123 protein-coding genes and 1 tRNA gene (1 of these 124 only partly in view) are annotated in these 112,020 nt (G+C 57.8%); 64 read left to right on the forward strand and 60 right to left on the reverse strand.

Annotated features, from left to right (window positions below):
• Positions 1–164: 164 nt before the first annotated feature.
• Entirely contained in the window at positions 165–794 is a 630-nt protein-coding gene (locus K5Q35_RS16695; protein ID WP_220800420.1) for a hypothetical protein, read from the reverse strand.
• A gap of 123 nt (positions 795–917) precedes the next feature.
• Between K5Q35_RS16695 and K5Q35_RS16700 the strand changes: the two genes are divergently transcribed.
• Positions 918–2,288: a cytochrome P450 gene (locus tag K5Q35_RS16700; protein WP_220800422.1), complete on the forward strand. Its 1,371-nt coding sequence runs from the start codon at positions 918–920 to the stop codon at positions 2,286–2,288.
• A 13-nt stretch (positions 2,289–2,301) separates the two neighbouring features.
• On the opposite strand, the gene K5Q35_RS16705 is transcribed toward K5Q35_RS16700, so the two are convergent.
• Positions 2,302–4,608 (reverse strand): DNA topoisomerase IV subunit A, encoded by a 2,307-nt coding sequence (locus tag K5Q35_RS16705; protein ID WP_220800424.1) that lies wholly within the window; start codon positions 4,606–4,608, stop codon positions 2,302–2,304.
• Between the two features lie 201 nt (positions 4,609–4,809).
• Between K5Q35_RS16705 and K5Q35_RS16710 the strand changes: the two genes are divergently transcribed.
• From K5Q35_RS16710 to K5Q35_RS16735, 6 genes are all read left to right on the forward strand, one after another.
• Positions 4,810–5,466 (forward strand): SH3 domain-containing protein, encoded by a 657-nt coding sequence (locus tag K5Q35_RS16710; protein WP_220800434.1) that lies wholly within the window; start codon positions 4,810–4,812, stop codon positions 5,464–5,466.
• 52 nt (positions 5,467–5,518) lie between these two features.
• Positions 5,519–6,349, forward strand: coding sequence for an SDR family oxidoreductase (locus K5Q35_RS16715; RefSeq protein ID WP_220800436.1), 831 nt, complete (start codon positions 5,519–5,521; stop codon positions 6,347–6,349).
• Between the two features lie 81 nt (positions 6,350–6,430).
• The gene (locus tag K5Q35_RS16720) at positions 6,431–6,634 is read left to right on the forward strand and encodes a twin transmembrane helix small protein (protein WP_013963233.1); all 204 of its coding nucleotides are present in this window, start codon (positions 6,431–6,433) and stop codon (positions 6,632–6,634) included.
• 6 nt (positions 6,635–6,640) lie between these two features.
• Positions 6,641–7,213, forward strand: a complete 573-nt coding sequence (locus K5Q35_RS16725; RefSeq protein ID WP_013963234.1) for a cob(I)yrinic acid a,c-diamide adenosyltransferase — start codon at positions 6,641–6,643, stop codon at positions 7,211–7,213.
• A 181-nt stretch (positions 7,214–7,394) separates the two neighbouring features.
• Positions 7,395–8,153 (forward strand): electron transfer flavoprotein subunit beta/FixA family protein, encoded by a 759-nt coding sequence (locus K5Q35_RS16730; RefSeq protein ID WP_220800444.1) that lies wholly within the window; start codon positions 7,395–7,397, stop codon positions 8,151–8,153.
• The gene (locus tag K5Q35_RS16735; RefSeq protein WP_013963236.1) at positions 8,153–9,082 is read left to right on the forward strand and encodes an electron transfer flavoprotein subunit alpha/FixB family protein; all 930 of its coding nucleotides are present in this window, start codon (positions 8,153–8,155) and stop codon (positions 9,080–9,082) included. Before K5Q35_RS16730 ends, K5Q35_RS16735 begins: the two co-directional genes overlap by 1 nt.
• A gap of 52 nt (positions 9,083–9,134) precedes the next feature.
• Here K5Q35_RS16735 and K5Q35_RS16740 read toward each other — a convergent pair whose 3' ends face one another.
• Complete coding sequence (locus K5Q35_RS16740; protein ID WP_220800445.1) at positions 9,135–9,971, reverse strand: DUF6473 family protein; 837 nt, start codon at positions 9,969–9,971, stop codon at positions 9,135–9,137.
• 153 nt (positions 9,972–10,124) lie between these two features.
• Here K5Q35_RS16740 and K5Q35_RS16745 point away from each other — a divergent pair, with 153 nt between their 5' ends.
• Complete coding sequence (locus K5Q35_RS16745; protein WP_220800447.1) at positions 10,125–11,000, forward strand: 3-hydroxybutyryl-CoA dehydrogenase; 876 nt, start codon at positions 10,125–10,127, stop codon at positions 10,998–11,000.
• Between the two features lie 3 nt (positions 11,001–11,003).
• On the opposite strand, the gene K5Q35_RS16750 is transcribed toward K5Q35_RS16745, so the two are convergent.
• From K5Q35_RS16750 to K5Q35_RS16780, 7 genes are read right to left on the reverse strand one after another with little or no spacing between them, the layout of a single operon-like run.
• A complete protein-coding gene (locus K5Q35_RS16750; RefSeq protein ID WP_220800449.1) occupies positions 11,004–11,882 on the reverse strand; it encodes a lysophospholipid acyltransferase family protein in 879 nt (292 codons plus the stop codon).
• Between the two features lie 40 nt (positions 11,883–11,922).
• Positions 11,923–12,192 (reverse strand): HPr family phosphocarrier protein, encoded by a 270-nt coding sequence (locus K5Q35_RS16755; RefSeq protein ID WP_013963240.1) that lies wholly within the window; start codon positions 12,190–12,192, stop codon positions 11,923–11,925.
• 16 nt (positions 12,193–12,208) lie between these two features.
• A complete protein-coding gene (locus K5Q35_RS16760) occupies positions 12,209–12,601 on the reverse strand; it encodes a PTS sugar transporter subunit IIA (protein WP_013963241.1) in 393 nt (130 codons plus the stop codon).
• Positions 12,602–12,604: 3 nt separating this feature from the next.
• Complete coding sequence (gene rapZ, locus K5Q35_RS16765) at positions 12,605–13,492, reverse strand: RNase adapter RapZ (RefSeq protein WP_220800451.1); 888 nt, start codon at positions 13,490–13,492, stop codon at positions 12,605–12,607.
• A complete protein-coding gene (locus K5Q35_RS16770; protein WP_220800453.1) occupies positions 13,485–13,913 on the reverse strand; it encodes an HPr kinase/phosphorylase in 429 nt (142 codons plus the stop codon). The genes rapZ and K5Q35_RS16770 overlap by 8 nt, the downstream gene beginning before the upstream one ends.
• Positions 13,914–13,934: 21 nt before the next feature.
• Positions 13,935–15,632 carry a sensor histidine kinase gene (locus K5Q35_RS16775; protein WP_220800455.1) on the reverse strand — a complete coding sequence of 566 codons (1,698 nt, stop codon included), beginning with the start codon at positions 15,630–15,632 and terminating at the stop codon, positions 13,935–13,937.
• A 33-nt stretch (positions 15,633–15,665) separates the two neighbouring features.
• A complete protein-coding gene (locus K5Q35_RS16780) occupies positions 15,666–16,367 on the reverse strand; it encodes a response regulator transcription factor (protein WP_220800457.1) in 702 nt (233 codons plus the stop codon).
• A gap of 353 nt (positions 16,368–16,720) precedes the next feature.
• Here K5Q35_RS16780 and K5Q35_RS16785 point away from each other — a divergent pair, with 353 nt between their 5' ends.
• Entirely contained in the window at positions 16,721–18,319 is a 1,599-nt protein-coding gene (locus K5Q35_RS16785) for a phosphoenolpyruvate carboxykinase (RefSeq protein WP_011567637.1), read from the forward strand.
• Between the two features lie 47 nt (positions 18,320–18,366).
• Here K5Q35_RS16785 and K5Q35_RS16790 read toward each other — a convergent pair whose 3' ends face one another.
• Together K5Q35_RS16790 and K5Q35_RS16795 are read right to left on the reverse strand one after the other, a co-directional pair.
• Entirely contained in the window at positions 18,367–19,083 is a 717-nt protein-coding gene (locus K5Q35_RS16790) for a hypothetical protein (RefSeq protein WP_220800459.1), read from the reverse strand.
• A 91-nt stretch (positions 19,084–19,174) separates the two neighbouring features.
• On the reverse strand, positions 19,175–20,062 hold the full coding sequence (locus tag K5Q35_RS16795; RefSeq protein ID WP_245538078.1) for a LysR family transcriptional regulator: 888 nt from the start codon (positions 20,060–20,062) through the stop codon (positions 19,175–19,177).
• A gap of 166 nt (positions 20,063–20,228) precedes the next feature.
• On the opposite strand from K5Q35_RS16795, the gene K5Q35_RS16800 reads away from it, so the two are divergent.
• From K5Q35_RS16800 to K5Q35_RS16815, 4 genes are all read left to right on the forward strand, one after another.
• Positions 20,229–20,588 (forward strand): helix-turn-helix domain-containing protein, encoded by a 360-nt coding sequence (locus tag K5Q35_RS16800; RefSeq protein WP_013963248.1) that lies wholly within the window; start codon positions 20,229–20,231, stop codon positions 20,586–20,588.
• Between the two features lie 253 nt (positions 20,589–20,841).
• Entirely contained in the window at positions 20,842–22,527 is a 1,686-nt protein-coding gene (locus K5Q35_RS16805; RefSeq protein ID WP_220800470.1) for an acyl-CoA dehydrogenase family protein, read from the forward strand.
• Between the two features lie 176 nt (positions 22,528–22,703).
• Entirely contained in the window at positions 22,704–23,225 is a 522-nt protein-coding gene (locus K5Q35_RS16810) for a TetR/AcrR family transcriptional regulator (RefSeq protein WP_220800472.1), read from the forward strand.
• Positions 23,226–23,242: 17 nt separating this feature from the next.
• On the forward strand, positions 23,243–23,617 hold the full coding sequence (locus K5Q35_RS16815; RefSeq protein ID WP_308443352.1) for an META domain-containing protein: 375 nt from the start codon (positions 23,243–23,245) through the stop codon (positions 23,615–23,617).
• Here the strand turns inward: K5Q35_RS16815 and recO are convergent.
• The 12 genes from recO to folK form a co-directional block, all read right to left on the reverse strand.
• The gene (recO, locus tag K5Q35_RS16820) at positions 23,601–24,326 is read right to left on the reverse strand and encodes a DNA repair protein RecO (protein WP_220800476.1); all 726 of its coding nucleotides are present in this window, start codon (positions 24,324–24,326) and stop codon (positions 23,601–23,603) included. The two genes, K5Q35_RS16815 and recO, sit on opposite strands and share 17 nt — an antisense overlap.
• Positions 24,326–24,655 carry a DUF1491 family protein gene (locus K5Q35_RS16825; RefSeq protein WP_013963254.1) on the reverse strand — a complete coding sequence of 110 codons (330 nt, stop codon included), beginning with the start codon at positions 24,653–24,655 and terminating at the stop codon, positions 24,326–24,328. Before K5Q35_RS16825 ends, recO begins: the two co-directional genes overlap by 1 nt.
• Positions 24,656–24,700: 45 nt before the next feature.
• Complete coding sequence (gene era, locus K5Q35_RS16830) at positions 24,701–25,609, reverse strand: GTPase Era (RefSeq protein WP_220800479.1); 909 nt, start codon at positions 25,607–25,609, stop codon at positions 24,701–24,703.
• Complete coding sequence (gene rnc, locus K5Q35_RS16835) at positions 25,606–26,292, reverse strand: ribonuclease III (RefSeq protein ID WP_220800488.1); 687 nt, start codon at positions 26,290–26,292, stop codon at positions 25,606–25,608. Before rnc ends, era begins: the two co-directional genes overlap by 4 nt.
• Positions 26,289–27,128, reverse strand: a complete 840-nt coding sequence (lepB, locus tag K5Q35_RS16840; RefSeq protein WP_220800490.1) for a signal peptidase I — start codon at positions 27,126–27,128, stop codon at positions 26,289–26,291. The genes rnc and lepB overlap by 4 nt, the downstream gene beginning before the upstream one ends.
• Before the next feature lie 191 nt (positions 27,129–27,319).
• A complete protein-coding gene (gene acpS, locus K5Q35_RS16845; RefSeq protein WP_013963258.1) occupies positions 27,320–27,724 on the reverse strand; it encodes a holo-ACP synthase in 405 nt (134 codons plus the stop codon).
• Entirely contained in the window at positions 27,721–28,347 is a 627-nt protein-coding gene (locus K5Q35_RS16850; RefSeq protein WP_013963259.1) for a LysE family translocator, read from the reverse strand. The genes acpS and K5Q35_RS16850 overlap by 4 nt, the downstream gene beginning before the upstream one ends.
• On the reverse strand, positions 28,344–29,093 hold the full coding sequence (locus K5Q35_RS16855) for a pyridoxine 5'-phosphate synthase (protein WP_220800491.1): 750 nt from the start codon (positions 29,091–29,093) through the stop codon (positions 28,344–28,346). The genes K5Q35_RS16850 and K5Q35_RS16855 overlap by 4 nt, the downstream gene beginning before the upstream one ends.
• A gap of 30 nt (positions 29,094–29,123) precedes the next feature.
• Complete coding sequence (locus K5Q35_RS16860) at positions 29,124–29,798, reverse strand: DUF2062 domain-containing protein (RefSeq protein WP_220800493.1); 675 nt, start codon at positions 29,796–29,798, stop codon at positions 29,124–29,126.
• 86 nt (positions 29,799–29,884) lie between these two features.
• Positions 29,885–32,041 carry a bifunctional (p)ppGpp synthetase/guanosine-3',5'-bis(diphosphate) 3'-pyrophosphohydrolase gene (locus K5Q35_RS16865; RefSeq protein ID WP_220800495.1) on the reverse strand — a complete coding sequence of 719 codons (2,157 nt, stop codon included), beginning with the start codon at positions 32,039–32,041 and terminating at the stop codon, positions 29,885–29,887.
• Positions 32,042–32,078: 37 nt separating this feature from the next.
• A complete protein-coding gene (rpoZ, locus tag K5Q35_RS16870; RefSeq protein ID WP_013963263.1) occupies positions 32,079–32,432 on the reverse strand; it encodes a DNA-directed RNA polymerase subunit omega in 354 nt (117 codons plus the stop codon).
• Between the two features lie 76 nt (positions 32,433–32,508).
• Positions 32,509–33,117, reverse strand: coding sequence for a 2-amino-4-hydroxy-6-hydroxymethyldihydropteridine diphosphokinase (folK, locus tag K5Q35_RS16875; RefSeq protein WP_220800497.1), 609 nt, complete (start codon positions 33,115–33,117; stop codon positions 32,509–32,511).
• Positions 33,118–33,213: 96 nt separating this feature from the next.
• Here folK and K5Q35_RS16880 point away from each other — a divergent pair, with 96 nt between their 5' ends.
• The 10 genes from K5Q35_RS16880 to K5Q35_RS16925 all read left to right on the forward strand — a co-directional run bounded on the left by K5Q35_RS16880 (position 33,214) and on the right by K5Q35_RS16925 (position 40,554).
• On the forward strand, positions 33,214–33,762 hold the full coding sequence (locus K5Q35_RS16880) for an NYN domain-containing protein (protein ID WP_013963265.1): 549 nt from the start codon (positions 33,214–33,216) through the stop codon (positions 33,760–33,762).
• Between the two features lie 101 nt (positions 33,763–33,863).
• Positions 33,864–34,814 (forward strand): 4-hydroxy-3-methylbut-2-enyl diphosphate reductase, encoded by a 951-nt coding sequence (ispH, locus tag K5Q35_RS16885; protein WP_220800499.1) that lies wholly within the window; start codon positions 33,864–33,866, stop codon positions 34,812–34,814.
• Positions 34,815–34,824: 10 nt separating this feature from the next.
• Entirely contained in the window at positions 34,825–35,637 is an 813-nt protein-coding gene (locus K5Q35_RS16890) for a GNAT family N-acetyltransferase (RefSeq protein ID WP_220800501.1), read from the forward strand.
• 46 nt (positions 35,638–35,683) lie between these two features.
• On the forward strand, positions 35,684–36,136 hold the full coding sequence (locus K5Q35_RS16895) for a DUF3429 domain-containing protein (RefSeq protein ID WP_220800522.1): 453 nt from the start codon (positions 35,684–35,686) through the stop codon (positions 36,134–36,136).
• Positions 36,133–36,726, forward strand: coding sequence for a bifunctional 2-polyprenyl-6-hydroxyphenol methylase/3-demethylubiquinol 3-O-methyltransferase UbiG (locus K5Q35_RS16900; RefSeq protein ID WP_220800524.1), 594 nt, complete (start codon positions 36,133–36,135; stop codon positions 36,724–36,726). Before K5Q35_RS16895 ends, K5Q35_RS16900 begins: the two co-directional genes overlap by 4 nt.
• Entirely contained in the window at positions 36,719–37,171 is a 453-nt protein-coding gene (gene rnhA, locus K5Q35_RS16905; protein WP_013963270.1) for a ribonuclease HI, read from the forward strand. The genes K5Q35_RS16900 and rnhA overlap by 8 nt, the downstream gene beginning before the upstream one ends.
• Entirely contained in the window at positions 37,168–37,791 is a 624-nt protein-coding gene (locus K5Q35_RS16910) for a trimeric intracellular cation channel family protein (RefSeq protein WP_013963271.1), read from the forward strand. The genes rnhA and K5Q35_RS16910 overlap by 4 nt, the downstream gene beginning before the upstream one ends.
• A 28-nt stretch (positions 37,792–37,819) precedes the next feature.
• A complete protein-coding gene (locus tag K5Q35_RS16915) occupies positions 37,820–38,458 on the forward strand; it encodes an MliC family protein (protein ID WP_220800534.1) in 639 nt (212 codons plus the stop codon).
• Between the two features lie 138 nt (positions 38,459–38,596).
• A complete protein-coding gene (locus tag K5Q35_RS16920; RefSeq protein WP_220800536.1) occupies positions 38,597–39,280 on the forward strand; it encodes a fumarylacetoacetate hydrolase family protein in 684 nt (227 codons plus the stop codon).
• Between the two features lie 155 nt (positions 39,281–39,435).
• Positions 39,436–40,554, forward strand: coding sequence for an SGNH/GDSL hydrolase family protein (locus K5Q35_RS16925; protein WP_220800538.1), 1,119 nt, complete (start codon positions 39,436–39,438; stop codon positions 40,552–40,554).
• Between the two features lie 39 nt (positions 40,555–40,593).
• On the opposite strand, the gene K5Q35_RS16930 is transcribed toward K5Q35_RS16925, so the two are convergent.
• Entirely contained in the window at positions 40,594–41,097 is a 504-nt protein-coding gene (locus tag K5Q35_RS16930; protein WP_013963275.1) for a hypothetical protein, read from the reverse strand.
• 173 nt (positions 41,098–41,270) lie between these two features.
• Here K5Q35_RS16930 and K5Q35_RS16935 point away from each other — a divergent pair, with 173 nt between their 5' ends.
• The 5 genes from K5Q35_RS16935 (at position 41,271) to K5Q35_RS16955 (ending at position 50,308) form a co-directional block, all read left to right on the forward strand.
• Positions 41,271–43,673, forward strand: a complete 2,403-nt coding sequence (locus K5Q35_RS16935; RefSeq protein WP_220800539.1) for an FAD-dependent oxidoreductase — start codon at positions 41,271–41,273, stop codon at positions 43,671–43,673.
• A complete protein-coding gene (locus tag K5Q35_RS16940; protein WP_220800540.1) occupies positions 43,670–45,211 on the forward strand; it encodes a trimethylamine methyltransferase family protein in 1,542 nt (513 codons plus the stop codon). Before K5Q35_RS16935 ends, K5Q35_RS16940 begins: the two co-directional genes overlap by 4 nt.
• A 3-nt stretch (positions 45,212–45,214) precedes the next feature.
• A complete protein-coding gene (locus K5Q35_RS16945) occupies positions 45,215–45,910 on the forward strand; it encodes a TetR/AcrR family transcriptional regulator (RefSeq protein WP_220800542.1) in 696 nt (231 codons plus the stop codon).
• Positions 45,911–46,012: 102 nt separating this feature from the next.
• Positions 46,013–47,140, forward strand: coding sequence for an efflux RND transporter periplasmic adaptor subunit (locus tag K5Q35_RS16950; RefSeq protein WP_220800544.1), 1,128 nt, complete (start codon positions 46,013–46,015; stop codon positions 47,138–47,140).
• Between the two features lie 3 nt (positions 47,141–47,143).
• The gene (locus tag K5Q35_RS16955; protein WP_220800546.1) at positions 47,144–50,308 is read left to right on the forward strand and encodes an efflux RND transporter permease subunit; all 3,165 of its coding nucleotides are present in this window, start codon (positions 47,144–47,146) and stop codon (positions 50,306–50,308) included.
• Here the strand turns inward: K5Q35_RS16955 and K5Q35_RS16960 are convergent, their stop codons facing one another.
• From K5Q35_RS16960 to def (K5Q35_RS16975), 4 genes are read right to left on the reverse strand one after another with little or no spacing between them, the layout of a single operon-like run.
• Entirely contained in the window at positions 50,309–50,545 is a 237-nt protein-coding gene (locus K5Q35_RS16960) for a hypothetical protein (RefSeq protein WP_013963281.1), read from the reverse strand.
• Positions 50,545–51,462: a methionyl-tRNA formyltransferase gene (fmt, locus tag K5Q35_RS16965; RefSeq protein ID WP_013963282.1), complete on the reverse strand. Its 918-nt coding sequence runs from the start codon at positions 51,460–51,462 to the stop codon at positions 50,545–50,547. The genes K5Q35_RS16960 and fmt overlap by 1 nt, the downstream gene beginning before the upstream one ends.
• 18 nt (positions 51,463–51,480) lie before the next feature.
• Positions 51,481–51,978, reverse strand: coding sequence for a peptide deformylase (gene def, locus K5Q35_RS16970; protein ID WP_013963283.1), 498 nt, complete (start codon positions 51,976–51,978; stop codon positions 51,481–51,483).
• Entirely contained in the window at positions 51,975–52,493 is a 519-nt protein-coding gene (def, locus tag K5Q35_RS16975; RefSeq protein WP_044025402.1) for a peptide deformylase, read from the reverse strand. The genes def (K5Q35_RS16970) and def (K5Q35_RS16975) overlap by 4 nt, the downstream gene beginning before the upstream one ends.
• A gap of 103 nt (positions 52,494–52,596) precedes the next feature.
• On the opposite strand from def (K5Q35_RS16975), the gene K5Q35_RS16980 reads away from it, so the two are divergent.
• Positions 52,597–53,769 carry a MalY/PatB family protein gene (locus K5Q35_RS16980; protein WP_220800549.1) on the forward strand — a complete coding sequence of 391 codons (1,173 nt, stop codon included), beginning with the start codon at positions 52,597–52,599 and terminating at the stop codon, positions 53,767–53,769.
• 3 nt (positions 53,770–53,772) lie between these two features.
• Here K5Q35_RS16980 and K5Q35_RS16985 read toward each other — a convergent pair whose 3' ends face one another.
• On the reverse strand, positions 53,773–54,123 hold the full coding sequence (locus K5Q35_RS16985; protein WP_013963286.1) for a hypothetical protein: 351 nt from the start codon (positions 54,121–54,123) through the stop codon (positions 53,773–53,775).
• A 179-nt stretch (positions 54,124–54,302) separates the two neighbouring features.
• On the opposite strand from K5Q35_RS16985, the gene K5Q35_RS16990 reads away from it, so the two are divergent.
• Positions 54,303–55,277: a glutathione S-transferase family protein gene (locus K5Q35_RS16990; protein ID WP_220800551.1), complete on the forward strand. Its 975-nt coding sequence runs from the start codon at positions 54,303–54,305 to the stop codon at positions 55,275–55,277.
• Between the two features lie 78 nt (positions 55,278–55,355).
• On the opposite strand, the gene K5Q35_RS16995 is transcribed toward K5Q35_RS16990, so the two are convergent.
• Entirely contained in the window at positions 55,356–55,742 is a 387-nt protein-coding gene (locus K5Q35_RS16995) for a response regulator transcription factor (protein WP_013963288.1), read from the reverse strand.
• 199 nt (positions 55,743–55,941) lie between these two features.
• Here K5Q35_RS16995 and cobD point away from each other — a divergent pair, with 199 nt between their 5' ends.
• From cobD to K5Q35_RS17010, 3 genes are read left to right on the forward strand one after another with little or no spacing between them, the layout of a single operon-like run.
• The gene (cobD, locus tag K5Q35_RS17000) at positions 55,942–56,895 is read left to right on the forward strand and encodes a threonine-phosphate decarboxylase CobD (protein WP_220800553.1); all 954 of its coding nucleotides are present in this window, start codon (positions 55,942–55,944) and stop codon (positions 56,893–56,895) included.
• Complete coding sequence (gene cbiB, locus K5Q35_RS17005; RefSeq protein WP_220800683.1) at positions 56,892–57,800, forward strand: adenosylcobinamide-phosphate synthase CbiB; 909 nt, start codon at positions 56,892–56,894, stop codon at positions 57,798–57,800. Before cobD ends, cbiB begins: the two co-directional genes overlap by 4 nt.
• An 18-nt stretch (positions 57,801–57,818) precedes the next feature.
• Positions 57,819–58,991 (forward strand): lytic murein transglycosylase, encoded by a 1,173-nt coding sequence (locus K5Q35_RS17010; RefSeq protein ID WP_220800556.1) that lies wholly within the window; start codon positions 57,819–57,821, stop codon positions 58,989–58,991.
• Between the two features lie 108 nt (positions 58,992–59,099).
• On the opposite strand, the gene K5Q35_RS17015 is transcribed toward K5Q35_RS17010, so the two are convergent.
• Together K5Q35_RS17015 and K5Q35_RS17020 are read right to left on the reverse strand one after the other, a co-directional pair.
• On the reverse strand, positions 59,100–59,465 hold the full coding sequence (locus K5Q35_RS17015; RefSeq protein ID WP_013963292.1) for a hypothetical protein: 366 nt from the start codon (positions 59,463–59,465) through the stop codon (positions 59,100–59,102).
• A gap of 49 nt (positions 59,466–59,514) precedes the next feature.
• Complete coding sequence (locus K5Q35_RS17020; RefSeq protein ID WP_220800559.1) at positions 59,515–62,970, reverse strand: chromosome segregation SMC family protein; 3,456 nt, start codon at positions 62,968–62,970, stop codon at positions 59,515–59,517.
• A gap of 252 nt (positions 62,971–63,222) precedes the next feature.
• On the opposite strand from K5Q35_RS17020, the gene K5Q35_RS17025 reads away from it, so the two are divergent.
• Complete coding sequence (locus K5Q35_RS17025) at positions 63,223–64,008, forward strand: FadR/GntR family transcriptional regulator (protein ID WP_013963294.1); 786 nt, start codon at positions 63,223–63,225, stop codon at positions 64,006–64,008.
• Between the two features lie 66 nt (positions 64,009–64,074).
• Here K5Q35_RS17025 and K5Q35_RS17030 read toward each other — a convergent pair whose 3' ends face one another.
• From K5Q35_RS17030 to K5Q35_RS17050, 5 genes are all read right to left on the reverse strand, one after another.
• Complete coding sequence (locus K5Q35_RS17030) at positions 64,075–64,641, reverse strand: F0F1 ATP synthase subunit B (protein ID WP_013963295.1); 567 nt, start codon at positions 64,639–64,641, stop codon at positions 64,075–64,077.
• A 5-nt stretch (positions 64,642–64,646) separates the two neighbouring features.
• Positions 64,647–65,177: a F0F1 ATP synthase subunit B' gene (locus tag K5Q35_RS17035; protein WP_013963296.1), complete on the reverse strand. Its 531-nt coding sequence runs from the start codon at positions 65,175–65,177 to the stop codon at positions 64,647–64,649.
• A 102-nt stretch (positions 65,178–65,279) separates the two neighbouring features.
• A complete protein-coding gene (locus K5Q35_RS17040; RefSeq protein ID WP_011567586.1) occupies positions 65,280–65,504 on the reverse strand; it encodes a F0F1 ATP synthase subunit C in 225 nt (74 codons plus the stop codon).
• 55 nt (positions 65,505–65,559) lie between these two features.
• Entirely contained in the window at positions 65,560–66,306 is a 747-nt protein-coding gene (locus tag K5Q35_RS17045; RefSeq protein WP_013963297.1) for a F0F1 ATP synthase subunit A, read from the reverse strand.
• Position 66,307: 1 nt separating this feature from the next.
• Positions 66,308–66,640 (reverse strand): AtpZ/AtpI family protein, encoded by a 333-nt coding sequence (locus K5Q35_RS17050; RefSeq protein ID WP_011567584.1) that lies wholly within the window; start codon positions 66,638–66,640, stop codon positions 66,308–66,310.
• Positions 66,641–66,872: 232 nt separating this feature from the next.
• On the opposite strand from K5Q35_RS17050, the gene K5Q35_RS17055 reads away from it, so the two are divergent.
• Positions 66,873–67,211 (forward strand): helix-turn-helix transcriptional regulator, encoded by a 339-nt coding sequence (locus tag K5Q35_RS17055; protein ID WP_013963298.1) that lies wholly within the window; start codon positions 66,873–66,875, stop codon positions 67,209–67,211.
• Here K5Q35_RS17055 and K5Q35_RS17060 read toward each other — a convergent pair.
• Both K5Q35_RS17060 and K5Q35_RS17065 read right to left on the reverse strand, forming a co-directional pair.
• Complete coding sequence (locus K5Q35_RS17060) at positions 67,208–68,110, reverse strand: DMT family transporter (protein ID WP_259650567.1); 903 nt, start codon at positions 68,108–68,110, stop codon at positions 67,208–67,210. The genes K5Q35_RS17055 and K5Q35_RS17060 overlap by 4 nt on opposite strands.
• The gene (locus K5Q35_RS17065) at positions 68,107–68,985 is read right to left on the reverse strand and encodes a LysR family transcriptional regulator (protein ID WP_044025712.1); all 879 of its coding nucleotides are present in this window, start codon (positions 68,983–68,985) and stop codon (positions 68,107–68,109) included. Before K5Q35_RS17065 ends, K5Q35_RS17060 begins: the two co-directional genes overlap by 4 nt.
• A gap of 239 nt (positions 68,986–69,224) precedes the next feature.
• On the opposite strand from K5Q35_RS17065, the gene K5Q35_RS17070 reads away from it, so the two are divergent.
• The 16 genes from K5Q35_RS17070 to K5Q35_RS17145 all read left to right on the forward strand — a co-directional run bounded on the left by K5Q35_RS17070 (position 69,225) and on the right by K5Q35_RS17145 (position 79,794).
• On the forward strand, positions 69,225–69,776 hold the full coding sequence (locus tag K5Q35_RS17070; protein WP_220800561.1) for a hypothetical protein: 552 nt from the start codon (positions 69,225–69,227) through the stop codon (positions 69,774–69,776).
• 218 nt (positions 69,777–69,994) lie between these two features.
• Positions 69,995–71,503 (forward strand): signal recognition particle protein, encoded by a 1,509-nt coding sequence (gene ffh, locus K5Q35_RS17075; protein WP_220800563.1) that lies wholly within the window; start codon positions 69,995–69,997, stop codon positions 71,501–71,503.
• 1 nt (position 71,504) lies between these two features.
• The gene (locus tag K5Q35_RS17080) at positions 71,505–72,020 is read left to right on the forward strand and encodes a GNAT family N-acetyltransferase (RefSeq protein ID WP_220800564.1); all 516 of its coding nucleotides are present in this window, start codon (positions 71,505–71,507) and stop codon (positions 72,018–72,020) included.
• Entirely contained in the window at positions 72,017–72,619 is a 603-nt protein-coding gene (locus tag K5Q35_RS17085) for a GNAT family N-acetyltransferase (RefSeq protein ID WP_220800566.1), read from the forward strand. Before K5Q35_RS17080 ends, K5Q35_RS17085 begins: the two co-directional genes overlap by 4 nt.
• Before the next feature lie 93 nt (positions 72,620–72,712).
• Positions 72,713–73,009, forward strand: coding sequence for a chorismate mutase (locus K5Q35_RS17090; RefSeq protein ID WP_011567576.1), 297 nt, complete (start codon positions 72,713–72,715; stop codon positions 73,007–73,009).
• 40 nt (positions 73,010–73,049) lie between these two features.
• On the forward strand, positions 73,050–73,418 hold the full coding sequence (gene rpsP, locus K5Q35_RS17095; protein WP_013963305.1) for a 30S ribosomal protein S16: 369 nt from the start codon (positions 73,050–73,052) through the stop codon (positions 73,416–73,418).
• Between the two features lie 233 nt (positions 73,419–73,651).
• Positions 73,652–74,158, forward strand: coding sequence for a ribosome maturation factor RimM (gene rimM, locus K5Q35_RS17100; RefSeq protein ID WP_220800568.1), 507 nt, complete (start codon positions 73,652–73,654; stop codon positions 74,156–74,158).
• 1 nt (position 74,159) lies between these two features.
• Entirely contained in the window at positions 74,160–74,951 is a 792-nt protein-coding gene (gene trmD, locus K5Q35_RS17105) for a tRNA (guanosine(37)-N1)-methyltransferase TrmD (protein ID WP_220800570.1), read from the forward strand.
• A 425-nt stretch (positions 74,952–75,376) separates the two neighbouring features.
• Positions 75,377–75,712, forward strand: coding sequence for a hypothetical protein (locus tag K5Q35_RS17110; RefSeq protein ID WP_259650568.1), 336 nt, complete (start codon positions 75,377–75,379; stop codon positions 75,710–75,712).
• 257 nt (positions 75,713–75,969) lie between these two features.
• A complete protein-coding gene (gene rplS, locus K5Q35_RS17115) occupies positions 75,970–76,353 on the forward strand; it encodes a 50S ribosomal protein L19 (protein ID WP_013963309.1) in 384 nt (127 codons plus the stop codon).
• Positions 76,354–76,364: 11 nt separating this feature from the next.
• Positions 76,365–76,586, forward strand: a complete 222-nt coding sequence (gene rpmE, locus K5Q35_RS17120; protein ID WP_013963310.1) for a 50S ribosomal protein L31 — start codon at positions 76,365–76,367, stop codon at positions 76,584–76,586.
• A 246-nt stretch (positions 76,587–76,832) separates the two neighbouring features.
• A complete protein-coding gene (gene legP, locus K5Q35_RS17125) occupies positions 76,833–77,870 on the forward strand; it encodes a Dot/Icm T4SS effector Zinc-dependent metalloprotease LegP (protein ID WP_013963311.1) in 1,038 nt (345 codons plus the stop codon).
• Positions 77,871–77,907: 37 nt separating this feature from the next.
• On the forward strand, positions 77,908–78,129 hold the full coding sequence (locus K5Q35_RS17130) for a hypothetical protein (RefSeq protein ID WP_013963312.1): 222 nt from the start codon (positions 77,908–77,910) through the stop codon (positions 78,127–78,129).
• 19 nt (positions 78,130–78,148) lie between these two features.
• Positions 78,149–78,439 carry a hypothetical protein gene (locus K5Q35_RS17135; RefSeq protein WP_220800574.1) on the forward strand — a complete coding sequence of 97 codons (291 nt, stop codon included), beginning with the start codon at positions 78,149–78,151 and terminating at the stop codon, positions 78,437–78,439.
• A gap of 69 nt (positions 78,440–78,508) precedes the next feature.
• Complete coding sequence (locus tag K5Q35_RS17140; RefSeq protein WP_220800576.1) at positions 78,509–78,838, forward strand: hypothetical protein; 330 nt, start codon at positions 78,509–78,511, stop codon at positions 78,836–78,838.
• 146 nt (positions 78,839–78,984) lie between these two features.
• The gene (locus K5Q35_RS17145) at positions 78,985–79,794 is read left to right on the forward strand and encodes a division plane positioning ATPase MipZ (protein ID WP_013963315.1); all 810 of its coding nucleotides are present in this window, start codon (positions 78,985–78,987) and stop codon (positions 79,792–79,794) included.
• On the opposite strand, the gene K5Q35_RS17150 is transcribed toward K5Q35_RS17145, so the two are convergent.
• Positions 79,751–80,635, reverse strand: a complete 885-nt coding sequence (locus tag K5Q35_RS17150; RefSeq protein ID WP_220800578.1) for a DMT family transporter — start codon at positions 80,633–80,635, stop codon at positions 79,751–79,753. The genes K5Q35_RS17145 and K5Q35_RS17150 overlap by 44 nt on opposite strands.
• A 358-nt stretch (positions 80,636–80,993) precedes the next feature.
• Between K5Q35_RS17150 and K5Q35_RS22705 the strand changes: the two genes are divergently transcribed.
• The 8 genes from K5Q35_RS22705 to K5Q35_RS17185 all read left to right on the forward strand — a co-directional run bounded on the left by K5Q35_RS22705 (position 80,994) and on the right by K5Q35_RS17185 (position 88,457).
• Positions 80,994–81,119: a hypothetical protein gene (locus tag K5Q35_RS22705; protein WP_259650569.1), complete on the forward strand. Its 126-nt coding sequence runs from the start codon at positions 80,994–80,996 to the stop codon at positions 81,117–81,119.
• A 179-nt stretch (positions 81,120–81,298) separates the two neighbouring features.
• Entirely contained in the window at positions 81,299–82,249 is a 951-nt protein-coding gene (locus K5Q35_RS17155) for an MBL fold metallo-hydrolase (RefSeq protein WP_013963318.1), read from the forward strand.
• Positions 82,250–82,267: 18 nt separating this feature from the next.
• Positions 82,268–82,687: a nuclear transport factor 2 family protein gene (locus tag K5Q35_RS17160; protein WP_220800580.1), complete on the forward strand. Its 420-nt coding sequence runs from the start codon at positions 82,268–82,270 to the stop codon at positions 82,685–82,687.
• On the forward strand, positions 82,674–82,889 hold the full coding sequence (locus K5Q35_RS17165) for a hypothetical protein (protein WP_044025406.1): 216 nt from the start codon (positions 82,674–82,676) through the stop codon (positions 82,887–82,889). The genes K5Q35_RS17160 and K5Q35_RS17165 overlap by 14 nt, the downstream gene beginning before the upstream one ends.
• Positions 82,879–84,483: an FAD-dependent oxidoreductase gene (locus K5Q35_RS17170; RefSeq protein WP_220800582.1), complete on the forward strand. Its 1,605-nt coding sequence runs from the start codon at positions 82,879–82,881 to the stop codon at positions 84,481–84,483. The genes K5Q35_RS17165 and K5Q35_RS17170 overlap by 11 nt, the downstream gene beginning before the upstream one ends.
• On the forward strand, positions 84,480–84,668 hold the full coding sequence (locus K5Q35_RS17175) for a DUF2783 domain-containing protein (RefSeq protein WP_013963321.1): 189 nt from the start codon (positions 84,480–84,482) through the stop codon (positions 84,666–84,668). The genes K5Q35_RS17170 and K5Q35_RS17175 overlap by 4 nt, the downstream gene beginning before the upstream one ends.
• A gap of 458 nt (positions 84,669–85,126) precedes the next feature.
• A complete protein-coding gene (locus K5Q35_RS17180; protein ID WP_259650571.1) occupies positions 85,127–86,170 on the forward strand; it encodes an amidohydrolase family protein in 1,044 nt (347 codons plus the stop codon).
• A 625-nt stretch (positions 86,171–86,795) separates the two neighbouring features.
• A complete protein-coding gene (locus tag K5Q35_RS17185) occupies positions 86,796–88,457 on the forward strand; it encodes an ABC transporter substrate-binding protein (protein ID WP_013963323.1) in 1,662 nt (553 codons plus the stop codon).
• A gap of 572 nt (positions 88,458–89,029) precedes the next feature.
• On the opposite strand, the gene K5Q35_RS17190 is transcribed toward K5Q35_RS17185, so the two are convergent.
• From K5Q35_RS17190 to hemE, 6 genes are all read right to left on the reverse strand, one after another.
• Positions 89,030–89,485, reverse strand: a complete 456-nt coding sequence (locus K5Q35_RS17190; RefSeq protein ID WP_013963325.1) for a DUF309 domain-containing protein — start codon at positions 89,483–89,485, stop codon at positions 89,030–89,032.
• 345 nt (positions 89,486–89,830) lie between these two features.
• Entirely contained in the window at positions 89,831–91,150 is a 1,320-nt protein-coding gene (locus K5Q35_RS17195; RefSeq protein WP_220800695.1) for a TRAP transporter large permease, read from the reverse strand.
• A gap of 42 nt (positions 91,151–91,192) precedes the next feature.
• On the reverse strand, positions 91,193–91,765 hold the full coding sequence (locus K5Q35_RS17200; protein ID WP_220800590.1) for a TRAP transporter small permease: 573 nt from the start codon (positions 91,763–91,765) through the stop codon (positions 91,193–91,195).
• A 57-nt stretch (positions 91,766–91,822) separates the two neighbouring features.
• Positions 91,823–92,857, reverse strand: a complete 1,035-nt coding sequence (locus tag K5Q35_RS17205; protein ID WP_220800697.1) for a TRAP transporter substrate-binding protein — start codon at positions 92,855–92,857, stop codon at positions 91,823–91,825.
• A 155-nt stretch (positions 92,858–93,012) separates the two neighbouring features.
• Positions 93,013–93,089, reverse strand: a tRNA-Met gene (locus K5Q35_RS17210).
• A 53-nt stretch (positions 93,090–93,142) separates the two neighbouring features.
• Positions 93,143–94,177: a uroporphyrinogen decarboxylase gene (gene hemE / locus K5Q35_RS17215; protein WP_220800593.1), complete on the reverse strand. Its 1,035-nt coding sequence runs from the start codon at positions 94,175–94,177 to the stop codon at positions 93,143–93,145.
• A gap of 103 nt (positions 94,178–94,280) precedes the next feature.
• Between hemE and hemC the strand changes: the two genes are divergently transcribed.
• The gene (gene hemC / locus K5Q35_RS17220; RefSeq protein ID WP_220800594.1) at positions 94,281–95,225 is read left to right on the forward strand and encodes a hydroxymethylbilane synthase; all 945 of its coding nucleotides are present in this window, start codon (positions 94,281–94,283) and stop codon (positions 95,223–95,225) included.
• Between the two features lie 168 nt (positions 95,226–95,393).
• Positions 95,394–95,816: a hypothetical protein gene (locus K5Q35_RS17225; RefSeq protein WP_220800596.1), complete on the forward strand. Its 423-nt coding sequence runs from the start codon at positions 95,394–95,396 to the stop codon at positions 95,814–95,816.
• 19 nt (positions 95,817–95,835) lie between these two features.
• On the opposite strand, the gene hemF is transcribed toward K5Q35_RS17225, so the two are convergent.
• From hemF to clpS, 4 genes are all read right to left on the reverse strand, one after another.
• On the reverse strand, positions 95,836–96,729 hold the full coding sequence (gene hemF, locus K5Q35_RS17230) for an oxygen-dependent coproporphyrinogen oxidase (RefSeq protein ID WP_220800598.1): 894 nt from the start codon (positions 96,727–96,729) through the stop codon (positions 95,836–95,838).
• A gap of 74 nt (positions 96,730–96,803) precedes the next feature.
• The gene (locus K5Q35_RS17235; RefSeq protein ID WP_013963333.1) at positions 96,804–97,604 is read right to left on the reverse strand and encodes an SDR family NAD(P)-dependent oxidoreductase; all 801 of its coding nucleotides are present in this window, start codon (positions 97,602–97,604) and stop codon (positions 96,804–96,806) included.
• Positions 97,605–97,628: 24 nt separating this feature from the next.
• A complete protein-coding gene (locus tag K5Q35_RS17240) occupies positions 97,629–98,624 on the reverse strand; it encodes a class I SAM-dependent methyltransferase (protein ID WP_220800600.1) in 996 nt (331 codons plus the stop codon).
• Between the two features lie 4 nt (positions 98,625–98,628).
• Positions 98,629–98,970 (reverse strand): ATP-dependent Clp protease adapter ClpS, encoded by a 342-nt coding sequence (gene clpS / locus K5Q35_RS17245; RefSeq protein WP_013963335.1) that lies wholly within the window; start codon positions 98,968–98,970, stop codon positions 98,629–98,631.
• 394 nt (positions 98,971–99,364) lie between these two features.
• Here clpS and K5Q35_RS17250 point away from each other — a divergent pair, with 394 nt between their 5' ends.
• A complete protein-coding gene (locus K5Q35_RS17250; protein WP_220800602.1) occupies positions 99,365–100,828 on the forward strand; it encodes a D-alanyl-D-alanine carboxypeptidase family protein in 1,464 nt (487 codons plus the stop codon).
• A 436-nt stretch (positions 100,829–101,264) separates the two neighbouring features.
• On the opposite strand, the gene ccoS is transcribed toward K5Q35_RS17250, so the two are convergent.
• The 8 genes from ccoS to ccoN all read right to left on the reverse strand — a co-directional run bounded on the left by ccoS (position 101,265) and on the right by ccoN (position 109,028).
• Positions 101,265–101,426, reverse strand: a complete 162-nt coding sequence (ccoS, locus tag K5Q35_RS17255; protein WP_013963337.1) for a cbb3-type cytochrome oxidase assembly protein CcoS — start codon at positions 101,424–101,426, stop codon at positions 101,265–101,267.
• Positions 101,423–103,612, reverse strand: a complete 2,190-nt coding sequence (locus K5Q35_RS17260; protein ID WP_220800611.1) for a heavy metal translocating P-type ATPase — start codon at positions 103,610–103,612, stop codon at positions 101,423–101,425. The genes ccoS and K5Q35_RS17260 overlap by 4 nt, the downstream gene beginning before the upstream one ends.
• Positions 103,609–104,073: a FixH family protein gene (locus K5Q35_RS17265; RefSeq protein WP_220800613.1), complete on the reverse strand. Its 465-nt coding sequence runs from the start codon at positions 104,071–104,073 to the stop codon at positions 103,609–103,611. Before K5Q35_RS17265 ends, K5Q35_RS17260 begins: the two co-directional genes overlap by 4 nt.
• Positions 104,070–105,506: a cytochrome c oxidase accessory protein CcoG gene (ccoG, locus tag K5Q35_RS17270; RefSeq protein WP_220800615.1), complete on the reverse strand. Its 1,437-nt coding sequence runs from the start codon at positions 105,504–105,506 to the stop codon at positions 104,070–104,072. The genes K5Q35_RS17265 and ccoG overlap by 4 nt, the downstream gene beginning before the upstream one ends.
• Positions 105,507–105,613: 107 nt before the next feature.
• On the reverse strand, positions 105,614–106,480 hold the full coding sequence (gene ccoP, locus K5Q35_RS17275) for a cytochrome-c oxidase, cbb3-type subunit III (protein WP_220800624.1): 867 nt from the start codon (positions 106,478–106,480) through the stop codon (positions 105,614–105,616).
• A complete protein-coding gene (locus tag K5Q35_RS17280) occupies positions 106,477–106,662 on the reverse strand; it encodes a cbb3-type cytochrome c oxidase subunit 3 (protein ID WP_013963342.1) in 186 nt (61 codons plus the stop codon). The genes ccoP and K5Q35_RS17280 overlap by 4 nt, the downstream gene beginning before the upstream one ends.
• Before the next feature lie 12 nt (positions 106,663–106,674).
• Positions 106,675–107,400: a cytochrome-c oxidase, cbb3-type subunit II gene (gene ccoO / locus K5Q35_RS17285; protein ID WP_013963343.1), complete on the reverse strand. Its 726-nt coding sequence runs from the start codon at positions 107,398–107,400 to the stop codon at positions 106,675–106,677.
• A gap of 14 nt (positions 107,401–107,414) precedes the next feature.
• Complete coding sequence (gene ccoN / locus K5Q35_RS17290) at positions 107,415–109,028, reverse strand: cytochrome-c oxidase, cbb3-type subunit I (RefSeq protein ID WP_013963344.1); 1,614 nt, start codon at positions 109,026–109,028, stop codon at positions 107,415–107,417.
• A 206-nt stretch (positions 109,029–109,234) separates the two neighbouring features.
• Here ccoN and K5Q35_RS17295 point away from each other — a divergent pair, with 206 nt between their 5' ends.
• A complete protein-coding gene (locus K5Q35_RS17295; protein ID WP_220800625.1) occupies positions 109,235–110,071 on the forward strand; it encodes a universal stress protein in 837 nt (278 codons plus the stop codon).
• Positions 110,072–110,092: 21 nt separating this feature from the next.
• On the opposite strand, the gene fnrL is transcribed toward K5Q35_RS17295, so the two are convergent.
• The gene (gene fnrL, locus K5Q35_RS17300; RefSeq protein ID WP_013963346.1) at positions 110,093–110,836 is read right to left on the reverse strand and encodes a transcriptional regulator FnrL; all 744 of its coding nucleotides are present in this window, start codon (positions 110,834–110,836) and stop codon (positions 110,093–110,095) included.
• A gap of 63 nt (positions 110,837–110,899) precedes the next feature.
• On the opposite strand from fnrL, the gene hemN reads away from it, so the two are divergent.
• Positions 110,900–112,020, forward strand: partial view of an oxygen-independent coproporphyrinogen III oxidase gene (gene hemN / locus K5Q35_RS17305; protein ID WP_013963347.1) — the 5' portion only. The gene runs 235 nt beyond the window's last position; 1,121 of the gene's 1,356 nt are visible here — the first part of the coding sequence; it begins with the start codon at positions 110,900–110,902; its stop codon lies beyond the right edge, outside the window.

Raw genomic sequence — 112,020 nt, forward strand, 5'->3', positions numbered from 1 at the left:
CGTGCCAATGTTAACATGCGGTTTATTACGTTCAAACTTTGCCTTTGCCATGATGAGAGGCGCCTTTTTACTGTCAGCGGGTCGCCATGCGCGACCCTGTCCCAATGATATGGCGGGCGATGTATTGCGAACTGAGGGGAAAATCAAGCGCGACTTGACGTAGATTAACCGTCTGTCTGCGAAGCCTCGCTCTGTACATCGCGCAAAAGACCGGTATCCGTTTCTTCTGCAATCACACCGCTCTGTGTACCGTCGTCCTTGAACCACCCTTTCTCTTCATTCTCACGCAAGAGAAAGTTCTCGATCGATTTCGCCGCGTTCCGGGCCAGACCTTCCAGCTGCTTTTCAGCTGACTGCGTCCAGCCGGTCCCAATCAGGCTTTCACCGTCGATGTTTTCAAGAATCGTCATCTGTTCAGGGGGTACGTTCAGCTTTTTGGCCTGCGCATCATCCCAGACGGTGACACGTATGATCATCGCGGATTTGGGGGCAGCCACGACCGGAACACCTGCACGCGCAAGAATATAGCCCTCGATGCTGACGCCGAGATGATATCGCTTGCTGCCCTCATAGCGGTCAAAGCGCGCGGCAATGGCATCGCGTAGCGCCGTGGTCAATTGTTCCTCGGTCACCGAACGACTTATGGCGGTGGAGGTTTCGGCAAGTGGCGCAACAACAATATTGTGCTCAAGCCGGAAGTTGCCCAGATCCACAGGGGGATCGTTCAAATCTTCCGGGTAGGTGCAGGCCGTAAGCAGCACCAATGTGATCAACAGACAAATACGATTTATCATCGCGGAAACCTCAAAACCTCAGTGCCCCAACGCCTAACCCAATGCGCTACAAGTCGCAACGTGGCAGGCATTGGACGCTCGCACAGCGCGCGCTAATTCAACCCTCAGGCAAGGAGCAGATGAATGGCAGAGGACGAATTGACTGATAAAGGCCGCATACCCGTGCGCGTTCCATTGGTAAATGCGCCTGTTGGCATTCTGAAGAGCTGGCAGATGATGCGCGAGAATGTGCTCAACATCATTCCCGAACAGGCGACTGAGCAGCCCGTTGTCTCTGGCAAAACCGCAAAGCGCTGGCATATGATGATGGACCCGGGAGCGATCCAGCAGATGCTGCTGGACCGTGTCGAGGACTATCCGAAATCGACCGTGACGAAAAACCTGCTGCGCCCGGCCATTGGTGAATCGCTGTTTATCGCCGAGGGCGCGCATTGGCGCTGGCAGCGGCGTGCCTCGGCTCCGGTGTTTTCGCACCGCAACGTCGCATCCCTTGGCCCCGTGATGACGGCTGCGGCAGATCGCACATCACAACGGGTGGCGCAGGCAGGTCCGCGCGCGGTGAACATGCTGGATGAGATGATCACGGCCACCTTTGATGTGATTGCCGAAGTCACCTTTTCCGACGACGGCAGTTTTGACCGACAGGCGGTGCATGACGCCCTTGAGACTTATGTGAACGATGCGGGTCGGATTTCGCTGCTGGACGTGCTGGGCCTGCCGGATTGGATTCCCCGCCCCGGTCGTACAACCGCTTCAGCGGAAATGACGCAGATGAAACAGGGCGCAGATGCTGCGATTGAGGCCCGCGCCGCACGGGGGCCCGGCGATGTTCCCGACCTGCTTGATCTCCTGTTGACCAGCCAAGACCCAAAATCGGGTCGTTCGATGGCAACGAGCGAATTGCGTGACAATCTGCTGACCTTTATCGTGGCAGGGCACGAGACAACCGCGCTCACGCTGGCATGGTCGTTTTACCTCTGCGCCTTCGATCAGGATGTTCAGGACAAAGCGCGCGCCGAAGCGCAAGACGTTCTGGGTGGGCGGGCAGCAACGACCGCTGATGTCGACCACCTGCCCTATATTCGCCAGATCATTGACGAAGCCTTGCGGCTTTACCCGCCTGCGGGAGTTGTCTCGCGCACAGCGCAAAAGCCTGACACCCTGTGCGGGGCTGACATCCAACCCGAAGACACGGTCATGATCCCCATCTATGCGCTGGGGCGTCACAAGCTGCTTTGGGAAAACCCGGACCAATTCGATCCGGACCGCTTCGAGGATCGAAAATCAATTAAACGATACGCTTATCTGCCCTTTGGCGATGGGCCGCGCATTTGCATCGGTGCGTCCTTTGCGGTGCAGGAGGCGGTGATCATCCTTGCCACGTTGTTGTCAAGGTTCCGCTTCACACCCGTTAGGGGCCGTGATCCGAAGCCCGTGATGGTCATCACCCTGCGTCCCGAGGGCGGTGTGTGGCTGATGGCCGAACCGGTCTGAGCGAACCGCGCGCTTAGGTGAACTTGTTATCACGCGGGAAACCACGTGGTGCCATGCGACCTGCGGTGGCGCGTTTTCCCGTCCACTCCGCGAGTTCTGTTTCGCTGCGCGTGCGCCCTGCGGGGTCCTGCCAGCTGAGTCCGTCGGCTTGCATGAAGGTCGTGGCGTCGGACAATCCGCCATCTTTGTACTTTTGCAGACGAACACCTTTGCCCCGACCCATCTCGGGCAATTCCCCAACCGGGAAAACAAGCACTTTGCGGTTTTCACCGACAACGGCCACCGTGTCGCCCTGTACTGCTTTGCAGATCATGGCCCGCGTATCCCCGCGCACGTTCAGCACCTGCTTGCCGGTCCGGGTTTGGGCCACGACGTCTGCTTCGGGGACGACAAAACCATCACCGGCGGAGGACGCGACCAACAGCTTGCGATCGGGTGCGTGGGTCAGGATCGTAATGATTTCCGCCTCATTGGGCAGGTCAATCATCAACCGCAGCGGCTCTCCCATGCCACGCCCGCCCGGCAGGCTTGACGCCGACACAGTGTAAAACCGCCCGTTCGATCCAAAGACCAGCAAACGATCCGTGGTTTCAGCATGGAAGATAAAGCGCGGCCCGTCGCCATCCTTGAATTTCAACTCCCGCGTGAGGTCGATGTGGCCGGTCATCGCGCGCACCCACCCCATCTCGGAGCAGACAACGGTGATCGGCTCGCGGTCGATCATGGCCTCAATGGGCACGTCTTCGATCACCGTCGCCTCAGAGAATGTGGTACGGCGCGCACCGCCATCCCAGTCTTTGCCGAACTGTTTCTTGGTCGCGCGCAATTGCTCGGTGATGCTGGCCCATTGTAATTCCGGGCTCTCGAGGAGGTCTTCGAGCGCGGCGCGTTCTGCCATCAAGGCTTCCTGTTCGCGCACAAGTTCCATTTCCTCAAGGCGCCGCAGTGATCGCAGCCGCATGTTCAAAATGGCTTCGGCCTGCACCTCGGTGAGCGTCACATCATCGGTCGGAACCGGCGGGACATAATCGGCCTCATTAAGGGCACGCGGGTGATCCTTGCCCCAATCCTCGGCCATCAAAGCCGCCTTGGGGTCGTCATCATAGCGGATGATGTCAATCACACGATCAAGATTGAGAAAGGCGATGATAAACCCTTCGAGCACCTCAAGACGGTGGTCGATCTTTTCCAGACGGTGCTGGGAACGCCGCTGCAAGACTTCCTGCCGGTGATCAAGGAACGCCTGCAGCACTTCCTTCATCGAACAGACCTTGGGCGTCACGCCATCGATCAACACATTCATGTTCAGCGAAAACCGCAGCTCAAGATCGCAATAGCGAAACAGCATGCCCATCAGCACATCCGCATCCACCGACCGGGAACGCGGTTCGATAATCATCCGTACGTCGTCCGCAGATTCATCCCGCACATCCGCAAGGATCGGGATTTTCTTGGTCTGAATAAGCTCCGCGATCTTTTCGATCAGCTTGGATTTCTGCACCTGATAGGGGATTTCAGTGACCACGATCTGCCACTGACCCCGACCAAGGTCCTCCACCTCCCACCGGCAACGCAGACGAAACCCGCCCTTACCCGTGCGGTAGGCCTGCGCGATGTTTTCCGGCGGCTCTACAATCACACCACCGGTCGGGAAATCCGGTCCGGGCACATACTTCAGCAATGTGTCATCGCGCGCATCAGGCGTTTTGATGAGGTGAATGCAGGCCTCGCACAGCTCGGCGATGTTGTGGGGCGGGATGTTGGTCGCCATCCCCACGGCGATGCCACTGGACCCGTTCGCCAGCAAATTCGGGAACTGCGCGGGCAGAACCACCGGCTCGGTCAGCGTGCCGTCGTAGTTTTCCCGAAAATCCACCGCGTTTTCGTTCAGCCCGTCCAGCATCGCTTCCGCGACAGCGGTCATGCGTGCTTCGGTGTAGCGGCTGGCGGCGGGGTTATCGCCGTCGATATTGCCGAAATTCCCCTGACCATCGACCAGCGGATAGCGGACGTTGAAATCCTGCGCGAGGCGGGCCATCGCGTCATAAATCGCGGCATCCCCATGCGGGTGATAGTTGCCCATCACGTCGCCCGAAATCTTGGCGGACTTGCGGAAACCGCCGGTAGAGGAGAGGCGCAATTCGCGCATCGCATAAAGAATACGACGATGCACGGGCTTGAGGCCATCGCGCGCATCCGGCAAGGCACGGTGCATGATCGTGCTGAGCGCATAGGTCAGATACCGTTCACCAAGTGCGCGGCGCAGCGGCTCGGAAAGGTCCGCTGGTTCTTTGTCGGTGATATCGTCCTGATCGCTCATCGGCTTTGTTTAGCGGGGCAGTTGGCAGGGAACAAGCACCGATTGAAGACACCTTTGAATGTTTGGCGGCGCGGGCGCAGGAACAGGCGTGCGGGGCCTTTACCTGACAAATTCCCCTCTTCAACTCCGGCTCGGATTGCTATTGGGCCTGAGGTAGCAGTCTGTGATATAACAGCTGCGTGGGGATTCTGGGTGTCGTTGATGAAACGTTTTATTCTGCTGTCATTTGTCGTATTGGGCCTTGGTTTTTATGAACTCAGCGGCGGGTCGGATTTTGACCCCGAGGCCGCCCGGCTAAACGTGATTGAAGCGCGACAGGACCGCGAAGTTGCACGCAAAGATGCGTTGCCCGGTCCTGTTTATGTTGCCGCACCCGCCTCACCAGCGCCCAAGGCCGACGATACGGTGACACGGGCAAATCTGAACCTCGTGTCCTTTGCATCCGTGGTCGCCGAACCGGAAGCCCCCGAAGTGACGGCCCCCATCGCCGCACCGCGCGCGGCTGATCGCGACACTGACCCCGAAATTACAGTCGAGCGCCTCGCGGCTGCACAGGATGAACCGCTCAGCCTCGCCGCGCTGAGCCCCCCGCAAGAGCAGCCAAGCAATGTCTTTGCAGGATCATCCATCGTCGCGGCCTCGACAGATACCAGCGTTGAAAAAACCCTGCGGTCCGTCAAAGGTTCGCGGGTCAACATGCGCTCCGGTCCGGGCACGCAGTACGATGTGGTTGCGCAATTGACGCAATCGGCAGAGGTCGAAGTGCTGACGGATACCGGCAACGGCTGGGTTGAACTGCGCCCACTGGATGGCGGGCCGACGGGGTGGGTCGCGGAATTCCTGCTTACGGGCGGTTAGGATTGCATGTCCCGATCCTACTTGGCACATGGTGTCCAACATCAAAGGGGACATGATGCAAAAATCAATTCTGATCACCGGGTGTTCGTCGGGGATAGGCTACTGCGCGGCACAGGGCCTCAAGGTCGCAGGCTGGCGTGTCTTCGCATCATGCCGCAAGCACGAAGACTGCGACAGGCTGCGCGCTGAAGGATTTGAAAGCCCGCTGATTGACTACACGCAACCCGACACCATCCGACAAGGGCTGGACGAAGTTCTGGCAGCGACCGGCGGCACGTTAGACGCGCTGTTTAACAATGGCGCACATGGCACGCCAGGCGCGGTCGAGGACCTGCCCACGGACGCATTGCGCGCCATCTTCGAGGCGAATTTCTTTGGCTGGCATGAACTGACCCGCTCCGTGATCCCGGTCATGCGCGCACAAGGGCATGGTCGGATCATCCAATGCTCATCTGTCCTTGGTTTTGTGACGCTGCCGTGGCGCGGCGCTTACAATGCGACGAAATTCGCGCTTGAGGGCCTGACCGATACGCTGCGGATCGAAATGCGGGATACGGATATTCATATCGTTCTGATTGAACCGGGGCCTGTCACATCGAAAATCCGGCAGAATTCGATCCCGCATTTTGAACGCTGGATCAAATGGGAAACCTCCCCCCGGCGCGCGCAATACGAAAGCACGCTGAACAAACGGCTCTATCAGAGCGGCGGGCCCGACCCCTTCGAACTGCCCCCCGAAGCGGTGCTGAAGAAACTGCGCCATGCATTGGACGCACGCACCCCCAAGCCGCGATACTATGTTACCACCCCTACCTATCTCATGGGCGCTTTGCGGCGCATTCTGCCGACCAGCGCCCTCGACCGCGTTTTGGCGCGCATTTAATTTCGCCCGCGCCTGAAATAGGCATTCGCTTTTATTGACGACGCCTCTACATCGTGCGGTGAAACAAAAAGGACAATTCAAATGGGAGATCCGTTTTTCATTCTGGCCGTGATTGCATGTGTTGCGGTTGTGATCGTGCTGGCCCTCGGGCTCGGCGGCTTTGCAGGTGGTGGCGAATTTAACAAGAAGAATTCAAACAAACTGATGCGCTACAGGATCGGCGCGCAATTCATTGCGGTGATTTTCATCGTGCTGTTTGTCTATTTTCGAAATCAGGGGGGCTGAACGGCAATGGTCGTTTTGAATAAAATCTATACCAAGACCGGCGACGCGGGCGAAACCGCGCTCGGCAATGGTGCACGGGTGGCAAAACATGCGGTGCGCGTGGCAAGCTATGGTACATCCGACGAATTGAATTCCTTTGTCGGCGTAGCCCGACTTGAGGCCGACGGCGAGATGGATGAGGCGCTGAGCCGCATTCAGAACGACCTGTTTGATCTGGGCGCGGATCTGTGCCGGCCCGACATGGAGCAGGACGCCGAAGCGGAATACCCCCCCTTGCGCATGATCGAAGCGCAGGTCGAACGGCTGGAAAGCGAAATCGACGCCATGAACAAAAACCTTGAGCCCCTGCGCAGTTTCATCCTGCCGGGTGGGTCGCCTCTGGCCGCGCATTTGCATGTGTGTCGGACCGTATCGCGCCGCGCAGAACGCCTGTGCGTTGAATTGGCGACGATGGAAGCGATCAATTCATCTGCCGTGAAATATCTCAACCGGCTGAGCGATTGGTTTTTCGTCGCCGCACGCACGGTCAACAATGGCGGCAAGGATGACGTGCTTTGGGTGCCCGGCGCAAATCGCTGAATGACACTTTGGGCCGGCCATTAGTGACGTGTCGGCACCACAAACAGTCCTAACGTGGCGTATCAACGACAGAACGTGACGATTTTACACTGTTTCAAATGCGCAGGCTCCGATAAACCACGATTGAGAAATTGAACGGCGGGCTTGCAATTGAGTCGCCACACCAAGGAGAGAGACGCATATGAAGGTTCTTGTGCCTGTCAAACGCGTGATCGACTACAACGTAAAAGTGCGCGTGAAAGCGGACGGTTCCGGAGTTGATCTTGCAAATGTGAAAATGTCGATGAACCCGTTTGACGAGATTTCCGTCGAACAGGCCATCCGGCTCAAGGAAGCAGGTCAGGCCGACGAAGTTGTCGTCGTTTCTGTGGGCGTCAAGCAAAGTCAGGAAACTCTGCGCACTGCTCTGGCCATGGGTGCAGATCGTGCAATCCTCGTGATTGCGGCGGATGATGTGCACAATGATATCGAACCCCTGAGCGTTGCAAAAATCCTCAAGGCCGTTGTGGACGAAGAGAAACCGGGCCTTGTGCTGTGTGGCAAGCAGGCCATCGACAACGACATGAATGCAACGGGCCAGATGCTGGCCGCCTTGCTGGGTTGGTCGCAGGCGACTTTCGCGTCCGAGGTTGCTGTAGAAGGCGACAAGGCGATTGTAACCCGCGAAGTGGACGGTGGTTTGCAGACCATCAAAGTCAACATGCCCACGGTCATAACGGTTGATCTGCGGTTGAATGAACCGCGCTATGCCTCCCTGCCCAACATCATGAAGGCCAAGAAAAAGCCGATGGATGAGAAAACGGCCGCGGATTATGGTGTGGACGTCTCGCCGCGCCTTGAAATTATCAAGACCGAGGAACCTGCCGAACGTGCCGCTGGTATAAAAGTCAGCTCGGTTGACGAACTGGTGTCCAAACTCAAAGAATCGGGAGCAGTATAATGGCCGTTCTTCTTCTTGCAGAAGTTACCGATGGCACCCTCGCCATGGATGCGACAGCAAAAGCCGTAACAGCGGCACAAACCCTGGGCGATGTGACGCTGTTGTGTACCGGGGCAAGCTGCGCCGATGCCGCGGCTGAGGCTGCAACCATTCAGGGTGTAGCCAAAGTGCTTTGCGCCGAGGATGCAATCTACGGCAAACGGCTGGCTGAGCCGGTTGCCGATCTGATCGTGTCTCTCGCAGGCGATTACGAGCATATCGCGGCACCCGCGACGACAGATGCCAAAAACATTATGCCGCGTGTGGCGGCCTTGCTGGATGTCATGGTGATTTCCGACGCAACTGCCGTCATCGATGCCAATACATTCGAGCGCCCGATCTACGCGGGCAATGCCATGCAAACCGTCAAATCTGCGGATGCTAAAAAGGTTATAACGTTCCGTGGCTCCACGTTTGATGCCGCCCCAACAGGCGGTTCCGCCAGTGTCGAAAACATCGGTGCTGCGGCAAATCCGGGCTTGAGCGAATGGGTTGAGGACAAGGTCGCCGCGAGCGATCGCCCCGAGTTGACCTCGGCTGGTGTGGTCGTATCAGGCGGTCGCGGTGTTGGTTCAGAGGACGATTTCGCACTTATCGAAAAACTGGCAGACAAGCTTGGCGCGGCTGTCGGCGCCTCGCGCGCTGCAGTGGATTCCGGTTATGCGCCGAATGACTGGCAAGTGGGACAGACGGGCAAGGTTGTTGCCCCTGAGCTATATGTCGCCGTGGGTATTTCGGGTGCCATCCAGCACTTGGCCGGCATGAAAGACAGCAAGATTATTGTCGCGATCAACAAGGATGAAGAAGCGCCCATTTTTCAGGTCGCAGATTACGGTCTTGTGGCGGACCTTTTCACCGCCGTGCCGGAATTGATCGAAAAACTCGACTGACTCTGCGCGTTTTACGCAATGAACGGCCGCGGCAATATCGCCGCGTCCTTTTTTAAAGAAAATCGTCCAGCACACCGCTTAGTCGCTCTGCGACTTCGCCATGCGCCTGCGGCCCGAGCACTTTACCCGCGGCCAGGGCCTCCATTTCACTGAACGACATCCCCTTCGTACCGGCGGCTTGCGCCTGCGCTGATGCAGTCACTTCCACAAAGCTGGTGGCGTGTGCGGTCAGCTCGTCAATCATCTCGCGCGTGACGAACAACGGTTCAGAGGCTTGGGCAAGGTCACAAAAGAGCGCGTTACCGGCAGGCGGCGTGTGATCTGCAAACCAAAGCAATACAGTTCGGCCTGTTATTCGGCGCAACATAAGCTTCATGCGGGCCGTCCATGCGGCTTGAATCTCATCCAAGACAAGCTCAAATCGTTCGTGAGACACCTTGTGCAGCATTCCAAGCATGTGGCGGTTGAAATGAAATTCCGAAAAATCCACCTCTGGGTAGATAGACGCAAGCAGCGCTGACGCCTTTAAGAAACGGTCATTGCGACGCGGGTGCACAGTGTAGAACCGGTTAGACAGGTTCTGTGCACCAATAATCTGCATCACAGTCGCCTGCGCGTCGTTTGCCGCATTCAGAACGAAACAATCATTGAGAAACGCATCTATACCTGCGTTTGAGACACCAAGGTTTAAACAAGTTATCCCGATCTGATTTTCAATAATGGCCGGGAACGGCGCATTTATGAATTTACCGTATGTTTCGGTGCCACCAATAAAGGCGACATATGGGACATCCAAGCGCCGCTGCGGGCCACGAAAGAGAATTCGCGACTCTCCATACCGGCACGGCTCATAGTTCAGGGCCCCCGCCCCGAGTACTTCATAGGTCATAAACCCACCCTTATTTTCACCCAAGCATGTTTATGCAGGGCGGGTCCTTACATTTTCTTAATGATAGAATTTTAGACAATGCTGCTCTGCCGCATTGCACTTGCAGCTACCCGTGCCAAAGCCGTAGAATGCAGCTGATAAAAGGGGACTTCCGTGGAAATCAAATCAATTGGAATCGTCGGTGCAGGGCAGATGGGCAACGGTATTGCGCATGTTATGGCCTTGGCAGGGTATGATGTGATGTTGAACGACATCACTCAGGAGACACTGAGCGCCGCGATGGAAACAATGGCGCGCAACATGGACCGGCAGGTCAGCCGTGAGAAGATTTCCGCCGACGAACAGAAAAACGCCCTGGGCCGGATCATAACGACCACAACACTCACGGATCTAGGGCAGACCGATCTGGTGATCGAGGCTGCGACCGAACGTGAAACCGTCAAACAGGCGATTTTCGAAGACCTTATTCCACATCTGAAACCAAGCACGATCCTGACGTCAAACACCTCGTCCATTTCGATCACGCGATTGGCCAGCCGGACAGACCGGCCCGAGAGGTTTATGGGGTTTCATTTCATGAACCCCGTACCGGTCATGCAGCTGGTCGAACTGATCCGTGGGATTGCCACAGATGAAGCAACTTTCTCGGCATGCAAAACCGTCGTTGACCGGCTCAACAAAACCGCCGCCTCGGCGGAGGACTTTCCGGGGTTTATTGTAAACCGTATATTGATGCCGATGATAAATGAGGCCGTTTACACGCTTTATGAAGGTGTCGGAAACGTCAAATCCATTGACAGTTCTATGAAGCTTGGCGCGAACCATCCGATGGGACCGTTGGAACTGGCTGATTTCATTGGCCTCGACACCTGTCTGGCCATCATGAACGTTCTGCATGACGGGCTGGCAGATACCAAATACCGCCCCTGCCCTTTACTTACGAAATATGTCGAAGCGGGTTGGTTGGGCCGCAAAACCCAACGTGGATTTTACGATTACCGTGGCGAAACGCCTGTTCCCACAAGGTAGCCTTCAATCGGTCAACGACAGGGTGTGATCGCGCAGCCACGCCATGAAGGCGCGGGGATCATCCTGCCGCTTGGTGATTTCATCGGGATCTATCGGATGTCCAACGATGGGCGCCTGCGGCTTGTTCAACGCGTGAACGATTTCATGCAGCAGCAACCCCTGACGCAGCATCGGCGAAATGCGGTTCGCTATCTGATATGCACGGGAATTCTGGCCGGGGAATTTAATAGGTAAAACAGTCGCGCCGGACCGACGTATCATCTTGGCCGTAAAGACATTCCATTCGCCCTCAACCGCAGGACCGAAATAGGTTTCAGAGGCAGCCACCCCGCCTGACGGAAACAAGGCAACAACGCCGCCGTTCTTGAGATGCTCCATCGCGTGCGCCCGCATCGCGACACCTTTGCGTTGCGCATCAGGATCATGCGGGAACGGCACCGGTATCATGTAAGACCCTGCAACCTCGTCAATCACAGTCAGAAGGGAACGTGTCAGAATGCGATAATCGGGACGCACCCGTCCAATGAGATCCGCAAAAATCATACCATCGACCATCCCATGCGGATGATTTGACACCACGATCAGAGGCCCTGTTTTCGGAATCCGGTCCAGCTGGTTCTGGGGGGTTTGCAACTCGATCCCCATGACATCCAAAGCCGCACGCCAAAACGCCTGTCCCTGCGGCGCTCCGCGTCTTTCAAATTCCCGCACGAGGCGCAGAATTCTCAGCTTACCGGTGAATGCCTCAACGACACGGATAAATGCCGCTTTCCACGGGTCTTCAAATGTTGATGCATAGGAAATCGCGCTGCGGTCATACTTTTGAAAGTCAACCGGTTTGGCTTTTTGATCTTGGCTGAATTCCTGCGAACTTTCTACCACGAAGTTATCCTTCAGTTCGTAAGGTCAAAGGGCCGACGCGTTAAGTCTCTTCCCCAAAGCGATTTGCAACCAACGCGGTCAACGCTTCTGCAAGCGCGTCCGCATCAGGTCCGTCTGTCTCCACCTCAATAAAGCTTCCCTTGGATGCTGCCAACATCAAAAGCCCCATGATACTGTCGCCGGACGCAGACATCCCGTCCTTGGAAACCTCGGCGCTCGCATCGAACCCCTCGACCACCTCAACCAACTTGGCAGAGGCGCGGGCATGCAGGCCTTTGATGTTCACGATTTCGAGGGAGAATTTGGTCATGGGCTTTGTGGCCTTGTTATTCTGCGCTGATATTTTGACTGTCTATGTACTTTTTACCAGCTTCGAGTGCGGCGCGTACGGCGTCAGGTATCGTTTTATGTCGGCTTTTTGCAAGCTTTATAAGCATCGGCAAATTCGCCCCATAGAGAATTCGGCGGTTTGCAGGAACACAGGCCTGCAAACTCAGATTTGAGGGGGAGCCGCCATAAAGATCTGTCACGAGCACCACGCCATTCCCTTGATCCACGGAATCGGCTGCAACACAAATTTCACGTTCTTTTTCCGCCCTGTCATGGTCGGCGTCTATGGAAATTGCCTCTATCCCGCTTTGCGCGCCGACAACATGTTCGATCGCCGCCAGATATTCCTTGGCCAGTCCTCCGTGTGCGACGATAACAATTCCGATCAAAGCTCAGGTCTCTTCATTTTTCCGCAGGTCCAATTCACGATGTCTAATTGACACCTGCCAGCCTTCTTCTGCAAGGCGCAAAGCATGGAATTGAGCCATCACAACAGAGCGATGTTGACCGCCGGTACACCCAAAGGCGATTGACAAGTATGACTTTCCCTCCTCGCGATAAGCGGGCAGCAGCAAGAGGCTCAGCTCCTCCACTTTCTGCGCAAATTGTTCAAAACGGGGGTCAGCCATCACATGTTTTTCGACCAAAGCATGCGTGCCATTCAAACTGCGTAATTCCGGCACCCAGTACGGATTGGTCAGAAAGCGACAGTCGAGCACCATATCAACGCTGCGCGGCAACCCGCGTTTGTAGGAGAAGGACTGCACAGACACAGTAAGGCGGCGCTTTCCGCCCGGCGCAAACCAGTGTTCCACTTCTGCGCGCAACTGGTGCACATTCAGATCCGTCGTGTCGATCAACACGTCGGCCCGCGCCTTCAGAGGGCCGAGCATCTCAAGTTCGCGCACAATTCCTTCTGATGGACGATCATCAGGCGCAAGCGGGTGCCTGCGCCTTGTTTCTGAAAACCTGCGCAAAAGCACCTCGGTCGAACAATCTAAATACAAAAGCTCCGGCGCCAGACCCGCGATACCCGCCAGCTTACCAAGCGCATCAACAACGACGGTCGTGGAAAAATCCCTGTTGCGCGGGTCAATTCCCAATGCCAGCGGTTGTGCGCTGGCGGGGACATCCAAAAACGCATCAAGCAGGCGCAAGGGAAGATTATCCACCACTTCAAAACCCGCATCCTCAAGCACATTCAACGCGCTTGATCGACCTGCCCCCGAGGGACCGGTGACGAAAACGATGCGCCGTGCGGTGGTTGATGTGTCAGTCATGTGGCTCTCTTCTGCCAGCCTTAAGATATTGCAGAATACCGGCAGGGAAATGGGGGGCGTCAAAATAATATAGACAGGGCAACGTCAGGCCACACACATCAGTACGGTGCAAGTGAGGAAGGCGTTCAGTTTCTTGCTGATCCAAGTCGACAACCAATTCGACCGTGCTGCTTGTGAGCGCCTGTGCGTTCAGCAATCCGATGCCTCTTGCTTCAATCATGCCGTGGGTAGGCCGCGGCGCGCGCGCGCGCACCTTGCCATCCTTGGCCGAAACCTCAGTCTGATCGTCCGACACAAGCACGGCTCCATATGCCATGAGTTGTAACGCCAGCGCAGATTTTCCCTTGCCGGATCGGCCGGTGATCAAGACCCCTTTGGATTGAAAATCAACACAGGTGGCATGCAGCATTTGCGCAGACATCTGGGTCACCCAGCCCCGTGATCAGATCGGTAATCCGACAACAAATCGCGCCCCCAGTGGTTCAGACGTGATATCCGCTTCGGTCGGGCGGATGTTTTCGGCCCAGATCACACCATCATGCGCCTCCACGATTTGTTTGGAAATGGCGAGCCCCAGACCTGAGTTATTGCCAAAATGCTCATCCGGGCGCTGCGAATAAAACCTTTCGAAAACGCGCAAAAGAGCTTCTTCGGGAATGCCGGGCCCGGTGTCTTCGACAACGATAAGAACCCGTCTGCCCTTTTTGCGTGCCCATATCCGTATCGCGTCGCCATCTTCGCAAAAGGATACAGCATTCGTGATGAGATTGACAAAAACCTGAGCAAGCCGGGCTTCGAGGCCGTGCACCATAATCGGAGAATCCGGGAAATCTGTAATAAAATCAATCCCTCTGGAGTGCGCATCCTCTCCAAGATACTGCCCAAGGTTTGTCAGGGTGACAAGAACATCAAACCGCTCCGCCTCTTCCTTGACCAACTCGCTGTCGAGTCTTGATGCGTCAGAAATATCGCTCACCAGTCGATCAAGACGTCGTACGTCGTGATCAATCACATCAAGGAGTTTGTCGCGTTGATCCTCACGTTTGACCATGCGCAGCGTCCCAACGGCGGATCGCAGGGACGCGAGCGGGTTCTTGATCTCATGCGCTACATCGGCGGCAAACTGTTCGTTACCATCAATACGGTTGTAGAGCGCCGAAATCATGCTGCGTAATGCCGCGCTCAACCGCCCGATCTCGTCCGGGCGATCCGAAAGATCGGGGATTCTGATGCGCCCCGGCTTCATCTTGCGGGTATTCCTATCACGACCGATCTCGGCAGCTGCCGCTAAATCTGCCAACGGGTTCGCGATCGTAGAGGCGAGCACGAGGCTGAGCCCAACCGAAACCACGGTTGCTATGACAAACATCTGCAGCACGCGCTCCCGCTCTCCGCGCAGCAGGCTGTCTATTTCTCCTGCCGCTGTCACCACTGCGACCGCGCCAATGGCATTGCCGTTTTGCAGCACCGGCGTCACCACCGTATAAAGCGTCCCACCTGAATTGTCGGATTGGTTGCGAAACTTTGTTCCGTCTCGAAAACTCTCGTCGATCACTGGTATGATCTTGTCACTCAACGCCGTTTGATCCGCCTCAGGCAGATCGCGAATAGGGCTAGCAATAGCAGCCCACAACCACCTGAAGGCATCCGTCAGGTACGTCTTTCGGTTTGGTTCACCGGCGTCAGGCGTAACGGACAGTCGACCTTCGGTGTTTGCGATCAGCATTTTGGATCGATCATACACGAAGACTTCGACGCCGCGGCGCAGGTCGAGATTTTCGAGGGTCAGGCCTATGTCGATGCCATCACCTGTCGCAAAGTTCACCGGTGCGCCTGTTGGTAACTGAACTTCGATGACATCGGCAATCAGTTCCGCCTCAGTCACGAGAGAAGCAGCCCGCTGGAACGTCAAGGCGTCACGCGAAGAACTCAGATAGACAATGCCCGAAAACAGAAAAACAAGCGCAATCAGGTTCCACGTTATGATCTTGCGCGTCAACGGAGATGACCGCAGCGACATCCAGCCGCGCTGCCTGCGTGTCATACGCTTTTCGCTTGGCGCTTTTTTCTCAGGCGTCGTTTGATCGTCCCCCGACGCACTGGCGTCATCCTGGGACGGTGGTGGGGTCATGTCGCGCATGTCTGGGCCCCTCAACCAAAGAGATGTGGCAAGCTATTCCTCGTTGTATCTGTACCCGATCCCATAAAGGGTCTCAATCGCTGAGAACTCTTCGTCGGCCGAACGCATCTTTTTGCGCAGGCGTTTAATGTGGCTATCGATCGTGCGGTCATCCACATAGACTTGGTCGTCGTAGGCGACATCCATCAACTGGTCCCGGGACTTTACGAAACCGGGGCGCTGTGCGAGCGCCTGGAGCAAAAGAAACTCTGTTACTGTCAGCGAGACGTCCCTGCCTTTCCAGCTTACGGAATGACGCAGCGGATCCATACGCAGATCACCACGTTCAATGACTTTCGTTTCTTCGCTGTCGGCCACAATATCGCCTGCCACGGCGTCCTGACGACGTAACAGGGCGCGTATTCTCTCAACCAGCAATCGTTGCGAGAAAGGCTTCTTCACGTAGTCGTCTGCGCCCATGCGCAAGCCAAGAACTTCGTCAATCTCATCGTCTTTGGACGTGAGAAAAATCACTGGCATCGCAGATTTCTGTCGGAGCCGCTGAAGCAGGTCCATGCCATCCATCCGCGGCATCTTGATGTCCAGCACGGCCATGTCCGGCAGCCTTTTGTTGAACGCATCAAGTGCCGCCTGCCCGTCGTTATATGTCTCAACCTCGAAGCCTTCAGCTTCCAGAGTCATGGACACGGATGTCAGGATGTTCCTGTCATCATCCACCAGCGCGATCTTAGACATGAGCCAAACCCTTACATCGGTTCAATTTTTCCCGTTTTGTAGCAATCAGCATTTTCAACCCCACCGAATCAATCCTTGAAAGCGAATCAGAACTTAACGCGTCGGTAATTTGGTCATGAAATAGTTACGAATGATTAAATTATCGCGAATTGTTGCCTCCTTGAAGACTGCGTTAACCCTTTATCGCGTGATAAAACGCCTGCCTGCGACAAAGATGGCGATGATGGCGCTAACTGCAAAAACCGTCCTGTTCACGGCGTAAAACGTCATGTTATGGACCAGCAGGCAGCGCATGCTGGCCGATACAAAACTGCGACCATCCGCTGTCAAAGCGGGCATTTAGGAGAAGTAATATGACACATGGACGGGTGAACCCGGACTTTCGGCTCGAGGATCAAGGGATCACAGGGCTTGGCACTGTCTATTACAACCTGATCGAGCCTGACCTGATCCAATATGCGCTGGCCCGTGGCGAAGGGTCGCTTGGCAAAGGTGGCTCTTTCCTTGTCACCACAGGCAAATTCACCGGGCGGTCGCCAAAAGACAAGCATGTCGTCAAAACTGACTCGGTTGCCGATACCATCTGGTGGGAAAACAACAGGGAGATGTCGCCCGAGGGGTTCGACCAACTCTACACTGACATGCTCGCCCATATGGAAGGGCGCGATTATTTTGTTGAAGACCTGACCGGCGGTTCGGACCCGAAACACGCGATCAATGTGCGAATGGTCACCGAACTGGCATGGCATGGGCTGTTTATCCGCCACATGCTACGCCGCCCAGACCGCGAAGATCTGGATGATTTCATCGCTGATTTCACCGTCATCAACTGCCCGAGCTTTCAGGCGGATCCCGCGAAGCACAACTGCCGTTCAGAAACGGTCATCGCGATGAATTTCGATAAGAAACTCATCCTTATCGGCGGGACGGAATATGCAGGTGAGAACAAAAAATCCGTCTTTACCCTGCTGAACTACCTGCTGCCTGAAAAAGGCGTGATGCCGATGCATTGCTCGGCCAACCATGCGGTTGGGAACCCGGTGGATACAGCCGTTTTCTTTGGCCTGTCCGGCACGGGCAAAACGACATTGTCCGCCGATCCTGCGCGCACATTGATCGGCGACGACGAACATGGCTGGTCCGATACCGGCACGTTCAACTTTGAGGGTGGCTGCTATGCCAAGACCATCAGCCTGAACCCCGAAGCTGAACCCGAAATCTACGCCACCACAGAGAAATTCGGCACCGTCATCGAAAACATGGTCTATGATGCGGAAACCAAAGACCTTGATTTTGAAGATGACAGCCTGACAGCCAATATGCGCTGCGCTTACCCGCTGCACTACATATCCAACGCTTCGCAAGCGGCGCGGGGCGGTCACCCCAAGAACATCATCATGCTGACCTGCGACGCCTTTGGGGTGCTACCCCCCATCTCGCGGCTGACGCCTGCGCAGGCGATGTACCACTTCCTGTCCGGGTTCACATCCAAGGTCGCCGGGACAGAGCGTGGCGTGACCGAACCGGAACCGACCTTTTCGACCTGTTTCGGCGCGCCCTTCATGCCCCGCCGCCCGGAAGTCTATGGCAATCTGCTGCGCGAGAAAATCGCGACCCATGGCGCGACCTGCTGGCTGGTGAACACGGGTTGGACAGGTGGCGCTTATGGCACGGGCAGCCGGATGCCGATCAAGGCCACGCGGGGGCTTTTGACGGCAGCGTTGGATGGCTCCCTCGCGGATGCTGAATTCCGCAAGGATCCCAACTTCGGGTTCCAAGTACCGGTCGACGTCACGGGCGTGCCCGGCATCCTGCTCGATCCGCGCAGGACCTGGGACGATGCGGAAGCCTACGACCGGCAAGCCGCGAAGCTGGTAAAGATGTTCTCCGACAACTTTGAACAGTACCTGCCGTTCATTGACGAAGATGTACGCGCGGCTGCCATAAGCTGACCGCGATACCATTTTGTACGAAGCCTTCGGTCGCGTGAATGCGCGGCTTATGCAGCCAATGCATCCAGTTCGGCAGCTGGCAGATCGAGGATGAAGCGGATATCTTCGTTGCTCATGTAGACCATGACGGCTTCGACCGGTTCATCCTCGTTCTGGATGTACCAGCGCAGCGCCATCGGTTCAGCGTGCATGAACCCCATGCGCAAACAGAATCCTTTATAGGCGACCGGTTTGATCATGAAGCCGACCACATAATCCACGTTGAATTCCTTGATCGCAGAAAGCAAGGCATACCGGCCAAGAACAGTTGACAGACCAGACCCGCGGTATTGTCCAGGCGAGCCGCCTACCCATGTTTCGCCAGAGTACGCAACCCTGCCGGACATGCGCTTTGCACCAGGTCCGGGACGGTAGCGAGACCGGTCATAGTCGATATCTGGTCGCGATGGCGCAAAACCGCGAAAACTGGAGCGGAAATATTCCCCGACACTTTTTACCCCTGTCGGTAGAATACGCAGCGCTTGCGTGTGCATGATCTTGCCCGTTTCATCACGACCGATAATCCAACACGCATTTCCTTTGCCAAGCTTGTGTTGCTTGTTGTCAAAGGGATCTCCTACGACATGGTCAGGCCGCGCCTGATTAACCCAATGTCTGTATTCGTCAAAGTCATATCCCATGGTAAGCCTGACACCGAACCGGTTCAGTATCTCTGAACTGGACGCCGCAAACTTGTCTTCTGCACTCATTCCGTGAATCGCCATTAGCCCCTCCTGCGTTAAGCATTCAAGGCTGACTTTAACTCATTTTATTGGTTTTGCTGCAAAATTCGCGCAGCGGTTACAATTTACTTAACTACATCACCATGTCCTCCGGCATCTGACGCAGCATTTCGTGGGTCACTCCATTAATATGCACATCATAAGTTCTTCTAACGACCGTAATCATGGCAAAGCTATCGTCGGGATATCGCGCACCCAACAGCATCCGCTCATAAGAAATGGGCGTCATTATACCCTCATCCCCCTTCGGCAGGAGGGTGAATACGTGATCGAGTCGCACGGAGCGAGTCGCCTCGATTTCCTCATACGCATAGTTGACGAGCCGGCCAAAGCCGTCGCCACCCGGCATTTGCGCCAAGGCACTGCCGATGCTGGATCGGGCAACCTTCCACCCGAACCAGGTCACAAACGAACTATGGTCTCCAACTTCGGTGAAAAGCCAGTTTCCTTCATGGCGGCGCGATACCGTGCAATAGGGCCTTACTGCCTGAAACGCTTCATGTTCGAGCTCACCACCCGCCTGTGTCCACGCACACATTATTTCTTCGAGAATCGTTCCGGTTGACGTGAACACCTCACTGATCGGCTTTTGCTGCTGAAAATGGCACCATCCATCAGGCTCAACATGTCGTAAATATTGAAGACCATTTATCACATCAGACTGCCCGGAGAGCCACGCATCGCCCCGTGCCAGCACCTCTTCAGCCTCCGGCAAAGCGCGTTTACCTGCGTCGGTCAAATGGTACTGACGGTCTTTTACTGTAAACAATTCAACGCCTTTGGATTCCTCCAAAAGCGCGATATGCCGTCGAAGGGTCTGCCGGGTGCTGCCAAGCTCTTTTACCGCGTGACTAAGGTTGAGCGTCCGCGCAAGCGTCGTGAACGACCGGATCATCTCATGCAACAGCGCATGGCTATCAGGCGGCTTTCGCACCTGAGTAGATTGATGATTGGTGTCCATGATCCTGTTCATGACGGCAGATGGTAAATAAATCACCCACTAATGCAACATTTTTCACCCAACACCCGTAAATTTTTTATCAAAAAAAAGAAAAAGGTACTCAGTTGATCCAAAGAGTGATTCCCGCGATGAGTGAAGGCAACGAAGTAAAAGGGTTTAAAAAGTTATGTCACATCCAGTTGATGCACACGTTGGTCGCAAGCTTAAGCAGATCAGAACCATGCGCCGTTTGTCCCAGACAGATGTTGCCCGGGAGTTGAATCTGTCATTTCAGCAAATTCAGAAATACGAGATTGGCTCCAACAGAATCGCGGCAAGCCGTCTCTATGAACTGTCGCGCATTTTCGACGTCCCAACTTCCTATTTCTTCGAGGGACTGGATGCCGCAACAAAAACCACATGTGAGCGCGATCCCAGCATGGAAATCGTCACTGCATTGGCAAACATTCGTGACGACAGCGTGAAATCACGCATCGTTACGTTCATTGAAGACGTGTCCGGCGTGACAGTGGCACGACAGAGTTAAGGTTATTTAACGGTTTTGCCGGCGGGTGAGTATTTCGCCGGTGTTTTGAGGTTAGTATTCGTAACGATTAACGACCCGTGGCTTCGTGCTGCGGGTTTTTTCTTTTTATTGCGTGATCAAAAACCATCCCTGCCCGGAAAGCGCGCACCGCAGGGGAAAGTAATTTTCATCCAAAATGACCCCTGTCAACGTATTTAAGTTGCGCTGCAAGTGCGAAAGAATTAAACCGACCGAGAACGAAAAGGATGTTGATATGGCCCATGACGGACAAGACCCTTCATTTCATGTGACAGTGCTGGTGGATGACCTGCTCAAGGTGACTGCCGCGGCTGTCCCGCCGGTTGAGGCACTGCTTGAGACAGCCAAGGCAAGGGTCAGGACCAAGGTGAGCGAAAATGGCCGTGTCTCCGGCGCGCTGATCGAACAGCATCAGACAGCCGCGCATGGTCTGGCCTGGCTTGCAACCTATGCGCAATCGCTCAGGCAGATGCAAAAGTGGGCCGAGACACTCAACGCCGAGGGTAATTTCGGCGAGACGGAACGATTGATCCACCAGATCGCCTTTGGTGAATACCTCTGGCAGATCTATGGCGGCATCCAGATGAATCAGGGTGAGATCGTGCGACTGCAGGATCTTGGGCTTGATCAATCTGAAATGCGCGGCCTGATGGAACCCGCCGTGATGACCCTCACGCAATCGGGTAACACGCAGGCGGCGCGCACGCGGCTCGCCGAACTTATGCAGGAACAGTCTGCAAACACCACCGTCGGGGCTTCCGGCCTAGACGAAGAGCTGGAAATGATCCGCGATCAGTTCCGCCGCTACGCCGTCGAGAAAGTCGAACCCTTTGCCCACGAATGGCACCTCAAGGATGAGTTGATCCCGATGGAGGTTATCGACGAGTTGGCCGAGATGGGCGTTTTCGGTCTGACCATCCCCGAAGAATATGGCGGGTTCGGTCTGTCCAAAGCATCCATGTGCGTGGTTTCTGAGGAGCTGTCGCGCGGCTATATCGGCGTGGGATCCCTTGGAACGCGCTCCGAAATCGCAGCAGAACTCATCATCGCGGGCGGCACAGAAGAGCAGAAAGAGAAATGGCTGCCCCGCCTTGCCTCTGCTGAAACCTTGCCGACGGCAGTCTTTACCGAGCCGAACACCGGATCGGATCTGGGCAGCTTGCGCACACGCGCGGTGAAAGATGGCGAGAATTACAGCATCACCGGGAATAAAACGTGGATCACCCATGCGACCCGCACCAATGTCATGACGCTGCTGGCCCGCACAGACCCTGACACAACCGATTATCGCGGCCTGTCGATGTTTCTGGCGGAAAAAACCCCCGGTGATGATGAGAACCCCTTTCCAACCGATGGCATGACGGGCGGCGAGATCGAGGTGCTGGGCTATCGCGGGATGAAGGAATACGAACTCGCCTTCGACAACTTCGAGGTCAAGGGCGAAAACCTTTTAGGCGGCGAAGAGGGCAAGGGCTTCAAACAGCTGATGGAGACGTTTGAATCTGCGCGCATCCAGACCGCTGCCCGCGCCGTTGGTGTGGCGCAATCGGCCTTGGACATTGCCATGCAATATGCGCAGGATCGCAAACAGTTTGGCAAGTCACTGATCGAATTCCCCCGCGTTTCGGGCAAACTCGCCATGATGGCGGTCGAGATCATGATTGCGCGGCAGCTGACGTATTTTTCGGCCTTCGAAAAAGATGAAGGACGTCGTTGTGATGTTGAGGCCGGGATGGCAAAACTGCTGGGCGCACGGGTCGCATGGGCCGCGGCGGACAATGGGCTGCAAATCCATGGCGGGAATGGCTTTGCGCTTGAATATAAAATAAGCCGCGTGCTTTGTGACGCCCGCATTCTGAACATTTTTGAGGGCGCGGCGGAAATTCAGGCGCAGGTCATCGCGCGCCGTATTCTCGGCTGAAACACCTTCTTTTTTGGGGCGCGGGGTTGATTTTTGCTCCGCGCTCTTTCGCGCAACGGCTGTATTTTGCGCAAAACAACCGTCTCATGGGCGGGTTTAATGCCGCACGTGCAAAGTAAAGACCTGCGACTCTCTTCGCACTTGCAGCATTTTCGCTCCGGGCGTATGCCTGAATCATGAAACATCAGCGACTGAACAAACAATCATGGGTAGACAGGGGCCTTGCGGCACTGGTGCTAAAAGGGCCTACAGCTCTTGCAGCTGAACCGCTTGCGCGCGACCTTGGCACGACTAAGGGCTCATTCTACTGGCATTTCAAAGACGTACCGGATTTTCAATCGGCAGTGGTGAAACACTGGCAAGGTCAGGCTTTTGCCAAGATACTCACCGCCCTCGAAGACACAGGCGGCGCAGAGCAACGGTTGCGACGGTTCGGCAAGGAAATCCTCAATGATTCGCATGATCCTGCCATGCGCGCATGGGCCCGGTCCGATAAGTCTGTCGCCAAGGCAATTGCTCAGGTGGACACAGAACGTCTGACCTATCTGACCAATCTGCTGCGACATTTGGGCATCAAGAATGACGACTTTGCGCAAAGCTTGCTGGCAGCACTCGTCGGCCTGCCTGCCGTGACGACTAAAACAGCGGCGGCCAAATCCTTTGAAACCATGGTCGATCTTGTTCTGGCGCTCAAGTGAGGACAACCGGAGCGGTCGTGCTCGCCCTATTGGCGATCGGTGGCTGCGCCAAGGATGAAACCGTGGCGGCCTACGGCGGCGCGGATAAAGTATGGCGCGTGGTCGAGATTGACGGCGTTCCCTTTGGCGAAAATGCTACGTTGACGTTCCCAGCATCAGGTCAGATTGCCGGGGATGGGCCATGCAACGGATACAGTGCGGAAATGACAGCGCCTTATCCTTGGTTTGATGCCGGCCCGATACTGGCAACAAAGAAGCTGTGTCCGGATGCGGCATCCGAAACGCTGTACTTTGAAGCGCTTGAAAACGTGAGCTTATCCGAAGTTCTGCGCGACACGATGATCCTGTCCACGCCCGAGGGCCGCAGCATCATTTTCAAAGCCGGCGGCTGAAGGTTTCGACAAAGCGCGCGCGCGCTTCGGGCAGTGGCTTGCCGCCCAAATCCCGTGCCAGATGTTCGGTCAGAAAATACCCCGTCGTGACAAACGCCTGTGCGATCTCAGCATCCGGACCACCGCCGACCCCGCGCAAAATGGGCGGTAACGGCAACAAACGCTCCGCCCAATCACCCGCCCCTTTGGCAGACACAGCACGACCGCTTTTGGGGGAAACATAGACCAGATCATCGCGCTGGCCCGTTACCGCACATTGGTCAAGTTCAAGGGCATAGCCCATCTCATGCAACAGCTGCACCTCCCACCGCAGATAGGCCAAGGGCCAAAGGTCCCCCTCTTCCAACAGATCAAGCAATCGCTCAGTTTCAAGGTATAATGCGCGATGCGCTTCGCGCTCAGGCAGGCAAAACCCCAAAAGCGCAGTTACCGCATTTAACCCCGCGAGTGCCAGACGGTCGCCCATGGCAGCGGCGGCACGGCTGCGCACGGGTTCGACGTGAAAGCTGCCGATGTGATCTTCGAGCCGCGCGCGCCATGTCAGGTCAAGTTGCGCGCCCGGTTGCAGGATCGGCGCGATCTTGCGGCTGGTGCCGCCCCGCACCACGCCTGCATGACGACCATGTGAGGGGGTGAAAACTTCAATGATCGCAGCACTCTCACCATGGCGGCGCGTGCTGAGCAATATGCCTTCCTCGCGCCATTCCATCAGGCCAGACCGGGGGTATCGAGCAAATGCCGCCCGGCGCGATCTTCCACCTCTATGACCCAAAGGTCGGGGTCAAAGCCGCGTTGTCGCGCAATCGCAGCGTCCACTTCAGTTTCGGTATCTGTCAGGGTCAGCTCCCACGCACGGCTGTCGTGCAGCAGGTCATAGCGGCGCTGATACAGGGTGGCAGCACCATCCAATGTGTTGAGTTTCACCAAAACGCTGCCTGCCGTATCATCCCCATGCGTCACGACAAAGGCCGGAATATCCTGCAACCGCAAGCGGGTCAGATAAGCATCAACCCAAAACCGCGCCGTTAGCTGAGGCATGCACATTTGCCCTGCGCGGCCGATCTGCGAACATGCACGGTTAGATCAGGCATTGCCGTCTTTGAACTCCAAACCCATTTGCGCGTATCGTTCGGCTTCGTCCAGCCAGTTGGGCCGCACCTTGACCTGCAGGAACAAATGGACACGACGGCCCAGAAATTCCTCCAATTCTTCGCGTGCCGCCTTGGAAACCGCCTTGATCGTTTCGCCCTTGTGACCCAGCACGATGCCTTTATGGCCATCCCGTATCACATAGATCAACTGGTCAATTCGGGCCGATCCGTCTTTGCGTTCTTCCCAGCCTTCCGTTTCAACCGTCATTTGGTAGGGCAGTTCCTGATGCAGGCGCAGCGTCAGTTTCTCACGTGTCATCTCGGCGGCGATTGTGCGCATGGGCAGGTCCGCAATCTGGTCTTCTGGATAAAGCCACGGCCCTTCCGGCACCTTACCAGCCAGCCACCCGCGCAGCGCATCAACGCCGTGCCCACGCTCTGCGGAAATCATGAACGTCTCAGCAAAATCATAGCGCTCATTGAGGTTTTTGCTGAGCGCCAGCAAAACCTCGGCTTGCACCCGGTCAATCTTGTTGATGGCAAGCGCCACAACGCGCCCCTGCCCGACGTCGGCCAGACCTTCGAGGATGCGTTCAACGCCTTCGGTCACGCCGCGATGCGCTTCGATGAGCAGCACAACCACATCCGCATCCGCCGCCCCGCTCCATGCGGCGGCAACCATTGCGCGGTCAAGCCGCCTGCGTGGTTCGAAAAGACCCGGCGTGTCTACGAAAACAATCTGGCTTTCACCTTCCATGGCCACCCCACGGATGCGCGCACGCGTGGTCTGCACCTTATGGGTGACAATCGATACCTTCGCCCCGACCATTCGGTTGAGCAAGGTCGACTTGCCCGCGTTGGGCTCTCCGATCAGTGCCACAAATCCCGCACGTTTACTCATCCGCTTGTCTCCAGTTTCGCCAACAAGGCCTGTGCCGCAGCTTGTTCAGCCTGCCGCTTTGACCCGGCCGTGGCCTGATCCGTTTCTCCGGTACTGAGCTGCACGGATATTGTGAAAATCGGTGCGTGATCCGGGCCTTTGCGATGCACCTCTTCGTAGCGGGGCGGTTGCAGTCCGCGCGCCTGCGCCCACTCCTGCAGCGCTGTTTTTGCATCACGCGCATCTTCTTCGACCTCATGCACCCGATCGCCCCAGAGCCGCAGGATCAAGGCCCGCGCCGCATCAAAGCCCGCATCCTGATACACAGCCGCAATCACCGCTTCGATCGCATCCCCCAAGAGTGCCTGCTTGCGCCTGCCACCCGATAGCATCTCAGAGCGGCCAAGGCGCAGAACCGCCCCAAGGTCAATCTCGCGCGCGACATCAGCACAGGTCTCTTTACGTACCAAGGCATTGAAACGCGGAGCAAGCTGGCCTTCGGTCGCGTCATTGTCGAGCCCCAGCAGCGCCTCGGCCATGACCAGACCAAGCACCCGGTCGCCCAGAAATTCCATGCGCTGATTGTCACCACGGTTTGCCGTCGACATGGAAGCATGCGTCACCGCCTGCGCCAAAAGCGAGGGTTGGTTAAACTGATGCCCCAACCGCTTTTGAAAAGCCTTCAGTTCCGCAGAGAGTTTCACTCCACCCTCTTAAAGAAACGATCACTGCGCCATGTCCAGAAAAACAACATGGACCGTCCAGCGGACGAGAACATGACCCTGTCCGCGCGACCAATCAGGTTTTCGTACGGTACAAAGCCGACGCCACGCACCTGCCGCGCCAGACGGCTATCGGCGGAGTTGTCGCGGTTGTCGCCCATAAAGAAGTAATGCCCCTCAGGCACCGTATAAACACCCGTCCGATCAGACGCCTGCGGCCCGATGTCCAGCACGGTATGGCTGACACCATTTGGCAACGTCTCAATCGCGCGGGCCTTGAGGCAGTCGCCCCCGTCGCCGACCGGCCCATTGGAGCAGCGCGGCCTTCGCCCTTCGGGGCCCTGCGGCTCCATCACCTCGACAAAGTTCCCTGCGGGTTCCTGCGGGGCTTCCTCACCATTGATGTAAACGATGCTATTGCGCATCTGCACCGTATCGCCGGGCAAGCCGATCAGACGCTTGATGTAATCGCGCCCCGACACCGGATGGCGGAAAACGATCACATCGCCGCGCTCGGGCTCGCCGCCCAGAATCCGCGAGTTTTCACCGTCCAGAAATCCGCAGATGTTCTTTGCATCCACGTTAATTCCAAAGCGCGGCATGATGATGCTGGGGCAGGAGGCGTAGGAATAGCCGTAGGCCATTTTATTCACAAAGAGAAAGTCACCAACCAGCAGGGTTTCCTTCATTGAACCCGATGGAATCCAGAAGGGCTGAAAGAACAACGTGCGGAAAACACCGGCAATCAGCAGGGCATAGACAATCGTCTTGATCGTCTCGACAATCGCGTTTCCGGATGTCTCTTCTTTGGCGGCCATTTGGGCAGGCTCCATCAATTTGTTTGGCTCGTAATGAGGGGGGCGCGGGGCACTGTCAAGACAGGCCCACACAACGTTGAGTGAGTTTGCCCTGCGCGCTCCCAAGCGACGCAGTTCGAAATGCCACGGTTCACACTGATACTGTGCCGATCTGCGCCGGTACTTTTACATTGGGGGTGTAACGGCTGCTTTCAGCTTTTGACGGGCAAGGCCTCGATCACCACAAAGGCCTGCGCCCACGGGTGGTCGTCGGTCAGCGTTACATGGATGACGGCCTCATGACCGGGCGGGGTCATCGCCGCCAACCGCTCTTGCGCCCAGCCTGTGACATGCATGACGGGCTGGCCGGATTTGAGATTGGTGACCGACATGTCCTTCCACGCGATCCCCATGGCAAGGCCAGTGCCCAGAGCCTTGGAACACGCCTCTTTTGCCGCCCAGCGTTTTGCATATGTGCCAGCAACATCGCGCCGCCGTTCCGCCTTGGCCTGCTCGATGTCGGTAAAGACGCGGTTGCGAAACCGATCCCCAAAGCGGTCGAGTGTGCGTGCAATACGTTCAATATTCGCGAGGTCCGTCCCGATGCCGAGAATCATGCCAGCCGTGCGGTCAGAATCTTCAGGCTGGCAAATGCAAACAACAGACCAAACGCCGCCTCGAAACCGCGCTTGGCGCGCGTATATGCCCGCGCAATCGGTGCCGCCGAGAATAATATCGCATAGCCGAAAAACACGAAGCTGGACGCACAGATCAAAGCTGCAAACAAGCTCCAGACGGATGCAGGGCCTGCGCCGGGTGCCAATGCGATAGCGTAGATTGCGCCCCATCCCAGGACTGCTTTGGGGTTGGTCAGATGCAGCATCAATCCTTTCAGGAAGAGTTTGCGCGCCGCAACCGGCGGAATTTTTACCTCGCCTCCGCGCCAGGCTGAGCGCAGAGACTTCAGCGCAAGATACATAAGATAGGCGGCACCGAGGTATCGAATGACTTCAAAAAGCCATGCGTTATTCATCATGATGGCGGAAAAACCCAGAGCCGCCGTAATGCCCCAACAGGCCGAACCGACAACGATACCCGCAGCCACCGTGAGTCCGGCCCGACGCCCCAACTGCATCGAGGTGCCGGAAATGGCCAGCGTCGCCGGTCCGGGGCTGCCGCCGCCAATGACCCAGCCCAGCAGGATAAGTGGCAAAGGCAACAAGAGCATCGTGTCCGTCATGCCCGCGCCTCATCCATGAGACGGCGCATTTCCGCAATCGCAGGCTCCAACCCCAGAAAGATCGACTCGCCAATCAGGAAATGGCCAATATTCAATTCGAGCACCTCAGGAAAGGCGGCAACGGGCTGCACAGTGTCATAGGTCAGCCCGTGACCCGCATGCACCTCCAGACCGAGGGAATCGGCAAACTTTGCCATTCCCCTCAGACGCTCCAGTTCAGCATCGCGCTGTGCGAAATCCCCTTCGGCATGGGCATCGCAATAGGCACCGGTGTGCAGCTCGATTACCTCGGCCCCGATCCGGTGCGCAGCCTCGATCTGGCGTTTTTCTGCGGCGATAAAGATCGACACCCGGCACCCGGCCTCGCGCAAGGGTGCAATGAAATGGGCCAGCACGTTTTCCTCGCGGGCGACTTCAAGGCCACCCTCGGTCGTGCGCTCTTCGCGCTTTTCGGGCACAATGCACACCGCGTGCGGTTTATGGCGCAAGGCGATCTGTTGCATCTCATCCGTGGCCGCCATCTCGAAATTGAGCGGCACGCTCAGCACATCCATCAGCCCTTCGATATCCGCATCCGAAATATGACGACGATCTTCGCGCAGATGCGCGGTAATGCCATCCGCGCCTGCTTCTTCGGCAATCCGTGCCGCGCGCAGGGGATCAGGATAGGCACCGCCGCGCGCATTCCGCACGGTCGCCACATGGTCAATGTTCACGCCAAGGCGCAGTTTTCTCTGATCGGACACCACTGGCCCTCCCCTGATATTGCGGCCGGATCATTGCCCGGCGGGCGGACGCTCCGCTTTTCGTTTCGCTTCTGCTTTCGCAGCCGCCTTGGCTTTGATCGCTTCAAGTTTGCTTTTGATCAAACCCTTGCGTCGCTTTTGATATACGCGGATGAGCGGCACTGACAAATGGTAGCACAGCGCGCCAAAGAAAATACCCGACACGAACCCGCCGACCATGTAGGGAAAGAAAATCTCGTCATAGAAAACCCGAAGGTGCGACCAGTCTGCGGTATCATCCGTGAACATCGCAACGAAGTTGTGATGCAGATCCGCCGCCGCATCCGCGAACTTGCCGCCAAAGGAGCGGTGAATGCCCTCATCAACCGGATCCCCGAGGATCCAGTGACCCGAGGACAAAGCGGCCACACCGATGGGCACATAGGTCAGCGGGTTGCCAAAGAACGTGGCCATCAATGACGCGATCACATTGCCGCGCATCACGAAGGCCAGACCCGCCGCGATAAAAAAGTGAAAACCGTAAAACGGCGAGAATGACGCGAAAACACCGGCAAATATACCACGCGCGATCCGTTCGGGGCTGTCAGGCAGCCTGCGCATCCGGTGCTTGACGTAATGAAATGCACGGGTCCACCCACCCCGTGGCCACAGAGCTTCAAGCACAGCACGCGGCCAGCTTTTGGGATCTCTGCGTTTAAAGACCAACTGTGGCGTCCTTACTCAATTCTTGTACAGGGTGGCGCGTGCCATTCATCCCAAAATTATGACGACCCGATGACCGCGATGCGACATCAGGCAGGTGTTTCCGATGTATCATGCGCCATATTTCTATACCGCGATACGGAGGCAACATCGCTCTCTGCCTCCAGCGTGAGCATAAGGGAATGAAGATGCGCCACATCTCGAAGCTCTACATAGATCAATATCAGGAAATAATCAGGCTTTCTGTCGACAAATTGTAAATCTGAAATATTCGCTCGGGTTTCACCGATCAATGTGCAAATTCGCCCCAGTGTCCCTGCATCGTTGTTCAGGGTGAGCTCAATCGTCGCCCCGTAGACTGCAGGGTGCGCACCTTCGTGCCAGCGCAAATCAAGCCACCGGTCAGGCTGGGCCTCATACGCACTCATCCGGTCGCAATCAATCGCATGCACGACGACGCCGCGCCCTTTGAAGGTAATCCCGACAATCCGCTCGCCCGGCAGCGGCTGACAGCAAAAAGCCCGCTCAAAAGACTGCCCGGGCGACAGACCTATCACAGCGCGTTTCGCATCAACTTTTGCGCCCTCCTTGGGCACAAGCTCGGGGTACACAGCCTGCACGACTTCGCGTCCGGTAATCTCGGCACTGCCAAGACGGGCGAGCAGGTCAATGCGGTCATCGCAGCGCATGTTGCGCGCTGCCGTCGAGAGCGCCTTGTCGGTCGCTTTGCGGCCCACGTGCTCAAATGCAGAGCGTGCAAGTTCCCGCCCCAGTTTGACGAACCGGGCCCGGTCTTCCTCGCGCAGCGCACGCCGGATGGCGGATCGCGCCTTGCCCGTTACCGCAATATCGAGCCACGTCGCCTGCGGGCTTTGGCCTTCGGCGGTGATCACCTCGACCGACTGGCCGTTTTTCAAACGCGTCCAGAGCGGGACGCGCATGTGATCAACCTTGGCCCCCACACAGGCCATGCCAATGCGCGTATGAATCGCAAAGGCAAAGTCGATGGGCGTGGCCCCGCGCGGCAGCTTCACGACTTCCCCTTTGGGCGTGAAACAGAAAACCTGATCCGAATACATCTCAAGCTTGACCGCTTCGAGGAAGTCCTCATGATCTTCCTCGGCGTCAAACTGCTCGGTCAGGGTGCTGATCCATTTCGCAGGATCGACCGCGAAAGGGTTATTGCTGCGCACACCGTCCCGGTAGGACCAATGCGCCGCCACGCCGGTTTCGGCAACATCGTTCATCTGAACAGTTCTGATCTGAACCTCGACGCGTTTTCCGTCGCGCCCGGATACGGTGGTATGGATCGAACGATACCCGTTGGTTTTGGGCTGACTGATGTAGTCCTTGAACCTGCCCGGCACAGCCCGCCACCGCTGATGAATGGCCCCCAGTGCCCGATAGCAGTCTTCTTCGTTTTCCGTGATGATGCGAAACCCGTAAATGTCCGAAAGCCGCGCAAAGGACTGGTCCTTTTCCTGCATTTTACGCCAGATCGAATAGGGCTTTTTGGCGCGTCCGAAGACTTCGGCCTCTACGCCGGCTTTGTCCAACTCAAGCCGCATGTCACCGGTAATGCGCTGGATCACATCGCCCGTTTCTTTTTGCAGGTTGATGAAGCGGCGGATGATCGAGGCGCGCCCCTCCGGATTGAGCACCCGAAACGCGAGATCCTCAAGCTCTTCGCGCATCCATTGCATCCCCATACGCCCCGCCAGCGGCGCATAAATATCCATGGTTTCACGTGCCTTCTGGGCCTGCTTTTCCGGCTTCATCGCGCGGATGGTGCGCATGTTGTGCAGCCGGTCCGACAGCTTGACCAGAATAACGCGCAGGTCTTTCGACATGGCCATGAACAGCTTGCGGAAATTTTCGGCCTGTTTGGTCTGCGAGGAATTGAGCTGCAGATTGGTGAGTTTGGTCACGCCATCGACAAGCTCGGCGATCTCACTGCCAAAGCGCGCGGCAACCTCGGAGTAGGACGCTTGTGTGTCTTCAATCGTGTCATGCAGCAATGCTGTGATCAGCGTTGCATCATCCAGATTCTGCTCCGTCAGGATCGCTGCAACAGCCACCGGATGATTGAAATACAGCTCACCCGAGTGGCGCAACTGTTCCGCATGCATCTCGCGGCCATAGTCATAGGCCGCGCGAATCAACTTCTGGTTGGTTTTTGGATTGTAGCGCAGGACGAGCGACACGAGGTCATCGGCGGATATTTCCAAATGATCGCCGTCCTTCATGTCATCCGCCTCTCACGCCGGATCAGGCGGGCTGTGCTCAGCCCTGCCCTTGTGCCGCCATCAGTTGACGCAGCAGCATCTCTTCGGACATGCTGTCTTCTTCCGGCTTGTCCTGTTCGGCACCCATCAGCAACGCCATTGCGTCCTCTTCGGGTTCATCAACCTCGATCTGATGCTGATTGCTCTCGATCAGGCGCTCGCGCAGATCGTCGGCACTTTGGGTTTCATCGGCAATCTCACGGAGCGACACAACCGGGTTTTTGTCATTGTCACGGTTCACCGTGGGCGCAGACCCAGCTGAAATTTCGCGCGCACGATGTGCCGCGAGCATCACAAGCTCGAACCGGTTTGGAACTTTATCAACGCAATCTTCAACTGTGACGCGGGCCATGAAACATCTCCATCAGACAGAGTAGGGGCGGAAGTGTGTTATTTAAGTCGGTTGCCACCGCTTTACAAGCAGAGAATTACAGCTCATGGACTTCGTTTCTGAGGTCTTCCGGAAGGGCTTCAACCATCTCATTGACGCTCATTCCCGTGATGGGATGACGCCAATCCGGCGCAACATCGGCCAGTGGGATCAAGACAAAAGCCCGCTCATGCAGGCGCGGGTGCGGCAGGATCAACCGCTCCGGCGATTTGGTCATCTGTTGTTCAAGCGGCAACTGCGCCCAGTGATCATATGTCCCGCGATCAGGCAAAACCTGATCCGCCATCGCGATCAGATCAAGGTCCAGAGTACGCGGCCCCCAACGCTTGGTCCGGGTGCGCTTGAACAGTGATTCAATCTCATGAAGATGGCTCAAAAGGTCGGCTGCATCCAGTTCCGTTTCAAGGGTGAAGGCCGCATTGACAAAATCCGGGCCGGATCCCGCCGGGAAGGCATCTGTGCGAAACAGCCTGCTGAAAGCCCGAATCGTTCCAACCTTAACGGGAAATTCTTTCAATGCATTCAGTACGGTATCGCGTGGGGTTCCGTTGCGTAACCCTTGGTTTGACCCCACGGCAATTAGTGCAAGTGACCGTAATTGTGGCGATTTTCTGCCAATTTTCCCCTGTCTTGTCACTTGCGGCACAGTTAAAAAACCCTATTTTGTTCAATTGTCGGGTGCAGAAATTTTATCACAACATTTTACGAGCACCAGCGCCTGACTAATCGAAAGGACACTTAGATGTTTTACAAGGACGAACGGCTTGCGCTGTTCATCGACGGCTCGAATTTGTACGCGGCTGCCAAATCACTGGGGTTTGACATCGACTACAAATTACTGCGTCAGGAATTCATGCGTCGCGGGAAGTTGCTGCGCGCATTTTACTACACGGCGCTGCTCGAAAATGACGAGTATTCCCCGATCCGCCCACTCGTGGACTGGCTCAATTACAACGGGTTCACGATGGTTACAAAACCGGCAAAGGAATACACCGACAGCATGGGCCGCCGTAAGGTCAAAGGTAACATGGACATTGAGCTGGCCGTCGACGCCATGGAACTGGCACCGCGGGTTGATCACATCGTGTTGTTTTCCGGCGATGGCGATTTCCGTCCGCTGATCGAGAGCCTTCAACGCTCTGGCGTGCGCGTGTCTGTCGTGTCGACGATTCGCAGTCAGCCCCCGATGATTTCTGACGAGTTGCGCCGTCAGGCGGACAATTTCATTGAGCTCGACGAACTGAAAGACGTTATAGGTCGCCCTCCGCGCGAGTATAACGAGGCAAGTTAAATGAAAACCGTTTCAGAGGGGGACCTGCGTTGCGGCATGTCACCCTCTGGACGCAGCCGCGTCAAACCCTTACCTCTGAGACATCTGATCCGGAGTAAGACATGACGAAACCGCCCCTGACCCTCTATCTTGCAGCCCCGCGTGGTTTTTGCGCAGGCGTTGATCGTGCGATCAAGATCGTGGAACTGGCGCTCGATAGATGGGGCACGCCCGTTTATGTCAGGCATGAAATCGTGCACAATAAATTCGTGGTGGACGGGCTGCGCGCAAAAGGCGCCATCTTCGTCGAAGAGCTGTCGGAATGTCCTGACGACAGGCCCGTGATCTTTTCCGCCCATGGCGTGCCCAAATCCGTGCCGACCGCGGCGCAGGCGCGCAACCTGGTCTATGTGGATGCCACCTGCCCCCTTGTCAGCAAGGTGCATATCGAAGCGCAACGCCACGCAGACAACGGGCTGCAGATGATCATGATCGGCCATGCAGGCCACCCCGAAACCGTCGGCACCATGGGTCAGTTGCCCGAAGGCGAGGTCCTGTTGGTGGAAACCCCTGAAGATGTGGCAACCGTCGAGGTAAGAGACCCCGCGAAACTGGCCTATGTCACGCAGACCACCCTCAGCGTTGATGACACCGCCGATGTGGTCGCCGCCTTGCAGCAGCGTTTTCCATTGATTGTGGGCCCGCACAAGGAGGACATCTGCTATGCGACCACCAACCGACAGGAGGCCGTCAAGGCCATGGCCCCGAAATGCGACGCGATGCTGGTTGTCGGGGCACCCAATTCGTCAAACTCGCGCCGCCTTGTCGAGGTTGGCGCACGGGCCGGTTGTCAATACGCGCAGCTTGTCCAGCGCGCCACGGATATCGACTGGCGCGCCCTTGATGGCATCAGCAGCATTGGCATCACCGCCGGGGCATCTGCGCCAGAGGTCTTGATCAACGAGGTGATCGCCGCGTTTGACGCACACTATGATGTGACCCGAGAGATGGTCGAGACTGCGGTCGAAAACGTGGAATTCAAAGTGCCGCGTGTCTTGCGCGAACCGGCCTGAACCGCGCCGCATGTCCGCCAGACAAGACATCTTTGGCTCCCCCGATCAGCAAGCGCTTTTGGGCCGGGGGCGGGCCCTGCATGATCTGACCCATGGCAACGCCGGCTACACCTACTATGGCCGGACCGTTGGCATCGTCAGCCCGGACCGTGCCCCCTTTGCGGAACTGGTGTCCATGACACGGCTGCAAGGGGCCAGCCATTTTGCCCATGTGCAAAACGATCAGATGCCTGCGCTTGTGCAGCAGCTCAAACCCCATGACCTGAGCGCTGTGCAGTATGCACGCTGGGTCGGTGACGCCTCTGCTTTGCAGACCGCACGCGAAACCGTCACCAGCAAACAGCTGCCCAATGGTATCACCAGCCACTGGCTGACGGACGAAAGCGACAACCCCCTGCGCGCATCTTTGGCAAGCGCTGCACTGGCTTGCGGCGTTCTGCCACCAAACCTCGCCGTGTTGAGCGGCGCGCTGCAACCGGGGCTGTGCCGCATGGCCGTCACGGATCAGGGCGAGGTCGTCTCCTGTGCGGCCGCCGCCTCCTATATGCACCCCGATCACCCTGACGGGCAGGTCGAATGCTGGTGGGGCATGCTGTCCACCGTGCCGGACTGGCGCGGTTTCGGGCTGTCTTTGCGCCTCGGGGCCGAGGTGATGCTTGAGATGGCGCGCAGATACGGCTTCACGCGGTTTTTCACCGGAATCGAGCCCGGCAATACTGCTTCCGAGGTGGTCTGTACACGGCTCGGCCTGACCCTCACGGACTCCAGCACGCTGTCGGTGGCGGACCCCGGCCAGTTGAGCGGCGGGCGCATGACAAAGTGATCACAGCCTCTTGCCTTGGGCGGCGCTCAGGCTCATGTTGCCGCGCATGAAATCGATCCCCTTTGCACCGCTCATCCTTGGCCTCGCCGGCCTCATTCCCTTCGTCTGGGGGGCCGCGACCTATCTGGTCGAGCCGCTGGCCCAGTGGGGCGTCCGCGCACTCGGCCCGCGGTTTGTCGGGCCCTACATACAGCTTTTCTACGGCACGGTGATCCTGTCCTTCATGTCGGGTGTGCTATGGGGCTTTGCCACCAAGGCGCAAGGCGCGCGCGCGGCCACCGCTTACACGCTGTCTGTGATCCCTGCCCTTTGGGCTTTTTTCATGTCAGGTGGCGGGCCGACCGCCGCCGCAACCAATCTGATTTTCGGGTTCCTCGGTCTCCTGATCCTTGATTTTGCCTTTTCCATTTGGGGCCTGACGCCAAGGTGGTGGATGTCCCTGCGCATTTTGTTGACCAGCATCGTGGTCGCATGTCTGGCCGTCGGAGTATTCCTGTGAGTGATGATGAAACCCTCTCCGTCTATGCGGCCAAAGCGGGTGACTATGCCAATCTGACCGACGATGCCGCCGCTCAGGACCCAAGCCTGATCGCCTTTATCGCGGCCATGCCAAGGCGCGGGCGCGTGCTTGATCTGGGCTGTGGTCCGGGTGGATCAGCTGCCGTAATGGCGCAAGCCGGGCTTGTCGTGGACGCCTTTGACCCTGTCCCTGAAATGGTGGCACTGGCCGGGCGCCACGCTGGTGTGAGCGCCCGCGAGGCCGGTTTCGAGGATGTAACACAGGTCGATCACTATGACGGGATCTGGGCGAACTTCTCGCTGCTCCATGCCCCGCGCGATGACATGCCAAAGCATTTAGCCCGGATCGCGATCGCCCTGAAACCCGGCGGGCGGTTTCATATCGGGGTCAAAACCGGCACGGGCAGTAAACGCGACACTTTGGGCAGGCGTTACACATATTATAGCGAAAGCGAGTTGGTTGGCCTGCTGGCCGGGGCGGGGCTCACGGTATTTGATCGCCGCGAAGGCTGCGACACAGGTCTGGATGGCGTTGATGCCCATTGGATTGTACTGGCCGCCCATGCCTGAGTTATTCGCCTATACTGACGGTGCCTGTTCGGGCAACCCGGGTCCCGGCGGCTGGGGCGTTTTGCTGCAGGCGAAAGAGGGCGACAGGCTGGTCAAAGAGCGTGCGCTCAAGGGCGGTGAAGCACATACCACCAACAACCGTATGGAGCTTTTGGCCGCCATCAACGCGCTGGAATCCCTCAGTCGCGCCAGCACGATTACCATCGTCACTGACAGCAACTACGTCAAAAATGGCATCACCGGCTGGATTCACGGCTGGAAGCGAAACGGCTGGAAAAATGCCGCCAAAAAACCCGTCGCGAATGCAGAACTCTGGCAAAGGCTGGATGAGGCCAACGCACGTCACGACGTCACTTGGAAATGGGTCAAGGGGCACGCAGGGCACGCGGAAAACGAACGCGCAGACGAATTGGCGCGCGCGGGCATGGCGCCGTTCAAACCATGAGCGTGATCGGTTTCCTTGACTACGCGAGCGTGTTTATTTTCGCCTTGACCGGTGGGCTGGCCGCCAGCAGGCAGCAGTTGGACATCGTGGGCTTTGCCTTTATCGCCTGCCTCACAGCGGTGGGCGGTGGCACGCTTCGGGACCTGCTGCTGAACCGGGATACGATTTTCTGGATCGCACAGCCAACCTACATCGGTGTAGCTTGTGCCGCCGCCTTGGTCGTATTTGTCACCGCGCATCTGTTTGAGAGCCGTTTGAAAACGCTGATCTGGCTGGACAGTTTCGCACTGGCGGTGGCGGTGTCAGCAGGCACCGGTGTCGCGCTGGCGCTAGATCAGCCCGCACTGGTGGTGGTCCTGATGGGGACAATCACGGGCTGCATGGGCGGGCTTTTGCGCGATGTGGTGTTGGATGATGTACCGGTGGTTCTGCGTCAGGGCGAGCTTTACGTGACAGCCGCCTTTGCAGGCGCAACCGTGGCTGTGCTGACCCGGCCTCTCTTCGCGGAGCCTCTTATCGCACTGGCGCTATGCTCCGGGGTTACATGGGCGTTGCGCGCAGGATCACTTGCCTTTGGCTGGCGCTTGCCTGTTTATAAAAGCAGGCCACCCCGACAGTGACAACCACTTCAGACACAGGAGCCTTGGAATGCCCATTCCCTCCCCGAGAACCTCAATGCACCGCCTGATCGCAGGAACATGCCTCACGCTCGCTGCCACTGGCGTCAGCGCGGAGACCACCGGTCCGTCATTTGACTGCGCAAAAGCCGGCTCACAAACCGAAGACCTGATCTGCAATGACACGGCATTGGCCGTACTCGACCGCCGCATGGCCCTGCGTTATGCCGCAGCACTGAAGGCGGCGGGCAACATACAGGGCGGTACCGAAAACGCGTTGAATACATTGCGCGCGATGCAGCGCGGCTGGATCAAGGGGCGTGATGACTGCTGGAAAGCCGACGATCTGCGCAATTGTGTCGAGGCGGCCTATCTGACCCGCGAAGGTGAACTCGTCACCGCATGGATGCTCGAAACACCCCTCGCGACCGCCACTTATATCTGCGACGATAACCCTGCCAATGAGGTCACAACCTACTTTTTCGACACGGAATTGCCCAGTATCCGCTTGGAATACGGGGACAGCATCGCCTCGGGTTCTCTTGTCCCAGCAGCCTCGGGCAGCAAATACGCCATCGACTTTGGTGGTATATTCTGGACCAAGGGCGACAGCGCAGAATTTGAATGGCGCGCAGGCGACCCGATGTCCTGCACAGCCACCACGGGCTAGCAAACCAGTCATGCGCACAAATGACGCTCAGCACAGGTCAGCCCCACATCGGTGAACCAAGGTGCGCCTTGGCTTGGCGTGATTTAGACCTGCGCTGTGTGCCCACGACATCAAAACCAAGAACGCAGGGAGTTTTCCATGTCAGATTTCGTAATACCAGTGCCGCCAACCGCCTGTGTCCCCGTGGCAAGCGGGGGCATGTTCCCGGTCCGGCGCGTTTATTGCATCGGGCGCAACTATGCGGCTCATGCCGTGGAAATGGGCCATGACCCGGACCGCGAGGCACCCTTCTTTTTCCAGAAAAACCCTGATGATCTGAACACATCGGGGTCGTTCCCGTACCCGGCGCAAAGCAGCGACGTGCACCATGAGGCCGAAGTTGCCGTATTCCTGAAATCGGGCGGCACCAACATCAGCCTCGAAAACGCGCTGGATCACGTTTACGGCTATGCGCTGTGCCTCGACATGACCCGCCGCGATTTGCAGGGCATCGCAAAAAAGGCAGGGCGTCCGTGGGAGATCGGCAAGGCCTTTCATGCCTCGGCACCGGTCGGGCCAGTCCACAGTGTGGCGGAGGTCGGCCACCTTGATCAGGGCAGGATCACCCTGCATCAGAACGGCGCGCTCAAACAGGAAGGTGATCTGAACCAGATGATCTGGAAAGTGCCGGAAATGATTTCCTACCTGTCCGAATACTACACGCTTGCGCCCGGTGATGTGATCTTGTCGGGCACACCCGCGGGCGTGGGGCCGGTTCAAAAAGGCGACGCCATGACGATCGAGGTCGAGGGTTTGGGCGCGATGACGGTCACGGTGACCTGACCTGCAAGAAAGCAACCGGACGCCAGGGTTTTGCGGCCCACCCGTGCGGAGGACGCGAAAAGTGACGCAAGGATAGACTCGCCTTTCAAGGTCTTTCGTCGTCTATTTCCTATCGTGCGCAGGAAAACATGCGCGTCTCACAGGGAGAGGATTAAATGAAACATCTTGCGATACTGGGTGCGGCGGCACTTTTGGCCACCCCGACACAGGCATCACCGCTCACAGATCAGTTCACCAGCTTTTCCGTCCTCGGCGACAGCCTGTCGGATATCGGGAACACCGAACGGCTTTTGGGGATTCTGGCGCCGCCGTCACCGCCATCGGCAACCTCGCCAACCGATGCAGAGATCAATTTCGCCCGACTGCGCGCGCCGGGCGTATTTTCAGACGGTCCGACCTGGGCTGCCGGTTTGACGAATGAGTTTCGCAACAACGGGAAAACCGGCGTCAACCTGTCTTTCGCAGGGGCGCAGGCCGCAGATAACGGGGATCCTGTCCCTGATTTGCTGGCACAGATTTTCGCCCCTGCAAACTTGCCGCTGCCGGTCACACCCCCGGTCTCTACCTATGCGGATGGGCTGGGCGGGTTGCTGAATTTGCCAACAGCACCGGGCACGCCGCCAACGCTCAATGCTGCGCGTAACCTTGGCGGCACCCCCTTGGTCAGCGTTTTTATCGGCGGCAATGACTTTCTGAATGCGGCAAACAGCATCGACAGCACCACACCTGATTTCACGGCACTGCAAGCCGCGTTGGGCGGCGCTTTGGCGACCGTGCAAGGGGGACTGCAGGCCTTGGCGGGCGCCGGGGTGCGGGATTTCGTCGTCATGAACCTGCCGGACTTTGGCCTGATCCCAAGGTTCCAGAACGAAGCACCCGCCTTTCAGGCCCAGCTTTCAGCGATCGCAGCCGGATATAACACGCAACTCTCCGCCTTCTTGCAGGGCAACAACCTCTTTGGCGCGACTGTGACCGAGGTAGATGTCTTTGACGCCCTGAGCGATCAGGCTTTGCTGGCGTCTCGCGGCATCACGGACACGCAAAACGCCTGTGTTCAAACCGTCTCAACGACGGCACCCTCCTGTGCAGGCTTCTTGTTTTTTGATGACATTCACCCGACGGCTGAAGGTCACGCGCTGATCAATGACATCACACGCGCTGCACTTGATGAGACCTATCAATTGCAACCCGTCCCGCTGCCGGCCTCCGCGCTGTTGCTGCTGTCTGCTGTTGGCGGCACATTGGTCTTGCGCCGTCGCAAACAAAACAGCTGAAACGTCAAAGCGCCGGGGGTGACCTCCGGCGCATTGCGATCATGCGTTGCAGCCATCCAGCCCGATACGCGCAACCGCATCCGCGCCAAAAGTGGCCTCAGTCACGCCCGCAAGATGGCTGATTGCAACCTTCGCCCCTTCGATTTCAGCGCCGGATACGGTAATTTCCCGCGTTCCAACCGTGTCATCCACGTCAATCGTAAACGCAACCTCAGCGCCGGATGCAAAATCAGCGATGGGCAGCGCAATGCTGTTGTCACCATCCCCGACCTCCGGCACGTCGCGCAGCAATTCGCGCCCGACCACAAGCTCAAGGGGTTGAAACACCTGCACACCCGCACCGCGCTCCGTCACATCAAAGATCAGACCGGCCGCAGATGCGCCCAGATCAATTGTGATCGTAATATCACGCAGCGGGCAATCCCCTGCGTTTACGATGGTAAAACGATCCTTGGGCGCCCCCTCGTCAAACGCGACGATGATATCCGCGCACGCCGCACCGGACATCAAAACGGCCCATGTCAGCCCTGCCATAATCTTCATTTTCACTCTCCTGTCTTTCCATCCAGAGCTTAGCGCGAAACTGCGGTTTGCATAGGAAACCCGCGCAGATCAAATTTATCTTGACCGAAGAACACTATTGAATTTAGCGTTCACAGCAGCACTGTACACAAATGTCCAGTAGTCGCTTTTGATACGAACCGAAAGGCCTCAGTATGAAATCACATTACCGCGTTGTCGTGATCGGCGGGGGCGTTGTCGGCGCATCCGTTCTGTACCATCTGGCCAAGATGGGCTGGAGCGATGTCTGTCTGATTGAACGTTCCGTGCTGACAGCCGGGTCAAGCTGGCACGCCGCAGGTGGATTTCATGCTCTGAATGCGGACCCGAACATCGCCCAGCTTCAGTCCTATACGATTGACCTGTTTGACGATATTCAGGAAGAAAGCGGTCAAAACATCGGGCTGCACAGAACCGGCGGCCTGACCATGGCAGGCACCCCGGATCGCTGGGAATGGCTGCAATCTGCGTATCGCACATTTCAGTCGATCGGTATTCACGACTGCCGCCTCGTCACCGTCGAAGAAGCGCTTGCGCTTAATCCAATCATGTCCGGTGACGGGCTGCTGGGGGGCATGTGGGCTGACCGTGAAGGATACATCGACACCACCGGCACGGTGCACGCCTATGCGGGGGCGGCCAAGAAACGCGGTGCCACCGTGATCGAACACAACCGTGTGCTGGAACTGAACCAAACCCTGCAGGGGTGGGAGGTTATCACCGAAAAGGGCACGATAAACTGCGAGCATGTGGTCAATGCGGCGGGTCTCTGGGCCAAGCAGGTGGGGCGTATGGCTGGCGTGGAATTGCCAGTCTCGCCGCTCAATCACCACTATCTGATCTCGGACACGATCCCACAGCTCGAAGAACTGGATTTCGAGGTGCCCATGACGGTTGACCTCGAAGGGTTCACTTATCTGCGGCAGGATCAGAAAGGCGTGCTGCTGGGCATCTACGAGGTCAATCACCAGCACTGGATGATGGACGGCGCGCCTTGGGAATACGGGTTTGAATTGCAGCAGGAAGACCCTGACCGCATTGAAAATGAACTGACCATGGGGTTTGAGCGCTACCCCTGCCTGCAGGAGGTGGGCGTCAAGACATGGGTGAACGGCGCGTTCACCTTCTCGCCGGATGGCAACCCGCTGGTGGGGCCTGTGCCGGGCAAGCGCGGCTATTGGTCGGCCTGCGCGGTGATGGCCGGGTTCCTGCAGGGCGGCGGCGTTGGCAAATCGCTGGCCGAATGGATGATCAACGGCACGCCTGAGGCGGATGTCTACGGGATGGATGTGGCCCGCTATGGCGTCTGGGCCGAAAACAAACAGTACATCAAGGAAACGACGGGCCAGTTTTACACCCGCCGCTTTGTGATGACCTATCCCAACGAACAACTGCCCGCAGGCCGTCCGTTGAAAACCGCCGGTGCCTATGCAGATATGAGTGCTGCGGGCTGCCAGTGGGGCCGAAGCTGGGACCTTGAGGTGCCGCTTTACTTCGCCGAACCGGGTTTTGTCGAAGCGCCGTCGCTAAAACGCTCAAACGCACACGAAATCGTGGCGGATGAATGTCAGGCGGTGCGCAATGGGGTTGGTCTGCTGGATATCTCCGGGTTTTCGCGTTTTGAGGTCTCGGGCCCCAACGCAGAAAAGTGGCTCGATCGCATCATGGCGTCCAAACTGCCCGCACCGGGCCGCGCCAAGCTGGCGCCGATGCTGGCCGAGGATGGGCGGCTCAAGGGCGACCTGACGGTGTTCAACTGGGGCGATGGCACGTGGTGGATCATGGGCAGCTATTATCTACGGACATGGCACATGCGCTGGTTTGACGATCATATGATGGAGGGCGTCACCCTGCGCGATCTCGGTGAGGAAATGGCAGGCTTCTCGCTGGCCGGGCCTGCATCGCTGAATGTCATCGAGAAACTAACCGACGGCCCCATCGCAGACCTGAAATTCATGGGCTGTGGCAGCTTTGATATCGGGCTGTTGCGCTGCAAGGTCGGACGGCTGTCTGTCGCGGGCGAGCGGGGGTATGAGGTTCACTGCCGCGCGGGTGATCACGCGGTGCTGCGCCGTATCCTGCTGCAGGCAGGCGCGGACGCGGGCATCCGGGAATACGGGTTCAATGCGCTCCTGAGCCTAAGGTTGGAAAAGAGTTTCGGCATCTGGAATGCGGAGTTCACCCAAGGCTACACCCCCGGCATGACCGGGATGGACCGCTGGATCGATTGGGACAAGGATTTCGTGGGCAAATCAGCGGCGGTCGCTGAACGCGATGGAAACGGCCCGTCACAAACGCTTGTCACAATGGAAATCGACGCAAACGGTGCCGACGCCAGCGGATTTGAACCCATTTGGTCCGACGGCGTCCAAGTGGGTTTTGTCACCTCAGGCGGCTTTGGTCATACGGTCGGCAAATCGCTCGCCATGGCGCTGGTGGACCCGACCCACAGCCGCGCAGGCACAGAGGTCAGCGTGCATGTAGTGGGTGTGGAACGGCAGGCGCGGATCATCGCCGCATCGCCCTATGATCCGGACGGCAAGGCCATGCGCGGATGACATTACGCGAAAACACCGGGCGCAGACGGACCCGCCGTGGTGGCGGGCCCAAGGCGGCACCGGAGCGCAACGTGAATTACCGCAATCTGCGCAACCCCTTTCCCCCGATGGAAGTCTTTTCCAGCGATCAGATCGCGGCCATGCATGAAACATCCCTGCGCACGCTGGAAGAGCTTGGCATGAAAGTGCTGCTGCCCGAAGCGGTTGAGGTGTTCCGCAAGGGCGGTGCGCGCGTGGTGGACCAGATGGTCTATATCGGGCGCGATATGATTGACGCAGCCCTTGCAACCGCGCCCAAATCCATCACCGGGCGTGCTGGCGCGCGCGACAGGGACATCCTGCTGGAACTTGGCAGTCTGGTGTTCCAACCCGGCGCAGGTGCCCCCCATGCCACAGACCTTGCACGTGGGCGTCGGCCCGGATCAGCACGGGATTTTCGGGAATATACGACGCTATGCCACCACTTTGATGTCTTCCAGATGATGTCGCCTTCGGTGGAGCCACAAGATGTGCCGACCCACCTGCGCCATTTCTTCACGACCGAAACGCAACTTACGCTGACCGACAAATTCCCCTTTGTTTTTTCACGTGGCACACCGCAAGCGATGGATTGTTTTGAAATGCTGCGCGACTTTCGGGGTGTGACGGATGACGGTTTTGCAGCGGCACCGCATTGCTACACGATCATCAACACCAACAGTCCGCGCACGCTCGACATTCCGATGGCGCAGGGGTTAATCGATTTCGCCAGAAACGGCCAACTCTCCATCGTCACGCCCTTCACGCTGATGGGCGCCATGGCCCCGATCACGGTTGCAGGCGCGATCACCCTCAGCCATGCCGAAGCGCTGGCCGCGATCACGCTGACACAACTGGTCAAACCCGGCGCGCCGGTCTGTTATGGGACATTCACGTCCAATGTGGACATGAAATCGGGTGCACCGGCTTTTGGCACGTCGGCGCATTTTCAGGCCTCGCTGGCGGCGGGTCAACTGGCGCGCTTTACGGGTCTGCCGTGGCGCAGTGCGGCGGGCTCTGCGTCTAACGTAAACGACGTGCAGGCTGCCAATGAAAACCAGATGGGCCTCTGGGGCTGTCTGATGGGTGGGGCCACGGTGATCATCCACGCCGCGGGCTGGCTCGAAGGGGGTTTGAGCGTATCTTACGAAAAAATCATAACGGATGTGGAAGTGCTGAACATGATTGCCGAACTTTGTGCGGGCAAGCAGGCTGGCGTGGATGAAATCGGTTTTGACACAGCGCTGAGCGCGGTAGAACCCAGCGGTCACTTCTTTGCCGCGCCGCAAACGATGGCGCGCTACAACACCGAGTTTTACCAACCCATCGTGCATGATTACGCAAATTTCGGCACATGGACGGAACGCGGGGCGCAGGATGCCAACCAGCGCGCCACCAAAGTGTGGCAGGATATTCTGGCCGTAGACGCACGGCCATCGGTGGATGGTGAGCGATTGGAAACGCTGCAAAATTTCATCGCCAAACGCACCGCCGAAGGCGGCGCACCACCTGAAAGTTAACCCATGACTGAGCGTTCAGACCCCAGAATGCACCGCGACACCTCCGACACTGAACCCATGGTCGGCAATGTCAAAGTGACCCGCGATGACTGGCTGAACATGGCCATGGCAGCCCTGATCCGTGACGGGGTCGAAGGCGTGAAGATCCAGGCCATGGGGGCAGCACTTGGCGTGTCCCGCTCAAGCTTCTATTGGTACTTCAAGTCACGTCAGGACCTGCTCGATGCGCTGCTGGACCATTGGCGGAAAACGAATACAGCCGCTTTGGTTCGTATGGCCGAGCGACCCGCGCAGACAATCACCGAAGCGGTTGGGAATGTCTTTCGCTGCGTGATCAATCCCGCGCTATTTGACACGCGGCTGGATTTTGCCATGCGCGACTGGGCACGCCGGTCGCGAGATGTGCGCGCTGTTCTGGCGGCATCAGATGCGCAGCGTCTGGCCGCCCTGCAGGCGATGTTCGAAAAGTTCGGATACCCGCCCCTCGAAGCCACGGCCCGCGCGCGCATCCTGTATTACATGCAAATCGGATACGATGACGCAAAATTGAACGAACCGATGGAGACCCGGAATAAACTGATGCCCGCCTATCTGGTCGGCTTTACCGGAAAGACGCCATCGGCCCGCGAGGTCGCTGATTTGCGGGACTATGCCAACGCTTTGGAACGCGCAGACCGCTCTGTTGACGGTTCGACTTAACACAGTTTTTTGCGCGCGCCCGCGCAGGTTCGCCCCTTGGAGGGGTGCATTTTCGAACTAACTGGTTTAGCTGTGACAAGATCGTTTTTACAGGGCTTCCCCATGACCCACCCCTTTTCCTTATCTCGTTTTGCATGCGCGTTATTTGCCGCGCTCTGCCTGAATTTCCCGGCCACGGCCGTTGCGCAGGGCGGACCTGCCGCCGTCGGTGTCGAAACCGTCGAGATCAAAACCATCGCTGACACCGTGCCTCTCTTTGCAGAGGTGGTGACAGTGCGCGAGGGTACGATTGCAAGCCGGATCGCGGGTACCGTTGACGAAATTATGGTGCTGGAAGGGACGGCGGTCGGTCAGGGCGAGATGCTGGCGACGTTGGACACCGAGCTTTTGGATATTCTGGCCCGTCAGGCGCAGGCGCGACTGTCAGAAGCGCGTGCAGGCATCGTGATTGCGGAAACCCGCGTTAACCGCGCGGCCAATGCCTTGGCGCGGATTGAGGGGTTACGCAACACGGCGTCTTTCTCCACCAGCCGCTTTGATGATGCGCAAAGCGATCTGTTCGAGGCCAACGGGCTGCTCGCCGAAGCACAGGCGCGAGTCCAGACCGCCGAGGCAAATCTGGCAGAGACCCGGTATCAACTGGACCGCGCGCGGATCACCGCCCCCTATGCCGGCATCGTGCTGGAGGTGCAGATCAACCCCGGTGAGTTTATCGCATCAGGCTCTGCCGTCGTGACCCTGCTGGATGTTCTGTCGATGGAAATCGAGGCCAGCGTACCATCAAAATATGTCAGCGTCCTGCAACCCGGACAAACGGTTGCCGGATACACCGAGACGGGCGTGTCACTGGAATTGAACGTGCGCGTGTTGCTGCCCGTTGAGGATACGGCCACGCGGACCCGTCCGGTGCGGTTTACATCGTCCGATCTGGCCTCTCTGGACCGTTTGGCCATCGGCCAGTCCATCACGATCAACATCCCGATCAGCGCCCCGCGCGAGGTTCTGTCGGTGCCAAAAGACGCCTTGGTGCAAGCCCGCGGCGGCTGGACCGTTTTTGTGGCGGCGGATGGGCAGGCGCAACCGCGCACCGTGCAGATCGGTGTCGCACTGGGGGATCGCTTTGAGGTGCTGGATGGGTTGAGCGAGGGCGACATCGTTGTGACGCGCGGCAATGAACGGCTGCGCCCCGGACAGGAAATCACGCCGATGACCGGCAGCGAGAAAGGCTAGCCCATGGATCTGATCCGCTACGCAATTGATCGCCCGATTGCCGTGATGGCCGCCGTCATCATGGCCGTTCTGTTTGGCACCATCGCCGTCAGCCGCATCCCGATCCAGCTCGCACCGGATGTGCGAAAGCCCATCGTGGTGATTGAAACGCAGTGGCCCGGCGCGGCCCCTTCCGAGATTGAGCGCGAGATCGTCAACCCGCAGGAAGAGGCGCTCAGGGGCCTCGAAGGGCTGGATATCATGACCTCCCGCTCGCGCACCGGCGAGGCGGAAATCACACTCGAATTCGGTGTCGGCACAGACATGGTGCAATCGCTCTTGCTGGTGTCAAACCGGTTGGACCGTGTCGGTGATTATCCCGATGAGGCCAGCGAACCGACACTGGATACATCCGGCGCAGATGACAGCCCCATCGCGTGGATATTGTTGACAGCGCAAGAGGGCAACACCCGCGAAATGCCCACCTATGGCGATTTCGTCGAAGACGTCATTCAGGACCGGATCGAACGGATCGAGGGCGTCTCGGCGGTCAATGTTTTTGGCGGTGTCACCCGCGAGTTGCAGGTCGTGGTGGACCCGCGCAGGTTGTCGCGCTTTGACCTCACCGTGCCCGAAGTCGTGCGTGTTCTGCGGGACGAAAACATTTCCCTCTCCGCAGGCGACGTCGAAGAAGGCAAGCGCCGCTATGTGGTGCGTGCCGAGGGCAACCTCAACACCGTTGAGGCCATCAAATCGGTCGTCCTGCGCTCTGACATCGGTACGGGCGGGTCAGGCCGCGTGCGGGTGGCAGATGTGGCCGAAGTCAGTTTTGCCTTTGAAGAAGCCAACTCGCGTCTGCGCTTTCGCGGCGAACCGGGGCTGGCGTTCAATATCGTCCGTGAACCCGGCGCTAATGTCATCGAAACCATGGCCGAGGTCAAAGAGGTTCTGGCCGAACTTTCGGCAGGTCCGGTGGCAGAGGCCGGGCTCAACATGCGGCAGGCCTACGACGAAACCGTCTATATCAACGGCGCCATTGATCTGGTGACGCAGAACATCTGGATCGGCGGGGCGCTCGCCGCCGCGGTGCTGATGGCGTTTTTGCGCAGCCCGCGCGCCACGCTCGTTGTGTCTCTGGCGATTCCCGTCAGCATCGTGTCCACATTTGTCGCGATGGCCGCCACCGGGCGCACGCTCAATGTCATCTCGCTCGCCGGGATCGCCTTTGCGGTGGGGATGATTGTCGATGCCGCGATTGTGGTGCTCGAAAACATCTACCGATTGCGGGAAGAAGGCAAATCAAGGCGCGAGGCCGCCTATCTCGGCGCGAAACAGGTTTGGGGCGCGATACTTGTCTCAGCGCTGACCACCGTTTTGGTCTTCGTCCCCATCCTCATCATGCAGCTTGAGGCGGGCCAGTTGTTCCGTGACATTGCTGTCGCCATCTCGGTGTCGGTTCTCCTGTCGCTTGTGGTCGCGGTCACGGTGATTCCGGCACTGGCCAGCAAACTGCTGTCAAAAGGCGATCAAAAAAAGATCAACATCTGGGGGCTTGATCACCTTGCGCGCGGATTCCATGGGCTGGTCATGTCCTATGTGCGGCTGACCGTGCGGTTCCGCGCTCTGGGGCTGTTCATGGTGGCGCTGATCGCAGGGGGTGCTGCGGTGGCAACGATCACCTTTTTGCCGCGGCTTGAGTATCTGCCAGAGGGCAACCGGAACCTTGTCTTTGGCCTGATCATCCCGCCGCCCGGCTATAACCTTGATACGACGCAGACCATTGCCGAGCGGATCGAAACAGTCGCCCGACCTCTCTGGGAAGCCGCACCCGAGACACGCACCGAAGACGGCACGCCCACGATTGACAACTTCTTTTTCGTAGCGCGCCCGGGGGCAAGCTTCGTCGGCGCATCCGCAGTGGATGGCACGCAGGCGGGGGCATTGATCCCTGTCTTGTCGCAACCGATATTTGCCGAACCCGGCACCTTTGGCTTCATGACGCAGCCGTCACTCTTTGGCCGGGGTGTCGGCGGGGGGCGCACGATTGAGCTGAACATCTCCGGTCAGGACCTCAACGATATTCTGGCCGTTGCAGGCCGCGCCGCAGGCACGATTTCGCAACTCCTGCCGCGTTCTGAGGGGCACCAGTTCCGCCCAAGGCCGGGTCTGGAACTCGGCGCGCCAGAGGTGCGTCTGGTGCCGGACCGGTTGCGTCTCGCAGATGCCGGGCTCACGTCGTCCGATCTTGCCGTGACGGTGGACGCTTTTAACGACGGACTGCGCGTCGCTGAAATAACCGTGGGCGCAGAACGGGTTAATCTGATGCTGAAGGGCGATCCGGGATTGCAGGTCGGGCAGCGCACGCAGGACATCGGGAATTATCCTGTCGTCACCCCCTCCGGTCAGATCATTCCGGTGTCGGCCCTTGCCGATGTGGTCGTCACCGCAGGCCCGACGGAAATACGCCACCGGGATCGGTTGCGCACCGTCACGCTTGAGGTCAGACCCTCCGACGCGCTGGCGCTGGAAGAGGCCGTTGAACTGTTACAGTCAGAGGTCATCGACGTTCTGGAAGAAAGCGGCCTGCCAAATGGTGTGCGGATGAGCGTGTCCGGCACCGCAGATCAGCTTAGCCAGACGTGGGAGGCTATCCAGATCAACCTTGCCGTGGCCTTGATCATCGTGTTCCTCGTCATGGCGATCCTTTTCGAAAGCTTCGTGCTGCCGCTGGTCATCATGATCTCGGTGCCTGTGGCCGCTGCGGGTGGTGTTGGCGGTCTGGCCTTGCTCAATACCTTCCAGACGCAACCGCTGGATACGCTGACCCTGCTGGGGTTCATCATTCTGGTCGGGATCGTCGTCAACAACGCCATTCTGATCGTGCATCAGACGCTGTTTCACCTGCGTGAAGAAGGCATGTCTCCGATTGACGCCATTGAAGAGGCAACGCGCAATCGCATCCGCCCGATCTTCATGTCCACCCTGACGTCCGTGTGTGGGATGCTGCCGCTGGTCGTCTTCCCCGGCGAAGGCTCTGAACTTTATCGTGGCCTCGGCGCGGTGGTGGTGGGCGGTCTGTCCATGTCGGCGTTTTTGACCCTGCTGACCGTGCCGCCCCTGCTCAGGCTGTGCGTGCGCGCAACGGTCGAGGACGAAGAGACATTGGCGCTGCGCACCCCGGCGCAGTGATCATTTACGCCACCGGGTCGGCACGATGATCAGCGCCCCGACGGAGGACGCAATCGCGTTGATGCCGGGGCTGCGAAAGCCGATCCCGAACATCAGCGTTACGAAATACATCACGAAGGCACCGCCAATGCAGATGATGATGCTCTGCACATAGCCGTTGTGCGTAAACCCAGACCTTTCGGAAAAGAACCCCACAAGGCCCGCGATCACAACCGTACCAATCAACGTCGGGAACATCAGTTTCTTCCTTTAAACAGGGTGCCGTCTTCAATTGCGCTGCCGTTCAGAAAATCAGCCGCACTCTGCGCCGCTTTGCCCGCCCGCTGCACCTGCGTGAGTTCCACCGCCCCTGTGCCACAGACCACCCGCAGCGGGTTCAGCCGGACCGTGCCCGGCACCCCCGAGGCCTCAGAAATGCGCGACCCGAGCAGTTTGACGCGCGTGTCGCCCAGCAAGGTCCAGGCACCGGGGAACGGCGACAGCCCACGGATCAGCCGATCCACGTCTTCGGCAGGTTGCTCCCAATCCACCTGCGCCTCCGCCTTGTCGATCTTGGCTGCATAGATCACACTGTCTTCCGTCTGAGGCACTGCCTCAAGCTGATCGAGCCGCGCCAGCGTGTCGACAATACAAACCGCGCCCAGGGCACTTAGCCGGTCATGCAACTGCGCTGTTGTCTCCTCAGGCCCTATATCGACAGTTTCACGTGCAAGCACGGGGCCGGTATCAAGACCTGCCTCCATCTGCATGATGCACACGCCGGTTTGCGCATCCCCCGCCATGATGGCGCGGTGGATCGGCGCAGCCCCCCGCCAGCGCGGCAATAAACTGGCGTGAATGTTCAGACAGCCGCGCGTGGGCGCATACAGAATGGCCTGCGGCAGGATCAGCCCATAAGCCACGACCACTGCAACCTCGGCTTCCAGCCCCGCGAAATCCGCCAGCGCTTCTTCGCTGCGCAGCGACACCGGGTGGCGCACCGGGAGCCCAAGCGCCTCTGCCCGCGCCTGAACAGGCGAGGGTCGGTCTTTCTTGCCCCGTCCCGCCGGGCGTGGCGGCTGGCTATAGACACAGGCGATCTCATGTCCTGCCGCCACCAGTGCTTCAAGCACAGGGACCGAAAAATCAGGTGTTCCCATGAAAACCAAACGCATCTTATCCTCCAGAGGGCACTAGCCGTTCAGTTTACGCGCCTTGCGCAGCAGCATATCGCGTTTCACCTTGCTGAGATTGTCGAAATACATTTTTCCCTGCAAATGGTCGATCTGATGCTGCACGCTCGTCGCCTCAAGCCCGACAAAATCGCGCCGCACATAGGTGCCGGTTTCATCCATGAAACGCACGGTCACGCCGCGCGGACGTCGGACTTTGGCAAACACACCGGGTAAATTCGGGCTCGCCTCTTCATGATCATTCATGATGGCAGACGCCTCGATAATCTCCGGATTGGCGAGACGAATGCGCCGGTCGCGCGAGTCTGATGCATCCACGACGGCCAGCCGCAACATCACGCCGATCTGCGGGGCCGCCAAGCCCACCCCCGGCATGGCATCCATCGTATCGATCATATCATCCCAGATGCCCAGCACGTCCGGCGTGATCTCCGGTACATCAGCGGCAGCCGTGCGCAGCCGCGCGTCTGGCCATTGAAGGTAAGCGCGCACGCTCATGTGCGGGCCAGTTCCCGTTTCAGCTTGACCATCTTGCGGGTGATCATCTGCCGCTTCAACGGCCTGAGGTAGTCAATAAACAGCTTGCCGTCCAAATGGTCGATCTCGTGCTGGGCGCATGTTGCCCACAGCCCGGTAAAGACTTCTGTCTGCTCCGCACCGTCACGATCCATCCAGCGCAGCTCCACATCTGCCGGGCGGGTCACATCTGCAAACTGCTCGGGGATCGACAGGCACCCTTCCTCATAGACATTCGTCTCATCAGAGGTCGCAATCACCTCGGGGTTGAACATGACGATCGGGCGCGGCGTTTCCCCCGGTTCTTTCACGCAGTCCATCACAAAGACGCGCTGCAAGATACCCACCTGTGGGGCGGCAAGCCCGATGCCCGGCGCATCATACATCGTCTCAAGCATGTCATCGCCAAGCTGGCGCAATTCATCGCTGATATCAGCGACAGGCGCCGCTATTTTCTTGAGCCGCGGATCCGGGTGCAGGATGATACTTCGTTTCATATTTTTCATTTAGGTCAAGCGCCCGCGCTGTGCAACTGATCTCAGGCTTGCGCTTGCCTCGTTTCCCGGTAGCTTGCGCCCGAAGCACACACAGGAGCACATCATGTCATTCAACGATCCCATCGAACGTCGCGGCACGCACAGCAGCAAATGGGACATGATGGAAAAGCTCTATGACGTGCCGCAGCAAGACGGCATCGCCATGTGGACCGCAGACAGCGACTACGCCACCGCCCCTTGCGTGATCGACGCTTTGCGCCGCGCGGCGGATCACGGTGTCTTTGGCTATATGCCGATCCATGATGACTATCTGAATGCCATTCAGTGGTGGATGAAAACGCGCCACAACTGGGACATCGACACCTCATGGGCGCTGACCTCGCAAGGGTTGGGCAATGCCATCGCGCTGTGCCTTGACCTCTGGACGGACCCCGGCGCGCGGGTGGTGATTTTCACGCCCGTCTATCACGAGTTTCAGATCAAGATCGAAAAAGCGGGTCGCGAGGCGGTGACCTGTCCGCTCAAACACACAGGTGACAGCTATGTGCTTGACCTTGAGGACGCACAATCGCGCCTTGATGGCTCTGAACAGATGCTGATCTGGTGCTCACCGCAAAACCCATCGGGCCGGGTCTGGACAACAGACGAGTTGCGCGGGATTGCGGAGTTTGCCGCGCGAAACGACCTGATCCTTGTGTCCGATGAAATACACCATGATCTGGTATTCCCCGACCATACCTTTGTGCCCATGCACATCGCCGCCCCCGAGGTCGAGGATCGCCTGATCGTCCTCACGGCGGCCTCCAAGACCTTCAACATCGCAGGCCAGCGCACCGGCAACATGATCATCCCGGATGCGAAACTGCGTAAAGAAATGCAGCACCGGCTCAATACGCTCGACTACAAACCCGCAGCACTGAGCCTGCAAATGATCACTGCCGCCTATTCGCCCGAAGGCGCCAAATGGGCCGATGCGCAGATCCAGCACCTCGATCAGAACCGCAAGACCTTTGATGCGGCAATTGCAACGATCCCCGGCGTCACCTCCATGCCGCTGCAGGCGACATATCTGGCTTGGGTTGATTTCTCAGGGACCGGGATGAGCTATGATGAGATATCACAGCGCGTCAGGAAATCCGCCCGTATCGCGCCAAGCGCCGGGCCCGATTTCGGTCCGGGCGGGGAGACATTCCTGCGGTTTAATCTCGCCACGCAGCACCACAGGGTCGAAGAGGCCTGCGCTCGCTTGAAAGACGCCTTCAGCGATCTGCAATAGGAATCAGCGGGCGTCTGCGATCAAACCGGCAGGTGTGTGTTCCGGAACTTCAAAATCCAGCGCCGGCGTTCCGCGGACCGCCGTTGCCCGCTTGAATTCATACTGCCGCTCACCCGCTTCCGCCTCACTGGTCACAACCAGGCAGCGGAACAGATGGATGCTGCCATCATAAAGATCGACCATCCCACGCATGTCAGGCGCATCAGCCTCCATCGCAAAACCGGTTTTCCACATGCGCAAAACAGTTTGTTTCTTCCCATCCACACAGACGCGCAGACGCGAGGATTTTTTCATGCCCTCTACTCTGGCCTGATCCAGACCAGATTGAATTTCCTTGGAAAATACCGCTTCCATTTCTACGCAACTCCTTCTTCCCCTGCCACAAGGAGTGCCCGAAGTCTGGTAAATTGCAAGTTAAGTTTTTATGTCACTGGCCAAGGCTGTGCAACAATGCACCGATCCTGCGCGAACCGGATTATGGGTCTCCTTGAATCAATGGCTTACGATAGACCTGATCGAAAAGGAGAGGTGACATGGGTCTTTTGATTGACGGCGTTTGGCATGACCAATGGTATGATACCAAATCCACGGGCGGGTCCTTTAAACGCCAGGACGCGAAGTTTCGCAACTGGATCACCCATGACGGTAGTGCCGGGCCATCTGGCACAGGCGGCTTCACCCCTGATTCGGGCCGCTATCATCTCTATATCAGCCATGCCTGCCCCTGGGCGCACCGCACCATGATCTTTCGCACGCTCAAAGGTCTTGAGGATCATATCACCATCTCCGCCGTTCATCCCGACATGCTGGGCGAAGGCTGGACTTTTGAAGCCGATGACAAGGGTGCCACCGGCGACACCCTCTACAACAGCGCTTTTGCACGCGACATCTACACCCGCGCCGATCCCAGGTTTACTGGCCGCGTCACCGTGCCGATCCTCTGGGACAAACAGCGCGAAACCATCGTCTCAAACGAAAGCTCCGAGATCATCCGCATGTTCAATGCGGCCTTCAACGGGCTGACCGGAAACAGCGATGACTATTGGCCCGAACCCCTGCGCGACGCCATCGCTCCGGTGAACGAGCGCATCTACGACACCTTCAACAACGGTGTGTACAAGGCGGGCTTCGCCACGACTCAACAGGCCTATGATGCGGCGATTGTCCCCCTGTTCGACACCCTCGACTGGCTCGAAGAGCGCCTGTCACACAACCGATACCTCATGGGCGACCAGCTGACAGAGGCAGATTGGCGGCTGTTTACCACGCTTGTGCGCTTTGATCCGGTGTATCATCTGCATTTCAAATGCAACCGCAAGCGCATCGTGGATTATCCAAACCTGTGGGGATACACCCGCGATCTCTATCAGACGCCCGGCGTTGCGAACACGGTCAACTTCGACCATATCGTGCGCCACTACCACTACAGCCACGAAACGATCAATCCCAACCGGATCATCCCGATCAACCCGGTTCTGGATTTCCACAGCCGCCACGGCCGCGTCTAACCCCGTCGCACCCGGCTGTGCGCAGACGGTACTGCTGGGCAAACAGAAAATGTCATGCGCCGCAGGCGCGCCTTTGGATCACGCCATGCCGTGTGGTGCCGCATCTTCAGCGGGGCCGTAGTGTTCGACAATGGCGGCAAGGTCTTCCGGTGGTGTCGCGCTTTGCACAAAAGCGCAGGCATTCGGCGCGAATGAGAATATCGACCCGTCCGAAAAGAAGGACGTGTTGGTCACAAAGACAACCCGTGCTTCCGGCAACCGGTAGCTCGCATAATCTGCCACCGCCAGTGCCGACCCCTCGGCCAGCACAAGATCGAGAATGATAATATCAGTCTGGTGTTCACTCAGATGCGCAATAGCATCGGTTTCACCACCCGCACAACAGACGTCCATCCCCATCCGCTGGAGATGCCTCTGCCAGATCTTAGCCAGGCCATTCTCGCTTTCAACGATCAGGACTTTCATGCAGCCTCCATTCTGGCGCGATACAACAACACATCTTTGAAATAATAAACAATTGGTGTGCCTCAAAGATTAAGAAACGGTTAAGAGTTTAGCTTAAATGTTAACCGTTTCCGTCAGACTTGAATAACCGGCTGAAATCCGCTTTGAGCAACACCAATAACGCGAAAATACGCCGAAATTCTACGTATAGGACCTGTTCTTGACAACAATACGACGTGATCATGGCGGTGGTATCGACGCAGCCCGCAGACGCTTTGGTGGCAGCCGAATCGGCTGGATTGACCTGTCGACGGGTATCAATCCGGTCGCTTATCCCACACTCCCGGTTGCGCAAAACTGCTGGACAGCCCTGCCCGACCAGATGGCCTCCGATCGCCTGCTGGATGCTGCGCGTACCCTGTGGCGCGTGCCCTCGGACGCCGCGATCATTGCAGCCCCCGGCGCCTCCGCCCTCATTGCACAGATACCCGGTCTCGCCACTCCCGGCACGGTCTGCATCCCCACCCCCACCTATAACGAGCACGCAGCCGCCTTTGACGCGCATCGCTGGACCGTCGGCACGGACGCCCAAGCCGCCGCTCAGGTGCTTGTGCATCCCAACAATCCCGATGGGCGCTTTTGGCGCGACGACATGCTGCCCGCCCCCAAGGCCACCCTCACCATCATCGACGAAAGCTTTTGCGACGTGGCCCCCGAAAAATCGCTGATCCACCTCGCCACGCGCCCCGGCACAATCGTCCTGAAGAGTTTTGGTAAATTCTGGGGGCTGGCGGGCCTGCGGCTGGGGTTTGCCATCGGTGATCCCGCACTGATCGCCACGCTGCAGTCCCGGCAGGGACCCTGGGCCGTGGCAGGTCCGGCCCTCGACATCGCAACCCGCGCGCTTTCCGATACCGCATGGGCCGACGCGACAAGAACACGGCTGTCGCAGGACAGCGCCCGGTTGGATGCCCTGATGCAAAACGCCGATGCGCAGCTGATCGGGGGCACATCCCTGTTCCGCCTGTACCGCGTTTGCGATGCCGCCCGCTGGCAGGAGCGGCTGGCGGAACATCACATCTGGACCCGTGTTTTTCCCTATAACAAGGAATGGCTACGTCTCGGTTTACCGCATCCCGTCCAATGGGAACGCTTGGAAAACGCACTGGCATGACGCTGGCGATGGTTCTGCTCTGTGCGTTGCTGCTGGACGCGGTCCTTGGGGAACCCAAGTGGCTCTGGTCCCGCCTGCCCCATCCGGCCGTCCTCATGGGCAGGCTGATCGGCTGGCTGGACAGAACCTTCAACACCGGCCCGGCACAGCGCGCAAAAGGAACGGTCTGCCTGATTTTTGCGGTTGGCTGCGCTGTGATCACGGGCTTTGCCCTGTCTACCCTCGGCCCCCTTGCCGAAGGGATCATCGCCGCCATTCTGCTCGCGCAGCGCTCTTTGAGCGATCACGTCGCGGCAGTTGCCAAGGGCCTGCGGTGCTCTCTGCCCGAGGGTCGCGCGGCTGTTGCGATGATCGTCAGCCGCGATACATCCGACATGGACCCGTCTCAAACCGCGCGTGCCGCCATCGAAAGTGCTGCGGAAAACATGTCGGACGGCGTGATCGCCCCCGCCTTCTGGTTTCTCATCGGCGGGCTGCCCGCGATGCTGGCCTATAAGATGATCAATACCGCCGACAGCATGATCGGCTATCGCACGGCGCGCCATCACGCCTTTGGATGGGCCGCCGCGCGCACGGACGATCTGGTCAACATCCTGCCCGCGCGGCTCACCGCTCTGCTGATCGCGACCGCTGCATGGCAATGGGACGGGGCTGCGATCCGTGCCGATGCCAGATTGCACAAATCCCCGAACGCCGGCTGGCCGGAGGCCGCGATGGCCCGTGCCCTTGGCATCGCGCTGGCCGGTCCGCGCACCTATGACGGCAAGCTGCAGGACTTCCCATGGGTGAACGGCACAGGGCGCAAAGTGCTGACCGCGGATGATATCGACGCGAGCCTTTCTATTTTGTGGAAAGCATGGGGCATGATGTTTACCCTTTGCGTGGTACTTGCCATCCTGCCGTAGAACAGTCCGGAGTTTCCGATGCGCTTAAAAACACTTGCCTTCGTCTTTTGCTTTGCCCTCTCCCCGTTGCCGCTTCTCGCAGCCTGCGGGGGCAGCTTTGATAACTTCGTGCAAAATATGAAGGCCGAAGCGGTCAGCAAGGGACATGCCCCCGCAAGCGTTGATCGCTTTTTCTCAGGTATCCAACAAAGTCAAAGCGTGCTGCGCGCGGATCGGGATCAGGGCATGTTTCAACGCCCCTTTCTGGATTTCTCCCGCAATCTGATCTCGGATGCGCGGTTGTCCAAAGGTCAACGACTGGGCCGCGAATATGACGCCGTTTTTGACAGCGTTGATCGCCGCTACGGTGTCTCTCGGGGTGTTTTGCTGGCCTTCTGGGCCTTTGAAACCGCCTACGGAACCTATCAGGGCGATTTCAACACGGCCAACGCGCTCGTCACGCTGGCCCATGACTGCCGCAGGCCGGATCTCTTCCGCCCGCAGGTGTTTGCCGCGCTCGAGCTGTATGAGATGGGCGATTTCGACCCCAGAACCACGACCGGCGCATGGGCCGGTGAAATCGGCATGGTACAAATGCTGCCCCGCGACATCCTTGAAAACGGTCAGGACGCGGATGGCGATGGGCATGTGCGCCTCAAAACCTCTGCGCCCGATGCGCTGATGTCCGGGGCGGCGATGCTGGCTGATTTCGGCTGGCGCAAGGGCGAACCGTGGCTGCAAGAGGTGCGCCTGCCCGACAATTTCGACTGGTCCCAAACCGGCGTACATGTGACCAAACCGGTCAGTACATGGGCCGATATGGGAGTGACAGCCCGCAGCGGGAACCTGTTTCGCGGCGCAACCGCATCGCTGATCCTGCCGCAGGGCCACAAGGGCCCCGCCTTCATCACATATCCGAACTTCAATATTTATTTCGACTGGAATCAAAGCTTTACCTATGTCGTGACCGCCGCCTATTTCGCAACCCTGATCGAAGGCGCGCCGAAAATGGACCGCGGCGCACCAGACAAGGGATTGAACGCAGAGCAGATGAAAGCCCTGCAATCCAAGCTACAGGCGCGCGGTCATGATGTGGGAAAAGTGGATGGCATCCTTGGCGCGCGCACCCGCATTGCGGTGCAACTTGAACAGCAACGGTTGGGCCTGCCCGCAGACGCATGGCCGACCCTTGCCTTGCTCGGCAAGCTCTGAGGGCGAAGCATTTACCGCTTTTTAGGCGTTGAACCCTAATTTGCGTGATGAAACATACATTCAGGTTGTTTTTTCTTTAAACCCCGCAAGGCCCGCTGCCTTGTGGGGTTATTTTTTTGCCGCAGGGCGCACCGGAAAGCGCAAGCCCTTTTCAGTCAGCAGGATGATCCGTGCGCCACTTTGCACGTAGCGATCACATCGCGAAAATCCATTGCGATAGATTATGCAAACCGTACCATCCTCTTCGATTTCATAGCGACCGAAAGCGGATTCGCCTGAGGCATAGGTATAGGAATACGCCCCGCCGACGGAGTATTTCGACTGCCCGTCGTCATAAAAGACAAGGGTTTGCCCCGCCGTCAGCGCATCCACTTCCTGCCGGTCCAGAATGCGGTCCGTCTCGTTCAGCGCCCATTCGGCAGCAAGCGTGGGCAAGGCAACAAGTCCAAAAAACAGGCAAAGCAGAGTTCTCATCCGCCCACCATAGACCACTCGGGGAAAACTGCGTGACACGAATGAGTGATCAGGCAACCAGCGTCTCTGCCTTTTTCAGATCAACCGAAACAAGCTGGCTGACCCCTTGTTCCGCCATCGTCACCCCAAACAGCCGATCCATGCGCGCCATGGTGACCGCATGGTGGGTGATGATCAGAAACCGGGTGTCGGTCTGACGGCACATCTCGTCCAGCAAGTCGCAAAACCGCGTCACATTTGCGTCATCCAGCGGCGCATCCACTTCGTCCAACACGCAGATCGGCGCCGGGTTGGCCAGAAACACCGCAAAAATCAACGCCATCGCGGTCAGCGTCTGCTCTCCGCCGGACAGCAAGCTCAGCGTCGACAGTTTCTTACCGGGCGGCTGACACATGATCTCAAGCCCGGCCTCAAGCGGATCATCGCTTTCCACCATGACAAGGTTGGCTTCACCCCCGCCAAACAGATGCGTGAACAGCAGCGAGAAATTGGAATTGACCTGCTCGAAAGCGGTCAAAAGCCGCTCGCGCCCTTCGCGGTTGAGGCTTGCGATACCACCGCGCAAGGTCCGGATCGCCTCTTCCAGATCGTTTTTCTCCTGCACCAGCGTGTCATGCTCGACCTGCACTTCCTTGGCGTCTTCTTCCGCCCGCAGGTTCACAGCCCCCAACGCATCCCGCTGACGCTTGAGCCGGTTGACATCCGCCTCAAGCGCTTCGGCGCGGGGCATGTCATCAGGCGTCACATCCAGCTGCTGCAGCAATTGGTTCGGCGTCAGTTGCGCGTCATCCGCGATGCGCTCCGCTGCGATCGCAACGGTCTCCTTTGCCGCATCGCTGCGCGCCTCGGCTCTGGCACGCTCCTCGCGGGCCTCAGACGCCAGACGCTCGGCCTCACGCTCGGCCATCGTGCTGTCCCGCAGGGCCGCTTCCGCCACGGACAGCTTGTCGCTGGCCTGCGCTTTGCGCGCTTCTGCCACACTGATTGCCTCGCTGAGTTCCGCGCGTTTGGCGGCGATTTCGTCCGGTGCCGCACTGGCCTCTTTCAGCTCCGCCTCGGCAGTGGCCTTGCGCTCGATCAGTTCGGCATTGCGTTTCTCCGCCGTCTCAAGACGGCGCCGCCAGCCGCTGATCTCTTTGGTCACCTCCTGCGCGCGCTTGGTCCGGGCCTCCCCCTCACGGCGCAACTCATCATGCGCGGACCGGCGCGACATCATCGTGATGCGCGAGGCCTCAACCGCGGTGCGAATAGCCTCGACCCGGTCGCGCGCTTCGGCCAGATCACCCAGTTCCGCCAGCGCCGTTTCCGCTTCTTTCAAACGGGTCCGCGCGCCCATCGCCTCTTCTTCGTGCCGTGACACCGCCAGACCCAGCGATTCAAGCCGCCCTTCCGCCAGATTGCGATCCGCTTCGGCCCGGCTCAGGGCGCGCCCTGCATCGGCCACGGCACGGTCCGCCGCGCGCCGCGCCTCGCGCGCTTGCGCATCCGCACGGCTCAACTCTTCCAACTGGAGTTTCAGCGCATCATGCGCAGCCCGCGCCCCACCTGCGCGTTGCGTGGCCTGCTCAAGCGTCTGTTTCAATTCCTCAAGCCGGTTCAACTGCTGCAAGCGCAGCGCTGCTGCGGATGGCGCGTCCTCAGCCCAGGCCCGATAGCCATCCCAGCGCCACAAATCCCCCTCGGTGGAAACCAGCCGCTGCCCCGGCTTCAAGGCTGCTTGCAAACGCGGGGCATCTTCGGGCTCAATCAACCCGATCTGGCTCATCCGACGATCCAACACATCCGGCACCGAGACATGCAGCGTCAGCGGCGTCACCCCCTCCGGCAGGGGCTGGGGCGCAGGATAGGCCGGCAACACCGACCAGCCCGAGGGGCCGTCCACCTCAACCTGCGGCGCGCGCAAATCATCGGCAAGGGCTGCGCCCAAAGCCTTTTCAAACCCATGCCCGACCTGCAAGCGGTCCAGAATTTGCCCACCTTCGGCAGTATCGCGCTCCAACAGCTTAGCGAGGGCACCAACCTCGGCCCGCAGCGCGTTCAACTCGCCCTCTGCCTCAGATCTCTGCGCGCGCGCCTCCGCTTCTAGCGCCTGCGTGTCCGCGCGCGCTTCTTCGGCGTCAATCAATGCCTTATCCGCCGCCGCCGCCTGCGTCACCGCCGCCGCTTCGGCCTCCTGCGCAACCGAAAAATCACCGCCCGCCTTTGTTAGCGCCTGCGTTGAGGCGGCAACGGCCTCGCGGGCCTTGGTGGCCTCGCTCTCGGCTTTCTCTTTGGTCTTGCGGCTGTCTTCCAACAACCGCTGGGCCGAACCATGACGCGCCGCAAGGCGGGCCACATCCTCGGTCTGTTCAGACATTTCGTCCTCGCGCGTCTGTAAAACAGCCGCCGCTTCCCGGGCCGCTTCCGCTGCCGCCGCCAAGGCCTCATCGTGGCCTTCAGCGGCCTTTTCCAACTCCTGCGCTTCCCACTCAAGCCGCGCGATGGTTTCCCCCGCATCCCGGTTCAACCCGCCTTCGCGCTCGATGTCCCGGCTCAACTGTGCGATGCGGCCATTCAACGTCTCGATCAACGACTGCGCGCGCGCGTCCTGATCCGCCAGCGTGTCCCGCTGCACGGCCAGGCGTTGCACGACCGCGCCCGCGATCGCTTCTTCTTCGCGCAGGGGCGGCAGGGCTTCATCCGCTGCAGTGCGCGCCTTGGCCGCCTGCCTGACCGCACCCTCCGCCTGCGCCGCCGCCGTGACCTGCGCACGCAACGCATCCTCAGCCGAAGCGCGGGCATCGTCTGCCTCGCGCCAGCGCCGATACAGCAACATCCCCTCGGCACGGCGCAGGTCATTGCCGATCTCACGATAGCGCGCCGCCTGACGCGCCTGACGGGCCAGTTGCGCCAATTGCGCCGCCAATTGCTCGATCACATCATCAACGCGGGCGAGATTCGTTTCCGCCCCCTTCAACTTCAGTTCGGCCTCGTGACGGCGTTGATAGAGGCCCGAAATACCTGCCGCTTCTTCGAGGATACGCCGGCGGCTTTTGGGTTTGGCATTGATCAACTCGGCAATCTGACCCTGACGGACCAGCGCGGGCGAATGCGCCCCCGTCGATGCATCCGCAAAGAGCATTTGCACATCGCGCGCGCGCACATCCCGCGCCCCGACCTTATAGGCGCTGCCCACATCTCGGGTGATCCTGCGGACAATCTCAAGCACGTCATCATCATTGAAACCCGCCGGGGCAAGCCGGTCCGAGTTATCAATCTGCAAGACAACTTCGGCAAAATTCCGCGCGGGCCGTGTTGCTGCCCCGGCAAAAATCACGTCCTCCATCCCGCCGCCACGCATGGCAGTGGGGCGGTTTTCGCCCATGACCCAGCGCAGCGCTTCCAGCAGGTTCGACTTACCGCAACCATTCGGCCCAACCACACCGGTTAACCCGTCAGCGATCACCAGATCGGTCGGATCCACAAAGCTTTTAAAGCCGGTCAGCCTGAGTTTTGAAAAGCGCACCGCTATCTGTCCATTGATTCCCAGAGGCTATAGCCTGCCGCCGTGACACCCCATAAGTCAACTGAAAGACCCTACAGTCTGCGGCAATGCGCAGGTTATCCACAACATATTGCGGTGAAACCGGCGTTGCCGGCCTGAACGGGCGCGGGCAATCCGTCTGAAAACCGCTGGGAGCGGCCACATCGTGTCGCGGCTAAACCGTTTGCTGCGTCCTCCTTTTGGTCATATCATTTTACCAGTGAGGAGATTCCAATGCCATTTCGCCCCGTTGTGTCCGAAAAGCTCTCGATTGCTGTTGTGCATCAGATTGAAGGGTTGATCCTGCGTGGCATCCTTCTGCCCGGCGAACGACTGCCCGCCGAAAGGGAGCTGGCGGAACGTCTCTGCGTCTCAAGGCCCAGCCTGCGTGAGGCCATCGGGCTCTTGCAGGAAAAGGGCCTGCTGAGCACCAAGGCCGGTGCCGGTGTCTATGTGGCCGATGTTCTGGGCTCGGCGTTTTCGCCCGCCTTGGTGCAGCTGTTTGCCCGACACGATAAGGCGATGTTCGACTATCTGTCTTTCCGCCGCGACATGGAAGGGCTGGCCGCAGAGCGCGCCGCCCGGCTCGCCTCCGATACGGACCTGCGCGTGGTGCAGGAGATACTCGATCAAATGGAAATCGCCCACGGCAAACGCAATCCTGAAAACGACGCCCATCTGGATGCGAAATTCCACATGGCGATTATCGAGGCCAGCCATAATGTCGTGATGCTGCACATGATGCGGTCGATGTATCAGCTATTGCGCGAGGGCGTGTTTTATAATCGGCAGGTCATGTTCAAACAGCGTACGACACGCGGCGTCTTGCTGGACCAGCACCGCGCCATCAATGTGGCCCTTCAGGCGCGGGATGGCGCAGGTGCGCGCGCCGCCGTTGCAGCACATCTTGATTACATCGAAACCTCGCTGAGGGACGATGTCAGGGCCGCCGAAAATGAGGAAACAGCGCAGCAGCGTCTGGATCACGTCAAGGAAACAGGGCGCGGAACCGGGCGCTAACCTGCGGTTAAACAGCAAAAAGCCCGGTCTGGAACCGGGCCCTTTCGTCCGTGTAGCGATGTACCGCTAGTGAAGTTTAGCTTCCACTTCGGCGATCGCGCCATCAATCAACTGGTTCGCATCAGCGGCAGTCAACTGCTTGGCGATCACCTCACGCGCGGCCGCGATGGCAACGCTGACTGACTGGTCACGTACATCCTTGATCGCCGCAGCTTGAGCGCTCGCGATCTGATCTTCCGCCGCCGCCACCCGACGCGCCAGTGACACCTCAAGATCAGCGCGCGCCTGCTCAGCAGCAATCGTCGCCTCTTCCTTGGCGGCTTCCACGATACGGTCGGCTTGTTCCTGCACTTCGCGGTGCTTACGTTCGTAGCTCGCAAGCAGGGTCTGGGCTTCCTCACGCAGCGCACGCGCTTCGTTGAGTTCACCCTCGATGCCTTCGGCACGCCCGTCGAGCATCTTGCCGATCATGCCCGGCACTTTGAAATACACCAGAATGCCGATGAAAACGACAAGGCCAAGGAAAACTACAAAATCGGTGTTCTGGAGGGATATCCCACCCCCCGCCGCAAGGGCCGGGTTGGCCGCCAGCATGGCGACTGCAAGCGCTGAAAGACGTGAAATATTACGCATCTGCTTCATCCTTTCAACTGGCCATCAACCGCTGCATTCACGGCTTTGGCATCTGCCTTGCCGCCGAATGTTGCAACGATTTCCTGCGCGGTGTCTTTGGCAACCTGCTGGATCGCTTCAGCAGCACCTGCGCGTATTTCCGAAATCGCTTTCTCGGACTCCGCAGCTTTTGCCGAAATTTCGGCATCTGCCTTGGATATTGCCACATCCAGATCGCTCTGAATGTCAGCCTTCGCCTCGGCGACAATGCGGTGCGCCTCGGCGCGCGCGTCAGCCAGTGCCTTTTCATAGGCGGCTTCGGCCTCTTTCGCCTTGGCTTTGAAGTCCTCAGCCGTGGCAATGTCGTTTGTGATTGTGCCCTGACGCTCGGACAGGATCGCTGCGATCCGTGGCAGAGCGACCTTTGAAAGCACCATGTAAATCACGACAAGCGTGATCACCAACCAGAATATCTGGTTCCCCCAAGTGGAAAAATCCAGCTGTGGCATGCCCGGGCTGGAAGCCGCGACATCAGCGCCATTTGTTTCAGTTGCCATTGTTATCTCCTGCAAGAAACGGGCTGCGGTGGAACCGGGCCGTTACATCGGGCAGCGCGTCAACCGCGCCGCCCGACCGTAAGGATTTCGTCTGTCTAAATCTTAGACAGCGAACATCAGCAGCAGAGCGACGAGGAAGGCAAAGATGCCCAGCGCCTCGGCGAACGCGATGCCGATGAAGAGTGTTGCCGTCTGCGATGCCGCAGCGGATGGGTTGCGCAGAGCGCCTGCGAGGTAGTTGCCTGCAACATTACCAACACCGATGGCTGCTGCCCCGGAACCGATTGCCGCCAGACCTGCGCCGATGTGTGCGAGTTCGCCTTCCATGTGAATTCTCCTTACGATTGGAAGTTGAGTATTTGAACGGGTGTAGCCGCCCGAATTAGTGATGCGGGTGAAGCGCGTCTTTCAGATAAACGCACGTCAGAATTGTGAAAACATAGGCCTGAATGAAGGACACGAGGACCTCCAAACCGTACATCGCCGTGATGCCCAGGATCGCGACCGGGCTGACAAGGGTCAGCGCTGCAAAGCCTGCAAAAACCTTGATCACCGCGTGGCCCGCCATGACGTTGCCCGCCAGACGAATGGAGTGGCTGACCGGACGCACGAAATAAGAGATAATCTCGATGATCGCCAGAACGGGGCGCAACGCCAGCGGCGCCGAGGCAACCCAGAACAGGCTCAGGAAAGCGGAGCCATTCTTGACAAATCCCAGAATGGTCACGGTCACGAACACCGCCATCGCGAGCACAACAGTTACCGCAAAATGCGACGTCGGCGTGAAAGAGGATGGGATCAGGCCAAGGAAGTTGGCGCAGACAATGAACATGAAAAGCGTCATGATGTAGGGGAAAAACTTCAACCCTTCCTTGCCGCAGATGTCTTCAACCATCTTGTAGATGAAACCATAGGCCAGTTCCGCGACCGACTGCGCACGCGACGGCACAATGGCCCGCTTCGAGCTTCCGACAACCAGCAGCAAAATCACGGCAATGATCGAAAAACCCATCCAAAGCGCCGTGTTCGTCGGCGTGTACCAGGTTACGTCACCCCCAAAGAGCGCAGTAATCTCAAACTGCTCCATTGGTTTGAAAACCAACCCGCCGCCTTCTGCCTTGTCCGCCATGTCAGGCTCCCTCGTCTCGATCTGCGGCCTCTTCGGCCAACTTCTTTTCCTGGATTTCCTGCGCGGAGCGGAGCATCGTCTTCACCCCGGCCGCCAGACCCAGCATCGTAAACAGCACCATGAATATCGGCAGCGTTCCAAACAGAACATCCAGCCCGTATCCAATACCGAACCCGATCCCAAGACCGGCAACGAGTTCGATGACCATCCGCCACGCCAGTTGCGCTTGGGAATAGTGCTCATCCGATCGGGGGCCCGGCTCTTGTGCCTTTTTCGCGGCGGCAATCTTAGCCTCAAGCTGCTCTAGTCGCTGCTGTTGGTCTGGATCAGTCACGCGCAATTTGCCCCTTCAAGGAGTTGCTTTGTGCTACGGTGCAGCGCGGCGTGAGTCAACCGGCTTTGACATTCGGGACAATGCCGCCCAACATAATGAAATAAATAGATAAAATATACCGCGCAACAACGGCAGGTCACCCTGTCGCAGGTGTGCATTCCCCGCATTGCACGAAAAGCGATATTCAACCATTTGGTTGACGTTTTACTGCCAAAGGTGCAGATCGGGCGGCATGACACGAGACCTAGATCAGGTTTTTGCAGCCCTTGCAGACCCGACCCGTCGGGCCATCCTCGCCATGTTGCTGGAGGATGATATGGCCGTCACAGACGTCGCCGACCCTTTTGAGATGTCACTGGCGGCGATCTCAAAACACCTGCGCGTTCTGATGCTGTCGGGTCTGATCTCTCAAGAAAAACGCGGCCGGGTGAAATGGTGCAAGCTTGAGCCGGACGCGCTGCGCGCAGCCTCTGTCTGGATGCAGGGGTTCGGACAATTCGAACCTGTCAACCTCGACGCATTTGAACGGTTTCTGGCGGCAGAAGTGCCCCCTCCCGAGGATCGCGACTAAGGCACGGGGCGCGGCACCGCCCCCTCATCGCGCAGCAGCAAGGCCAGCGCGATCATCGTCAACCCTGCCCCCCCCAGTATGATCGGCGGTGGCAGCCCCTGCCCCAGCATCGCCTCCCAGCCGATAACCCAGCTTGGCACGAGATAGGTATAGGCCATCACCTTGGAAGACGGCAGGCACAGCGTGGCCGTCTGCAACAACACGAAACTCGCCGCAGAGGCAAAAAACGACAGATAAATCAGCGTAAACCAGACCATGCCGGACAAGTCAGTCCACGGGGTCGCCGCGATGTCGCGCCAGCCAAAGACCGTCAACAAGATCGCGCCCGCCACAAGCGTGCCAAAGGTGAACACCACCGCGGGTTCCCCCCGGTTCAGTTTGCGCACCATCGGTGTGTAAAGCGCATGGCAGATGCAGCCGATGAAATAGATGATCTCGCCCCGCCCGATGGCAAAGGCCTTGAGTGCTGCCAGATCCGCGCGAAAAATTACCCAAAGCGCACCCATGGCACCGATGACCAAGGCGACTGCGATGCGCGGCGTCACGATCTGGCGCAGCAACAGCCACCCGAACCCCGCCGCGATCACGGGTGTCAGGGTGAAAACGGCGGCAGCACTGACCGGCGGTGCAGTCTTCAGCCCTTCGAACATAAGCACAAAGTAGGTCCCGAACAGCCCGCCCAGCACCGCATAGCGCCAGGACGCCACAAAGGCATGGCGGGGCATACCTGTCGTGGCCAGCGCAGCAAGACCGATCACGCCAGCCGCGAGCCAAAACCGCAAGGCATTCAATGCAGCAGGCGCGACCTCATTGGCAATCTGTCCGCCCAGTGAAAAAGACCCCGCCACCAGCGCTGAGAACAGCAGCATCGATGCATGGCCCTTTTGCGCAGGTGTCACTCGTCCCACTCTTGCGCGGCGTCTTTTACAAAACTCAGGAAAGTCTGCACCTTGGTGGTACGGTGCAAATCCACATGCGTCACAAGCCACAACGGGCCACTCCACCCTTCCTGTTCGGGATGCACCTCGACCAGCTCCGGACGCGACCGGGCCTCAAAGGCCGGCAGGAACCCGATACCCGCACCCTCCAGAATAGCCTCCCGCTGCGCCCGCGTGTCCGAGCTGCGAAACCTGATGCTTGAGGCGGGCACATTCTGACGCAGCCATTGCTCGAAAGGCGCGCGGTTGTTTTCCGCATCATGCGCCACAAAGCGGTGATCACCAAAACTCTTGACCCCGTTCGGGCGACCGTATTCGGCGATATAATCCTTGGTCGCGAACAAGGCGACCCTGTGATGGCGAAATTCCTGCACGACATTGTCCGGCTGATCCGGCACCGTGCCTGCGCGGATCGCCACATGCGCCTCACCATATTCCAGCCGAAACAGGCGTTCGCCCGTGAGGTAACGCACGACAACATCCGGATAGGCATTCTGAAACGCCACCAACACAGGCACCATGCGCGAGGACAGATCAATCAGCGACGTGACCACAAGATCGCCCGACACCTCATTGCCGCGCCCCTTGATGCGCCCGGCAAGCTGATGGAACTGATCATCGGTGGCCTGCGCAACGCGCAGCAAATCCTGCCCCGCTTCGGTTGCGGTATAGCCGCGCGCATGACGCTGAAACAATTTGACGCCAAGACGCCCTTCCAGCGCGTCCACATGCCGGATCACGGTTGCATGATGCACACCAAGCACTTCAGCCGCGCCGCTGACAGTCCCCATACGTGCCACTTGAAACGCTGTTTTAATCTCGTCCCAGTTATTCATCATTCACCTCACTCGGTTTGATGCGCGCAAAACGTCAGGTTTCACAATTTCACAGGCCAAGACAAGCCGGAAGTAAGCCTTGCCCAGTCACAAAGAAGATAGATGCCGCGATCCCTTTGCGGCCACTTAATCAAAAAACCATTCACAAGCGCTTAACCGCAATTCCCCGCGCTGGAGGTCCCACGTTGGACACCAGATGCAACTGCATCAAACCGCGGGTCACACGCTGATTGTATATAGTGCCAAAACCTACTGTGGCCGAACAGGGCCGGGTGCGCTATCTCACGGGGATGAAACTGATCCGCCAAACGCCCGATGAACTCCTGCTGCTGCACCGGCCCATATTCCTGTGCATCGCGCTGGCTGCCGGTGCCCTGTTGGCGCTGGGTGCAGGCGTGTGGAACATCCTGCAGGGTGAATGGCTCAAGGCTGTCATCGCGCTGCTCGCGACCGCTGGCCTCGTGGCGCCCGCCCTCTGGTTCGGCGCAGAACGGGTTCAGATTGCCTTCAGCCGGATCAGCGGCACGTGCACCATCGACACACACCGTCTGTCCGGGGTGCAGCATGAGGTCTTTCGCCTCGGTCAGATCGACGCCGCGATCGTCGAAACCCACAAAGGTCAGGGCGACACCGCAGGCTCGCACCGCGTGGCTCTGACCTTTACCGCGGGGGGCGATGAAAACCGCCGCCCGCTCACGACCGGCTATGCGGGCGGCACCCGTGCCAAGGACATCGCCGCACGCATCAACGGCTGGCTCGACGCGGCCCGCACACCAGAGAGCAAGACTTGACTTGAAGGCTGCCGCCCTTTAAAGCAGCGCGCATATCCGGAAGTTTATCCCTTCCGGTCCCGGTGCATCCGGGATCGCCCTCCGTCAGCGCGTTGCGCCCACGGGGGCAAAACCATTTGGTTTTGTCCCATTGCAATGACACCGGGCGTTTGTGAAATTCATGCCGGGTGCCTACATCAGGGGCATCCTGCAACCGAAAACGAAGGGGGCCATGGCCCATGTTTGAAAATCTGTCCGAACGCCTCTCCGGCGTCTTTGACCGTCTGACAAAGCAAGGTGCGCTCTCCGAGGAGGACGTGAAAACCGCCCTGCGCGAGGTCCGCGTCGCCCTGCTGGAGGCGGATGTGTCTCTGCCCGTCGCGCGCGATTTCGTCAAAGCGGTACAGGAAAAAGCCACCGGACAGGCCGTCACAAAATCCATCACGCCCGGCCAGCAAGTCGTCAAGATCGTGCATGACGCGCTGATCGACGTGCTCAAGGGCGAGGGCGAACCCGGCACGCTCAAGGTCGACAACCCGCCCGCCCCGGTCCTGATGGTCGGCCTGCAAGGTTCCGGTAAAACCACGACCACCGCCAAACTCGCCAAACGCCTCAAGGAAAAAGACGGCAAACGCGTGCTGATGGCCTCGCTCGACGTCAACCGCCCCGCCGCGATGGAACAACTCGCCATCCTCGGTGCTCAGATCGGTGTCGACACCCTGCCGATCATCGCCGGACAGGACCCCGTCGCCATCGCCAAACGCGCCAAGACGCAAGCCGGGCTTGGTGGCTATGACGTCTATATGCTGGACACCGCCGGCCGTCTGTCCATCGACGAAGAGTTGATGAGCCAGGTCGAAGCCGTCCGCGACGTCGCAAACCCGCGTGAAACGCTGCTGGTGGTCGACGGGCTGACCGGTCAGGACGCCGTGCACACCGCCCAGAACTTTGACGAACGCATCGGCATCTCCGGCGTGGTGCTGACCCGGATGGACGGTGACGGGCGCGGTGGTGCCGCACTTTCCATGCGCGCGGTCACCGGCAAACCGATCAAATTCGTCGGCCTTGGCGAAAAGATGGACGCGCTCGAAACCTTCGAGCCGGACCGCGTGGCAGGCCGCATCCTCGGCATGGGCGACATCGTGGCCCTCGTGGAAAAAGCGCAGGAAACGCTCGAACTTGAGCAATCCGAGAAAATGGTCAAACGCATGATGAAGGGTCACTTCACCATGAACGACCTGCGCATGCAGCTTGAACAGATGCAGAAAATGGGCGGCATGCAGGGCATGATGGGCATGATGCCCGGCATGGGTAAAATGGCCAAACAGGTCGAGGATGCAGGCTTTGACGACAATATCCTCAAACGCCAGATCGCGCTGATCCAGTCGATGACCAAGAAAGAACGCGCCAACCCACAAATCCTGCAGGCCAGCCGCAAAAAGCGGATCGCCAAGGGTGCCGGGCTGGAAGTCTCCGAACTGAACAAACTGCTCAAGATGCACCGCCAGATGGGCGACATGATGAAAAAGATGGGCAAAATGGGCAAGGGCGGCATGATGAAACAGGCCATGAAAGGCATGTTCGGCAAGGGCGGTGCGTCGCCACAGGACATGGCCGCAGGCATGGACCCCAAGGCGCTCGAAGCCGCCGCCAAGCAAATGGGCGGCAGGCTTCCCGGAGGTCTCGGCGGCATGGGTGGTGGTGCCGCATTGCCACCCGGTCTTTCAGGGTTTGGCAAAAAGAAATAGCATGACAACGATCCCCACCATAACGACAGACCGGCTGGTTTTGCGCGCGCCGACACAGGCTGATGTCCCGGCTTTTGCTGCATTTTACGCAAGTGACGCCGCAAAGTATGTGGGCGGACCGATGACCGAACCTGAAACGTGGCGCTATACTTGTCAGGTCATTGGACATTGGGCGCTGCGTGGCTATGGGCGCTGGATTGTCACGCTCAAAGACAGCGACGCCCCCATTGGACTTGTCGGCCTGCACAATCCGCTTGACTGGCCGGAACCCGAAGTGGGGTGGTGCATCTGGTCGGGCACTGGCAAAGGCTACGCGACCGAGGCAGGTCGCGCATCACGTGCATATGCCTATGAAACGCTTGGGTGGTCCACTGTGGTAAGTATGATCGGCGTGGGTAACGAAGCGTCAGTCCGCGTTGCAACTGCGTTGGGCGCTGTGCGCGAAAAGAACCACTCACATCCGCATTTGGGTACCATGATGGTGTACCGGCATCCCTCTCCGGAGGCGTTGTCGTGAGCACACTTATCCCTGTAATTGAAACCAGACGCCTGATCCTGCGCGGCCCCGAGCCAGAGGATTATCCGGATTTCAAGGCGACCTTTACCAGCTACCGCGCGCGGTTCATGGGCGGCCCGCTCAATGCCTATGAGGCATGGATGCTCTACGCCGCCGAAATCGGCCACTGGCAGATCCGCGGCTACGGCATGTGGATGATCCACGACAAGGAAACGGATGAAACCTACGGCATGGCAGGCGGCTGGAAGCCGGCGAAATGGCCCGAAGCGGAAATCGCATGGGTGATCTGGCCTGACAAGAACGGCAAGGGCTACGCGCTTGAGGCCACCCATGCGGTGCGCAGTTATCTCTATGGGTTTTGCGGCTGGGACACCGCGGTCAGCTACATCGACCCCAAGAACCTCGACAGCATCCGGCTGGCCGAACGTCTGGGCGCGCTCAAGGATCACGACGCGGCCACCATCGACGGCAATGACGCCGTTTACCGCCACCCGGCTCCGGCGGATCTGCGCGGCTCGCAACTGTCCCATGGCATCGAGATGGAGATCAGCCACTACGCCGATCCGCTCTTCAAACCGAAAGGCTGGGCCCTTGACTGATCGTAAAGCATGCGCGCGCCGCGCACCGACGCAATACCGACGTATCACCGACGTGATACCGACCGCCCAAAATCACCGTTTCGGAGGCCCAGAATGAGCGACGCCGCAACCCGTGCCGCGAGCCTGTTGAAAGAGCATCGCGCTTCCATCGACCGTCTGGATGCCATCCTCGTCTATACCCTCGGCGAGCGGTTCAAACATACGCAGGCTGTGGGGAAACTCAAAGCCGAACACGACCTTCCCCCGTCCGATCCGTCGCGTGAAGCGGCACAGATCGAACGGCTCGAAGATTTGGCAAACCGGGCCGACCTCGACCCGGAATTTGCCAAGAAGTTTCTTAACTTCATCATCGCTGAAGTCATTCAGCACCACCACAAACACCAATCATAAGGCGCATAACGCGCCCCACACATCCAAAGGAAACAAGACCATGGCCATGAAAATTCGTCTCGCCCGCGGCGGCTCCAAAAAGCGCCCCTTCTACCGTATCGTTGCAGCGGACAGCCGCATGCCACGCGACGGGCGCTTCATCGAAAAACTGGGTACTTACAACCCCTTGCTGCCCAAAGACAGCGAAGAGCGCGTGAAAATGGACGCCGAGCGCGTGCAGTACTGGCTGGGTCAGGGCGCACAGCCCACAGACCGCGTTTCCCGTATGCTTGAGGCCGCAGGCCTGAAAGAAAAAGCCGAGCGCAACAACCCAAAGAAGGGCACACCCGGCAAGAAAGCCCAGGAGCGCGCCGAAGAGAAAGCCGCCAAAGCGGCAGCCCCCGCCGAAGAAGAAGCAGCCGCAGAATAATCTGCGCGGCGGGCTTGTCCCGCCTATCCAAAAGCCCTCCGGCCTGTGTTGCGCAGGCCGGGGCACACCGCCTGAATTTCAAACCGGGACAGAGCCGTGTTCAAACCGATCCGATTGCTTTTCCTGATCCTCGCAGCCTTTCTCGCAGGGCTGATGTTCGAGCGAAACAATACATCTGAAAAATGCCGAACCGCCGGTGGCACGATGGATGCTGGCCTATGCAGGAACGTACCATGAGCGACGAAAAGATCTGTGTCGGTGCCATCGCGGGCGCCTACGGTGTGCGTGGCGAATTGCGCATCAAAAGTTTCTGCGCCACCGCCGAAGATATCGAAACCTACGCCCCTTTGACGAGCGAAGACGGGCAGCGTCATTTTCACCTCGCCCTCGTGCGTCCGATCAAAGGCGGCTTTGTCGCGCGGATCGCAGAAGTGACAACCAAAGAAGAGGCGGATGCGCTGAAGGGTGTGCAACTCTTTGCGCTGCGTGATCAATTGCCGTCCCTGCCCGATGATGAATACTATTATACCGACCTGATTGGCCTCCAAGTCCTTGATACCGGAGGGGAACTTCTGGGCAGCGTCAAGACGGTCGCTGATCATGGGGCCGGTGACATCCTCGAAGTCCAGCGGGTCGGGTCGTCAGAAACCGTTCTGCTCCCCTTCACGCTTGCGGTGATCCCAACCGTTGATCTGCGCGCTGGCAAAATAATCGCCGATCCGCCGGAAGGGGCGCTCTGAGGTGGCGCAGGCACCCAAAAGCCATGGCCGCAAGACCATCCGGGCGACGCGCACCCCAAGCTCCCTGATCGGCACGGACGAAGAGCTGTCAGGCGTTTGGCAGGCCCGCATCGTCACCCTGTTCCCGGATACCTTTCCCGGTGTCCTTGGCCTGTCGCTGACGGGCAAAGCCCTGCAGGACGGGCGCTGGCAGTTGCACACTCATGATCTGCGCAGCTTTGGTGTCGGCAAGCACCGCAACGTGGATGACACACCCGCAGGCGGTGGGGCGGGTATGGTCATGCGCGCAGATGTCGTCGGCCCGGCGATCGAGGCGGCACAGCGTTTTGCGCGGGGGCGCTGGCCGATCCTTTACATGTCCCCGCGGGGCCGTCCGTTTACACAGGAAATGGCCAAGGATCTGGCGCGTTGTGATGGTGTCACTGTGTTGTGTGGGCGCTTTGAAGGGGTCGATGAACGCGTTCTGGAGCATTTTGGCGTCACCGAGGTGTCCATCGGCGACTATGTTTTGACAGGCGGTGAGATTGCGGCGCAAACAGTGCTGGATGCCACGGTCCGGCTTTTGCCGGGTGTTTTGGGCAACGTGGAAAGCACCGTTGAAGAAAGCCACTCGAACGGTCTGCTTGAACATCCACAGTTCACCCGCCCGGCGCTATGGGAGGGGCATGCAATCCCCGACGTACTGATGTCCGGCAATCATGCAGAGATCGCGAAATGGCGCGAGGCGGAATCACACCGATTAACTCAGAAGCGTCGGCCTGACCTTTGGGCGGCCAAAACCGGCAAAGACTGACACCGCAGCCAAGCCAGATACACCTATCAAACGTCAAAAAAAGGCACTGTGAAGTATCGTTGGCACCACAGGCCCCGACGTCTGTACCGCTTGAAAAACCGCACGCTTTTGGTATTTGACAGCCATATCAAGCCGCCGTTTATTCGCCAGTCAGACTCGTTTTTTCGGACGGGGACGCTCAAGTACAGGATGATACGCATCACTGCGCAACCTGTTGATCCGAAAAACAACCTCCGGTCGATCATCGCGACAAAGTGAGCTACCAAAACGCGAAACCATTGAGTGAGCCCGCGCCACCTTGTACGCTCTGCAGTATTATTGTTGAGCCAGGTAAGCGAATTTTGAACGAAAGCGATTTTCAGTCCTTTTTGGACGATGTCTCGGAGTGTTTTATCGAGCGTGATTTTGCGCGCTGGAGAAAACGTGTGCTCTATACATTTTCACTGATCACCAGCGCTGGTCCCATCGTCATCAAGACCGATGAAGAGCTGCGCGAGAATTTTGCCCTTTATCTGCAAGCATGTGATGCCATGCAGTTGGACCGCATATTCCGCGTCCCTCTTGGACTTGAGGAATGCAGCGATGGCACATGGCTTGGCAGTTATGAAACCAATTTGTTGCGCAATGGCATGCGCGCAACGGCGCCCTATAAATCCACGGCATTGCTGCACCTGCGTGCAGATGGGATCAGAATGAGTTCCATCATGAATGCGCGCGGTCACCACGACTGGACAGGAAAGCAACCAGAAACCGGTAGCTAGGCACAAAGGCCAACGGATTATTTCAAGCAGCCGTGCCCACTGGATCAAATAGGCTTGATCTGTGCTCTGTTTCCTCTTAGACAGCGCGAACTTGGAGTCGCTTTTGCGGGTCCGGGCCGGTTCCGTATGGAATCTCATGAATAAGGAATGATGTTTGTATCCTCCGGGCGGGCGCTGCGGCGCGCCGGTAAATCCCGAAGCTCTGAAACACGCACAAACTTCGTGGACATACCACGAGCATCATAGGAGACGATCAGATGGATCTGATTGCACAGATTGAAGCGGAACAAATCACCGCTCTGGGAAAAGACATCCCTGACTTCCGCGCCGGTGACACCATCCGCGTCGGATTTAAAGTAACCGAGGGTACGCGTACCCGGGTTCAGAACTACGAAGGTGTGTGCATCGCACGCAACAACGGTCACGGCATCGCCGGATCCTTCACGGTGCGCAAAATTTCTTTCGGTGAAGGCGTTGAGCGGGTATTCCCGCTGCACTCCACCAATATCGACAGCATCGCTGTTGTGCGCCGCGGCCGCGTGCGGCGCGCGAAACTGTACTATCTGCGCAGCCGTCGCGGAAAATCCGCGCGTATCGCGGAAAACACGAATTACAAGCCCAAGTCGGGCGCGAGCGTTTAAGGAGCGGACCGATGAAAGCAGATACACATCCAGATTATCACATCATCGATGTCAAAATGACCGATGGTACAATCATTCAGATGAAATCCACATGGGGCAAGGAAGGCGACCAGCTGTCGCTTGACATCGACCCATCGGCACACCCGGCCTGGACAGGCGGGTCTTCGCGCCTGCTCGACACCGGCGGTCGCGTGTCCAAATTCAAGAACAAATACGCGGGTCTCGGTTTCTAATCCGACTCACTATTTTGATTTTCCAGAGGTCGCGCCTTCCGGTGCGGCCTCTTTTTTGTGCACAATCGGAACTTTCGCCAAGCCTGTAAATGGGTTTGGAAACAGCAAGTTACACAACCCACACAAGATCGTACCTTTAAACTTCTTGCCAGAGTGGCGCTATTTTGGCACCATTTGGGTGTCGCACCATATTTAGCGGCATCTATTTTTTGTGTTTAACAAAGTCAATTTTAAAGGAATACCAGCATGTCCCAACATGATGAGGAAGATTGCTGCTGTGGGGGTCTGTTAACCAGCAACGACGTCCGAACCGGCATAATCTCAGGCGATACTTTCAAAAACAAAACGGTGCAATATGCGGCAGTCGATGGGCTTGCCGTGTTTGAAGGGTGCATTGTGCTTGGCACAGTGGAGGAAGTCGAAGAGCGCACCGCAGCGGCCAAGGCTGCCCTGGATGCGGGCGATGATCCGGATGAGATTGCACATGGTGTCGTGATCACGGGGGCCAATCGACGCTGGCCGGGTGCCCTGATGCCCTATGAAATCGATCCGGCCCTGCCCGCCACCAACGTGCAGCGGGTCAATGACGCCATCGCGCATTGGAAACAGAACACCGGCATGCGCTTTGTGCTGCGCACCAATTCAAACAAAGCGCAATATCCCAATTACGTGCGGTTTCGCCCTGCAACCGGCTGTTGGAGCCAGGTCGGCATGCGCGGCGGTAAGCAGGAAATCGGCCTTGCCGGTGGCTGCGGGTTTGGTGCGACTGTTCATGAAATTGGCCATGCGTTCGGGCTTTGGCATGAACAAAGCCGGGAAGACCGCGATACCAAGGTCAAGATCAACTGGCAGAACATCACGAGCGGCAAAGAGCACAATTTCAACCAGCACATTGCAGACGGAGATGATGTGGGGCCTTATGACTACGGTTCCATCATGCACTATGGCCGCTATGCTTTTTCCAAGAACGGGCAGCCGACCATTGAATCGATCCCGCCGGGCAAGACCCTAGGTCAACGCACCGGGCTGAGTGCTGGCGATATTGCCGCCATCCAAAGCATCTATCAGCTTTGGGAAACCGTTGATGTTGCGCGGGTCTATGCGACGTCGGGCACGAAAAACTGCTGGGTCATGCCGCAGGGTCAGGGGTGGATTCGCATTGATCCGGACACGACCGATGGCTGTAGCAATGTTTTCGACATTTGCTGTTCTGCAATGGCGTTCGGCAAAAAGCTGTCCCTTTTCAAAGACGGCGACAAAGTCTACCGCGCTCAACTTTTATAATTTCTTTTCAGTATCATTTTTATCAGGAGAATTTCTCATGTGGCATAATAACAAAACCGTTTCACGCACCTATACCTCAAAAGACTCGCAGAACTGTCATGCGATCATCAGCGGCATTTCCGGCTGGCAAAAGATCAAGACAGGCAGCAGCGATGGTGTCTCGAATGTCTTTCATGCCCTGAACGCTGCCCGTGCTGGCGCCAAGAAGGTGGATGTCTATATCATCAACAACCAGATTGAACGCGTGGTAATGCGCTGAGCGCGATTGGAGAAAGATGATGTCAAATTCAATTACCGTGACCGTCCAGATGGATGGCGGCACAAGCGCATCGCAAAGTTTCGCGATGGATGATGGGACCGGCGCGCCGCCTCCGCCCATGGACATGGGCGAAGACGCCAATGTCGCAGCAAGTGGGGACGCGCCGCCGCCCGTGGCGGATGAACATGCGGCGTCCGCAAGTGCCTCAGGCGATGATGCCCCTCCCCCCGGTTTTGAGGACGCACCGGACGAGAACGCAGCGCAAGACCCCGGCGATGAGGGTGACAGCCCCCCTCCTCCCGACGTATAAGATACCAGAGCCCGGCACATTCAGGCGCCGGGTTCTTTTTTGCCTGCAACACAATCGGAGCGAGATGACATGATACGCGGCGTTGTGAAGTTTGAAAATCCGGGTGCCCTGCCCAGCGGTCAGAACATCAGGTTGACCGTTCAGGACACATCTCGCGTTGGTGCGGATGCCATTCGCATTACCGAAACCCAAGTCAGCATCCCTGAAGGTTTTGATGCCACCACGGACGCCTTGCCGTTCGAGATCGACGTAGCGGGCAACATCGAAAACTACACGGTCAGCGCGCATCTGGCGCGCCATTCCGGCGATGACATCCGTCTTGGTGACATGATTACGACAGGTGCCATTCCGCTATCGGGCGCAGGCGATGTTGAGGTGATGCTAAAGCAGGTCAACTAGCGCTCGCGACACGCACCCAAATCCCTTTGAAATTCGAACGCTAGGGCCTGTTTCAAGCCCGTTCGCGCCTTTCCAAAGCGCGTTTCCGCTCATATAGTGCCGCCAATAAGGCCATTTGTAAGCGGCCGGGGCAAAGGATCAGGCAAATGGCGCATATTATCGTTGTGGGGAACGAAAAAGGCGGTGCCGGAAAGTCGACCGTCTCCATGCATGTGGCCACTGCTCTGGCGCGCATGGGCCACAAGGTCAGCGCACTGGATCTGGACCTGCGTCAACGCACCTTTGGACGTTATACCGAAAATCGCGCATCATTTCTGGCGAAAGCAGGCCTCTCGCTTGCCAGCCCGAACACGCATGATCTGCCCGAAATCGCCCCTGAAACGTTGAAAGAGGGCGAGAATATCTATGATCACAGGCTATCAGCGGCGGTTGCTGAGCTTGAGCCGGAAAATGACTTTATCCTGATAGATTGCCCCGGCTCCCACACGCGGCTCAGTCAGGTGGCACATAGTCTGGCCGACACGCTCATCACACCTCTCAACGACAGCTTTGTGGATTTCGATCTTCTGGCGCGCACGGATTCAACGGGTGATAAAATACTGGGCCCGTCGGTGTATTCTGAAATGGTCTGGAACGCGCGGCAGTTGCGCGCTCAGGCGGGGTTGTCCCCGATAGACTGGATCGTGGTGCGCAACCGCATGGGCGCGCAGCGCATGGTCAACAAGGAAAAGATGGAACGCGCCATCGCCAACCTGTCCAAACGCATCGGGTTTCGGATCGCGCCCGGCTTTTCCGAACGCGTCGTTTTTCGCGAACTCTTTCCGCGCGGCCTTACCCTGCTGGACCTGAAGGACATTGGCGTCAAACAGCTGAATATTTCCAATGTCGCCGCCCGTCAGGAATTACGCGACCTTATGAAGGCGCTGAATCTGCCCGGTGTTTCTGTTGATTTCTAAGCATTGCGATGTTTGACACCAAAAGGGCGCCAATGACGATAGCGCCCCCTGCGATGGCATAGCGGCCGGGGTTCTCTCCGACCACCGCCCAGGCCAGCAAGGGGGCCAAAGCGCTTTCCAACAGAACGAGCAGACCGACCTCGGCTGAGGTGATATAGCGTGGACCAATTGCCAGCAGAACCGAACTGCCCAAAATAAAACCGCCATGGCACAAGACCAGCGGAACCTGATCGGCGGGTACGGAAAAGGGGGCGGCAAACGGCAGCAAGACAAGTGCTGCCGCGACATAGCCCATCGCCACACTCGGCACCATCGAGACATGTTTGACCCGTCGTGCGGCGGTAAGGGCCGCTGCAAAAAGCGCTGAAACCGCGAGCGCCAAGGCATCCCCGGCGAGGCTTGCATTCTCCGTTTCGCCAGACCCGAAAGCAATCACCGCAAGCCCCACCAAAACCGACGCCATCGTCAGGAGCATCCGCAAACTGATGGGTTCCGCCAGAAACACCCGGCTGTAAATCGCCGCGAAAATAGGGAGAGAGGCAATGATAAACACAACATTCGCCACAGAGGTCAGCGCAACGGCCTGTATGAAAAGCACACCACTCGCCCCCACGCCCGCCATATGGATCAACCCATAGCGCCCGGTTTTCAAAACCGCCCTGAACGGGGCTGTCCCGTGCAGCGCCAATATGCCCAGCCCCAGAAAAAAACCTGCCAAAAACAGGCGCCAGAACGCAATAGTCAGGGCACCAGCATCAATCAAGCGCACAAAAAGCGCATCCGGCACGACCAGCAAGACACCCGCTGTCGTTACGATCAGGCCTTTGGCACTGTCTTTCATGTGACGCCAATTCTCGCTTGTTCCCCGCCGCACCATCAAAGGCCAACAGGGACACAGGTCAACCGTCCGCGCCTGTAGCTTATCGCATTTTAGGCAAGTACTTGTGCGAGTTGCTCTACCTTACTACCTGTGCGTCTATCGCGACATGTGGGCTCACTGCGCAATACGGCGCAGATCTATAGTCCGGGCGAAACGGAAGGCGCAAAAACTGAATGCACCCCTCTCGATAATACTGAAAATACGCGTTCTACCGCATATTATCGGGTTACAGCAGTGGAAGCGGCGGGTCACGATGCCTATGTCCACCACAACTGTCTAGAAAACCAACAGAACAAGCAGCCGAAAGCAGGGATCATTTATGAGCACAATTCTTATGGACCTGCTGTTCTGGATCGTTGTTTTTGTTGTTTTCGTCTACGGCTTCAAATGGCTGCAGCGCCGCAAAAAAGGCAAGCAGACAGACCAAAGCAACACAGATCACTGAACAAGACTACGGCGTGCATTTTAAACACACGGGCGTCGATTTTAACGCGCACGGCGGTCAGGCTTTGGCATATCGCCCGCTCCGCTCTTTTCATGACAACGCGTCTGGCGCATAAATGCTGCAGATAGCGGCACCGAACCGGCCACCTTTCCGCGCGCACAAAAGACATAGGAACCACAATGTCCAAAGCATTCGCCTCTCAGGCAGACCTCAGCGAAAAGAAGATCAGCTTTACCGAAGTGGGCCGCGACCTTTGGGCCTTTACCGCAGAAGGTGATCCGAATTCCGGCGTGATCATCGGTGATGACAGCGTAATGATTATCGAGGCACAAGCCACCCCGCGCCTTGCCCATAAGGTCATCGAAAAGGTGCGCGAGGTCACGGACAAGCCGATCACGCATCTGGTGCTGACCCATTACCATGCGGTCCGGGTTCTCGGCGCCTCTGCGTTTGAGGCCCCGCAAATCATCATGTCGGAAAAAGCCCGCGCCATGGTCGCAGAGCGCGGGAAAGAAGACTGGGACAGCGAATTCCAGCGCTTTCCACGCCTTTTTGAAGGGCACGAGAGCATTCCGGGCCTCACATGGCCGACCACCACATTCAATGACCGCATGTCCGTCTATCTTGGCAATCGCCGGGTGGATATCATGCAGCTCGGGCGCGCGCATACGGCGGGTGACGCGGTTATTTATGTGCCGGATGAAAACGTCATGTTTACGGGCGATATCGTGGAATACCAATCGGCCTGCTATTGCGGTGACGGGCATTTTCATGATTGGCCCGGAACGCTGGAGGCCATCCGAAATTTCGACCTGGAGGCCATTGCCCCCGGTCGTGGCGCAGCACTTGCAGGGCGCGATATGGTCAATGCGGCACTGGACAGCACCAAGGATTTTGTCCGCTCGACCTACAGGCCGGCGGCCCGCGTTGCCCTGCGCGGGGGCAGCCTCAAGGAAGCATGGGACGCGGTGCGCGCGGAATGCGACCCCAAGTTCGCAGACTATGCGATCTATGAACACTGCCTGCCGTTCAATGTCGCGCGCGCCTATGACGAAGCGCTCGACATCGACACGCCGCGCATCTGGACCGACAAACGCGATCTGGAAATGTGGGAGCAACTACACGGCTGATAGAAATAAGGAACCACGATGCGTGACGTGACCGCAGAAATCCAAGACTTGTTTGACCGATATCTTTCAGCCTGGAATGCAAGGGACTTTCATGCCGTGGCCGATTGCTATGCCGAACCCAGCCTGTTTATTCTGCCACATGCCACTGTGCCGATTGCTGACAAGGATGCTTTGGTCGCCCTGTTGGGAACGATTTTTGACGGGCTGGATGCCGAGGGTTTCAGCCATACCGAAATCGGAGCGCTCACTGCACGGGCTTGTGGCGAAAACCTCGCTGTTGTGGATGCCACAGATGTAAGGCGCCTGCGCAAAGACGGCTCGGTGCTGGAAATCATCGACGGGCACTATATTGCGCGACAGGTTGACGGCACATGGTGTTTCACCGTCGCCACCGCCTGCGCGCCGGGCTGGAAAGGACAGCGAGATGAGCAAGTTTGATCCGCCCAGATCAGAGCTGATATTCCGCCTATGGGTGTCCATTGCCGGGTTGGCCATGCTGGTCGGTGCCGTGGTATATCGCGGATGGCCAAGCGGCATCGCCATGTTCGAAGTCATCGCGATTGCGGGTGCCTTTTTCGGCGGCACGTTGATCTGGACGATCCGCAAACTGCGAAAACAGGAAGACACGGATGGCGTATGACTATGCGCCCTTTCCCTATGTCGCCCCGCCGGGCCTGAACGCCGCCGAAGCGCGCCACCCCGTGGTGATCATCGGCGCGGGGCCGGTCGGGCTGGCACTGGCCATTGATCTGGCATTGCGCGGCGTGAAATCGGTGGTGCTGGATGATAACAATGTCGTCTCACTCGGCTCGCGCGCGATTTGCTGGTCCAAGCGCACACTTGAGATTTTCGACCGCCTCGGCGTCGGGGATCGCATGTTGGAAAAAGGCGTGACCTGGAAAGTGGGGCGCCAGTTTCACCGTGACACGGAAATCTACGCCTTTGATTTGCTGCCGGAGCAGGGGCACAAGTATCCCGCCTTCATCAATTTGCAGCAATACTACGTTGAGGAATATCTGGTTGAGCGCGCTCAGGATTTTCCCGATCTGATTGATCTGCGATTTCTCAACAAGGTTGTCGATCACACGGACCATGAAGATTATATGACCCTGACCATTCAGACGCCCAATGGCCCCTACAGGCTCGAAGCCGAATGGCTGGTGGCCTGTGACGGTGCAGGCTCCGCAACGCGCCAGCGCATGAACCTCGCCTTTGAGGGTGAGACATTCGAGGAAAATTTTCTGATCGTGGATGTGGAAATGGCCACCAGCCCCTTTGGCACCCACGACACACCGGAGCGGTGGTTCTGGTTTTCCCCGCCTTTTCACAACGGCCAATCCGCCTTGCTGCATAAACAACCCGACAATATCTACCGGATTGATCTGCAACTGGGCCCGGACACGGACCCTCACACCGAAGCGACCAAAGAACGGGTTATTCCGCGCATCAAAGCCATCATCGGCGACGCGCCCTTTCGTCTGGACTGGCAAAGCGTGTATCGGTTTCGCTGCGCTAGGCTTGAGCGTTTCGTTCATAATCGGACGGTTTTTGCCGGGGACAGCGCGCATGTGGTCAGCCCCTTCGGCGCACGGGGCGGCAATGGGGGCATTCAGGATGTGGACAATCTGGGTTGGAAACTTGCCGCTGTCTGCGCGGGCAAAGCACCGGCAAACCTGATCGACAGCTACGATGCGGAGCGTGGGATGGCCTGCGACGAGAATATCCTCAACTCGGCCCGTGCGACAAATTTCATGACACCCAAAAGCCCTATGGAAACGCTGTTTCGTGATGAGGTGCTTTCGCTTGCCGCACAGCATCCCTTTGCGCGCGCATTGATCAATTCCGGACGCCTTTCCTTGCCCTTTGTCCTGTCGCAAAGCACATTGCACAGCAGTGGCGACAGCCATTTGCCCATCGGCAGCCCCGTGCTCGATGCACCCGTTTCAAGCCCAGATGGCACCGGCTGGCTGATCGACAAAATCCCGTCTGACTTCTGCCTTTTGCATGTCGGGCCAGTACCAATCCCCGCAGTCTGCGACCTGCCACGTATCGGTGTGGGGCACCAAAGCGACTATACCTGTTTCGAGGATCCAACAGGTCTGCTGAAACAGCGATACGGCACGGACGACACTTATCTGCTGCGCCCAGACGGTCACATCTGTGCGGCTTTCAGAACCGTTTCAGAGCAGGCTGTAGCAAAGGCGATGAATAAAGCGCTGGGGAATTCTGCATGACGATCAAACCCAACCCGAACTTCCCTGCAGATGATTTTTACGCCGCTTTGCTTGAGGCCCACAAAGGGTTAAGCGATACGCAGAGCCATGCGTTGAATGCGCGACTGGTGCTTATTTTCGCCAATGAGATCGGCGATCTGGAACGGCTGAACGAAATTCTGAACAAAGCCTCTCCAGAGGCATAATTGTCAGCTGCACAGTGCCCGAACCTCAAACCCAGACCGGGCACGGACCGACACAATGATCAGCGTTGAGGTCGGCAAGACAGGGGTTTGCGACGATAACCGATCCCTCTGGCCTCGCATTCATCCTTGCGCGGAATGTGGATTTTTGACAGCCTCCCGTCACATCTTCAGGCACAGATTTACAATCTCTCAGGGCCGCCCGATGTTTTCCTTTGATCAGGACAGTAGGTAATGCCAAGCAAAATCTTGAGGCCCGGGCGACAGGCACTTCTGGGCGACACAACAAGACTGTGTTGCGTGATATCCTCGTGCCGCTGTCTATGGTGCACGCGCCCGGCAGATTTGGCGGCCGCACAGAAGGCGATTACCTGCGGGGCGATCTGATTGTCAAAAATGGCAGAGCTGTTGGCTTGACCACAGTTGCGCACTCACAAAGCCCGCGCATCCTGATCCCCGCTTTGGTAGAAGCCCATTGCCATCTGGATAAGTGTCACAGCATCAACCGTATGCAAGGTATCGGCGGCGACCTTGCCGCTGCCATCGCAGCACAGGCAGTTGATAAACAGCATTGGACTGCGCCCGACTTACGGCACCGTATGGGACGTGGACTGCACGAATTAGATGCAGCCGGGTGCACGCTGGTACGCAGCCATATTGATTGGGGCACGGATGCAGCACCGCCGCTGGCGTGGTCCGTTCTGCAAGAAGTCTCGCGTGATTTTCCGGCAATGAAAATCCAGATGGCAGCACTTACCAGTATCTCGCAACTGGCGGATCGCGACTTTTGTTTTGCTGTGGCACATCACATTGCAAAGCACAGCGCCGGCGTCCTTGGAGCCTTTATTTTGGATCACGACCAGAGTGATGTGAGCGAGGGCCTTGCGAACATCTTTGCAGCCGCAAATCACTTTGGCCTCGCGTTGGATTTCCATGTTGATGAAGGACTGGGGTCCTACAATGGGCTTGAAGCGATATGTGACGCTGCATTGGCAAGCGGCTTTGAAGGGCCAATTCTATGCGGGCATGCGGTCAGCCTGATCGACCATGATGCCTCGACGCGGGATCGGATATTCGACAAGCTGTTGCGTGCAAAGATCGCAATCTGCGCGTTGCCAACGACCAACCTGTACCTGCAGGGCCGCCGCGATGGCACGCCAAACCAGCGCGGTCTGACCTGCCTGCGTGAGTTGCACGACGCGGGCGTACCAATCGTCATCGCCTCGGATAATGTGGCTGATGCCTTTTGCCCTGTTGGCCAGCACGACCCGCGCGCGGCCTTGCATCTGGCATGTCTGGCCGCACATCTTGACCCGCCCATGGGCGACTGGCTTGCCTCAATCACATTGAGCCCGGCGCGTGCATTGGGTCACGACCCGGCCTATGTAGACGTGACACCCATCGACCAACTGCGCCTTTGTAACGCTTCAAGTACCGCCGAAATGGTGGCCACGCGCAACGCATTGTTACCACTGCGCGCGACGCAGAAGGCACCAAACCTGTGACCTCGACGTCTGGAACACCGAACATCGCGTGGAAAACTATGACCGCCCACATGTGACCAAAGAGGTAAAGGCGGCTCTATCTCGCCGTTATCCTCGACCTGCATTTTCACCGCGTCGTCGCTGGTCAGTGCGCAATCGCGTAACGCGCACCACCTGACCGGAAAAACCCCACCATCTTCGAACGGAAAATGGCCTAAAACGAGCGCTCGGGGCGGCCTTAAAATGCGACCGAACCACGTAGTTTCTGAAGATTGGCCGCAACGCACGTACCAGCATGTCGCAAGAAGATTGCAGTGCGACGCGGATAGCAGAAAAAGCGTCGTTGTTGCTGCGGCTTAGCGACAGATTCAATTCATGGTATTGAATTGCCGGTTCATTGTACGCGGGTCAATCGGCGGCCCCGCATCGCCCAGAGTAACAGGATATGAGAGTGGCGGAGACACAATTGGACCTTTATGCGGCACGGTAACCCGAAGATGGGCTTGACGCCACGCGTGAGCGTGTTTGACTAGGCCCACGTCGCCCGTTCGGCGGCTAAAGAAAAGCAGATCAACTGCATCACTCTGCCGAATGAAACATCGGCAACTGCACGCCACTCGCGCGTGTTCCAACAGAGAGGAAGAACATGACATTTTTCACAAGCACCGGCAAACCATTGCCGCGGTCCGTACTGGACTCCGCTGCGAAGTCCGGAAACGACGCCGTGAGCCGCCGGGAATTTTTGGCGCTGGCGAGCGCTTTCGGTGCTACATCCGCGACCGCCTATGCGATGCTTGGCCTGAGCGCACCCAAGGCCCATGCCGCCGCACATACGATGGGTGGCACAGTCCGCATTCAGCAGGAAGTGCGCGCGCTGAAAGATCCCCGCACCTATGACTGGAGCCAGATCGCAAACTTCAGCCGTGGCTGGCTTGAGTATCTCGTTCACTACGAAAACGATGGCACCTTTACAGGCAAGCTGCTCGAAAGCTGGGAGATCAACGACGACGCGACTGTTTACACCCTGAACGTACGACAGGGCGTCAAATGGAACGACGGCAGCGATTTCACTGCGGAAGACGTGGCACGCAACATCATCGGATGGTGCGACAAAAGCCTCGAGGGCAATTCCATGGCTGGCCGCTTTGCAACCCTGATTGACCCAAATACGGAAAAGGCCATCGACGGCGCAGTCGAGGTCGTGGACAGCCACACCGTGCGCCTCAATCTGCCAACAGCGGACATCTCGCTGATCCCCGGCATGGCCGACTATCCCGCGGCGATTATTCCGGAGGGTTTTTCCGCGGAAACGATGCTCGACAATCCGATTGGTACCGGGCCTTACCTGCCTGAATCGCTAGAAGTCGGCGTGAAAGCCGTGCTTGTGCGCAACGAAGGTCACACGTGGTGGAACGCAGGCAATGGTGCCTGGCTGGACCGGGTTGAGTATATCGACTACGGCACAGATCCCTCCGCGTTCGTGGCGGCGGCAGAGGCCGAAGAGATCGACATGACCTATTCTATTGAAGGTGATTTCATTGACGTCTTTGACACTCTGGATGGCTGGCAAAACAACGCAGTTGTGACAGGTGCGACGATCGTGATCCGTCCCAACCAATTGGCCGAGGTCGACGGCATCAAGCCCTACGAGGACAAACGCGTCCGTCAGGCCATTTCGATGGCCGTCGACAACGCAATTCTGCTTGAACTGGGCGCGGCAGGTCGTGGTGAAGTTGCCGAAAATCACCACGTTGGCCCGATGCACCCGGAATATGCAGAATTGCCCCCGCGCAAATATGATCCGGCCGCAGCCAAAGCCCTGATGGACGAGGCGGGCATGGGAGATTTCGAGCATGAACTGTTCTCGATCGACGATGCCTGGCGCAAGGATACAACAGACGCCGTTGCAGCCCAGCTGCGCGATGCCGGTATCAGTGTGAAGCGGACAATCCTGCCCGGTTCGACATTCTGGAACGACTGGACGAAGTATCCGTTCTCCTCGACCAACTGGAACCACCGGCCCCTTGGCGTCCAGATTTGGGCACTTGCGTATCGGTCCGGAGAGGCATGGAACGAATTCGGCTGGGCGAACGATGAATTTGACGCCATCCTGACCAAGGCACTTGCCACACCCGATCTGGAAGCCCGCCGCGCTCTCATGATGAAGGGTCAGGCGATCGTTCAGGACGAAGGTGTAACGATCCAGCCATATTGGCGGTCGCTTTATAACCACACCAGAGAAGGTCTGGTGGGCGGCGAGCACCACATCTCATTCGAAATCCGCCCGGAACAGATGGCCTGGACGTAAACCAAACATTTAACTGCGGGGAGGGGCCGCGCCACAGGCGTGGCCCCTTTCCTATTGATCGCGTGACGGCGCAGGAGATGTGCAACAGGCTCAATCGCAAGCTGGCGGACACTCGGTACGCGCGACCCCCTGATGAACCCATCCGGGACTGAAACCTAGGCCGCCGAAATCATGAGCCTGACAGGCATGGGCGCAGAGTTCCCCGACCAATTCGCTGCAATTGCCCGTCTTCCAATTGCCGTTTTAAAGCGTCTGACGAAATACCTGGAACACCAAGTATCACGTAACGCGTTGAAATCTCCGATTTCAGGCAACGTCGCGTGATTCAGGTTTTTCGCATGACGCTTTAAGCTTCTGGCGTTGCGGTTGATCATTGTCGTCGAACTGGCCGCCGTTCTCTAGCTTCGGACCGGTGCCGCCGCCTTAGTCATGGCGTTTTCCGGCCTCACCGCGCCCGAAACTGCGCGCCCATCGACCATATGGGGTTCGACTGCTTTTGCCACGATCTACGCGCATGGTAGGCTGATCTAAGTGGTCCGAAGACCCTAAGCGTATTTTGCGCCGCAGTTGTCCTATTTCATTGCGTGCTTTGCGATGAGCCGTGCCTCACTGACGAGGGAGACCATATCCGCCACATTCAGCCCCAACACCTTACTATCCGTCGGGCAGCGGGATAAATGCGTATCCACCATATCACACAAACGCCATGCAGCGCGCGGTTGCAGCATCAGCACCTTGAGGCGCGCATTGGCGAGTTGAATGAGGGCCAGCACCATGTCACGTTCGGGGCTTGGATCTTTAGTCTGGATCCAGACCGCCTCCAACACTTCATGGGACTCCCAGAAATACCCGGCGTCATAATACAGCCGCCCGGCAATAAATGCGGGTGTCTTGTGCAACTCCCCGACTGGAACATGCGGCGTGACCGAGCGCTTGATCGGGTCGAACCAGTCGTCGTGATGCCGCGGACTGAAACCCGGTACATAGACATGCGGTGGCATCGGAATGTCGTGAGAGGAATTAAGCACGGCATTGCTCCAAATTAGGCAGGTTAGACACAGGGGTTAAGGTGGCTCCGCAGAAAATACGCATTTTAAGCTGGCACCGACGGGTCTGGCACTCAGGCCCGTCAGTACCATAACGGCGCATATTCGTTTGCTGGCCGCAAGATTACGCGCCACGATTGCCTCTTGCCTTGCCTCCCAGCGGCAAGTGGCCGTCATATCTGTGACACGCGTAACCGTATGCAACTCGAATCCCTCCCAAGACCCTGCAAACGCCACCGGGAGCATCCTGCACTAACTGTCGCCCATCGCAAGTTGTTCCGGCAACAATTCCACAGTCATCTCCCTTTTTGGGCGAACTATTACACTTTAAACGGGAATTAGAAACAGCGTAATCGCTGGGAACGCGACCAGCACCGCAACCCGCACGATATCAGAGCCGACAAAGAACAATACGGCTTTGTATGTTTGTGTAATCGGCGTCTCACGATCCATCGCATTTATGATGAAAAGGTTCATGCCAACAGGCGGCGTGATCAGGCCCACTTCAACCACAATCAAAACGAGGATACCGAACCAGATGGCCACATGTTCCGGCGACATCCCAAAATCCATCGCCGAGATCACAGGGAAAAAGATCGGAACGGTCAGCAGGATCATCGATAGGCTGTCCATCAGGCAGCCGAACACGAGGTAGAAGAGCAGGATGATCGACAGGACAAACCACGGGCTATAGTCCTGCGCCAGCACCCAGTCTGCCATGAACTGCGGCACGCCGGAGAGCGCCAGAAATCCATTATAAAAACTGGCTCCCAACACGATGAAAAAGATCATCGCGGTCGTGCGGCCCGTCCCCAAGAGACATTCCTTGAACGTCTGCCAAGTCAGGCTGCGCGACACCACGGCAATCAGCCCTGTACCTGCCGCACCGATCGCGGCCCCCTCGGTCGGGGTAAACCAGCCCAGATATATGCCCCCGACGACCACGCCAAAAATGGCCAGCACAGGCCATGTCGCCCCCAAAGCGCGCCAACGATCGCCCATGGGCACAGGCGCGCGCGTGCCGGCTGCATCGGGGTAAAGGCGCACATATAGTGAGATGGTGAGCATATACCCCAGCGCCGCGAGAATGCCTGGAATGAACGCCGCAAGAAACAGCTTTGCGATGTTCTGCTCGGTGATGATCGCATAGATCACCAGAATAACTGACGGTGGGATCAGAATGCCAAGCGTCCCGCCAGCAGCAAGGGTCGCCGTGGAAAACCCGCCGGAATAGCCGTAGCGGCGCAATTCGGGCAAGGCGACCTTGGACATTGTGGCCGCCGTCGCCAAAGACGATCCGCAAATCGCACCAAAGCCCGCGCAAGCCCCAACCGCCGCCATGGCAACACCGCCCCGCCGATGGCCCAGAAAGCTTTCCGCCGCCTTGAAAAGGGCCTTGGACAGACCCGAAAGCGTTGCAAACTGCCCCATCAGCAAAAACAGCGGGATGATCGTCAGGGAGTAATTCGAAAACGTGGTATAGGTCTCGGATTTGAGCTTTGCAAGCAACGGCACCGGGTTGCCATTCATCGCGTAATACCAGCCCCCAAACCCACAGAGCAGCATCGCCAGCCCAATCGGCGCGCGCAAAAACACCATGACCAGCAGCACCAGAAAAGACCAAAAGCCAAGCTCGAGCCTGTCCATCTGGGCAAAGGGTAAAAGGTCAAGCAACGTTGTCATGAAGGGTTATGCCTGCGGCAACAGGCTGCGGCCCGTCACGCTTTCATACACACGCATGATCGCACAATAGACCGCCACGATGCAGGTTACGACCGAGGCGACAAAGCTGGCCGCATAGGCCCACCACAGGGGAAATTGCAAAAACAGCGTCGTTTCACCATTGCCGAAGTACCTTTGCAGTCCACCAAAAAGCTGCACGCTGATCAGGATCAGGCATGCGGTCAGAATAACCTCCCAGAACGCCATCACATAGCGCGTCACGGCCTGCGGCAGGTTTGACGTGAACACATCGACGGTGGCGTGGCCGCTGTACAACTGACAGATCGGAAAGAACGAAAATATCGCAAAGGCGACCCCGGCCTCCAGCAACTCGTAACTGCCTTTGACTTCCCCCACACCAAGGTCGAGCAAAGTACGAGAAAACGCGCCCAAGGCACGGGATGCAAAATCCGTATGCAAGAAATCGCCAAGCGACCGGCCAACAATCGACACTGTGGTCAACATGATCAGCGCCACCAGAACAAAGCCCCCGATGATCGCGGTGCTCCGGGCGAGCAGTTTCACAGCCTGATGCATCATGATCTGCCCCACCGGGGGCGTTTTGGGGCGGGCATGTTCACAATCACGTAAACGGGGTTATTCGGTGTATTGATCAATCAGCATCCGCGCCTCGTCGATCAACGCCTGACCATCAATGCCCTTTTCGGACATTTCCGCGACCCACTCGTCATAGATGGGTGCCGCAACATCGCGCCATTCCTGTGCCTCGTCTGCGGTCAGGGTCACGATTGTGTTGCCCCTGTCCGCTGCCAATTGGCGTGCGGGTGCGTCATTGTCTTCCATGACACCACCCGCAAAGACCGAGAATTCCAGCCCGGAATTATCATCAATGATCTGACGCAGATCATCCGGCAGGCTGTCATAGCGGTCTTTATTCATGGCCAGCACAAAGGTCAGAACATACAGCGCGTTGCCGGTGAATTCGGTGTGATTGTCCACCAGTTCAGGGATTTTCAGGGCTGTGGTCACTTCCCAAGGGATTGTGGTGCCGTCGATGACACCTTTGGACAGCCCCTCAGGTACCGCAGGCACGGGCATGCCCACCGGCGCGGCCCCGACCTTTTCCAGAAGAGAATTCACTAGCCGCGAGCCGCCACGGATTTTCATCCCTTCCATATCGGCGGGCGTGCGCACTTCTCTGTTGGAATGGATGATGCCCGGCCCGTGAACCCATGTCCCCAGGATTTCCACGTCCTGAAAATCCGTGTCCTTCATATGGGTTTCGAACATTTCCCAATAGGCACGGGACGCCGCACGGGCGTTGGTCATCATGAAGGGCAGTTCAAACACTTCGGTCTGCGGAAACCGGCCCGGCGTATAGCCCACGACCGTCCAGACCACATCGGCAACACCATCAATCGCCTGATCCATCAATTCCGGTGGACGACCGCCAAGCTGCATGGATGGAAAGCGGTCGATCTTGATCCGGCCCTCGCTTGCCTCTTCGACGTTATCCGCCCAGACATCGAGGATCAGCTTAGGCACATTGGCCTGCGGTGGCAAAAACTGATGCAGGGTCAGTGTCACTTCCTGAGCCGATGCAGCACCACCAAAGCCCAAGGATAAAGCGGCGGCGGCGACCAAGTTCAAAAACCGCTTACGTGAAATCATCATATCTGTTCTCCCCCCGAGCAACTGTTTGGTATGGTCACGCAACTGGCCTGACCGCCTGCTTAAAACGCTAAGGCAGATGGAAAAGCTTGTCACCCATGTTTGTGAACTCATCGGCCGGTCCGGCCTCAAAGAGGGTAAGCGAAAAAGTGGAATGGTGGCGTTACCTGGACTTGAACCAGGGACCTAACGATTATGAGTCGTTCGCTCTAACCAACTGAGCTATAACGCCATCGAAGCGTCAGTTATTCCAGCCCGCTCTGACCGTCAAGGCACAATCCGCGTTTACTGCCCGCGAACCGCGTCAATCATGCGCTGCACATTATCCGGGTCTGCATCCGGCGTGATGCCGTGACCGAGGTTAAAGATATGCGGCCCGCCTGAAAACGCCTTTACGATTGCGCGCGTCTCATCAATCAGGGCCTGCCCGCCCGTCACCATATGGCTTGACGCCAGATTACCCTGCACGCAGCCATCGACCTGCACATTGGCCGCCGCCCAGTCCGCGCTGATCGAATTATCGAGGGCGACGCAATCCACGCCAGTGGCTTTTGCGAATCCGATGTAGCCATCCCCTGCCTCACGCGGGAAGCCAATGACCGGAGTATCCGGATGGCGCGCCTTGATCGCGGCGGTGATCTCGCGCGCAGGTTCCAACGCGTATTTCTGGAAATCCGCGCCCTTCAGCGACCCGGCCCAACTGTCAAAAATCTTGACCACCTCTACCCCGGCCTCAATCTGTTTGGACAGATATTCGATGGTGCCTTGTGTGATCCGCGCCAGAAGTGCCTCGAACAATTCCCGGTTTTCGTCTTTCAGCGCATGCGCAGGTGCCTGATCGGGCGTGCCGCGCCCGGCAATCATATAGGTCGCCACCGTCCAGGGTGCCCCGGCAAAACCGATCAGCGTCGTTTCCTGTGGCAGCTCCTGGCGCAGAATACGCACGGTTTCGTAGATCGGGTTCAGAACCGCGTCGATCTCGCCCACGGGCTTGAGCTTGTCAAAATCCGCCTGTGTTGTGATGGTGGACAACCTCGGCCCCTCGCCCGTGACAAACCACAAATCCGCCCCCAAAGCTTGCGGCAACAGCAGGATGTCGGCAAACAGAATGGCCGCATCGAACCCGTAGCGGCGGATCGGCTGCAACGTCACCTCGGCGGCCAATTCCGGATTGTAACATAGCGACAGGAAATCACCGGCCTGCGCGCGCGTCGCTTTGTATTCGGGCAGATATCGTCCTGCCTGACGCATCATCCAGATTGGAGGGGTGGGAAGTGTTTCGCCTGCCAAAGAGCGCAGGATGGTTTTTGCCGCAGCCATGATCGTCCTCTTCGTAACTCAAAACGTTGGTCTTCGTCTCAGCCGGTATTGTCAAGTCACAGACGGGTTGTCAGGATAAATTGACGCGCTTAAAGAGGTGATCATGACAGTAAAGCTTCCTTCCCCCGACTCGCCCCTCAAAATCGGCACCCGTGGCTCGCCCTTGGCGATGGCTCAGGCGTTTGAAACTCGTGCGCGCCTGATGCAAGCCTTTGATTTACCTGAGGATGCCTTCTCCATCGTCGTGATCAAAGTCACCGGTGACATGATTCAGGATCGCGCGCTGAAAGACATCGGTGGCAAGGGTCTTTTCACCCGTGAAATCGAAGAAGATCTGCTGTCAGAAAAAATTGACATCGCGGTGCATTCGATGAAGGACATGCCGACGCTGCAACCGGACGGGCTGGTCCTTGACACCTATCTGCCGCGTGAAGACGTGCGTGATGCGTTTGTATCCCCCACACTGAGCGGTATCGCTGATCTGGCGCAGGGCGCGGTGGTTGGCACCTCAAGTCTGCGGCGCAAGGCACAGCTGCTCAACCGTCGCCCCGACCTGAATGTGGTCGAATTTCGCGGCAATGTGCAGACGCGGCTGAAAAAGCTGGCCGATGGGGTGGCGGAATGTACCTTTCTGGCCTCTGCTGGCCTGAACCGGCTGAAAATGGACGAGGTGCCAGCAACGCCGATTGAGGCGGATGAAATGCTGCCTGCCGTTGCACAGGGGGCCATTGGCATCGAACGCCGGATGGCGGATCAGAACACCGCTGATTTACTAAGTGCAATCCATCACATTGAAACCGGCCAGCGTCTGACGGCGGAGCGTAGCTTCCTGCTGACGCTTGACGGGTCATGTGAAACGCCCATCGCGGGCTTGGCTGAACTTGATGGTGATCAGCTGCGGCTGCGCGGTGAAGTGCTGCGGCCAGACGGATCGGAGTCTCTGGCGGGCGAACGCAGCGGCCCAATTGCGGACGGCGCAGAAATGGGGCGCATACTTGCGCAGGAACTTCTGGACCGTGCCGGGCCCAAGTTTTTCGAGTGGCGTTGAGAACAAAACCTTCGGCACGCAGGTCTCGACCGCATTCCATTTTGCCACAAAGCGATATGTAGTATTTGATTTTTCTCAAGAGGTTGCGCATGCTACGCATCTCTGCGGGCAATGCCGTCCGCCGTTTTCTATAAAAAGACCCTTAGCTAAAAACGATCAGGATACTTCATGATTTACTCATCTTTCGAACAATATACGCGCTCATTCATCTCCTCCAGATTCTGCGCAACGGCGATCGCCGTTGGCATTGCGTTATGTGCGTCCAGTGCCGTTCATGCACAAACGTTCATGACCCAAGGTGAACTTTTGGCCACGATACCAGGAAGCCAAATGTCCGGTGTATCAAATCAGGATAACAAAACGCCTTGGGTCCAAGCCTATAGCAAGGCAACCCAAAAGAAGACCGGTAAATACAACGGTATTTGGGGTGGCAAGGACAAATACACCGGCGAATTCTTTGTGAAAGGCGACCAGTGGTGCGAAAAAGGCGACTGGGGGCAAAAGTGCTGGAGCGTAGAACGCGTCAGCGCAAAAGAACTGCGCATCTACGACAATGGAAAGCCCAAAAAGAACACATGGATGCTGAAATAGCGCGTCGCCTGCCGACCCGCTAAATCCACTTCGCCAAAGGCGGCAGGCTCATCAACACGGCGTTTGCGTCGTGGCCTGTCTCCAGACCGAACTTGGTGCCGCGATCATAGACGAGGTTGTATTCGGCATAGAGCCCGCGATGCACCAGTTGCGCGTCTTTGTCTGCCTCGGTCCAGTCGTGCGCCCGGCGCTTGCGCACCAATGGCACATAAGCGGGTAGGAACGCGCGCCCGATGTCCTGCGTCAGGGAAAAATCCTGTTCCCAATCGTTCGTGCAGTGATCATCCATGAATATCCCACCCACGCCGCGTGCCCGATTGCGATGCGGGATATAGAAATATTCATCCGCCCATTCTTTTAGCCGCGGGTAGAAGTCTGTTCCATGTGGGTCCAGTTTTTCCTGTTGCTGGGCGTGAAAATGGGCGGTGTCCTCGTCGTATTCGATGCAAGGGTTCAGATCGGACCCGCCACCGAACCACCACGCATGCGGCGTCCAGAACATCCGCGTGTTCATATGAACCGCAGGCACATGCGGGTTTTGCATATGGGCGACAAGGCTGATCCCGGAGGCCCAGAACCGCGGGTCATCCTTCATGCCCGGAATGCCCTTACGCGCCGCCATCGCGGATTGCGCGCGGGTGCCGAGGGTGCCGTAGACGGTGGAAATATTCACACCGACCTTCTCGAACACACGACCGCCGCGCATCACGCTCATCAAACCACCACCGGCGTCAGAGCCATCATCGCTCTGGCGTTTGGTCTCGCTGACATCAAAAACGGCCGCCTCTCCATCGCTGAGCGGACCATGCGCGTGATCACTCTCGAGCTCTTCAAAAGCTGCCACGATCTGATCGCGTAATTCACGGAACCACGCGGAGGCGCGTGTTTTTTCTGTATCAAAGTCTGTGGTCATGGTGCAGCCTAATGTGTCAGTTTGTCCTGACACTATCTCTAAACTGCTTTGCCGCGCTAATCCAAGCGCAATTGTCAGTGCGCCGGCGCCGCAACAGCATCCAGCAGACTACGCCCGCCGTCGACCGTCATGATTTCCCCGGTCATGAAGCTGGAACTCTCCGCCGCAAGAAACTGAACGGCATCTGACAACTCGGCCGGACCCGCAATACGTGCCAGCGGTGTTTGGCTGCGAATTTCATCGCGCCACTCACTATGCTCACTCATTGATGTCTTAAGCGATGCACTCATCACCGAACCAAAGGCGATGGCGTTCACGCGAATACGCTCAGGCGCCAGAACAAGCGCCATGGAGCGGGTCATCTGTTCAAGTGCGGCAGAGGCGATTGAATAGCCCATCAACTCCGGGCGCGTGGTGCGCGCGGTGATCGAACTCAGGTTGATGATCGATCCACATTGACCTTCTGGCTGGTCAACCCCCTGCTTAATCATCCTTTTCGCAACTTGCTGTGTCAGATGCAGCGCCGTCATCAGGTTTTGCTCCAGCAAAACAGAAACCGATGTGTCCTCAAAGTCCAAGGCATTCGTCTCAAGCACCTGCCGCGACGCATTAACCAGAATATCGACCCGGTCAAAACTATCAATCGTCGCCGAAACCAGATTGGCAATTGTCAGCCTCTGGCGCAAATCACCGCCAAAATAGCGCAGATTGCCATCTTCGGACAAATCACCCCACTCTTCGGCCAGCCTCTTTTCGTCAATGTCGGCACACATCACATTCGCGCCGCGATCCGCAAATTGCCGGGCGATCGCCAAGCCGATGCCGTTCGCCGCGCCGGTTACAATCGCCGTTTTGCCACTTATGGAAAAAGACATGAGTCTCCTTTCAGGATAGCCAGCCTAGCGCCGGACCTGTCGTTTTGGACGCGCTGCATGAAACAGTTTAAAGCGTGTATCACCGCCAACTTCAAAGCAATTTGCAAAGCTGTCTTGCAGGCACTGTTCGTAAGGCAAATGGCGGTTTGCCACCATCCAGAGCTGCCCCTGCGGCTTGAGCATCCCCGCCGCAGCCCTGACAAACGCCTGCCCCAGTGTTGGATCTGCCGCACGGGATGTATGAAACGGGGGGTTCATCACCACCGTGTCCACCTTGCGCTCTGCTTGCCATGTGGTGACATCGGCCCAATGAAACACAGCCCTTGGGTCAGTCACATTGCGCCGCGCGCATTCGAGCGCCATATGATCAGCCTCGACAAGGTGTACCGCTTCGATCTCCGGACGGGTCAGGATGTGCGCAGACAGAAATCCCCACCCCGCCCCAAGATCTGCGACATCGCGCCCAAGCTTGGCGGGCAAAGCATCCGCCAGCAAAGCCGAGGCCGGATCTATTTCGTCCGCTGAAAAAACGCCCGGTGCCGTCCAGAACCCGCCTTCGGTCAGAGTGGGCCCGTCGCGCCAGTCTGCAAACACGCTTGCATCCGGCGTTGCGCACCAGAACAACTTGCCATGAGCTTTGGAAATTGGCGCAGACACCTCTATACGCTTGCGCATGTCACGCAGAATACTATCGATACCGTCAGTTTTTTGCCCATCTATGATCACCACGCCCGCGCTCAGCGACATGGCCTGTGCGATCAAGGCGCGCGCTTCCTTTTTGGCGCGGGGCAGGCATACAATCGTTGCGGCGTTCGGTGAAGTGAGTTCAGTCTCGCAGTGGTAATCCCGCGTTTTCCACGTGTCATATGCGGGTTTGAACCCATCTATGATGCAGGTCCGCTCACGCGGCAGATCCACGAGCCGCGCATCGACAGGCGGCTTCACAACCGTGATTTGGCCAGTGTCGGGCAGCACAAGGCCACCCTCACTCAGAGCCAGCACCAGACGGGCGTCGATCACCAGATTACTCTTCTTTTTCCATGGTGCACTGTAGTGGATGCTGGTGGCGGCGCGCAAAATCCATCACCTGCGCCACTTTCGTTTCAGCGATTTCGTGGCTGAAGACGCCAACGACCGCGACACCTTTTTTGTGCACTGTCAGCATGATCTCAAACGCTTGTGCATGATTGAGGCCAAAGAACCGCTCAAGCACATGCACCACAAATTCCATTGGCGTGAAATCGTCGTTCAGCAACAAAACCTTGTAAAGCGGCGGGCGCTTTGTCTTCGGTTTCGTAGCGGTCAGGATGGACGTATCGCCATCGTCTTCCGAACGGTCCGACATCATGTATAAATCGCGGTGCATTGCTGCTCCTGATGTTGACGGGTGTGGTGAGTCCTTGAACCGCTTATATAACCTGTCTGAGCGTTTAGAAAAGGGGCAAGGCTAAGCGGAAAATTCCGCCCCTTACCAAGTTCGATGTCACTGCGGTCTGCGCCACCGTTGAATGATCCAGAGAATCGCACCGCCGCCCCGGTGAAACAACCGCGGCTCAGCGCATTTTGGCAGAGTTACGCTCGTCTTTGTCGAAAACGGCTGATGCCTGCGCTTAATTTGCATCAAGTTTAAGCTTCATCGAAACTTAACGCCTTCGCTTTAATTCAATGGTTTATCGAAATCAAAAGCTGTGTTAGCGTCAGCGCTAATAAAGCCAGTCGAAAAAATTCGGCGGCATGAGGCAGAAAAAAAGGCGGTTATCATGAAGGTTCGGCGCACCTGGCCGGCCCGCTATGGGCTATATGCATTCGCGGTTTTATGGATGCTTGTTGTTTTACCTCTCAGTGCAGCAGCGGCCCCCTATGCGGCATTTGTGATGGATGCGCGGACGGGCGAGGTCTTGCATTCACGTAACGCGGACACACGGCTTCACCCTGCATCCTTGACCAAGATGATGACGCTTTACATCGCTTTTCAAGCTGTCGAAAACGGTGAGATTTCGCTGGATACCAAGGTCAAGATTTCCCGATTTGCCGCATCCGAGCCTCCCTCGAAGCTTGGGCTGAAATCAGGCCAGCGGATCGCCTTTCGCTATCTGATACGCGCCGCTGCGATCAAATCTGCAAATGATGCCGCAACCGCTATTGGTGAAGCGCTCGAAGGGTCAGAAGCAGCATTTGCGCGGCGTATGACGCGGACCGCAAAAGAACTGGGCATGACCCGCACAACCTTCAAGAATGCGCACGGTCTGACGGAAAGCGGACATATGTCCACAGCGCGTGATATGTCCCTGTTGGGCCGTCATGTGCTTTATGATTATCCCGAATATTATAATCTGTTTTCCCGTCGCTCGACACATGCGGGTGTGCGGGATGTCGCGAATACGAACCGACGCCTCTTGGCGGCATACCGCGGCGCTGATGGGATAAAAACCGGCTACACGCGCGCTGCTGGATTCAATCTTGTCGCCTCAGCAGAGCGCGGACAGGAACGTATTATCGCAACTGTTTTTGGTGGCACGTCGACGATCGCGCGCAATGCACGTGTCGCAGAGCTGCTTGATATGGGATTCAAACGTGCCCCAAGTCGGGCAACTGTGCGCAAACCTCAAAAGCCGTCCTACTTTGCCTCCAGCCGTCAGGGAACGCGTGACGCTACGATCATGACAGCCAGTCTGCGGCCCCAAATAAGACCCACGGTCGCATCGGCCGCGGTAGCAAGCCCGGTAAACGCCGAGGACATCATAGCCGCCGTCGAAGAAGCGAAGACTTCGACCGCAAGCATCGCAAGTACAACCGGAATTCTGAATAGCGATATAAAATCGGCATTGATTGAAGCACAGGAAACGCCGGCACCAAGCACAGCGGCCCCATTGGGCGGTGTCGCCCCAGTGTCCATCAGGCCAGCCATGCGGCCCAAGGATCTCATAAACGCGTCATTGGATCAGCCAGTGGGAAATGAAGTCGTAACCCGGCTTTCAACATCAGGCGGGCGGCAATGGGGCGTAAATGTGGGACAGTTCGGCAGTCGGTATCTGGCAGAACGCGCCCTTTTGACAACCGCGCTCACGGAGATGGAGACACTGGATGGGACGTTGCGCAAGGTCGTGCGCCGACCGACTGGCTTTGATGCAAATTTTCTTGGGATGACCGAAGATTCCGCCGACCTCGCCTGTCGTCGCCTTGAGGCACGTAACATTTCCTGCAAAACAGTCGGGCCCTCCTGAATCCAAACAAAGTTCAGGACATAGGAAACCACCGGCACCAAACGCGTGGTCGCAACCTGTAACCTGACCAAAACCAAGCTGCGGCATCTGCATGCCGTGCCGGGGCGCGTGAGGGGATTTTCTGGACGCTGCCTGCGCGACATGAAGTCAGGACGCGTTCGAATGACTTTTCAAATATAGGACGGGATGACCAGCTAGGTTGCACCGCAGTCGATGAAAAACAGGGTGTTAACGTCGCATTCTCAGATCACACCGACAGAATCATTTTTCTGAATACCTGACTATGTTCGGACAGGGCCTAGCGTCGGCAGGCAGAAGACAAAGGCGCGTAGCCTAGAGCGTCTGACGAAATACCTGAAACATCAAGTATCACGTAACGCGTTGAAATTTTTGATTTCAGGCAGCGTTATGTGATTCAGGTTTTTCGCATGACGCTTTAATCGCTTTTCGGCTTATCGTCCCATTCATCATTCAGGATCCGGCGGCTGTCGCCTTCGGGGTCTTCGTACTGGCGGCTGCGCAGGGTATACAGAAACCCGGCCAACCCGAGCCCCCCCAAGATCAGAGAAATGGGGATGAGGTAGGCCAGAACGTTCACCCACGCCCCCTGATCCGCAGTGCATTAAGCGATACCGTCAGCGAGGACGTAGACATCGCCAAGGCCGCGATCAACGGCGTTGCCAGACCAGCGACGGCAAGAGGCACCGCAACAATATTGTACACCGTCGCGATGCGAAAATTCTCGCGAATCCGTTTGGTGGCCATCCGTGCGGTTGCAAGTGCGTCGGCAACAGGCATCAAATCTTGACCCAACAATACGATGTCAGACGCTGCGCGCGCTGCATCCAAAGCCTGCGCCGGGCTAATTGAAACATGTGCCGCCGCCAGCGCGCCCGTATCGTTCAGACCATCCCCTACCATTAGAACGTGGCGGCCCTCATCTGTCAGACGCTGGACGAATGCCACTTTGTCAGCCGGCAGCATTTCCGCAGCAAAATCCGACATCCCCAGTTGAGCGGCCGTTTGGGCGACCGGCGTTTGACGATCACCAGAAAGCAGAATGACCGGGATACCCTGCCTTTTCAGTGCGGCCATCAACTCGGCAGCGCCCGGACGCGGACGGTCTTCGAAGTGCAAGAGCACTGGCGCGCCATCACCGGTATCCAACGCGGTGCAGAGTACTTCAACCTCGGTCGAAACCCCGATCCATTCGGGGCGTCCCAGACGAACTGTTTTCTCTGCGTATTGGGCTTGCGTACCATACCCCGGTTGCTCCGTCAGGTCGCTGAGCACGATATGAGCAGTTTCATCGCTTTGCGCAGCCGACACAATGGCCTGCGACAATGGATGTGACGATCCCCGCGCCAGCGCATATGCCAACGATCTTTGCCGCGGCGTCAAATCACGCCAGTTGGTGGCGCGCGGGGTGCCCAATGTAACCGTACCAGTTTTGTCAAAGACGACAGTATCCACCTCTGCCAGACGCTCCAACGCCGTGGCATTCTTGATGAGAAGACCTTTTCGAAACAGCCGCCCGGAAGCTGCAGTTGTAACGGCTGGCACTGCAAGTCCAAGGGCGCAGGGGCAGGTGATGATCAACACTGCCGCCGCGATATTGAGAGACACGCGCATGTCGCCGGACCACAACAGCCAGCCCATAAAAGCCAGTGCCGACAGAATATGTACCCCCGGCGCATAAAGCTTGGCCGCGCGATCCGCCAGCGACGTATACCGGGACCGCCCGCTTTCGGCGACCGCAACCAGAGCAGCCAATTGGTGCAATGATGTGTCCGTGCCAACCGCCGTGGCCTCAAGCGTCAATGGCCCTGTAAGATTTACCTCGCCCGTACTCATCGGATCACCGACGGTGCGCATCACCGGCATCGCCTCACCCGTCAGCGCAGATCGATCAACCTCGGATGTGCCTTCAATCACGACGCCGTCTACGGGTGCGCGGGCGCCGGGGCGCACCATCACATGGTCCCCGAGGCGCAGTGCGCTCACCGCGACTTCGCTCGTTTGTCCCATATGCACCCGGAAAGCCCGCGGGACCTCCAATGCGGTCAACTCTTCGGCCGCCGAGCGCGCAGCAGAACGCGCGCGCGCATCAAGCCACCGGCCTGCCAGCAAAAAGAAGGTCAGCGTCAAGGCTGCATCAAAATAAGCATGCTTGCCGGAAAGCCCTGTTTCCCAAAGGGATGTCGCCACCGCCAGCACGATGGCCAGTGTGATCGGCACGTCCATGTTGAGCCGCCCTGCCCGTAGCGCGGCCCATGCGTTTCGGAAAAATGGTTGGGCGGAAAAGGCAAGGGCAGGCAGAGTGATCGCCGCTGAGATCCAATGGAACATATCCCGCGTGGCGTCTGTCGCCCCGGACCAGACCGCAACAGAGAGCAGCATCACATTCATGGCTGCAAAACCAGCGACCGCAAGACGCATCAGGATATCGCGGCTTGCGGCATCGGTCTGCGTTTGCGAGAGCGCGTCGATATCAAGCTCATGCGCTTCAAAGCCCGCCGAGATCACCAGATCGGCAAGCTCCTGAGCCGTCACACCGGGGGCTGCATCAATCATCACACGTTTGCGTGTCAGGTTGACGCGTGCCGCGCGCACCCCGGAATGCGCTGTCAGGCTGTTCTCAACTTTGGAAATACACGCCTGACAGTGAATGGTTGGCAACGACAGGGCCAGCTGCGCATCTGGCAACGGCACATCAACACGCTCGGCGGGTGCGGCGAGGCAACCGGGACAGCTCGCCGGACCATTTGTAGCGGTTGCCGTCATGAACGCGCCTTTGGAACGTGCAGGATCACACGCTGGCGAAACTGTCGCCCGTCAGTGGATGTGGCCGACATGCGGATATTCCAGTTCCCCGGCGCCAGATCGACCGGAGCCACATACCTTTTCCCATCAAACTGAAAATCAGGCGTAGAATCATCTTTGACATGCGTGGCGCGCCCAAGCGTTGCCTCAAGGCTCGCCACTTCAACCGGCTGACCGGCGGCATCTGTCACGGAAAGCAATACCTGGCCCTCACGCGCCTCTGCATAAACGGACCAGCCAAGCGAATGCTGGACTTCTCGATCTTTGTCAAAGCTCTGGCTCGCAACGTAGGAGTTCTTGACCTCAAGTCCTGGAAAAGTGCTGACGGCATTGAATGCAAGGGTCAGGTTGACGGCGATGATCACGGAAAACGCGCTGCAGAAGATCAAAGCCACATGGCGTCCGGTCAATTCTCTGGTCATTGGTTTATAGCCTTCCCTGTGAAGTTGCTGTCCTTGTAGGCCCGGTCCCCGTTTGTGAGATCTTCGATCCAGAAACGCAGGTCGGTGTGATCACCCTCTGCGGGGCCTGAATTCGGCGGCGCGATCACATAGACGCGCTGCAGGTGCGAGGCATCTGCGCCGACGGAAACCGATCCATAGGGCGTGCCTTCCAGTTGGATGCGCACCGCCGGATCACCTTGCACAGCAATTCGGAACAGCCGCTCTTCGTTGTTCTTGTTGCGCAGGCGTATGTCATATGTGTTGCGAATAGACCCGTCAGACATGGTGACAAAAGTGGGGTTGCGCACCGGTGCGACCGTGACTTCGATGTCAGCACGGATAAAAAGCGCCACAAGCAAAGCCACACCAACACCGCCCCAAAGCGCGGTGTAAATCAGCGTCCTAGGGCGGAAGATATGCTTCCAGATCGGACGGGGCGCATTGCCCGCACGTTCAAGTTTCTCATCCGACAGGGCAAGGTAGTCTATCAGACCACGCGGCTTGCCGATCTTGGCCATGACGTCGTCGCAGGCATCAATGCACAGCGCGCAGGTGATACATTCCATCTGCTGGCCGTCGCGAATATCGATCCCCACGGGGCAGACGTTGACACAGGCCATACAGTCAATGCAGTCGCCCATCGGCTCACCGGCCTGCACTTCTTCGGAGTGCTTGCGCGGTTCACCACGCCACGGCCGATAAGCAACGGTTAACGTATCCTCATCCATCATGGCGCCCTGAATGCGCGGCCACGGGCAGGCGTAGATACAGATTTGTTCGCGTGCGAATCCGCCAAAGACAAAGGTTGTCGCGGTCAGAATGGCCACCGTGATATAGGCCACAGCCGCCGCCTGACCGGTGAACAGATTGACGAGCAGCGTCGGTGCATCGGCGAAATAAAACACCCAAGCCCCGCCTGTCGCCACAGAAATAAACAGCCAGACCGTCCATTTCGTCAGCCTGAGCCGCAACTTGCGCGCGTCCATTTTCTCCTGACGGTGCAGGCGCAGCCGCGCGTTGCGGTCCCCTTCGATCCAACGCTCCACCAGAATGAACAGATCGGTCCAGACGGTCTGCGGACAGGCATAGCCACACCACACACGCCCCAGCGCCGAGGTAAACAGGAACAACCCAAGGCCAGCCATGATCAACAGCCCGGCGACGAAATAGAATTCATGGCTCCAGATATCGATCCAGAAGAAATAGAACCGGCGGTTTGCAAGGTCGAGCAGAACCGCCTGATTTGGCAGATCCGGTCCACGATCCCACCTGATCCAGGGCACAATATAATAGATGCCCAACGTAACAATCAGGATGATCCATTTGAAATTGCGAAAGGGGCCGGAAACCCGGCGTGGAAAGATCGGTTCGCGGGCTGCGTAAAGGCTGGGTGGTGTGGCCTGATCGGACAAAGCGGTTCACTCCGGGTTACGGTCACGCACAAACTAGTCTGATTGCGTAAGGCGCGGCCTTGATGTGCATCAAAACCGCGCCTGTTTTTTCGTGACGTGGCGTTAAGTTATTCGCCGCCGCCCAGCTGGTGCACGTAGACGGAGACTGCCCGGATTTCAGCCTCGGAAAGGCGCTGAGTCCAAGGTGGCATGACGCCATAGCGACTGTAGGTCACAGTCTCGATCAAGGTGTCATAGTCACCGCCATAGAGCCAGATTGCGTCCGCAAGGTTCGGAGCACCCTGATCACGATCCCCAAGACCTTCTTCGCCGTGACACGCGCTGCAGTTGTCCAGATAAACCTCTGATCCGGCGCTGACCTGTGCGGCATCAAGTGGCGTGGCGCCGGACAGGTCCATCACGTAGTTGACCACGGATGTGATTTCTTCTGGTTCGAGAATATCGCCAAAGGCAGGCATTTCCGAATAGCGTGCATCGTCGTCATCTTCGTTACGGATGCCGTGCGAGATGGTGGCATGAATGTTTTCAATGTCACCGCCCCAGAGCCAGTCATCATCCAGCAGGTTGGGATAGCCCACGAAACCGGCTGCACCGGAGCCATGGCACTGGGTGCACCATGTGCGGAACACGGCCGCACCGGCTGACGTTGCATAGGTGTTCAGGTCCGCATCGGCAGATATTTCTGTCAACTCCACAGAGGCAAGGCGGGCGTTGATTCCCTCATTTGCAGTTTCAACCGCTGCGATCTCTTCTGCGACTTCACCGCGCGTGGAATAGCCCAGCAATCCCGAGGTCGCAGAGGATACCAGCGGCCATGCGGGATAGGCAATCGTATAGGCGACACCCCAGATAATGGTCAGATAGAAGCACCAGAGCCACCACCGCGGCATCGGGTTATCGAATTCCTCGATCCCGTCCCAGCTGTGGCCGGTGGTGTCGGGATCACCTTCTTGTTTTGGGGGGACTTTGGTCATTTTTTTGCCTCCTCTTGCGGGGCGGGTCGGTCATCATTTCGGAAGATCATGGTTTTGGCTTCTTCATGCAGCTTGTTTGATCCGGGTCGCGCGACCCAAAACCAGATGCCCACGAAAATACAAAACAATAACAAGAGCATCCAGCTATCGGCAAATTCACGCAGCAGGGAATAGGTTTCCATTTCTATTCCTCCTCAGCGGCTTGCATCTGGGGTGAAGGTCGAGAAATCGACCAGCGTGCCCAGCATCTGCAAATAAGCAATCAGCGCATCCGCTTCGGAGATGCCCGGCGCCCCGTCAAAGTTGCGCACCTGCGCCCCCGGATAGCGTTCCAGCATATCGTCATAGTCGCTGTCGGGATCAGCCTGTGCACGGAAATCTGCACTTGCTGCGGCGATCATATCATCAGTGTAAGGCACACCAACGAACCGGTGTGTCGACATCAGGTCAGCCACATAATCCGGCTCGATGAGCTTTCTCTCAAGAAAACCATACTTAGGCATGATCGATTCGGGCACAACCGACTGCGGATCGCGCAGGTGATCAATGTGCCAGTCATCCGAGTAGCGACCGCCAACACGCGCCAGGTCTGGCCCTGTCCGCTTTGAACCCCACTGGAACGGATGATCGTACATGGATTCGGCCGCCAGTGAATAGTGACCATAGCGTTCAACTTCGTCGCGCATGGGGCGGATCATCTGGCTGTGACAGACATAGCAGCCTTCGCGGATATAGATGTCACGGCCCGTCAGTTCCAGCGGCGAATAAGGCCGCATCCCATCGACCTTTTCGATGGTATTTTCGAGGTAAAACAAGGGGGTGATCTGCACCAGCCCCCCGATTGTTACCACAAGGAAGCTCAACACCAGCAACAGCGTTGCGTTGGTTTCAATGAACTTGTGTTTTGCGAGGATCGACATGTACTGATCCCTCCTTATTCAGCAGGGACAGCTGTGCCGAGCGGCGCTTTAGCGGGCGCAGCCTTTACAGTCATCCAAAGGTTGTAACACATGATCAGCGCACCGGAGAGGAACATAACCCCGCCCAGACCACGGACCACATACATCGGGAACTTCGCACTGACGGTGTCGGCGAAAGAGTTCACGAGGAAGCCGTTGGCATCCACTTCGCGCCACATCAGGCCCTCCATGATACCGGTGACCCACATGGACGCCGCGTAGAGCACAATGCCAATGGTGGCGAGCCAGAAATGCCAGCTGACGAGGCTGAGCGAATAGAGACGCTCGCGCTTCCACAGCACCGGCACGAGGTAGTAGAGCGCGCCGAAGGTGATCAGCCCGTTCCAGCCAAGCGCACCGGAATGCACGTGCCCGATGGTCCAGTCGGTGTAATGCGACAGAGAGTTCACCGCGCGGATCGACATCATCGGACCCTCAAAGGTGGACATGCCGTAAAAGGCCAGCGAGGTCACCATCATCCGCAGAACCGGATCGGTGCGCAGCTTGTCCCAGGCACCTTGCAGCGTCATCAGACCATTGATCATACCACCCCAGCTTGGCATCCACAGGATGATCGAAAAGACCATACCCAGTGTCGCCGCCCAGTCAGGCAAAGCTGTGTAGTGCAAGTGGTGCGGGCCCGCCCAGATGTACAGAAAGATCAGCGCCCAGAAGTGGATGATCGACAGTTTGTACGAGAATACGGGGCGTTCGGCCTGCTTGGGCACGAAATAGTACATCATCCCCAGAAACCCGGCGGTCAGAAAGAAGCCGACGGCGTTATGGCCATACCACCACTGCACCATCGCATCCTGCACGCCCGAAAAGACCTGCACGGATTTGGACCCCCAGATCGACACGGGGATCGAGATGTTATTGACCACATGCAGCATCGCAACCGTCACGATGAAAGCCAGATAGAACCAGTTGGCCACGTAGATGTGTGGCTCTTTCCGCTTGATGATTGTCCCGAGATAGCAGGCAAGGAACGCCAACCAGACGATGGTCAGCCAAATGTCCACATACCATTCGGGTTCGGCGTATTCCTTGGATTGTGTGCCGCCCAACAGATACCCGGTCGCCGCCAGAACGATGAACAGCTGGTAGCCCCAAAAGACGAACCACCCCAGATTACCGCCCCACAGCCGCGCCGCGGACGTGCGCTGCACCACGAAAAAGGCTGTTGCGATCAGGGCGTTGCCCCCAAAGGCGAAAATCACTGCCGAGGTGTGCAGAGGCCGCAGCCGCCCAAAGTTGGCGTAGCCTTCGGCCCATTCGAAATTGAGGCTGGGAAAGGCCAGTTGAAAGGCGATGACGACGCCCACCAAGAAGCCCACGATACCCCAAAAGGCTGTCGCAATCACGCCTGCGCGGACAACGCTGTCAAAATACTCATCTTTCGCAATGGGTGTGGCAGGTTCATCCGTATTGCGCAGCGTGACCAGAAACAGGCCACCGGCAACAAGCATAAAGATGATCATGTGAACCTGGTAAGACAGATCGCGCGCATAGCTGGCTGCGATCATCGCAATCAGCGCAACAAGCCCGTATGTCACCAGCTTCAGGTAATTCAGTGTTCCGGTATCCATGTTCCGGTTTCCCTTCCGTCTCGGCTATGTGCAGACGGAGTCCGCCCACACAAATCTTATGAGTTATGAGGTGTGTTTTACGCGCCAAGACTTTGAATTCTTTGATCTGCATCAACACGGGCCGAGATTTTAAATGATGCGGATCAAGGAAACTCCGTTCAGGCGAGGTAGAATGCCCGTAATCTGCGGCAAAAAAGGAGCAATATATGGCTTACAAGTCTGTATTCACAGCGCTTACGTCCTTTGACGAAACCTCACCGGCGCTGGCATTTTCGGCAGCAACGGCTGAAGCACAGGACGCTCATCTGGAGGTGCTTTGCGTGGGTGTCGACCGCACACCGAACACCTATTTCGAAATCGGATCGAACGCGGTCGTGATGCATGCCGCAATCGAGACCGCGCACGAATCTGCAAATCATATTCAGGCCGCAGTGCGCGCGTACCTGCAAAGCTCTTTGTTGCGCTGGGATGTCATCAACAGCATCGCCCCAATTGCAAGTCTGGGACGGACTGTCGCCACCCAGGCGCGCTTTGCGGACCTTGCCATCGTGGGCCTGCCCTATGGGACACCCACGCAAACCGACGATTGCAGTATTCTTGAGGGCTTCCTGTTCGAAGCGGATTGTCCCACGGTCGTCGTCCCCGAAGGCGCAGCCGTGGCGCGCCCTCAAAGCATCGTGATCGGGTGGAACGAAAGCACCGAAGCCCTGCGCGCCATCAAAGCGGCAATACCGTACCTGCAAAAGGCCAAGCACATCCACATCGCCATCATTGACCCGCCGGAAACCGGGCCAGAGCGGTCTGACCCGGGTGGGGCGCTGGCGGTTTACCTGTCACGCCACGGCATACGCTGCGACATCAACGTCATGACACGTTCAGGCCAAAAGGTCAGTGAAAGGCTGTCGCAATATGTGACGGAAACCGGGTCCGATCTGCTTGTCATGGGGGGATATGGGCATTCACGCTTCCGCGAAGCCGTTCTGGGCGGTGCCACCCGCGACATGCTCGAACACAGCAAGGTTCCGGTCATGATGGCACACTAGCCGTCGTGACCAGAGCTTTCTTTAGCTCAGGAAGCCACCATCGCTGTCATCACCCGCCTCTTCCATGAGGCGGTCCATATTTGGCACCACGATGCGCCGCTTGCCCTCCAGCACGACGACTCCGTCTTTTTTCAACGCCGACATTTGCCTGCTGACGGTTTCCAGAGTAAGGCCCAGATAGTCAGACATCGCCTCGCGGGTCAGAGGCAGATCAAAGACGAGGCTATTGGATGCTGCGTGCTTGGACAGGATCGCATCCCGCCGCGCAATAATCGCAAGCAGACTGGCAATTTTTTCGCGCGCTGTTTTGCGGCCCAGCACAAGCATCCACTCGCGTGCTGCATCCAGTTCGTCCAGCGTCATCTCGAGCAGTCGGTGCGCCACATGAGGTGTCGATGAGATCATCTGCTCGAAAGGTTTGCGTCTGAAACAACACATGACCAGGTCGCTTGTCGCGGTGACGGTATAGGTCGCAATTTCGCGCCCCGGACGCCCGACAAAGTCTGATGGCAACAAAAGGCCGACCATCTGCGTGCGCCCGTCTTCCATCGTCTGGGTCAAAGAAGCAACGCCGGAGACGACTGATGCAACAAAATCCATACGGTCTCCTGACCACATGATTGTCTGTCCCGCAGAGAAGCTCCGATAGTATTTTATATCCTCAAGAAGCGCCAATTCTTCAGTATCACACCGCGCGCAGACCGCCCGATGCCTGATCGGGCAATTCGCGCATTCCTTGATGTTTGGCGCTGCGACTTCTTGCATCAAATTTCTCCGCGCTTGATCCATGTCAAAGTTTACCGTTCCGCCAGACCATATCCAGACTCTATGACACTGACATCCAAACTCGCCAAAATGGGTCTATTTGACGCAAGAGTACCGCGTTATACGAGCTATCCAACGGCCCCGCAGTTTTCTGTCGACACCACGGGCGCTGACACACGCTCTTGGATCACTGCGATCCCGCCGGGAAGCCGCATTTCACTGTACTTACACATACCGTTTTGCCGACGGTTGTGTTGGTTCTGCGCCTGCCGCACTCAGGGTATCTCAAATAATGGCCCAGTGTTAGCCTATCTGTCTACACTAAAAGCGGAATTGAGTCTGTTGGCGGACCTCTTGCCAGCCGATATCAGCCTGAGCCGCGTCCATTGGGGCGGCGGCACCCCAACCCTTTTTGAAGCGGCTATGATAGAGGATCTGGCCGGGTCAATCAGTGATGTAGCACCTCTGGCGCCACATGGCGAGTTTTCCGTCGAAGTTGACCCCAATGAGATAGACCAGTCCCGGGTCGATGCGCTGGCCGCCGCCGGCATGACGCGCGCCTCAATTGGCGTGCAGGATTTTGATGTTGAAATCCAGACAACCATAGGGCGGCTGCAAAGCTTCGATGTGACACGCTACGCGGCGGATATGTTGCGGGCGTCCGGGATAAAATCCTTGAACACTGACATTCTTTTTGGCCTGCCGCACCAGACGACAGAAAAAATCGCCGCCAGTGTGCAGAAGCTTCTCACACTATCGCCTGATCGGGTTGCTCTTTATGGCTATGCGCATGTGCCTTGGATGGCGCGGCGTCAGTCTCTTATCCCATCTGATGTCCTGCCCACCCCTGAAGAGCGGCTGAAGCTTTTTGAAACAGCACGTCAGCTGTTCGAATGGGATGGGTATCGCCAGATCGGGATCGATCATTTTGCCGTGCCACATGACACGCTGGCCGTGGCCTCAAAGACTGGCAAGCTGCGCCGCAATTTTCAGGGATATACGGATGAGCCTGCCGAAGTGCTCATTGGGCTAGGAGCCTCAGCCATTTCGCGTTTCCCGCAAGGCTATGCACAGAACAACCCGTCAACATCCGGGTACACCAAGTCCATTCGCACGGGCGAGCTATCCACATCGCGCGGACATCGCTTTTCAGAGGATGATAAGCTGCGCGGGCGACTGATTGA

The organism is Roseobacter sp. OBYS 0001 (assembly GCF_019654895.1).
GTDB lineage: Bacteria > Pseudomonadota > Alphaproteobacteria > Rhodobacterales > Rhodobacteraceae > Roseobacter > Roseobacter litoralis.

Excerpts from the sequence above, each read along its gene's own strand:
- K5Q35_RS16700 (WP_220800422.1), top strand. The coding sequence starts at position 918 with ATGGCAGAGGACGAATTGACTGATAAAGGCCGCATACCCGTGCGCGTT.
- K5Q35_RS16940 (WP_220800540.1), top strand. The coding sequence starts at position 43,670 with ATGACATTACGCGAAAACACCGGGCGCAGACGGACCCGCCGTGGTGGC.
- K5Q35_RS16785 (WP_011567637.1), top strand. The coding sequence starts at position 16,721 with ATGACACATGGACGGGTGAACCCGGACTTTCGGCTCGAGGATCAAGGG.
- K5Q35_RS17200 (WP_220800590.1), bottom strand. The coding sequence starts at position 91,765 with ATGATGCATCAGGCTGTGAAACTGCTCGCCCGGAGCACCGCGATCATC.
- K5Q35_RS17040 (WP_011567586.1), bottom strand. The coding sequence starts at position 65,504 with ATGGAAGGCGAACTCGCACACATCGGCGCAGGTCTGGCGGCAATCGGT.
- K5Q35_RS17015 (WP_013963292.1), bottom strand. The coding sequence starts at position 59,465 with ATGAGAACTCTGCTTTGCCTGTTTTTTGGACTTGTTGCCTTGCCCACG.
- ccoP (WP_220800624.1), bottom strand. The coding sequence starts at position 106,480 with ATGACCAAAGTCCCCCCAAAACAAGAAGGTGATCCCGACACCACCGGC.
- K5Q35_RS17065 (WP_044025712.1), bottom strand. The coding sequence starts at position 68,985 with ATGAATAACTGGGACGAGATTAAAACAGCGTTTCAAGTGGCACGTATG.
- K5Q35_RS17205 (WP_220800697.1), bottom strand. The coding sequence starts at position 92,857 with ATGATTTCACGTAAGCGGTTTTTGAACTTGGTCGCCGCCGCCGCTTTA.
- K5Q35_RS16725 (WP_013963234.1), top strand. The coding sequence starts at position 6,641 with ATGGTCGTTTTGAATAAAATCTATACCAAGACCGGCGACGCGGGCGAA.
- K5Q35_RS16980 (WP_220800549.1), top strand. The coding sequence starts at position 52,597 with ATGTCATTCAACGATCCCATCGAACGTCGCGGCACGCACAGCAGCAAA.
- K5Q35_RS17175 (WP_013963321.1), top strand. The coding sequence starts at position 84,480 with ATGACGATCAAACCCAACCCGAACTTCCCTGCAGATGATTTTTACGCC.
- K5Q35_RS16945 (WP_220800542.1), top strand. The coding sequence starts at position 45,215 with ATGACTGAGCGTTCAGACCCCAGAATGCACCGCGACACCTCCGACACT.
- hemF (WP_220800598.1), bottom strand. The coding sequence starts at position 96,729 with ATGACCACAGACTTTGATACAGAAAAAACACGCGCCTCCGCGTGGTTC.
- rpmE (WP_013963310.1), top strand. The coding sequence starts at position 76,365 with ATGAAAGCAGATACACATCCAGATTATCACATCATCGATGTCAAAATG.
- acpS (WP_013963258.1), bottom strand. The coding sequence starts at position 27,724 with ATGATTCTCGGCATCGGGACGGACCTCGCGAATATTGAACGTATTGCA.
- legP (WP_013963311.1), top strand. The coding sequence starts at position 76,833 with ATGTCCCAACATGATGAGGAAGATTGCTGCTGTGGGGGTCTGTTAACC.
- K5Q35_RS17280 (WP_013963342.1), bottom strand. The coding sequence starts at position 106,662 with ATGGAAACCTATTCCCTGCTGCGTGAATTTGCCGATAGCTGGATGCTC.
- K5Q35_RS17165 (WP_044025406.1), top strand. The coding sequence starts at position 82,674 with ATGAGCAAGTTTGATCCGCCCAGATCAGAGCTGATATTCCGCCTATGG.
- K5Q35_RS17265 (WP_220800613.1), bottom strand. The coding sequence starts at position 104,073 with ATGACCAGAGAATTGACCGGACGCCATGTGGCTTTGATCTTCTGCAGC.
- K5Q35_RS17080 (WP_220800564.1), top strand. The coding sequence starts at position 71,505 with ATGACAACGATCCCCACCATAACGACAGACCGGCTGGTTTTGCGCGCG.
- K5Q35_RS16735 (WP_013963236.1), top strand. The coding sequence starts at position 8,153 with ATGGCCGTTCTTCTTCTTGCAGAAGTTACCGATGGCACCCTCGCCATG.
- K5Q35_RS17035 (WP_013963296.1), bottom strand. The coding sequence starts at position 65,177 with ATGGCAACTGAAACAAATGGCGCTGATGTCGCGGCTTCCAGCCCGGGC.
- recO (WP_220800476.1), bottom strand. The coding sequence starts at position 24,326 with ATGGAATGGCGCGAGGAAGGCATATTGCTCAGCACGCGCCGCCATGGT.
- K5Q35_RS16730 (WP_220800444.1), top strand. The coding sequence starts at position 7,395 with ATGAAGGTTCTTGTGCCTGTCAAACGCGTGATCGACTACAACGTAAAA.
- K5Q35_RS17170 (WP_220800582.1), top strand. The coding sequence starts at position 82,879 with ATGGCGTATGACTATGCGCCCTTTCCCTATGTCGCCCCGCCGGGCCTG.
- K5Q35_RS17195 (WP_220800695.1), bottom strand. The coding sequence starts at position 91,150 with ATGGACAGGCTCGAGCTTGGCTTTTGGTCTTTTCTGGTGCTGCTGGTC.
- rpoZ (WP_013963263.1), bottom strand. The coding sequence starts at position 32,432 with ATGGCCCGCGTCACAGTTGAAGATTGCGTTGATAAAGTTCCAAACCGG.
- K5Q35_RS17055 (WP_013963298.1), top strand. The coding sequence starts at position 66,873 with ATGACACGAGACCTAGATCAGGTTTTTGCAGCCCTTGCAGACCCGACC.
- K5Q35_RS16720 (WP_013963233.1), top strand. The coding sequence starts at position 6,431 with ATGGGAGATCCGTTTTTCATTCTGGCCGTGATTGCATGTGTTGCGGTT.
- K5Q35_RS16715 (WP_220800436.1), top strand. The coding sequence starts at position 5,519 with ATGATGCAAAAATCAATTCTGATCACCGGGTGTTCGTCGGGGATAGGC.
- cbiB (WP_220800683.1), top strand. The coding sequence starts at position 56,892 with ATGACGCTGGCGATGGTTCTGCTCTGTGCGTTGCTGCTGGACGCGGTC.
- K5Q35_RS16995 (WP_013963288.1), bottom strand. The coding sequence starts at position 55,742 with ATGAAAGTCCTGATCGTTGAAAGCGAGAATGGCCTGGCTAAGATCTGG.
- rplS (WP_013963309.1), top strand. The coding sequence starts at position 75,970 with ATGGATCTGATTGCACAGATTGAAGCGGAACAAATCACCGCTCTGGGA.
- K5Q35_RS16790 (WP_220800459.1), bottom strand. The coding sequence starts at position 19,083 with ATGGCGATTCACGGAATGAGTGCAGAAGACAAGTTTGCGGCGTCCAGT.
- clpS (WP_013963335.1), bottom strand. The coding sequence starts at position 98,970 with ATGCACCGCGATTTATACATGATGTCGGACCGTTCGGAAGACGATGGC.
- K5Q35_RS16950 (WP_220800544.1), top strand. The coding sequence starts at position 46,013 with ATGACCCACCCCTTTTCCTTATCTCGTTTTGCATGCGCGTTATTTGCC.
- K5Q35_RS17135 (WP_220800574.1), top strand. The coding sequence starts at position 78,149 with ATGTCAAATTCAATTACCGTGACCGTCCAGATGGATGGCGGCACAAGC.
- fmt (WP_013963282.1), bottom strand. The coding sequence starts at position 51,462 with ATGCGTTTGGTTTTCATGGGAACACCTGATTTTTCGGTCCCTGTGCTT.
- K5Q35_RS17160 (WP_220800580.1), top strand. The coding sequence starts at position 82,268 with ATGCGTGACGTGACCGCAGAAATCCAAGACTTGTTTGACCGATATCTT.
- rapZ (WP_220800451.1), bottom strand. The coding sequence starts at position 13,492 with ATGACTGACACATCAACCACCGCACGGCGCATCGTTTTCGTCACCGGT.
- K5Q35_RS16775 (WP_220800455.1), bottom strand. The coding sequence starts at position 15,632 with ATGCGCGACATGACCCCACCACCGTCCCAGGATGACGCCAGTGCGTCG.
- K5Q35_RS17295 (WP_220800625.1), top strand. The coding sequence starts at position 109,235 with ATGGCTTACAAGTCTGTATTCACAGCGCTTACGTCCTTTGACGAAACC.
- rnhA (WP_013963270.1), top strand. The coding sequence starts at position 36,719 with ATGCCTGAGTTATTCGCCTATACTGACGGTGCCTGTTCGGGCAACCCG.
- K5Q35_RS16955 (WP_220800546.1), top strand. The coding sequence starts at position 47,144 with ATGGATCTGATCCGCTACGCAATTGATCGCCCGATTGCCGTGATGGCC.
- K5Q35_RS16880 (WP_013963265.1), top strand. The coding sequence starts at position 33,214 with ATGTTTTACAAGGACGAACGGCTTGCGCTGTTCATCGACGGCTCGAAT.
- K5Q35_RS16960 (WP_013963281.1), bottom strand. The coding sequence starts at position 50,545 with ATGTTCCCGACGTTGATTGGTACGGTTGTGATCGCGGGCCTTGTGGGG.
- K5Q35_RS22705 (WP_259650569.1), top strand. The coding sequence starts at position 80,994 with ATGAGCACAATTCTTATGGACCTGCTGTTCTGGATCGTTGTTTTTGTT.
- K5Q35_RS16890 (WP_220800501.1), top strand. The coding sequence starts at position 34,825 with ATGTCCGCCAGACAAGACATCTTTGGCTCCCCCGATCAGCAAGCGCTT.
- K5Q35_RS17130 (WP_013963312.1), top strand. The coding sequence starts at position 77,908 with ATGTGGCATAATAACAAAACCGTTTCACGCACCTATACCTCAAAAGAC.
- K5Q35_RS17145 (WP_013963315.1), top strand. The coding sequence starts at position 78,985 with ATGGCGCATATTATCGTTGTGGGGAACGAAAAAGGCGGTGCCGGAAAG.
- K5Q35_RS16990 (WP_220800551.1), top strand. The coding sequence starts at position 54,303 with ATGGGTCTTTTGATTGACGGCGTTTGGCATGACCAATGGTATGATACC.
- K5Q35_RS16985 (WP_013963286.1), bottom strand. The coding sequence starts at position 54,123 with ATGGAAGCGGTATTTTCCAAGGAAATTCAATCTGGTCTGGATCAGGCC.
- K5Q35_RS17235 (WP_013963333.1), bottom strand. The coding sequence starts at position 97,604 with ATGTCTTTTTCCATAAGTGGCAAAACGGCGATTGTAACCGGCGCGGCG.
- K5Q35_RS16895 (WP_220800522.1), top strand. The coding sequence starts at position 35,684 with ATGAAATCGATCCCCTTTGCACCGCTCATCCTTGGCCTCGCCGGCCTC.
- K5Q35_RS17250 (WP_220800602.1), top strand. The coding sequence starts at position 99,365 with ATGAAGGTTCGGCGCACCTGGCCGGCCCGCTATGGGCTATATGCATTC.
- rimM (WP_220800568.1), top strand. The coding sequence starts at position 73,652 with ATGAGCGACGAAAAGATCTGTGTCGGTGCCATCGCGGGCGCCTACGGT.
- K5Q35_RS16795 (WP_245538078.1), bottom strand. The coding sequence starts at position 20,062 with ATGGACACCAATCATCAATCTACTCAGGTGCGAAAGCCGCCTGATAGC.
- K5Q35_RS16850 (WP_013963259.1), bottom strand. The coding sequence starts at position 28,347 with ATGACGGACACGATGCTCTTGTTGCCTTTGCCACTTATCCTGCTGGGC.
- K5Q35_RS16780 (WP_220800457.1), bottom strand. The coding sequence starts at position 16,367 with ATGTCTAAGATCGCGCTGGTGGATGATGACAGGAACATCCTGACATCC.
- K5Q35_RS17010 (WP_220800556.1), top strand. The coding sequence starts at position 57,819 with ATGCGCTTAAAAACACTTGCCTTCGTCTTTTGCTTTGCCCTCTCCCCG.
- rpsP (WP_013963305.1), top strand. The coding sequence starts at position 73,050 with ATGGCCATGAAAATTCGTCTCGCCCGCGGCGGCTCCAAAAAGCGCCCC.
- ispH (WP_220800499.1), top strand. The coding sequence starts at position 33,864 with ATGACGAAACCGCCCCTGACCCTCTATCTTGCAGCCCCGCGTGGTTTT.
- hemE (WP_220800593.1), bottom strand. The coding sequence starts at position 94,177 with ATGGCTGCGGCAAAAACCATCCTGCGCTCTTTGGCAGGCGAAACACTT.
- K5Q35_RS16920 (WP_220800536.1), top strand. The coding sequence starts at position 38,597 with ATGTCAGATTTCGTAATACCAGTGCCGCCAACCGCCTGTGTCCCCGTG.
- def (WP_013963283.1), bottom strand. The coding sequence starts at position 51,978 with ATGAGCGTGCGCGCTTACCTTCAATGGCCAGACGCGCGGCTGCGCACG.
- K5Q35_RS16915 (WP_220800534.1), top strand. The coding sequence starts at position 37,820 with ATGCCCATTCCCTCCCCGAGAACCTCAATGCACCGCCTGATCGCAGGA.
- K5Q35_RS16925 (WP_220800538.1), top strand. The coding sequence starts at position 39,436 with ATGAAACATCTTGCGATACTGGGTGCGGCGGCACTTTTGGCCACCCCG.
- K5Q35_RS16755 (WP_013963240.1), bottom strand. The coding sequence starts at position 12,192 with ATGACCAAATTCTCCCTCGAAATCGTGAACATCAAAGGCCTGCATGCC.
- K5Q35_RS16930 (WP_013963275.1), bottom strand. The coding sequence starts at position 41,097 with ATGAAGATTATGGCAGGGCTGACATGGGCCGTTTTGATGTCCGGTGCG.
- K5Q35_RS16865 (WP_220800495.1), bottom strand. The coding sequence starts at position 32,041 with ATGAAGGACGGCGATCATTTGGAAATATCCGCCGATGACCTCGTGTCG.
- K5Q35_RS17150 (WP_220800578.1), bottom strand. The coding sequence starts at position 80,635 with ATGAAAGACAGTGCCAAAGGCCTGATCGTAACGACAGCGGGTGTCTTG.
- lepB (WP_220800490.1), bottom strand. The coding sequence starts at position 27,128 with ATGGCCGCCAAAGAAGAGACATCCGGAAACGCGATTGTCGAGACGATC.
- hemC (WP_220800594.1), top strand. The coding sequence starts at position 94,281 with ATGACAGTAAAGCTTCCTTCCCCCGACTCGCCCCTCAAAATCGGCACC.
- K5Q35_RS16770 (WP_220800453.1), bottom strand. The coding sequence starts at position 13,913 with ATGTCTGCGCAAATGCTGCATGCCACCTGTGTTGATTTTCAATCCAAA.
- K5Q35_RS17045 (WP_013963297.1), bottom strand. The coding sequence starts at position 66,306 with ATGGCGGACAAGGCAGAAGGCGGCGGGTTGGTTTTCAAACCAATGGAG.
- K5Q35_RS16710 (WP_220800434.1), top strand. The coding sequence starts at position 4,810 with ATGAAACGTTTTATTCTGCTGTCATTTGTCGTATTGGGCCTTGGTTTT.
- K5Q35_RS17030 (WP_013963295.1), bottom strand. The coding sequence starts at position 64,641 with ATGCGTAATATTTCACGTCTTTCAGCGCTTGCAGTCGCCATGCTGGCG.
- K5Q35_RS16740 (WP_220800445.1), bottom strand. The coding sequence starts at position 9,971 with ATGACCTATGAAGTACTCGGGGCGGGGGCCCTGAACTATGAGCCGTGC.
- K5Q35_RS16910 (WP_013963271.1), top strand. The coding sequence starts at position 37,168 with ATGAGCGTGATCGGTTTCCTTGACTACGCGAGCGTGTTTATTTTCGCC.
- K5Q35_RS16810 (WP_220800472.1), top strand. The coding sequence starts at position 22,704 with ATGAAACATCAGCGACTGAACAAACAATCATGGGTAGACAGGGGCCTT.
- K5Q35_RS16805 (WP_220800470.1), top strand. The coding sequence starts at position 20,842 with ATGGCCCATGACGGACAAGACCCTTCATTTCATGTGACAGTGCTGGTG.
- K5Q35_RS16825 (WP_013963254.1), bottom strand. The coding sequence starts at position 24,655 with ATGCCTCAGCTAACGGCGCGGTTTTGGGTTGATGCTTATCTGACCCGC.
- K5Q35_RS17025 (WP_013963294.1), top strand. The coding sequence starts at position 63,223 with ATGCCATTTCGCCCCGTTGTGTCCGAAAAGCTCTCGATTGCTGTTGTG.
- K5Q35_RS17155 (WP_013963318.1), top strand. The coding sequence starts at position 81,299 with ATGTCCAAAGCATTCGCCTCTCAGGCAGACCTCAGCGAAAAGAAGATC.
- ffh (WP_220800563.1), top strand. The coding sequence starts at position 69,995 with ATGTTTGAAAATCTGTCCGAACGCCTCTCCGGCGTCTTTGACCGTCTG.
- ccoO (WP_013963343.1), bottom strand. The coding sequence starts at position 107,400 with ATGTCGATCCTCGCAAAACACAAGTTCATTGAAACCAACGCAACGCTG.
- K5Q35_RS16695 (WP_220800420.1), bottom strand. The coding sequence starts at position 794 with ATGATAAATCGTATTTGTCTGTTGATCACATTGGTGCTGCTTACGGCC.
- K5Q35_RS17185 (WP_013963323.1), top strand. The coding sequence starts at position 86,796 with ATGACATTTTTCACAAGCACCGGCAAACCATTGCCGCGGTCCGTACTG.
- era (WP_220800479.1), bottom strand. The coding sequence starts at position 25,609 with ATGAGTAAACGTGCGGGATTTGTGGCACTGATCGGAGAGCCCAACGCG.
- fnrL (WP_013963346.1), bottom strand. The coding sequence starts at position 110,836 with ATGCAAGAAGTCGCAGCGCCAAACATCAAGGAATGCGCGAATTGCCCG.
- ccoN (WP_013963344.1), bottom strand. The coding sequence starts at position 109,028 with ATGGATACCGGAACACTGAATTACCTGAAGCTGGTGACATACGGGCTT.
- K5Q35_RS16800 (WP_013963248.1), top strand. The coding sequence starts at position 20,229 with ATGTCACATCCAGTTGATGCACACGTTGGTCGCAAGCTTAAGCAGATC.
- K5Q35_RS16705 (WP_220800424.1), bottom strand. The coding sequence starts at position 4,608 with ATGAGCGATCAGGACGATATCACCGACAAAGAACCAGCGGACCTTTCC.
- K5Q35_RS16935 (WP_220800539.1), top strand. The coding sequence starts at position 41,271 with ATGAAATCACATTACCGCGTTGTCGTGATCGGCGGGGGCGTTGTCGGC.
- K5Q35_RS17260 (WP_220800611.1), bottom strand. The coding sequence starts at position 103,612 with ATGACGGCAACCGCTACAAATGGTCCGGCGAGCTGTCCCGGTTGCCTC.
- def (WP_044025402.1), bottom strand. The coding sequence starts at position 52,493 with ATGAAACGAAGTATCATCCTGCACCCGGATCCGCGGCTCAAGAAAATA.
- K5Q35_RS17140 (WP_220800576.1), top strand. The coding sequence starts at position 78,509 with ATGATACGCGGCGTTGTGAAGTTTGAAAATCCGGGTGCCCTGCCCAGC.
- K5Q35_RS17090 (WP_011567576.1), top strand. The coding sequence starts at position 72,713 with ATGAGCGACGCCGCAACCCGTGCCGCGAGCCTGTTGAAAGAGCATCGC.
- K5Q35_RS17225 (WP_220800596.1), top strand. The coding sequence starts at position 95,394 with ATGATTTACTCATCTTTCGAACAATATACGCGCTCATTCATCTCCTCC.